Annotated in this window: 96 protein-coding genes, 5 tRNA genes and 4 pseudogenes (2 of these 105 running past the window's edge); 68 read left to right on the top strand and 37 right to left on the bottom strand. The window is 64.6% G+C overall.

What is annotated here, in order from left to right; genetic code table 11:
* On the top strand, nucleotides 1–493 hold the 3' portion of the coding sequence (locus tag ACP8JZ_RS06255; RefSeq protein ID WP_484482263.1) for an NUDIX hydrolase. 206 nt of this gene lie to the left of the window's left edge; only the last 493 of its 699 coding nucleotides appear in the window; the start codon falls outside the window, past its left edge; the stop codon is at nucleotides 491–493.
* 111 nt (nucleotides 494–604) lie between these two features.
* A complete protein-coding gene (locus tag ACP8JZ_RS06250; RefSeq protein ID WP_021104379.1) occupies nucleotides 605–1408 on the top strand; it encodes a hydroxymethylpyrimidine/phosphomethylpyrimidine kinase in 804 nt (267 codons plus the stop codon).
* Between the two features lie 143 nt (nucleotides 1409–1551).
* On the opposite strand, the gene ACP8JZ_RS06245 is transcribed toward ACP8JZ_RS06250, so the two are convergent.
* Nucleotides 1552–2247 carry an SDR family oxidoreductase gene (locus tag ACP8JZ_RS06245; protein ID WP_484482262.1) on the bottom strand — a complete coding sequence of 232 codons (696 nt, stop codon included), beginning with the start codon at nucleotides 2245–2247 and terminating at the stop codon, nucleotides 1552–1554.
* Nucleotides 2248–2397: 150 nt separating this feature from the next.
* Here ACP8JZ_RS06245 and ACP8JZ_RS06240 point away from each other — a divergent pair, with 150 nt between their 5' ends.
* Together ACP8JZ_RS06240 and ACP8JZ_RS06235 are read left to right on the top strand one after the other, a co-directional pair.
* On the top strand, nucleotides 2398–3618 hold the full coding sequence (locus ACP8JZ_RS06240; protein ID WP_484482261.1) for an arginine deiminase: 1221 nt from the start codon (nucleotides 2398–2400) through the stop codon (nucleotides 3616–3618).
* Between the two features lie 728 nt (nucleotides 3619–4346).
* Nucleotides 4347–4640, top strand: coding sequence for a hypothetical protein (locus ACP8JZ_RS06235; RefSeq protein WP_306516781.1), 294 nt, complete (start codon nucleotides 4347–4349; stop codon nucleotides 4638–4640).
* Between the two features lie 673 nt (nucleotides 4641–5313).
* On the opposite strand, the gene ACP8JZ_RS06230 is transcribed toward ACP8JZ_RS06235, so the two are convergent.
* The 3 genes from ACP8JZ_RS06230 to ACP8JZ_RS06220 are packed head-to-tail and all read right to left on the bottom strand — an operon-like array spanning nucleotide 5314 to nucleotide 7732.
* Nucleotides 5314–5928: a Maf family protein gene (locus ACP8JZ_RS06230; protein ID WP_306516780.1), complete on the bottom strand. Its 615-nt coding sequence runs from the start codon at nucleotides 5926–5928 to the stop codon at nucleotides 5314–5316.
* Entirely contained in the window at nucleotides 5928–6158 is a 231-nt protein-coding gene (locus ACP8JZ_RS06225) for an acyl-CoA carboxylase subunit epsilon (RefSeq protein WP_277101236.1), read from the bottom strand. Before ACP8JZ_RS06225 ends, ACP8JZ_RS06230 begins: the two co-directional genes overlap by 1 nt.
* Nucleotides 6155–7732 (bottom strand): acyl-CoA carboxylase subunit beta, encoded by a 1578-nt coding sequence (locus ACP8JZ_RS06220; RefSeq protein WP_306516779.1) that lies wholly within the window; start codon nucleotides 7730–7732, stop codon nucleotides 6155–6157. The genes ACP8JZ_RS06225 and ACP8JZ_RS06220 overlap by 4 nt, the downstream gene beginning before the upstream one ends.
* 817 nt (nucleotides 7733–8549) lie before the next feature.
* On the opposite strand from ACP8JZ_RS06220, the pseudogene ACP8JZ_RS06215 reads away from it, so the two are divergent.
* From ACP8JZ_RS06215 to purE, 5 genes and pseudogenes are all read left to right on the top strand, one after another.
* Nucleotides 8550–8948, top strand: a pseudogene (locus ACP8JZ_RS06215) (biotin--[acetyl-CoA-carboxylase] ligase); the annotation flags it as partial.
* Nucleotides 8949–9296: 348 nt separating this feature from the next.
* Nucleotides 9297–9737: pseudogene (locus ACP8JZ_RS06210) on the top strand (biotin--[acetyl-CoA-carboxylase] ligase); the annotation flags it as partial.
* 212 nt (nucleotides 9738–9949) lie between these two features.
* A complete protein-coding gene (locus ACP8JZ_RS06205) occupies nucleotides 9950–10666 on the top strand; it encodes a Type 1 glutamine amidotransferase-like domain-containing protein (RefSeq protein WP_021104390.1) in 717 nt (238 codons plus the stop codon).
* Nucleotides 10667–11135: 469 nt separating this feature from the next.
* The gene (locus tag ACP8JZ_RS06200; protein ID WP_484482260.1) at nucleotides 11136–12347 is read left to right on the top strand and encodes a 5-(carboxyamino)imidazole ribonucleotide synthase; all 1212 of its coding nucleotides are present in this window, start codon (nucleotides 11136–11138) and stop codon (nucleotides 12345–12347) included.
* Nucleotides 12340–12906, top strand: coding sequence for a 5-(carboxyamino)imidazole ribonucleotide mutase (gene purE / locus ACP8JZ_RS06195; protein WP_286318828.1), 567 nt, complete (start codon nucleotides 12340–12342; stop codon nucleotides 12904–12906). The genes ACP8JZ_RS06200 and purE overlap by 8 nt, the downstream gene beginning before the upstream one ends.
* Nucleotides 12907–13393: 487 nt before the next feature.
* Here the strand turns inward: purE and ACP8JZ_RS06190 are convergent, their stop codons facing one another.
* Complete coding sequence (locus ACP8JZ_RS06190) at nucleotides 13394–14761, bottom strand: LCP family protein (protein WP_484482259.1); 1368 nt, start codon at nucleotides 14759–14761, stop codon at nucleotides 13394–13396.
* Between the two features lie 267 nt (nucleotides 14762–15028).
* Here ACP8JZ_RS06190 and ACP8JZ_RS06185 point away from each other — a divergent pair, with 267 nt between their 5' ends.
* On the top strand, nucleotides 15029–16048 hold the full coding sequence (locus ACP8JZ_RS06185) for a glycosyltransferase family 2 protein (RefSeq protein WP_484482258.1): 1020 nt from the start codon (nucleotides 15029–15031) through the stop codon (nucleotides 16046–16048).
* 47 nt (nucleotides 16049–16095) lie between these two features.
* Here ACP8JZ_RS06185 and ACP8JZ_RS06180 read toward each other — a convergent pair whose 3' ends face one another.
* A complete protein-coding gene (locus ACP8JZ_RS06180) occupies nucleotides 16096–16884 on the bottom strand; it encodes a TIGR03089 family protein (protein WP_484482257.1) in 789 nt (262 codons plus the stop codon).
* 68 nt (nucleotides 16885–16952) lie between these two features.
* Here ACP8JZ_RS06180 and ACP8JZ_RS06175 point away from each other — a divergent pair, with 68 nt between their 5' ends.
* The 3 genes from ACP8JZ_RS06175 (at nucleotide 16953) to ACP8JZ_RS06165 (ending at nucleotide 19156) form a co-directional block, all read left to right on the top strand.
* Nucleotides 16953–18029, top strand: a complete 1077-nt coding sequence (locus ACP8JZ_RS06175; protein ID WP_484482256.1) for a mannose-1-phosphate guanylyltransferase — start codon at nucleotides 16953–16955, stop codon at nucleotides 18027–18029.
* Nucleotides 18026–18739 (top strand): hypothetical protein, encoded by a 714-nt coding sequence (locus ACP8JZ_RS06170; RefSeq protein WP_484482255.1) that lies wholly within the window; start codon nucleotides 18026–18028, stop codon nucleotides 18737–18739. The genes ACP8JZ_RS06175 and ACP8JZ_RS06170 overlap by 4 nt, the downstream gene beginning before the upstream one ends.
* Nucleotides 18740–18943: 204 nt before the next feature.
* Nucleotides 18944–19156 (top strand): WhiB family transcriptional regulator, encoded by a 213-nt coding sequence (locus ACP8JZ_RS06165; protein ID WP_197691390.1) that lies wholly within the window; start codon nucleotides 18944–18946, stop codon nucleotides 19154–19156.
* 135 nt (nucleotides 19157–19291) lie between these two features.
* Here ACP8JZ_RS06165 and ACP8JZ_RS06160 read toward each other — a convergent pair whose 3' ends face one another.
* Nucleotides 19292–19717 carry a metallopeptidase family protein gene (locus ACP8JZ_RS06160; protein WP_277101244.1) on the bottom strand — a complete coding sequence of 142 codons (426 nt, stop codon included), beginning with the start codon at nucleotides 19715–19717 and terminating at the stop codon, nucleotides 19292–19294.
* 113 nt (nucleotides 19718–19830) lie between these two features.
* On the opposite strand from ACP8JZ_RS06160, the gene ACP8JZ_RS06155 reads away from it, so the two are divergent.
* From ACP8JZ_RS06155 to aroQ, 4 genes are read left to right on the top strand one after another with little or no spacing between them, the layout of a single operon-like run.
* Nucleotides 19831–20232: a DUF3499 domain-containing protein gene (locus tag ACP8JZ_RS06155; RefSeq protein WP_484482254.1), complete on the top strand. Its 402-nt coding sequence runs from the start codon at nucleotides 19831–19833 to the stop codon at nucleotides 20230–20232.
* 38 nt (nucleotides 20233–20270) lie between these two features.
* Nucleotides 20271–20552 carry a Trm112 family protein gene (locus ACP8JZ_RS06150; RefSeq protein ID WP_306516768.1) on the top strand — a complete coding sequence of 94 codons (282 nt, stop codon included), beginning with the start codon at nucleotides 20271–20273 and terminating at the stop codon, nucleotides 20550–20552.
* Nucleotides 20553–20559: 7 nt separating this feature from the next.
* Nucleotides 20560–21624: a phosphoheptose isomerase family protein gene (locus tag ACP8JZ_RS06145; RefSeq protein ID WP_484482253.1), complete on the top strand. Its 1065-nt coding sequence runs from the start codon at nucleotides 20560–20562 to the stop codon at nucleotides 21622–21624.
* Nucleotides 21621–22061, top strand: coding sequence for a type II 3-dehydroquinate dehydratase (gene aroQ, locus ACP8JZ_RS06140; protein ID WP_306516765.1), 441 nt, complete (start codon nucleotides 21621–21623; stop codon nucleotides 22059–22061). The genes ACP8JZ_RS06145 and aroQ overlap by 4 nt, the downstream gene beginning before the upstream one ends.
* Before the next feature lie 185 nt (nucleotides 22062–22246).
* Here the strand turns inward: aroQ and ACP8JZ_RS06135 are convergent, their stop codons facing one another.
* A complete protein-coding gene (locus tag ACP8JZ_RS06135; RefSeq protein ID WP_021105670.1) occupies nucleotides 22247–22495 on the bottom strand; it encodes a DUF3039 domain-containing protein in 249 nt (82 codons plus the stop codon).
* A 97-nt stretch (nucleotides 22496–22592) separates the two neighbouring features.
* On the opposite strand from ACP8JZ_RS06135, the gene ACP8JZ_RS06130 reads away from it, so the two are divergent.
* Nucleotides 22593–23507 (top strand): RDD family protein, encoded by a 915-nt coding sequence (locus ACP8JZ_RS06130; protein ID WP_306516763.1) that lies wholly within the window; start codon nucleotides 22593–22595, stop codon nucleotides 23505–23507.
* Between the two features lie 83 nt (nucleotides 23508–23590).
* The gene (malQ, locus tag ACP8JZ_RS06125; RefSeq protein ID WP_484482252.1) at nucleotides 23591–25744 is read left to right on the top strand and encodes a 4-alpha-glucanotransferase; all 2154 of its coding nucleotides are present in this window, start codon (nucleotides 23591–23593) and stop codon (nucleotides 25742–25744) included.
* A gap of 210 nt (nucleotides 25745–25954) precedes the next feature.
* On the opposite strand, the gene ACP8JZ_RS06120 is transcribed toward malQ, so the two are convergent.
* From ACP8JZ_RS06120 to ACP8JZ_RS06095, 6 genes are all read right to left on the bottom strand, one after another.
* Nucleotides 25955–26230 carry an HU family DNA-binding protein gene (locus ACP8JZ_RS06120; RefSeq protein ID WP_023034138.1) on the bottom strand — a complete coding sequence of 92 codons (276 nt, stop codon included), beginning with the start codon at nucleotides 26228–26230 and terminating at the stop codon, nucleotides 25955–25957.
* Nucleotides 26231–26409: 179 nt separating this feature from the next.
* On the bottom strand, nucleotides 26410–27744 hold the full coding sequence (locus ACP8JZ_RS06115) for a nicotinate phosphoribosyltransferase (RefSeq protein WP_484482251.1): 1335 nt from the start codon (nucleotides 27742–27744) through the stop codon (nucleotides 26410–26412).
* A 119-nt stretch (nucleotides 27745–27863) separates the two neighbouring features.
* Nucleotides 27864–28040 (bottom strand): CoA transferase, encoded by a 177-nt coding sequence (locus tag ACP8JZ_RS06110; protein ID WP_023034136.1) that lies wholly within the window; start codon nucleotides 28038–28040, stop codon nucleotides 27864–27866.
* A gap of 9 nt (nucleotides 28041–28049) precedes the next feature.
* Nucleotides 28050–29090, bottom strand: a complete 1041-nt coding sequence (locus ACP8JZ_RS06105; protein WP_323459498.1) for an FUSC family protein — start codon at nucleotides 29088–29090, stop codon at nucleotides 28050–28052.
* 2 nt (nucleotides 29091–29092) lie between these two features.
* On the bottom strand, nucleotides 29093–29668 hold the full coding sequence (locus tag ACP8JZ_RS06100; protein ID WP_286318794.1) for a cysteine hydrolase family protein: 576 nt from the start codon (nucleotides 29666–29668) through the stop codon (nucleotides 29093–29095).
* Nucleotides 29665–30078 (bottom strand): MarR family winged helix-turn-helix transcriptional regulator, encoded by a 414-nt coding sequence (locus tag ACP8JZ_RS06095; protein WP_023034133.1) that lies wholly within the window; start codon nucleotides 30076–30078, stop codon nucleotides 29665–29667. Before ACP8JZ_RS06095 ends, ACP8JZ_RS06100 begins: the two co-directional genes overlap by 4 nt.
* Nucleotides 30079–30326: 248 nt before the next feature.
* On the opposite strand from ACP8JZ_RS06095, the gene clpS reads away from it, so the two are divergent.
* The gene (gene clpS / locus ACP8JZ_RS06090; RefSeq protein ID WP_286318790.1) at nucleotides 30327–30620 is read left to right on the top strand and encodes an ATP-dependent Clp protease adapter ClpS; all 294 of its coding nucleotides are present in this window, start codon (nucleotides 30327–30329) and stop codon (nucleotides 30618–30620) included.
* A 4-nt stretch (nucleotides 30621–30624) separates the two neighbouring features.
* Nucleotides 30625–31365, top strand: a complete 741-nt coding sequence (locus ACP8JZ_RS06085; RefSeq protein ID WP_484482250.1) for a DUF2017 family protein — start codon at nucleotides 30625–30627, stop codon at nucleotides 31363–31365.
* Nucleotides 31366–31513: 148 nt separating this feature from the next.
* On the opposite strand, the gene ACP8JZ_RS06080 is transcribed toward ACP8JZ_RS06085, so the two are convergent.
* The 3 genes from ACP8JZ_RS06080 to ACP8JZ_RS06070 all read right to left on the bottom strand — a co-directional run bounded on the left by ACP8JZ_RS06080 (nucleotide 31514) and on the right by ACP8JZ_RS06070 (nucleotide 34547).
* On the bottom strand, nucleotides 31514–32104 hold the full coding sequence (locus ACP8JZ_RS06080) for a NifU family protein (RefSeq protein ID WP_484482249.1): 591 nt from the start codon (nucleotides 32102–32104) through the stop codon (nucleotides 31514–31516).
* Nucleotides 32104–33990, bottom strand: a complete 1887-nt coding sequence (feoB, locus tag ACP8JZ_RS06075; protein WP_484482816.1) for a ferrous iron transport protein B — start codon at nucleotides 33988–33990, stop codon at nucleotides 32104–32106. Before feoB ends, ACP8JZ_RS06080 begins: the two co-directional genes overlap by 1 nt.
* A 236-nt stretch (nucleotides 33991–34226) precedes the next feature.
* The gene (locus tag ACP8JZ_RS06070) at nucleotides 34227–34547 is read right to left on the bottom strand and encodes a FeoA family protein (protein WP_023034128.1); all 321 of its coding nucleotides are present in this window, start codon (nucleotides 34545–34547) and stop codon (nucleotides 34227–34229) included.
* Between the two features lie 242 nt (nucleotides 34548–34789).
* Here ACP8JZ_RS06070 and murI point away from each other — a divergent pair, with 242 nt between their 5' ends.
* The 22 genes from murI (at nucleotide 34790) to ACP8JZ_RS05960 (ending at nucleotide 58796) form a co-directional block, all read left to right on the top strand.
* Nucleotides 34790–35623, top strand: a complete 834-nt coding sequence (gene murI / locus ACP8JZ_RS06065) for a glutamate racemase (protein WP_484482815.1) — start codon at nucleotides 34790–34792, stop codon at nucleotides 35621–35623.
* Nucleotides 35624–35820: 197 nt separating this feature from the next.
* Complete coding sequence (gene rph, locus ACP8JZ_RS06060) at nucleotides 35821–36588, top strand: ribonuclease PH (RefSeq protein WP_484482248.1); 768 nt, start codon at nucleotides 35821–35823, stop codon at nucleotides 36586–36588.
* Nucleotides 36585–37199, top strand: coding sequence for an RdgB/HAM1 family non-canonical purine NTP pyrophosphatase (rdgB, locus tag ACP8JZ_RS06055; protein ID WP_484482247.1), 615 nt, complete (start codon nucleotides 36585–36587; stop codon nucleotides 37197–37199). The genes rph and rdgB overlap by 4 nt, the downstream gene beginning before the upstream one ends.
* A gap of 1 nt (nucleotide 37200) precedes the next feature.
* Nucleotides 37201–38013: a thymidylate synthase gene (locus ACP8JZ_RS06050; protein WP_484482246.1), complete on the top strand. Its 813-nt coding sequence runs from the start codon at nucleotides 37201–37203 to the stop codon at nucleotides 38011–38013.
* A gap of 21 nt (nucleotides 38014–38034) precedes the next feature.
* Nucleotides 38035–38508 carry a dihydrofolate reductase gene (locus tag ACP8JZ_RS06045; protein WP_434285896.1) on the top strand — a complete coding sequence of 158 codons (474 nt, stop codon included), beginning with the start codon at nucleotides 38035–38037 and terminating at the stop codon, nucleotides 38506–38508.
* Nucleotides 38505–39923: a DNA polymerase IV gene (locus tag ACP8JZ_RS06040; RefSeq protein WP_484482245.1), complete on the top strand. Its 1419-nt coding sequence runs from the start codon at nucleotides 38505–38507 to the stop codon at nucleotides 39921–39923. The genes ACP8JZ_RS06045 and ACP8JZ_RS06040 overlap by 4 nt, the downstream gene beginning before the upstream one ends.
* 346 nt (nucleotides 39924–40269) lie before the next feature.
* Nucleotides 40270–41205 (top strand): prenyltransferase/squalene oxidase repeat-containing protein, encoded by a 936-nt coding sequence (locus tag ACP8JZ_RS06035; protein WP_484482244.1) that lies wholly within the window; start codon nucleotides 40270–40272, stop codon nucleotides 41203–41205.
* A 1719-nt stretch (nucleotides 41206–42924) separates the two neighbouring features.
* Entirely contained in the window at nucleotides 42925–44688 is a 1764-nt protein-coding gene (locus ACP8JZ_RS06030) for a hypothetical protein (protein ID WP_484482243.1), read from the top strand.
* A 73-nt stretch (nucleotides 44689–44761) separates the two neighbouring features.
* Entirely contained in the window at nucleotides 44762–45316 is a 555-nt protein-coding gene (locus ACP8JZ_RS06025; protein WP_484482242.1) for a hypothetical protein, read from the top strand.
* Between the two features lie 95 nt (nucleotides 45317–45411).
* Nucleotides 45412–46440 (top strand): hypothetical protein, encoded by a 1029-nt coding sequence (locus tag ACP8JZ_RS06020; protein WP_484482241.1) that lies wholly within the window; start codon nucleotides 45412–45414, stop codon nucleotides 46438–46440.
* Nucleotides 46437–47453, top strand: a complete 1017-nt coding sequence (locus tag ACP8JZ_RS06015) for a hypothetical protein (RefSeq protein WP_484482240.1) — start codon at nucleotides 46437–46439, stop codon at nucleotides 47451–47453. The genes ACP8JZ_RS06020 and ACP8JZ_RS06015 overlap by 4 nt, the downstream gene beginning before the upstream one ends.
* On the top strand, nucleotides 47440–48912 hold the full coding sequence (locus tag ACP8JZ_RS06010) for an ATP-binding cassette domain-containing protein (RefSeq protein WP_484482239.1): 1473 nt from the start codon (nucleotides 47440–47442) through the stop codon (nucleotides 48910–48912). The genes ACP8JZ_RS06015 and ACP8JZ_RS06010 overlap by 14 nt, the downstream gene beginning before the upstream one ends.
* Entirely contained in the window at nucleotides 48896–49783 is an 888-nt protein-coding gene (locus ACP8JZ_RS06005; protein ID WP_484482238.1) for an ECF transporter S component family protein, read from the top strand. The genes ACP8JZ_RS06010 and ACP8JZ_RS06005 overlap by 17 nt, the downstream gene beginning before the upstream one ends.
* A 14-nt stretch (nucleotides 49784–49797) precedes the next feature.
* Nucleotides 49798–50913 (top strand): AAA family ATPase, encoded by a 1116-nt coding sequence (locus ACP8JZ_RS06000; RefSeq protein WP_484482814.1) that lies wholly within the window; start codon nucleotides 49798–49800, stop codon nucleotides 50911–50913.
* A gap of 2 nt (nucleotides 50914–50915) precedes the next feature.
* Nucleotides 50916–51803 (top strand): DUF58 domain-containing protein, encoded by an 888-nt coding sequence (locus ACP8JZ_RS05995; RefSeq protein WP_484482237.1) that lies wholly within the window; start codon nucleotides 50916–50918, stop codon nucleotides 51801–51803.
* Entirely contained in the window at nucleotides 51787–52293 is a 507-nt protein-coding gene (locus ACP8JZ_RS05990) for a hypothetical protein (protein ID WP_323456254.1), read from the top strand. The genes ACP8JZ_RS05995 and ACP8JZ_RS05990 overlap by 17 nt, the downstream gene beginning before the upstream one ends.
* On the top strand, nucleotides 52284–53255 hold the full coding sequence (locus ACP8JZ_RS05985; RefSeq protein ID WP_484482236.1) for a vWA domain-containing protein: 972 nt from the start codon (nucleotides 52284–52286) through the stop codon (nucleotides 53253–53255). The genes ACP8JZ_RS05990 and ACP8JZ_RS05985 overlap by 10 nt, the downstream gene beginning before the upstream one ends.
* On the top strand, nucleotides 53252–54202 hold the full coding sequence (locus ACP8JZ_RS05980; RefSeq protein ID WP_484482235.1) for a vWA domain-containing protein: 951 nt from the start codon (nucleotides 53252–53254) through the stop codon (nucleotides 54200–54202). The genes ACP8JZ_RS05985 and ACP8JZ_RS05980 overlap by 4 nt, the downstream gene beginning before the upstream one ends.
* Nucleotides 54199–55008: a tetratricopeptide repeat protein gene (locus ACP8JZ_RS05975; RefSeq protein ID WP_484482234.1), complete on the top strand. Its 810-nt coding sequence runs from the start codon at nucleotides 54199–54201 to the stop codon at nucleotides 55006–55008. Before ACP8JZ_RS05980 ends, ACP8JZ_RS05975 begins: the two co-directional genes overlap by 4 nt.
* Nucleotides 55009–55340: 332 nt before the next feature.
* Nucleotides 55341–57551, top strand: coding sequence for a PKD domain-containing protein (locus tag ACP8JZ_RS05970; protein ID WP_484482813.1), 2211 nt, complete (start codon nucleotides 55341–55343; stop codon nucleotides 57549–57551).
* Nucleotides 57548–58129, top strand: a complete 582-nt coding sequence (locus ACP8JZ_RS05965; RefSeq protein ID WP_484482233.1) for a hypothetical protein — start codon at nucleotides 57548–57550, stop codon at nucleotides 58127–58129. The genes ACP8JZ_RS05970 and ACP8JZ_RS05965 overlap by 4 nt, the downstream gene beginning before the upstream one ends.
* Nucleotides 58130–58223: 94 nt before the next feature.
* A complete protein-coding gene (locus ACP8JZ_RS05960; protein ID WP_277101719.1) occupies nucleotides 58224–58796 on the top strand; it encodes a hypothetical protein in 573 nt (190 codons plus the stop codon).
* Between the two features lie 37 nt (nucleotides 58797–58833).
* Here the strand turns inward: ACP8JZ_RS05960 and ACP8JZ_RS05955 are convergent, their stop codons facing one another.
* Nucleotides 58834–60747: an alpha/beta hydrolase gene (locus ACP8JZ_RS05955; protein ID WP_484482232.1), complete on the bottom strand. Its 1914-nt coding sequence runs from the start codon at nucleotides 60745–60747 to the stop codon at nucleotides 58834–58836.
* Between the two features lie 54 nt (nucleotides 60748–60801).
* Here ACP8JZ_RS05955 and dcuC point away from each other — a divergent pair, with 54 nt between their 5' ends.
* Nucleotides 60802–62247, top strand: coding sequence for a C4-dicarboxylate transporter DcuC (gene dcuC / locus ACP8JZ_RS05950; RefSeq protein WP_484482231.1), 1446 nt, complete (start codon nucleotides 60802–60804; stop codon nucleotides 62245–62247).
* Nucleotides 62248–62314: 67 nt separating this feature from the next.
* A complete protein-coding gene (locus ACP8JZ_RS05945) occupies nucleotides 62315–63178 on the top strand; it encodes a MurR/RpiR family transcriptional regulator (protein ID WP_306516732.1) in 864 nt (287 codons plus the stop codon).
* Here ACP8JZ_RS05945 and ACP8JZ_RS05940 read toward each other — a convergent pair.
* From ACP8JZ_RS05940 to ACP8JZ_RS05925, 4 genes and pseudogenes are all read right to left on the bottom strand, one after another.
* On the bottom strand, nucleotides 63168–64328 hold the full coding sequence (locus tag ACP8JZ_RS05940) for a lyase family protein (RefSeq protein WP_484482812.1): 1161 nt from the start codon (nucleotides 64326–64328) through the stop codon (nucleotides 63168–63170). The genes ACP8JZ_RS05945 and ACP8JZ_RS05940 overlap by 11 nt on opposite strands.
* Nucleotides 64329–64532: pseudogene (locus ACP8JZ_RS05935) on the bottom strand (lyase family protein); the annotation flags it as partial.
* 930 nt (nucleotides 64533–65462) lie between these two features.
* Nucleotides 65463–65547, bottom strand: a tRNA-Leu gene (locus tag ACP8JZ_RS05930).
* A 52-nt stretch (nucleotides 65548–65599) separates the two neighbouring features.
* The gene (locus ACP8JZ_RS05925; RefSeq protein ID WP_484482230.1) at nucleotides 65600–66085 is read right to left on the bottom strand and encodes a peroxiredoxin; all 486 of its coding nucleotides are present in this window, start codon (nucleotides 66083–66085) and stop codon (nucleotides 65600–65602) included.
* A gap of 88 nt (nucleotides 66086–66173) precedes the next feature.
* On the opposite strand from ACP8JZ_RS05925, the gene ACP8JZ_RS05920 reads away from it, so the two are divergent.
* The gene (locus ACP8JZ_RS05920) at nucleotides 66174–66713 is read left to right on the top strand and encodes a DUF3618 domain-containing protein (RefSeq protein WP_021104599.1); all 540 of its coding nucleotides are present in this window, start codon (nucleotides 66174–66176) and stop codon (nucleotides 66711–66713) included.
* Nucleotides 66714–66908: 195 nt separating this feature from the next.
* On the opposite strand, the gene ACP8JZ_RS05915 is transcribed toward ACP8JZ_RS05920, so the two are convergent.
* The 6 genes and pseudogenes from ACP8JZ_RS05915 to ACP8JZ_RS05890 form a co-directional block, all read right to left on the bottom strand.
* A complete protein-coding gene (locus ACP8JZ_RS05915) occupies nucleotides 66909–67811 on the bottom strand; it encodes a carbohydrate ABC transporter permease (RefSeq protein ID WP_371415841.1) in 903 nt (300 codons plus the stop codon).
* Nucleotides 67808–68843, bottom strand: a pseudogene (locus ACP8JZ_RS05910) (carbohydrate ABC transporter permease). The gene ACP8JZ_RS05915 and the pseudogene ACP8JZ_RS05910 overlap by 4 nt, the downstream one beginning before the upstream one ends.
* A 95-nt stretch (nucleotides 68844–68938) precedes the next feature.
* Complete coding sequence (locus ACP8JZ_RS05905; protein WP_484482229.1) at nucleotides 68939–70249, bottom strand: ABC transporter substrate-binding protein; 1311 nt, start codon at nucleotides 70247–70249, stop codon at nucleotides 68939–68941.
* A 336-nt stretch (nucleotides 70250–70585) separates the two neighbouring features.
* Nucleotides 70586–70658: transfer RNA gene (locus ACP8JZ_RS05900), tRNA-Lys, on the bottom strand.
* 111 nt (nucleotides 70659–70769) lie between these two features.
* Nucleotides 70770–71498 (bottom strand): type 1 glutamine amidotransferase, encoded by a 729-nt coding sequence (locus tag ACP8JZ_RS05895; protein ID WP_323458788.1) that lies wholly within the window; start codon nucleotides 71496–71498, stop codon nucleotides 70770–70772.
* A complete protein-coding gene (locus ACP8JZ_RS05890; protein WP_036903075.1) occupies nucleotides 71495–72649 on the bottom strand; it encodes a Mur ligase family protein in 1155 nt (384 codons plus the stop codon). Before ACP8JZ_RS05890 ends, ACP8JZ_RS05895 begins: the two co-directional genes overlap by 4 nt.
* A 443-nt stretch (nucleotides 72650–73092) precedes the next feature.
* On the opposite strand from ACP8JZ_RS05890, the gene ACP8JZ_RS05885 reads away from it, so the two are divergent.
* Nucleotides 73093–73662, top strand: coding sequence for a hypothetical protein (locus ACP8JZ_RS05885; protein ID WP_306516808.1), 570 nt, complete (start codon nucleotides 73093–73095; stop codon nucleotides 73660–73662).
* Between the two features lie 252 nt (nucleotides 73663–73914).
* Here ACP8JZ_RS05885 and ACP8JZ_RS05880 read toward each other — a convergent pair.
* Together ACP8JZ_RS05880 and orn are read right to left on the bottom strand one after the other, a co-directional pair.
* Nucleotides 73915–73987: transfer RNA gene (locus ACP8JZ_RS05880), tRNA-His, on the bottom strand.
* A 322-nt stretch (nucleotides 73988–74309) separates the two neighbouring features.
* Nucleotides 74310–74915, bottom strand: coding sequence for an oligoribonuclease (gene orn, locus ACP8JZ_RS05875; protein WP_286322106.1), 606 nt, complete (start codon nucleotides 74913–74915; stop codon nucleotides 74310–74312).
* A gap of 176 nt (nucleotides 74916–75091) precedes the next feature.
* Between orn and ACP8JZ_RS05870 the strand changes: the two genes are divergently transcribed.
* The 6 genes from ACP8JZ_RS05870 (at nucleotide 75092) to ettA (ending at nucleotide 83009) form a co-directional block, all read left to right on the top strand.
* Nucleotides 75092–75167 (top strand) — tRNA-Arg (locus tag ACP8JZ_RS05870).
* A 118-nt stretch (nucleotides 75168–75285) separates the two neighbouring features.
* Complete coding sequence (locus ACP8JZ_RS05865; RefSeq protein WP_484482228.1) at nucleotides 75286–76599, top strand: PrsW family intramembrane metalloprotease; 1314 nt, start codon at nucleotides 75286–75288, stop codon at nucleotides 76597–76599.
* 274 nt (nucleotides 76600–76873) lie between these two features.
* Nucleotides 76874–78733, top strand: coding sequence for a GTPase family protein (locus tag ACP8JZ_RS05860; RefSeq protein WP_484482811.1), 1860 nt, complete (start codon nucleotides 76874–76876; stop codon nucleotides 78731–78733).
* Nucleotides 78733–80367 carry a GTPase gene (locus ACP8JZ_RS05855; RefSeq protein ID WP_306516727.1) on the top strand — a complete coding sequence of 545 codons (1635 nt, stop codon included), beginning with the start codon at nucleotides 78733–78735 and terminating at the stop codon, nucleotides 80365–80367. Before ACP8JZ_RS05860 ends, ACP8JZ_RS05855 begins: the two co-directional genes overlap by 1 nt.
* Nucleotides 80368–80567: 200 nt before the next feature.
* Complete coding sequence (locus ACP8JZ_RS05850) at nucleotides 80568–81053, top strand: single-stranded DNA-binding protein (RefSeq protein WP_306516726.1); 486 nt, start codon at nucleotides 80568–80570, stop codon at nucleotides 81051–81053.
* Between the two features lie 270 nt (nucleotides 81054–81323).
* Nucleotides 81324–83009 (top strand): energy-dependent translational throttle protein EttA, encoded by a 1686-nt coding sequence (gene ettA, locus ACP8JZ_RS05845; RefSeq protein WP_286318702.1) that lies wholly within the window; start codon nucleotides 81324–81326, stop codon nucleotides 83007–83009.
* Nucleotides 83010–83467: 458 nt separating this feature from the next.
* On the opposite strand, the gene ACP8JZ_RS05840 is transcribed toward ettA, so the two are convergent.
* Entirely contained in the window at nucleotides 83468–86335 is a 2868-nt protein-coding gene (locus ACP8JZ_RS05840) for an FAD-binding and (Fe-S)-binding domain-containing protein (RefSeq protein WP_306516725.1), read from the bottom strand.
* 238 nt (nucleotides 86336–86573) lie between these two features.
* Nucleotides 86574–87116 (bottom strand): MarR family winged helix-turn-helix transcriptional regulator, encoded by a 543-nt coding sequence (locus ACP8JZ_RS05835; RefSeq protein WP_306516724.1) that lies wholly within the window; start codon nucleotides 87114–87116, stop codon nucleotides 86574–86576.
* Nucleotides 87117–87322: 206 nt separating this feature from the next.
* Between ACP8JZ_RS05835 and ACP8JZ_RS05830 the strand changes: the two genes are divergently transcribed.
* Both ACP8JZ_RS05830 and ACP8JZ_RS05825 read left to right on the top strand, forming a co-directional pair.
* Nucleotides 87323–89176: an AMP-dependent synthetase/ligase gene (locus ACP8JZ_RS05830; RefSeq protein ID WP_306516723.1), complete on the top strand. Its 1854-nt coding sequence runs from the start codon at nucleotides 87323–87325 to the stop codon at nucleotides 89174–89176.
* Between the two features lie 51 nt (nucleotides 89177–89227).
* The gene (locus tag ACP8JZ_RS05825; RefSeq protein ID WP_306516722.1) at nucleotides 89228–90091 is read left to right on the top strand and encodes an acyl-CoA thioesterase; all 864 of its coding nucleotides are present in this window, start codon (nucleotides 89228–89230) and stop codon (nucleotides 90089–90091) included.
* Between the two features lie 278 nt (nucleotides 90092–90369).
* Here ACP8JZ_RS05825 and ACP8JZ_RS05820 read toward each other — a convergent pair whose 3' ends face one another.
* On the bottom strand, nucleotides 90370–92277 hold the full coding sequence (locus ACP8JZ_RS05820; RefSeq protein WP_306516721.1) for a glycoside hydrolase family 13 protein: 1908 nt from the start codon (nucleotides 92275–92277) through the stop codon (nucleotides 90370–90372).
* A 92-nt stretch (nucleotides 92278–92369) separates the two neighbouring features.
* The gene (gene pepN / locus ACP8JZ_RS05815) at nucleotides 92370–94967 is read right to left on the bottom strand and encodes an aminopeptidase N (protein WP_306516720.1); all 2598 of its coding nucleotides are present in this window, start codon (nucleotides 94965–94967) and stop codon (nucleotides 92370–92372) included.
* A 362-nt stretch (nucleotides 94968–95329) separates the two neighbouring features.
* Between pepN and ACP8JZ_RS05810 the strand changes: the two genes are divergently transcribed.
* The 5 genes from ACP8JZ_RS05810 to ligA all read left to right on the top strand — a co-directional run bounded on the left by ACP8JZ_RS05810 (nucleotide 95330) and on the right by ligA (nucleotide 101585).
* Nucleotides 95330–96421, top strand: coding sequence for a hypothetical protein (locus ACP8JZ_RS05810; protein ID WP_306516719.1), 1092 nt, complete (start codon nucleotides 95330–95332; stop codon nucleotides 96419–96421).
* Entirely contained in the window at nucleotides 96406–97119 is a 714-nt protein-coding gene (locus ACP8JZ_RS05805) for an ABC transporter ATP-binding protein (protein ID WP_023034082.1), read from the top strand. Before ACP8JZ_RS05810 ends, ACP8JZ_RS05805 begins: the two co-directional genes overlap by 16 nt.
* A gap of 14 nt (nucleotides 97120–97133) precedes the next feature.
* Nucleotides 97134–98279: a hypothetical protein gene (locus tag ACP8JZ_RS05800; RefSeq protein ID WP_277101701.1), complete on the top strand. Its 1146-nt coding sequence runs from the start codon at nucleotides 97134–97136 to the stop codon at nucleotides 98277–98279.
* Complete coding sequence (locus ACP8JZ_RS05795) at nucleotides 98272–99060, top strand: hypothetical protein (protein WP_484482227.1); 789 nt, start codon at nucleotides 98272–98274, stop codon at nucleotides 99058–99060. The genes ACP8JZ_RS05800 and ACP8JZ_RS05795 overlap by 8 nt, the downstream gene beginning before the upstream one ends.
* 149 nt (nucleotides 99061–99209) lie before the next feature.
* On the top strand, nucleotides 99210–101585 hold the full coding sequence (ligA, locus tag ACP8JZ_RS05790) for an NAD-dependent DNA ligase LigA (RefSeq protein ID WP_484482810.1): 2376 nt from the start codon (nucleotides 99210–99212) through the stop codon (nucleotides 101583–101585).
* A gap of 170 nt (nucleotides 101586–101755) precedes the next feature.
* On the opposite strand, the gene ACP8JZ_RS05785 is transcribed toward ligA, so the two are convergent.
* Complete coding sequence (locus ACP8JZ_RS05785) at nucleotides 101756–103054, bottom strand: GNAT family N-acetyltransferase (protein ID WP_484482226.1); 1299 nt, start codon at nucleotides 103052–103054, stop codon at nucleotides 101756–101758.
* A 179-nt stretch (nucleotides 103055–103233) separates the two neighbouring features.
* On the opposite strand from ACP8JZ_RS05785, the gene ACP8JZ_RS05780 reads away from it, so the two are divergent.
* Complete coding sequence (locus ACP8JZ_RS05780; protein WP_021104624.1) at nucleotides 103234–103704, top strand: ribose-5-phosphate isomerase; 471 nt, start codon at nucleotides 103234–103236, stop codon at nucleotides 103702–103704.
* On the opposite strand, the gene ACP8JZ_RS05775 is transcribed toward ACP8JZ_RS05780, so the two are convergent.
* Entirely contained in the window at nucleotides 103634–104062 is a 429-nt protein-coding gene (locus ACP8JZ_RS05775) for a hypothetical protein (RefSeq protein WP_081659067.1), read from the bottom strand. The genes ACP8JZ_RS05780 and ACP8JZ_RS05775 overlap by 71 nt on opposite strands.
* A 100-nt stretch (nucleotides 104063–104162) precedes the next feature.
* On the opposite strand from ACP8JZ_RS05775, the gene ACP8JZ_RS05770 reads away from it, so the two are divergent.
* From ACP8JZ_RS05770 to rlmN, 5 genes are all read left to right on the top strand, one after another.
* Nucleotides 104163–104978 carry an Fpg/Nei family DNA glycosylase gene (locus ACP8JZ_RS05770; protein WP_021105612.1) on the top strand — a complete coding sequence of 272 codons (816 nt, stop codon included), beginning with the start codon at nucleotides 104163–104165 and terminating at the stop codon, nucleotides 104976–104978.
* A 17-nt stretch (nucleotides 104979–104995) separates the two neighbouring features.
* The gene (locus ACP8JZ_RS05765) at nucleotides 104996–106516 is read left to right on the top strand and encodes a hypothetical protein (protein WP_484482225.1); all 1521 of its coding nucleotides are present in this window, start codon (nucleotides 104996–104998) and stop codon (nucleotides 106514–106516) included.
* A 102-nt stretch (nucleotides 106517–106618) separates the two neighbouring features.
* The gene (gene lysX, locus ACP8JZ_RS05760) at nucleotides 106619–109921 is read left to right on the top strand and encodes a bifunctional lysylphosphatidylglycerol synthetase/lysine--tRNA ligase LysX (RefSeq protein WP_484482224.1); all 3303 of its coding nucleotides are present in this window, start codon (nucleotides 106619–106621) and stop codon (nucleotides 109919–109921) included.
* Between the two features lie 105 nt (nucleotides 109922–110026).
* Nucleotides 110027–110102, top strand: a tRNA-Pro gene (locus ACP8JZ_RS05755).
* Between the two features lie 142 nt (nucleotides 110103–110244).
* Nucleotides 110245–111465, top strand: a complete 1221-nt coding sequence (gene rlmN / locus ACP8JZ_RS05750) for a dual-specificity RNA methyltransferase RlmN (protein WP_308614421.1) — start codon at nucleotides 110245–110247, stop codon at nucleotides 111463–111465.
* A 153-nt stretch (nucleotides 111466–111618) separates the two neighbouring features.
* Here rlmN and ACP8JZ_RS05745 read toward each other — a convergent pair whose 3' ends face one another.
* Nucleotides 111619–113031, bottom strand: a complete 1413-nt coding sequence (locus ACP8JZ_RS05745) for a serine hydrolase domain-containing protein (protein WP_484482223.1) — start codon at nucleotides 113029–113031, stop codon at nucleotides 111619–111621.
* 350 nt (nucleotides 113032–113381) lie between these two features.
* Here ACP8JZ_RS05745 and gdhA point away from each other — a divergent pair, with 350 nt between their 5' ends.
* Both gdhA and dxr read left to right on the top strand, forming a co-directional pair.
* On the top strand, nucleotides 113382–114719 hold the full coding sequence (gene gdhA, locus ACP8JZ_RS05740) for an NADP-specific glutamate dehydrogenase (RefSeq protein ID WP_484482222.1): 1338 nt from the start codon (nucleotides 113382–113384) through the stop codon (nucleotides 114717–114719).
* Nucleotides 114720–114803: 84 nt separating this feature from the next.
* Nucleotides 114804–115343 carry the beginning of a 1-deoxy-D-xylulose-5-phosphate reductoisomerase gene (gene dxr / locus ACP8JZ_RS05735; protein WP_484482221.1) on the top strand. It continues 663 nt past the right edge of the window, so the window shows 540 of its 1203 coding nt (coding positions 1–540); the start codon lies at nucleotides 114804–114806; its stop codon lies beyond the right edge, outside the window.

Here is a 115343-nt window from a genome sequence, read left to right as displayed (position 1 = left end):
GTCGGACGAGCCAGACCGCTCAGTGCCGAATGACCCGCGCCAGGCCGCTCAGCCAGGAGTTGTGCAGCCAGGAGTTGTACGGGCCGGGCATGAGGAGCGGGGGAGCACGTCGCTGCAGATCCTGCTGGTGCAGCGGGCCGATTCGGGGGCATGGACGCCGGTGTGCGGCATCGTCGAGCCGGGGGAGCGGCCGGATCACACCATCGTGCGGGAATCCTTGGAGGAGGCCCAGGTGCACGTCGTCGTCGATCGGTACCTGGCCGTGGACGTTGACGATCCCCTCACCTATCCCAACGGGGACCAGTGTCAGTTCCTCAACCATGTGTTCTCCTGTCGTTGGGTCGACGGGCAGGCACGGGTGGGAGACGACGAGTCGAGCCAGGTGCGCTGGTTCGACATCGACGAGCTTCCAACGCTCAGTGTGCGACATCGAGCGGCAGTCGAACTGGCGTTGGCCCCGCCCCGGGGCGCTGTCCTTGGGCTGTTGCACTGACCCGCTGACATCCGTGCGAATTGGGACCCCAGACGAAATCCAGGACTTCGCCAAGCCGGAGGTTGCGCTGACCTGACTGACATCCGTGCGAATTGGGGCCACAATGGGTGGGTGACGAAAATTGCGCTTGCCATTGCAGGGTCGGAGGCCACCGGTGGCGCCGGTGCCCAGACCGACATCAAGACCTTCCACCAGCTGGGTGTCTACGGGTGCACCGCGTTGACGTGCATCGTCTCGTTCGACCCGGCCAATGACTTCGGGCACCGTTTCGTGCAGATCGACCCGCAGGTGATTCACGACCAGATCGAGGCCTCGGTGGGGGTGCACTCCCAGATCGACGCCGTGAAGATCGGCATGCTGGGCACCCCGACCACCATTGGTGCCGTCGCCGATGCGCTCAAGACCTATCAGTTCCCCCAGGTGGTCCTCGACCCGGTGCTCATCTGCAAGGGTCAGGAGCCCGGAGCGGCCCTCGACACCGACAACGCCCTGCGCGAGCAGGTACTGCCGCTCGCCGACCTCGTCACCCCCAACCTCTTCGAGACCCAGGTGCTCGCCGGGGTGGACGAGATCACCACGGTTGACCAGCTCAAGGACGCAGCTCGCCGTATCCATGATCACGGGGTTCCGGCGGTCCTGGCCAAGGCCGGTACGTTGCTGGGAACCGGTACTGCCCTGGACGTCTTCTACGACGGTCAGACGATGGAGGTGCTCGAGGTTCCCGCGGTTGGCAGTGAACGGGTCTCCGGGGCCGGCTGCACTCTGGCTGCCGCCATCACTGCTGAGCTGGCCAAGGGGGCCGAGCCGCTGCAGGCATGTCGTACCGCAAAGCAGGTCGTCGTCTCGGCGATCGAGAACCGGATGCATGGCAAGGCTCCCTTCGACTACGCCTACCAGGGCTGCTACACCGGCTGAGCCGTCACGTGGCGTCAATTCCGCTGTTCAGTTGTATCGGACAGCGATGATCCAGAGGTCGTGGTGGCTGTGTGGGGCGTTCGACGTGCGCTGAGCGTCCCACCGGCACACTCGTTGAGCCTTCAGACCTGTTGAGCTCGGGCCTACTTGACGACCGGCCGTACTGAGACGTCCTCCACCATGGCTTCGGAGCTGGCCTCCAGGGCCATTCGCACCGCTGCGGCGATCGATTCCGGGCGCAGGTGCTCGTCCGGGTCGTACTCACGGCCCATTTGATGCTGCCGGTTCACCTGCATGTCGGTGTTGACACGCCCCGGGTAGACGGTGGTGACCCGAACTGCCCCGCGTTCCTCCTCACGCAGAGCGTCGGTGAGGGCGCGCAGTGCGTACTTCGACGTTGCGTAGACCCCGGTCCGTGGCCCCGGACGGTGCAGTCCGGAACCAGAGTTGATCATGACGATCTGACCGTGGCTGTCGCGCAGCAGGGGCAGCAGTTGGGCCGTGAGGTCTGCCACTGCCACGACGTTGAGTTCCAGCACGTCACGCCACTCGGAACGTGGGGTCTGGGCGAGGGTGTTTCCCGAGCCGTACGTCCCGGCGCTGTGGACCACGGCGTCGAGTCGGTCCACGGCGGCCACCGCCTCGGCGACCGCCTGTGCGTCGGTGAGGTCGGCTATGAAGGGTTCGGCGTCGTCCAGCTGCCCCACGACCGCGTTGACGGAGTCGGGGTGCGTCCCTCCGACGAGGACGTGATGGTCCTTGCTGAGTTCCTTGGCAACGGCGTGGCCGATCCCGCGGGAGCCACCGGTGACGAGGACTGATCTGCGTTGCTGTGTCATGGGGCCACGATAGGTGACTCAGGTGGCCGGACCAGAGTTTTCCACAAGGCAACAGGATCAGGGAAAGCTTGTGGAAAACTGCCGGATGAGCTCGGAGCGCACCGAAAACCAATACAGTGACATCACATTCATCTCGGCAAGGATGGCGTCATGACAGACCACAGGTATGAGGTTCGCTCCGAAGTCGGCCGGCTGCGGACAGTACTACTGCACCGACCGGGTGACGAACTGCGCCGGCTCACCCCGCGCAATTCCGACAGCCTCCTCTTCGACGGATTGCCCTGGGTGGACCAGGCTCAACGGGACCATGACCTCTTCGCACAGATGCTGCGTGATCGTGGCGTCGAGGTGCTGCTACTCCACGAACTTCTCGAACAGACCCTGGAACTTCCCGAGGCTCGGACCAGGGCCGTCGACGACACCTTCGGAGATCTGCGCTACGGCGACACCCTGCGTCGCTACCTGCGGCAGCGAGCTGCGGAGCTGTCCAGCCATGATCTGGCCTCGGTGCTCATGTCGGGTGTGTCGGCACATGATTTCGCCAAGCTCGATCTCACCCTGCCGACGTGCTTGGTGACGTCATTGCTCAACGATGAGGACTTCGTCGTCGACCCACTGCCCAATCTGTTGTTCACCAGGGATTCCAGTGTCTGGATCGGTGAGTATCCAGCCGTCACCTCACTGACGATGCCGGCTCGCCGCCGCGAGACCCAACTCACCGAACTCATCTACACCTTCCATCCACGATTCGCTGGGACGCAGCATGCCCACGGCTGGCGTGACGAGAATCTCGAGGGTGGCGACGTCATGCATCTTGCACCGGGCGTCATGGCCGTGGGGGTGGGGGAGCGTACCTCCTCAGCAGGTGCCGAACGCATTGCGCGCACTGCCCTCAAGCTTGGTGCCGCTCACACCGTGCTTGCCGTACCGATACATCAACAACGAGCCACCATGCACCTTGACACCGTGTGCACCATGGTCGACACCGATGCCGTCGTCATGTATCCCCAGGTCGCCGATGAGTTGCAGGCCCTGCCCATGACGGCTGACGGGGACGAGATCGTGGTGGGATCGCCCCAACCATTCCTCGTCGCTGCTGCCGAGGCGATGGGGATTGATCGGCTGCGGGTCATCGACACCGGCCTGGACCCGGTCACTGCCGAGCGTGAGCAGTGGGACGACGGAAACAACACGCTGGCGCTGGCCCCGCGAGTGGTCGTCGCCTACAACCGCAATGTCGAGACCAACCGTCGTCTGGAAGCTGCTGGCGTCGACGTGCTCACCATCCCCGGTTCGGAGTTGGGGTCGGGCCGTGGCGGCCCACGATGCATGAGCTGCCCGATACTGCGAGAGCCGTTGCCACAGAGTTGAGATGAGGCCCGTTTCGCAGGTTGGGGTGAGGGCATTGCCACCGGCTGCTCGGGTACCGTGGGCTCACCCGTGTCTCGCTCGGGCAATGGTGATCTCGTGCTCCACGCTGGCGGTGGGCTCGGAGCCGGTGGTGACTGGGGTGCGGCTGGCTCGACAGGCGAGGTGTTTTGCGTGGGGAGTCCAGCCTTGGCCCCCGGTGACTGGAGATGCGGCTGGCAGATGGACGAGGTGCTCTTTCGGAGGAGTCCAGCCACGGCCCCAAACAGTGGTTCCGGTTGGCGGAGGAAAAGACAGTCGTCGACAGGTGGCGGAGAGCAGGTTGCGGTGGGTCTTTTGCGATGACGCGGTTCGACACAGCGGTCCCTACGGTCCCCGGTACAGTGGCCGGTGTGGTGAGAGCTGACGGGGTGAGAATCGGCGCACTGATACCAGTGACGGTGCTGACGTGCGTCCTGCCTGCCGCATGCTCCGGCACTGCGGTTACCGGCCCGACACCAGCGGTGCTGGGCCCCACTCCTGCGACACGACAGACCGAGGGTCTCCCCGCTTCAGCTGGTCAGACCGTCCGGACCACGGAACACCCAGAATCCGATGCCACCCGCGCCGTGCCGAGTGATGCGAGTCCCGCAGACCCGAATCCCGCGGAGGAACGGTCACCACGGTCTGCGTCATCCAGTGCTGCGAGGCCCGGGAGCACGCGTGCGACGTCAGCGTTCTCGGTGCCACCGGTGAGCGGTCTGGATGCTTTCGGCCTCACTCACGGCCCGCACGGTTTCCAACTGCCCACCCAGACGGTGACGGTGCACGTCGTCGACAATCCCAACAACGTCACCCTTGTCATAGACCCGAGTCAGGGGGAGCAGACCTACCAGTTCCTCACCCACCGGCTGGCATCCATGGGAATGACGATCGCAGCCAATGGCAACAACTCCCTGGTCTTCCACGGGCGAGGCTGGACCGGGGCCTACACCGCCTCCGCAGACGCGGCCGCCCTCACCCTGCGCACCGGCTCGGTGGGCTGAAGGATGGGCAGCAACCTGATCTTGTACCATCCTGCCGGCCCGGTGGGCTGAACCTTTCTGCTCATTCTGGGTGGTGAGGGGCTGTGTCGGCGGTTGCTCGGAAGGTGGGGCGCTGCCTGTCCTGGATGGCGGTGGGCCCGATCATGACCATCCACGTCCCAGGCCATCCTCTCTGCCCATTCTGGATGGCGGTGAGGGGCAATGCCAACGGTTGTCCGGAAGGTGGGGGCGCTGCCTGTCCTGGATGAGGCGAGCCGGACCATGACTCTCTATCCCCGGACCATCCCTCTGCCCAGCCTGCATGATGGGGAGGGCAATGTCGACGGTTGTTCGGAAGTGAAGGCGCTCTGCCTGCTTGGACGGCAGCGTGCCCGACCATGACCCCATGCCCCGGGCCGTCCCCCTATGGTGGCCCAGCCTGCATGGAGATGAGAGCCGTGGGTCGAGTTCTAGCCCACGGCGCGATGCGCGGCAATGTTGCTCACCCGGTGAACAGCGTCGATCGGAAACGTCGATCTGCCACGATCCGGGCGTGGGGCGCAGAGGATCCTCTGGGGCGATCGTCCCAAAGCTTCCATCCAGCCCCAGTGCCGCCCCCAGGCATCCAGTGTCACCACTCAGTTACCCAGCCCAGCGCCCTCGCTCAGTCACGTAGCTGCGTGATTCGGGCCTGTCACGCCTTGGTGCCTTGCCACAAACTCTGCCAGGGCACGTCGAGGTCGAGGAAAATCTGACGCAGTAGCGGCAGCGAGATTCCGGTGACATTGTGCGGGTCACCGACGATCCGGGTGATGAACGGTGCCCCCAGCCCGTCCATCATGACTCCGCCCGCCACCTGGGTGGCTTGGCCGGTCTCGGCGTAGGCGTCGATCTCCTCGTCGGTGAGGTCGGCGAACGTCAGTGCGGTGGAGGCTGCCCGGGTGGCGCTGCGCTCACCGCGATCGTCCCGCACGATGACGTGGTGGCCAGTCACCAGCATCCCGCTTTGACGACGCATCTGGTGCCACCATCGCTTGACACGCTCGATGGATCCGGGCTTGCCGTGGATGCGCCCCTCCATCTGCAGCACCGAGTCACAGCCGATGATGATCATCGGACCGTTCATCTCCACGTGGTCAGCGACGGTTCGAGCCTTGAGCTGGGCCAACCGACAGGTCAGCTCAAGCGCCGTCTCACCAGGTAGAGGGTTTTCCTCCACTCCGGAGACGATGGTCCGCGGGTCCAGTCCTGCCAGGCGCAGCTGGGTGAGTCGGGCGCTGGAACCCGATGCCAGGATGAGCTGATGCATCAGTACCGCCGTAGGGATCCGCGCCATGCCGCCTGGCCGGGCAGGAACGGTTCGCGGATCGGTCGCCAGTACGATTTCCACCCGAATGCCATGACGCTCTGCTCGGGGGCGTGGGGGTTGCCGGCAGGTTGGAGAACGGCTGCCAGTACCGTCACCAGGGCCCCCAGCTCCTCATCGGTGAGCTGTGCCTTGGAGACGCTGATCGTCGGTTTCGTCTCGTCGGCGGTCACAGCGGAATGTTCCCATGCTTCTTGGGAGGCAGTGCCTCACGCTTGGAGCGCAGCATGCGCAGCGCCCGAATGACCGAGGCGCGAGTCTCGTGAGGGTGGATGACGAGATCCACCCAGCCACGTTCAGCGGCCTGGTACGGGTTCGACAAGGTCGTCTCGTACTCGTCAACCAGTTCCTGACGACGGGTCTCAGGATCTTCGGTGCGAGCCAACTCCTTGCGGTGCAGAATGTTGACCGCACCATCGGCGCCCATGACGGCGATCTGGGCGGTCGGCCAGGCGAGGTTGAAGTCGGAACCCAGGTGCTTGGAACCCATGACGATGTACGCACCGCCGTAGGCCTTGCGGGTGACAACCGTCACCAGTGGCACGGTGGCCTCGGCGTAGGCATAGATCAGCTTCGCCCCACGGCGAATGATTCCGGCGTGCTCCTGGCCCACTCCCGGCAGGAATCCCGGCGTGTCGACGAAGGTGAGGATCGGAATGTTGAACGAGTCGCAGGTGCGTAGGAATCGTGACGCCTTCTCCGAGGCGTCGATGTCCAGAGTGCCGGCATTGACCAGCGGCTGGTTGGCGATGATGCCGATGGCCTGCCCCTCAATGCGGCCGAACCCACACAACACGTTGGGGGCGAACAGTTCGTGCACCGCCAGGAAGGTGTCCTCGTCAAGCACCGAGGTGATGACCTCGTGCATGTCGTAGGGACGGTTCGCCTCGTCCGGGATGAGGACGTCCAGCTCGCGATCGTGGTCGGTGATCGTGAGGTCGGACTCCTCATCGTCGTCGTAGACCGGCGGATCCTCGAGGTTGTTCTGTGGCAGGTAGGTGAGCAGATCGCGCACGTACTCCAGCGCGTCATCCTCATTGGCAGCCAGATAGTGCGAGTTGCCCGAGACCTGGGAGTGGGTGCGGGCCCCGCCCAGTTCCTCCAAGGAGACGTCCTCGCCGGTGACGGCCTTGACGACGGCCGGGCCGGTGATGAACATCTGGGAGCTCTGGTCGACCATGACGATGAAGTCGGTGAGGGCGGGGGAGTACACCTGCCCGCCGGCCGCCGCTCCCATGATGATCGAGATCTGTGGGATGACGCCCGAGGCGCGGGTGTTGCGCTTGAAGATGTCACCGAATCTGGCCAGGGAGGCCACACCTTCCTGGATGCGCGCCCCGCCACCTTCGTTGATGCCGATGAGCGGGCAGCCGGTCTTCACGGCGAGGTCGATGATCTTGCAGATCTTCTCGCCATTCACCTCACCCAGTGATCCACCGAAAATCGTCACGTCTTGGCTGAACACACACACCGGACGACCATGGATGGTTCCCATTCCGGTGACGACGCCGTCGGTGTAGGGGCGGTTCCGCTCCATCCCGAAATTGGTCGAGCGGTGGCGGGCGAACTCGTCCACCTCGGTGAAACTGCCCTCGTCGAGCAGGCGCAGGACGCGTTCCCGGGCGGTCATCTTGCCCTTGGCCCGCTGCTTGTCGATGGCTGCGGCCGGGGCGGCATTGACGGCCTCGTCGATCCGGCGTCCCAGATCGGCGATCTTGCCGGCAGTCGTGTGGATGTCGATCTCCATGACACAGAGCCTACCCAGATTGTCGAGTTCTGGGCGGATCAGTCGTCATCTGGGAAAGGGTGCGGTTCTCCGTCAGAAGGTGCGCGGGAGCCAGGTCACGGAATCGTGCCTGCGGATGGCCCCGAGCGCTGAGCCTGGACTGGCCCCAGATGTTGGGCCCGGGTGCGGCGAATGGCCTGAGCGCGGTGAGGTGAGCCTGGGGGCGACGAGATGCGATCATGTCGCATGAGTGAGCCCATCACCAGGTCCGTGGATTTCTGGTTCATGAGTGGGGGCGTTGCCATCGGGAGTGGCAGGTGGGGTGGTTTCGCGCAGGATTGCCACGGGGCGCAGGTTGCCGAGTACGGCTGCAGGAAGCGTAATGGGCATTACTCGTTGTACGAGTGTGGGGCGTTGCAATCGTGAAGGCCATCAATGACGCCTCGCTGGATTGCCGCGGTATGGGTGTGGAACGTTGCCGAGGATGACAGCTTGGGGATCCGGTGCAGATGTGCCACGAGTTCTTGCCGGCGGGGAAGGACGGCGGTCAGGTCCGTGACGGCCGCGGGACGATTTTCAGGATCGCTGGAAGGTTTTGGGTGTCAGCAGATCTCGGGTGTTGCGGGGCAGGGGGGAACATCACTGGCGCGTGGCACATGTGTTGGTGAGTGGGTGTGATGCCGCCGTGCGTGGCAGATGGAGCGGTTCCGTGCAGGATTGCCACACCGGCTGCAGAAGTACAGGGCACTCCCGCGTGGTTCTGGCGGGGTTGCGTGACTGCGCGCCATCTGAGCGGCTGTGGTGTTCGTGGTCCTGACGCCGGGCATAGCCTTGGTACGTGCCTGCAACTGCTTTTCCCGACGCCCGAGCCATCACGGCCCTCGCTCCCGACACCATGTTCACCCGCCCGGGATCAGGTGGGGTGACGTGCATCGACTCCACCGAGTCGACGAACACCGACATGGCCGAGTTCGTCAAGGTTGGTGGCACCCTGCCCCGGATGCTGGTGGCGAGTCACCAGGACTCTGGACGTGGCAGGTTCGACCGGCGGTGGCAGGACGTGCCGGGCACTGCGGTGGCAATGTCGGTCCTGGTGCCGGCGGATCGACCCGCGGAGGACTGGGGCTGGCTCTCCCTGATCTGCGGGCTTGCGATGGTCGAGACCATCGAGGAGGTCACCGGAGCCACCCGCGACCGGGTCACCCTCAAATGGCCCAATGACGTACTCCTCGACCAGGGCAGCACGTGCATGTCTGCTCTGTCTGACAACCCTGCGCCGAGTGTGATCCAGCGGGATGGTTCTGCCCAGAAAATGGCTCAGCAGGGGGATCCTGTCCTGCAGGATGATCCCACTCTCAAAAGGAAAAAGTGTGGCGATGCTGGGCATGATGACGCAGACCGGTGTGCCAGCCTGAACCCGGGGGTGGGTGAGGACACGGAGCACCGCCGCGTTGACGCCGACGGTTCCAGACAAGACCTGCCCCGTACCCATCAATGTGGTGACTCGGTGGGCACGGCGCATGCTGGTGCTGCGAAGCACACTGCTGGCTCCGGTGACGTGGGGACCACGTCTACCAGGAACGGCGACACGGGGCACGGTGGCAAGGTGTGTGGCATCCTCTGTGAACGCGTCGAAGGCCCAGCGGGCACCCACGCGATCCTGGGAATCGGGCTCAACGTCTCCATGGACTTCTCGGAACTTCCGGTGCCGACGGCCACGTCGTTACGACTGTGCGGGTTGTGTGAGGACAAGAACCTCCTCATCGCCACTCTGTTGCGTCGGTTGGACGACCACGTCACCGACTGGCTGCGCACCGGGAACGTCCGTCAGGCCTATCGGGAACGTTGTGACACCGTGGGTCAGCGGGTGCGTCTCACCTTCGACACCGAGCTCATCGGTGGCGGGGACACGGTTCTGGACGGGGTCGGTGTGGACGTGGACGACACCGGTGCGATCATCGTGGCGACCCCCGAGGGCAGGAAGGCGTTCGCTGCCGGCGACGTCACCCACCTGCGTCCACGCTGATCTTCCCCCAGACCTGATTGACCACATCAGGTTGTCGGTTCAGTCGGTTTGGGCTGGTGAGATCTGGATGGCGTCGGTCCGAGTTCTCACCAAGCTGGCTCAGACCTGATCTGGCGGGGATCGTGCCGTACCTTCGGCAGCCACCGGACTTGGAGCATGGCGCTGAGCCCTTTCGGCGCAGCCCTTCGGAGTCATTGCCTAAGCTATGGGCCATGACGACCCACATCCTTGCCATGGGTGGTGGCGGTTTCTCGATGTCTCGGCACGGGGAGCCCACCGCCATCGACCGCCACCTGCTCGACCTGTCCGGAAAGTCCTCCCCGCTGGTGTGTTTCGCACCGACGGCTTCGGCCGACGACCCGGTCTACGTCAACCGGTTCCTCGCCGCCTATTCCGAACTGGGGGCACGCACCATGGTGCTCACCCTGTGGCAGGGGGCCAATGAGTCGGTGGAGCGATTGGCCGAGGCCGACGTCGTGGTCGTGGGAGCCGGATCGGTCGCCAACCTCGTCGCCCTGTGGCACACCCACGGGGTGGACGTCGCCCTGCGTCACAAGATCGGCAAGGGCGAGGATCTCGTCCTGGGCGGGGTGTCGGCTGGCGCATCGTGCTGGTTCCAAGGGTGCGTCACCGACGCCTTCGGGCCGATTCGGGCTTGGCGCGGCGGGCTGGGACTTCTCGACGGGTCATTCTGTCCGCACTTCGACCGCAAGGAGAATCGTGCGGAGGTCTATGCCCAAGCCGTGGCCTCGGGCGTGCTGCCTGCCGGGTACGCCGTTGACGACGGCGCTGCCGTGCGGTTCACCGACGGCGAGTTCGCCGAGGTGGTCGCCGAACGTGAGGAGGCCACGGTGGGGCGTATCGCCACCACCCAGGAACCTGCTTCCTCGGGCATCTACCGGGAGGAGCTCGCACCCCGTCTGCTGTGACCCCAGTTTGCTGTGTCTCTTGTCTGGTGCGAACCATTCCGCTCCCGGAACCGGGCCGTGGTCGGCAGATGGACGGAGGTGGCAGGTTCTGCAGCGGATCATGGTCGGCAGGTGGACGCAGGAGCAGATTCTACGGTTGATCATGGGTCACAGACGGACGCGGGTGGCTGGTTCTGCAGCGGGCTGGGGTCGGCAGATGAACGCAGACGGCAGATTTTGCAGCGGTTTCCAGCCCCGGTGAGACACCCCTTGAGCCCATGGGCACTACGGCGTGGTGCCGCCGAAAACCCGGCCGGCACCGATCGCCCTCCTTGAGCTTGTGGACATTGCCCACGCATCGCTTGGGGGTGAGGTCTGGCCACCGGGCGTCCCCTGAGCTCACGGGGCATTACCGAGCCGCCAGTGCGGTCGGCGAGGTGGTGTTGGTCATCTCGTGAGCTCACGGGCATCAGTCAGTGCTCTTGGGCCCATGAAGCAGTGTTGGGCGTCCCCCGAGCCCATGGGCACTACGATGGCATGTGTGACGTACACCATAGGGATTGTCGGGGGCGGGCAGCTGGCCCGCATGATGCATCAGGCGTCCATCAGGCTGGGCATTCGTACGAGACTGCTGGCGACCTCGCCGCAGGAGTCCGCGGCCCAGGTGATGAACGACGTCGTCGTCGGATCACACCTGGACGAGGAGGCGGTGCTGGCCTTCGCCAAGGACTGCGACGCCGTGACGTTCGACCACGAGCACGTGCCCACCGAACTGGTGCGCCGCATGGAGGCGACCGGGGTGGCGGTGCGTCCCGGTGCCGATGCCCAGGTGCACGCCCAGGACAAGGCGGTCATGCGCCAGTTCATGGAGCGTGCCGGGTTCCCCAACCCGCGCTGGCAGGTCTGTGACTCCCACGAGGCCTTCGTCGACTTCGCCGGGAAGATCGGGTGGCCGGTCATCGCCAAGACCTCTCGCGGCGGCTACGACGGCAAGGGAGTCTGGAAGGTCGACGGGCCGGACGACGTGGCCACCCCGTTCCAGGCGATGGGTGGCCTGGCCGACGGCCACCAACCCATCCGCATCATCGCCGAGGAGCTCGTCGACTTCACCCGGGAGCTCTCGGCCATCGTCGTACGCTCCCCATCGGGGCAGGGAGTGGCCTACCCGATCAGCGAGACGATCCAGCGCGACGGCATCTGCGTGGAGACGATCACCCCGGCCCCGCGCATGTCGGAGACCCGACAGGCCGAGATCCAGGCCATGGCCCTCGACATCGCCGGTCGGCTCGGTGTGGTCGGTGTGCTTGCCGTCGAGCTCATGGAGCGCGCCGACGGATCGGTCGTCGTCAACGAGCTGGCCATGCGACCCCACAACACCGGGCACTGGACGATCGACGGAGCCGCGACGAGCCAGTTCGAGAATCATCTGCGCGCCGTGCTCGACCTGCCGCTGGGCGATCCCTCGCTCACCGCCCCCGCCGTCGTCATGGCCAATGTGCTTGGCGGTTCGGAGGACGACCTCACTGGCGCCCTGCAGCACTGCTTCGCCCGCGATCCCGGCCTGCGGGTGGAGCTCTACGGCAAGGACGTGCGTCCGGGACGCAAGGTGGGCCACGTCACCTGTGTGGGGGACGACGTGGACGAGGTCGCGCGCCGTGCGCGGCATGCCGCTGGATATCTGATGGGAGACCACAATGCCTGACAACACCGTTCCACCCGACACCGCGCCACTGACCTCTGAGGGCTCTGGTGCTCCCGAGAAGTCCGGTGCACGAGTGTCCATCATCATGGGGTCGGACTCCGACTGGCCGACGATGCAGCCCGCCGCCGAGGTGCTCGACGAGTTCGGCGTGCCCTACGAGGCCGACGTTGTCTCGGCCCACCGCATGCCCGAGGAGATGGTGGAGTTCGGACGTGCCGCCCACACTCGTGGCATCGAGGTCATCATCGCCGGTGCCGGCGGCGCAGCCCACCTGCCCGGCATGGTGGCCGCCCTCACCCCACTGCCGGTGATCGGGGTTCCGGTGCCGCTGGCCCACCTGGACGGTATGGACTCGCTGCTGTCCATCGTCCAGATGCCCGGTGGGGTGCCGGTGGCCACGGTCGGCGTCGGCAATGCGAAGAACGCCGGTCTGCTCGCGGTGCGCATGCTTGCCGCCGGGGACGACGAGCTCATCGGCAGGATGCTCGACTACCAGCAGGCCCTGCGTGATCGCGCTGCCGCCAAGGGCGAGATCGTCCGGACGCACTCCAAGGTCTGATTCAGGGGGCCGGTTCTGATCTGGGGATCCGGAGTCTCACGGTCCGGGGTGGGCCCACGACGGGGGTTCCACCTGGATCCGCTCGTCAGTGTGCTGGCCCGGCAGGTCAGCTGGGCTGATGCGCGCGAGGTGCGTTGCGTCAACCGTGCCCCAGGTCAGCCATGCCCCCGGTCACCTGGTCCAGTCGTTACGTCTCCTCGGCCAGCCACGCCCCCGGTCACTTGGTCCAGTCGTCACGTGTCCCTGTCCTCGCATGGCCCCGTCTCCGTCACGTGTCTCGGCGTGCCTCGCCACGCCGAGGCTTTTTCAGGAGAGGGGCTGGTTCGTGGTGAGACCGCTCCGCAGCCAGCCTCAGCAGGGGGTTTCCAAAGGGCGTGGACGCAGTATGGCAAGGAGAAGCCGCAACCACGTCCCAGCAGGGGTGTCCACTGAAATGGCCTCGTCCGGGGCCAGCTCTGCAGGCACCTCAGCGGAACTGGTAGACGCCTCAACGGAAGGAGTCCGCATTCGACGTGTCGCCGGTCTTCATCATCTCGAAGAGTTGCAAGGCGCGTTCCCGGTCCCACAGCACCGATGACCCGGCAGCGGTCTGGGCGTTGGCGTTGGCCACCGGGACGGTGAGTTTCATCCCATCTGGCCCGGACAGACCCATGAGGGAGCGAGCCGTGACGACCGTCGTGCCCAGCGAGGTGTCCTCCCCACGACGTACGGTGGAGGCGCCGGCGTTGACAACCTTCCAGTAGCGCACCGGATTGATGAAGGTCCACGGTGACATGGCTTTGTGGGCCACCTGCGAGGCCACCTCCTGCTGACGTTTGACTCGCCCGAGGTCACCCAACGGGTCAGCCTTGCGCATGCGCACGTACCCCAGCGCCGAGATGCCGTCCAGGTTCTGGCACCCGGCTGGCAGATCGGTGTGGGAGTCGCGGTCCTTCATGGGCTTGTCGAGGCAGACGTCCACCCCGCCCACGGCGTCGACCATGTTGACGAAACCACCGAAACCGATCTCCATGTAGCCGTCCAGACGCACCCCGGTGACCTGTTCCACGGTCTCGGTGAGCAGCGGCGCCTCACCGATGGCGTAGGCGGCGTTGAGCTTGTTGCGGCCGTGCCCCGGAATGGGCACGTAGGAGTCGCGAGGTAGGGAGACGAGGATCGTCCTGCCCTTCGGGGGTCGGTACAGCAGCAGCATCGTGTCGGTGCGGGTTCCCTCGGCAGTGCCGGTGCCCAGCTGTTTCTGCTGCTTCTCGGTGAGGTTGTCGCGCTGATCGGTGCCCACCAGGAGCACGGCTGTGCCCGGTTGGGGGTCGGGTCGCTCCCCGCTGGCAGTGGCGTCAACCTTCTGGCCCTCCAGGAGGGCGTATGCCGGTACACCGACCAGCCAGATGATCCACAGGACGAGCAGGGTCGTGATCTTCTTGGCGAAGGAGTGTTTGTGTCGCGTTGGTGTGGCCTTCCTGCGGTGAGACGAAGGTGAGTGGGCAGACTGGGCTGATCGGGCAGACTGGGCTGAGCGTGACGCGACGGTTGCCGTCCCACTGCGGGACCGGGATCTCGCCGGTCGGGTGCCACCAGAACGCGTGTCGGTGCCACGACGTCGTCGACGCTGATCGGCACGGGAGGTGTCACGTCTGGTGGCGCCACGGCGAACCGGATCATCGGTGCGGGGTCGGGAATCGGTCGCGTACCGGCCGCCACGGGTTTCACCGCCCCGGGGACGCCTCGTGCTGCGGTGTCGTCCCGCGCCATTCTCGTCGCCAGCACGGCGGGACCCCGTGGTACGGGAGTTCTCCGAACTGCCGTACAACCAGTTCATGTCATCCTGGTGGGAGTGGTTGTCGCGCGGTGTTGGCATGCAGACAACCGTATCCATCACTGTGCGCGAAAAGAATCGTGACCGGCCGTGTGAGGCGCACAAAACCGACAGGAAAGCTCATCACAGCGACGGAGTTCTGCGCTGCTGCCTCAGTGTCAGGACGGTGGCTCCCGTGCCAGGACCATGGCTCCGCAGCGCCAGGACAGTGAGTGTTGATGCCGGTGTCGGGCATGATGATCCCTGAGTGCCTGGCTGTACCGGATCGTCGCCACGGACATTCATGGTGAAGCTGGCACAATGAACCACATGGCCTCCAATTTCGCACCGCCTGTGTCCGTCGTCGTGCCTGTGCGCAACGAGCAGAGATTTCTGACGTCCTCCGTCGCCGGAATCGTCGGTCAGGGCTACCCGGGGCCGATGGAGATCATTCTCGTCGTCGCACCCAGCGAGGACGACACCGAACGGATCGCTGAGCGGCTTGTCGACGGCGACGAGCGGATTCGGGTCATCGCGAACCCGCAGGGCACGACGCCCAAGGCCATGAACCTGGGAGTGGCGGCCAGCACGTACGACATCATCGTGCGGGTCGACGCTCACGGTGAGCTCGGGCCGGAGTACATCGCCACCGCCGTGGAGTTGCTGGAGCGTACCGGTGCCGCCAATGTCGGGGGGATCATGGACGCCCAGGGAACGACTGATTTCGAGAAGGCAGTGGCTGCGGCCTACACGTCCCGACTCGGACTGGGGGGCGGCTCCTTCCATCTCAAGAACTCACCGGAAGGCCCTGCCGACACTGTTTTTCTGGGGGTGTATCGCAAGGCCGACCTGCTGGCGGTCGGTGGCTTCGACCCCACCTTCGACCGGGCACAGGACTGGGAACTCAACTATCGGCTGCGTCACAGCGGACGCGAGGTGTGGTTCAGCCCTCGTCTGAAGGTGACCTATCGGCCTCGCTCGGATGTGAAATCCCTTGCCACCCAGTTCTTTCACACCGGGCAGTGGCGTCGTCAGGTCATACGGACCCATCGGGACTCGGCGAGCCTGCGATACCTGGCTGCTCCCGTGACGGTCGTGGCGTGCGCGGTCGGGGCCATCGGGGGAGTGGCTGGGATCGTGCGTTCGGCCCTGAAGGGGCGGCCCAGTCCTCTGGTGGCGGGTTTTGCCGTGCCAGCCGGATACCTCGGTGCCATGACGGCCGGCAGCCTGCTGCTCAAGCAGCCCCTCACCCCTGCGGTACGAGCACGGTTGCCGCTCGTGCTCACCGTCATGCACATGAGCTGGGGGGCCGGTTTCATCGTGGGGCTACCCGCACCTCGAGCGCAGTGAAGTGACCCCGCACCTCGAACGCCGTGAGTCGTAGCGGGGAGGCTGCGTCACCGGGCGATGACTCGAGCGTGTTCCCGTACTGCTGTGTCGTGACAGGTGGGGCCGGCCGATGTCGTGTCGTCCTCGACGGAGTCAATGAGCACCAGGGAGCCCCCACCCACCAGACACCGCGCGGTGACCCATGCCACCTGTGTGTCAGTGGGGTGGGCCAGCAGGACACGATCACCGATCGGGGCGGTGTCATGCGTGCTCGGCTCGTCCGCCCCTGGCGGCTGCGTCGCAGCGCCCAGGACAAGGTGTGGATCTGCATCTGCTGGTGGCAGGGCATCCGGCATGGCCATGCAGTCGGCGTGGTCAATGGCTGCAGGTGCGAGGTCGTCACACGGACCGCCCCACGGTTTGAGCGAGCACTGGACGAGCGTCGACGCAGGCACCTGCGCTGCCGACGTCCGGTGACACTGTGCCAAGTCTTGCCTCGGACCAGTGACAAGGGCATCAACCGGGTCATCGTCTGGTTCGTCCCCCAGCAGGACGTGCCATCCGGCCCACCAGCTGGACATGAACCAGATCGGTGCGATCCAGTGCCCGGGATGCTGGGTCACGACGTCAAGTGCCACCCGGTTCCCGCGGCCGATGCCCTCGTCGGTCATGAGGGTCACGGTCTTGGCCACCCAGGTGCACAGTGTCTTCCCCGACAGGTCAAGACGTGAATCGCCGCGAATCCAGGTGACGAACGGGTCGGGATTGTGGACCTGGCGTGCAATGGCTGCAGCCAGCTTCGTGCCGGTGAATCCGCAGCCATCCTCGGCGCCGGACTGCTCGATGCTGGTGTTCATGGCAGCCATCATGCCGTGCTCGGCCCGGCGTTGCGAGAATCGACGCAATTCGTCGCTAGCCTTGAGGCATGCGCTACGTCCTCATCATCGCTGGTGGATCCGGTACCCGACTGTGGCCGTTGTCACGCCAGGGTGAACCCAAGCAGCTGCTCGACCTCATCGACGGGATGAGTCTGTTGCGAATGGCCTTCGAACGGGTGCGCGGTGTCGTCCCGGACGAGAACGTCTTCGTGTGCACCGGGCAGGCCTATGCCGACGTCGTCTCCGACATCCTTCCCGAGGTGCCTGGCGGCAACATCCTCGGGGAACCCGTGGGGCGGGATTCCCTCAACGCCGTGACGTGGCCGGCTGCCGTCATCGCCGACTCCGACCCGGACGCCGTCATCGCCACCGTCACCGCCGACCACATCATCCGCCCGGTGAGCGGATTTCGCGCCGCCCTGAACCACGGCTTCGAGATCGCCGAGACCGATCCCTCGGCCCTGGTGACCTTCGGTGTCATTCCCACCGAGCCGAACACCGGTTTCGGATATCTGCACCGGGGCAACCCCATTGACGAGGATCGCCGCGCCTTCGAGGTGCGTGAATTCGTCGAGAAACCCAATGCGGAGCTGGCGCGCAGCTACTTCGACTCCGGGGAGTTCTGGTGGAACTCCGGGATGTTCGTCTGGCGAGCCACAACTCTGCTCGACGTCGTCTCCCAGCTCAAACCGGCCACTGCCCGTCAGGCTGGTCAGCTCGTGCGCGAGCCAGAGTCCCTGCAGGAGGTCTACCCTCAGATGGAGAAGATCTCGGTGGACTTCGCCGTCATGGAGCCGGTCTCAGCGGGTCGTGCCGGATGCCATGTCGTTGCCGTACCGCTGGCCATCCAGTGGTATGACGTCGGCTCCTTCGAGACCCTTGCCCCGCACCTTCCCGACGACGGCAGGGGAAACCATGCCACCGGGGCCACGGTTTCCATCGATTCCGAGGCGAATCTGCTCATCAACACCCGATCCGACGCGGTACTCGCCGTGGCTGGGCTGCATGCCATGGCCGTGGTGACCACCGATCGGGCCACACTCGTCGTTCCGCTGGCCGACAGCCAGCGGGTCAAGGAGCTCGTCGCCGTGGTGGCCGAGGAGTGTGGACGGGACTACGCATGAACCCACTTGTCGAGAAGTTGTTGCGGGTACGTGAACCGCTGGCCTGGGTGCTCACCGCCCTTGGCACGGGGTTCACGATCATCTTCCTGGTGGATTTCTGCGGAGCGCTGATCCAGGGCGAGGACACCGTCTTCGAAGTCGCTCGTCGCTCCTCCGGTGGCTCACTGGGGTTGACCATCATGTTGGCCATGGTGGCTGCCGTGTGGTGGTGCCGCCTGCAGGCTCCGGTGGTGACCAGGTCAACGGTCATCGCCAAGGTCGCCGCCATCGTCGTCGCCGTGGGTGCGGGCTGCGACCTCATCCTGGCGATTCTGGCATGTGTGCATGCTCCCGGTCGAACCCTTGGCGTGGCCCTGGGGTTCATCGGGTCCCTCATGGTGGTGACGGTCAAGGTGCTGGCGATCATTGCCCTCATCGTGGCGGCATCACCACTCAGCCACGGTGAGCAGGGCGGTGCGGACACACGACCCCGCCCGGTGTCTGCTGGATCGGAACAGGACGATCCTGCTGGCTCCAGTGGGGAGGATGAGCGCAACACACCGGTGTGGACGACCGATGAGGCCGCTGGAGCCTCGTGGACAAAGGCATCCGACGCTGCACAGGGGGCCCAGGCCTCCACCTGGGGGATGTCCGGGCAGGTGTTGGACTGGTCCCAGTATCGAGACCAGGATCCGCAAGGGCCTCAGCACGATGACTCCCGCCAGCCCTGACATCAGGACCGGGGTGCTCTTATCAGAAATTGGGGCACCGACAGGGGAGTCTCACGAGGTCACGGAATGAATGACAGATGAATGACAGTCGTGTAACTTGGTGAACGAGCAGATCTCAGCGCGACTGCCTTCCCCCTTTCCAGAGGAGATCTCTTCATGCCCACCAATGTCCTGGTGTCGCTGCCCGACGGCGACGACGAAGAAATGTCGTGGCAGGAGCGCGCCCTGTGCGCCCAGACCGATCCGGAGGCGTTCTTCCCCGAGAAGGGTGGTTCCACTCGCGAGGCCAAACGAATCTGCGAGTCCTGCGAGGTGCGTGACGAGTGCCTGTCGTACGCGCTGGAGAACGATGAACGGTTCGGTATCTGGGGCGGCATGTCGGAGATGGAGCGACGCAGGTTGCGGCGTCGCGCCTGAGCGGTCGAGCGATCATTCAAGCGATGCACGCTGCATCCTGAGCGAGCGGCAGCTGCGGTCATTCCAATAATGGACGTCAGCGGCGTCGCCCTGCCCCACATGATCATCTCACGGTGGACCCGTGTCTGGTGGACCTCAGATCATGCCATCCTCATGGGGATCGATGACCGAGACCGGAAAGCCGGTGAGTGCCGACAACTGCTCCACGAGGGTGCGGTGCACGAGGATCGCCAGCCCCGGGCGGGTGGCGGCGCGCAGTTCCAGCGGACGACGGTAGAGCACGACCTTGGCCGGGGAACGTCCGTCCGGGTCCTGCGCACTGGCCAGGGGGACGCGCCCTTGGGTCCATTCGGTGGAGCCCGGGACGTCCTCGATCCCAATGATCACCTGACTGAGCACGCCGGGGCAGTTGTCGAGGATGCGCTGTGCCGATTGGGCAACGCACAGCTGGAAGAACTCGTTGCGGGTGGGGCGCAGACGCCTGGTCACCCCACCATGTTCCCGCGGTAGGACGACTGGCCCGCGTGGCCCACGGCCGTGACGATCTCGTCGGGTGCTCATGCGGACAACGATAGGTCACCACAGCCGTCCACAGCGGACTCGGCGAGCCGAACCTCGCACCCCTCGGCCAGTCCTCCGAGCTGTCCCGCGGCACCGGCGTAGCCTCAACCATCGTGAGACTGTGTGTGCGAAGTGGATGTCGGCGGCGAGCAGTGGCCACCCTGACCTATGTCTATGCCGAGTCCTCGGCAGTCCTGGGCCCGCTGTCCCCGGAGCAGCATCCGGGCGGTTACGACCTGTGCAGCGAACACAGTGGTGAACTCACGGTCCCCAAGGGGTGGGAACTCATTCGTCTTCCCGGTGTGGACGGCACCGCGGATGAGCACGAACCCGACGACATCATGGCCCTGGCCCGAGCCGTGCGCGAGATCGGCATGCTCGATGACGAGGTTGCCCCCACCGACGGCGCGGCAACGGCGGATTCCCACGCAGCGGTGCCTGACATGGCTGGTGTGACCGTCCTGGGGCGGCGAGGTCACCTCGCAGTCATCGCCGATCCCGACTCCGTGCGCTAACGTGAGTGCAGCGCAACAGCTCTCGAGAGGTGACGACGATGCTCCGGTCCGCCAAGACCACTCAGCCCACCCAGATTCCCCAGACGCCTGAGGCCCTTGACCTGGCTCCCCAGTTCCTCGAGGTGGTGGCCTGCCCCTCGTGCCATTCCACCTTCGCCCTCGACTACGACAGTGGTGAACTGGTCTGCTCCTCACCTTCCTGCGGACTGGCCTTCGAGGTGCATGACGGTGTCCCGGACCTGCGTATCGACGCTGCTCGTCGTCCGGAGACCGGGGAGGACGACGAGACCACCCGCATCAGTTCGATTCGTGCTGAGTGAGGCGTTGGTGAAGGCGATCTTTGACGACTCGCGACTCGAGTCACGTGATCTCTCGGCCGGGGCCGAGAGTCTGCTACGCCGTCTGGCCGGTGAAGGAGCACGAATCCGTCGGGTCGGTGCTCAGATCGATGGTGTTGGCTCTGCCGTGGAGCACATCGGTACTCCGCGTGGCGTGCTCGTCGTGGGTGCGGAGGCACGCTTCATCCGTGCCGTGCTCGAACCGCTGTGCCCGGTTCCGATCGTTGCGTGGTCCCTGCCTCACCTGCCCGCCTGGGTGGGGCCCTTGGATCTCGTCGTCGGTGTCGATCAGCAGGAAGTTCCGTGGGATGGAGCTGCGTCTCTCGTCGAGCCCTCGTACACTGTTGGTGCCGTGAGAGAGGCAGCCAGACGTGGAGCTGCCATCCTGGTGGCGACTGCGGAGGATTCCCCAGCCTGGCGCACGGCAGGCGGGGCAAGTGTCCGGGTGCCGGTTTGCGGTGATGATCCGTTGGCTGCTGCTGTCGCCGTTCTGGCCGTGCTGGGACGTCTCGGGTTGGGGCCCCAGACCGACCCGAACCAGGTGGGGCGAGCCGCCGACATGATTGCGGAGGAGTCCTCCCCGTTCCGGGAGATGCCCTTCAACCGTGCCAAGGAGCTGGCCTGTGCCATGGCCGACGCCACACCACTGCTGTGGGGTGGATCCGTTTTGGCGGCCCGATCGGCACGACGCGTTGCCGAGGCGCTCCGAAGGGCCACTGGGGAGCCTGCCCTGTGTGCCGACGCCGCCGAGCTGCTCCCGGTGATCTGCTCGTCCGATCCACGCGATCCGTTCAGCGATCCCGAGGTGGACGGTCCGCAACAACGTCCGGTGCTGTTGGTCATGGACGACCACGTCCCGGATCCACGCCGTGCCGGCCTGGAGGAGGTCGCACAACGGTTTGACGTGCCGGTGCACGCCATCGACCTTCCACTCGGGGTGGACGAGGACTCCGATCCGGTCCGCACATACGTCACCCTGCTCATGCAGGGACGCTACATGGCAGCATATGTGGCGTTGGGGCTGGGCCGTCTCGACGACGTGGTGCAGCTGTGAGCAGAATGGTCTGGGTGCTCAACGGCCCCAATCTTGGCCGGCTCGGCCGGCGTCAACCTGAGATCTACGGGTCGATGAGCCATGACGAACTCGTCGACCATGTGCAGCACACTGCAGACCGGCTCGGGCTGGACGTGGTGGTGCGCCAGACCGACTCGGAGGCGCAGATGATCGGGTGGCTCCACGAGGCCGCCGATCGGAGGATCCCGGTCGTCATCAATCCGGCGGCGTGGAGCCACTACAACATCGCCATTGCCGATGCCGTGGCACAGGTGGAGGCCCCGGTCATCGAGGTGCATCTGAGCAACACGGCGAGGCGCGAGGAGTTCCGACACCACAGCGTCGTGTCGGCCTACGTCACCGGTACCATCACCGGGCTGGGAATCGCCGGGTACGACCTGGCACTGCGCTACTTGGCCTCAGGCGACGCCATCTGACCTCACACGACACCATCTGACACAGTGGGACGACCGGCCTGTTCAGTCGGGGTTGGCAGGCCGTGCTGCACGCCGATCCGTACTGTACGTTGATGGTGTCGTGCGCTGGCCCCTGCGCATCGGAACGGCCCTGCGCATCGGAATCGGGACGGTGTCCAGTTCTCAAGGGCCCAGTTCCCCAGGACTCAGTTCCCAGGGTTCATCGACTCCCAGATCTCTTTGCAGTCCGGGCAGACCGGGAACTTGTCCGGGTTGCGGCTGGGTACCCACACCTTGCCACACAGGGCGACGACCGGTGTGCCGTTGACGATGGCATCGGTGAGTTTGGCCTTGGGGACGTAGTGCGAGAAGCGCTCTGCGTCACCGTCCTCGAAGCTCGGCTGGGTCTTCTCCTCGACTGCGCTCTGGGAACCGGGTGCCAGTTGGGTACTCATGCCCCCATGATAAGGCAGTGGCGAAACCACCACCGAACCTCGCCATGAGCTGTCCTGGGATCGTGGATCATCCAGTTTTCCGTGGGATAGTGGTGGGGTGAGCAATGACCGATTCAGCACCGGAGCGTCCCATCGACGTGCCGACGACGACAGCACCGGCCGAGCTCAGAGCGGTGGATCCTCCTCGGCATCCTCGTCGGGCCAGGCGAACCTGCCCCCGATGGGGTGGTACCCCGATCCAGCGGGTGGCCCGGGGGAGCGATACTGGGACGGCACGTCGTGGACGCGCAACCTGCGTGATGCACCAGAACCACAGCCCTCGACGATGCCGGAGTCACTGGCCGCCCTGCAACCAGCGGCACCCAGGCGCGTCCAGGACGGTCAGCCCACACCTGCCCAGCAGCAGGTGCCGTCATCTCGCCCCGATCCCCGTCCCAGCAGGTGGGGGAGCACCGAGGACGGGTTCGAGCTCGCCGGGTGGTGGCGCAGGGTGGCGGCCACGATCATCGACTTCGTCATCATCGCCGTGGTCGTCATGGCGAGTCTCAACCATGAGGTCACCGATGCCGCCCACGAGTACGCCAGATTCATGCAGTGGGCCAACGACCAGGTGGCTGCCGGGAAGACTCCCACGCTGAATCCGCAGCAGATCGCCAGTCAATTCCACTTCATCGATCCCATGACGACCTTGATCACCGCATACGTCATTGCCCAAGCGGTGTACCAGTTCATCATGCTCTCGGCCTGTGCAGCGTCGGTCGGTCAGCTCGTCATGCGTATGAGAGTCATCCCCAACGGTCAGGGGCGTTCCCATCGACGACTACCGGTGCTGCGTGCACTGGCTCGAGCGCTGGGGTGGTCACTGGTGGAGACGTTCAACCAGTTCCTCATCGTCCTCACGCCAATCAGCTACCTCATGCCGCTGTTCCAGCGACGTCGCCAGACCCTGCACGACCTCATCGCCGGTACCCAGGTCATCACGGTGCCGCGGCAGGACGACCCGAACCATTGACCCAGTCCCGGAGGTTTCGCGGTCCCGCCACCTGCTGGGAAGAGCCCGCACCCCACCACCGACCGACCCGAGGAGAAAACGTCATGGCCCTGTCAGATCCCGCGCTCGGTGAACTCGCCGATCGATTCGGCATCTCGACACAGTTCTACGACTGGAAGGGACGACACACACAGGTCGGTGAGCAGACCGTCATTGCCATCCTCGCCGAGTTCGGCGTCGACGCGTCCACCCCGGAGCGTGCGCGTGCGGCGGCGCAACGGGTGCGTGATGACCACTGGCGACGCATCGTGCAGCCCTGTGTCGTCCTGCGTGCGGGGCAGGAGGGTCGGGTCGACGTCCATGTGCCGGCCGGTGCGCCAGTGAGCCTGCGAATCGTCGGTGAGGACGGCAACGACCACCTGCCCTGGCAGGTGGACAACTGGAACCCGGATCGTCCGATCGACGGTCGGATGATCGGCGAAGCCACCTTCGGCATTCCGGGAAACCTGCCACTGGGCTACCACGAACTCATCGTCACGGTCGGCTCGCACGACACCGATGGTCATGCCGAGGCGGGCGGCGAGATCCACGCGACGGCCACCTCCACCATCATCGTCACCCCCAACCGGGTGGGACTGCCTCGTCGCATGGGTGCGTCTCGCGTGTGGGGATATGCCGCGCAGCTGTACTCGGTACGGTCCCACCACTCGTGGGGGCTGGGTGATCTCACCGACCTGGCCGATCTGTGCACGTGGTCGGCAAGCCAGGGGGCTGGATACCTGCTCACCAATCCGTTGCATGCCGCCGAGGTGACCGGACGGATGGAGCCCTCACCGTACCTGCCCAGCAGCCGGTTGTTCGTCAACCCGATCTACATCCGCCCCGAACTCATCGCCGAGTACCACGACCTCGACCAGTACGACGCCTCCCTCATCGAGTCGCTGCGCACGACGACCCTTGACGACGATCCCCAGGCCCTGCTGGATCGCGATCGCACCTGGCAGGCCAAGTCGCAGGCCCTGGAGCTCATCCACCGCGTCGACATGTCTGCGTCGCGCCGGATGGCCTTCACCGCGTTCCGGGTGGCTCGGGGACGACGTCTGGAGGACTTCGCCACATGGTGCCTGCTCTCCGAGTTGCATGGTTCCGACTGGCACGACTGGCCTGCCGAGCTGCACGATCCCCATGGGGTTGCCGTGGCTCGGGTGCGCCGCGAACATGCCGACCGGATCGACTTTCACATGTGGTTGCAATGGATCGCCGACCAGCAGCTCTCGACGGCCCAGTCGTCCGGCACGGATGCCGGCATGCCGGTCGGGCTCATCTGTGACCTTGCCGTCGGGGTCAACGGATCGGGTGCCGACGCATGGATGCTCAACGGACTGTTCGCCCGTGAGATGAACGTCGGAGCCCCACCGGACCCGTTCAACCAGGCCGGCCAGGACTGGGGGCAACCGCCAATGCGTCCGGACGTGCTGGAGCAGATGGCCTACGCGCCACTGCGTGAGATGGTCTCGAGCGCCCTGCGTCACGCCGGCGGAGTCCGCATCGACCACATCATGGGGCTGTTCCGTCTGTGGTGGGTGCCCAAGGGGCTGGGCCCACGCCAAGGAGCCTACGTACGGTACAACCATGAGGCCATGGTGGGCGTCGTGGCCCTGGAGGCGTACCGCGCCGGTGCACTGGTCATCGGTGAGGACCTGGGAACGGTCGAGCCTTGGGTGCGGGACCACCTCGCTTCCCGGGGGATCCTGGGGACGTCGATCATGTGGTTCGAGACCGGCCCGGACGGTCGTCCCAGGCAGCCGCAGCAGTGGCGGGAACATGCCATGAGCTCGGTGACCTCCCACGACCTGCCACCCACGAGCAGTTATCTGCGCGGTGACCACGTCGAGCTGCGCGACCGGCTGGGGCTGCTCACCGAGTCGGTGGACGAGGAGCGTGAGAATGCACGGCGAGAGCGCGAGACGTGGCTTGCCAGTCTCAGACAGCAGGGCGTCCTGGAAGCCGATGAGGACGATCCGGAACAGGTGACTCTCGCCATGCACACCCTGATCACCCGTACCCCGTCGAAGGTCATCAATGCGACCCTCACCGATGCCGTGGGGGACCCGCGCACCCAGAACCTTCCGGGCACCGAGGACGAGTACCCCAATTGGCGGGTGCCCCTGTCGGGGCCGGATGGTGAGCCGGTGTACCTGGAGGATCTCTACTCCAGTGATCGAGTGGCCCGCATGGCCAAGGTGCTACGCGGCTGAAAACCCCTCAGCCGGCCGGGAGCCGCGGGACATGGCCGGCTCGATCTGGGTGAGGAGGGGCGTTCGGTAATGAGCGCCATCGCTCACCGGTATGGCCCAGATGAGGTGTGCCGGACGCGGCAGGTGTGGCGCAGACAAGAAGGGCTGCCCGACGAGGGGCAGCCCTGCGTTGGGCCCAGCCCATCGGGCAGCCCTGGTGTCGAGCTCAGATCACTCGGCGACGGCCTTCTTCAAGGTGCTGGACGCCGAGATCTTCACGGCCCGGTGGGCCGGGATGGTCATGGCCTCGCCGGTGCGCGGGTTGCGACCGTTGCGGGCGGGACGCTCGACGGCCTCGGCGGTGAACAGGCCGGGCAGCTGGACCTTGTCACCGGAGGCAAGGGCCTCGGTGATGACATCGGTGAGGGCCTTGACGACGTCGTTGGTCTGAGCCTCGGTGAGTGAGGACTTCTTCGCGATGGCCTTGATGAGCTCGGACTTGGTCATGTGATCTCCTAGAACGTCTGATGACTTGGAGGTGGTCGACCGGGGTGGCCGAACCGTTGTAGGACTTGCTCCTCTGTCTGAGAGCCTAATCAACCCAAAATGCAATTCTCAAGCGAATGGGCCTGCAATCAGGGATTTTTGCCGGTTGTGACCAGTCTGGCCGGTGGCTTGATGGTCGATCACTCCAACGATGCGCCCAGTACGGCATCCGGGCCTTCGCCATGCACCATGACGGTGGGGATGGCCTGTTCACCACGCGAGATGCGTCGACCGGACATGGGCAGTTCCTCGATGGACCGACGGTGACGTTCCCGTGCCCTGGCCAACGGTTCGGCACCGACGATCTGCCCGTCCCTCACGAGGTCGACGAGCAGGTCACGATCCAACCCGGCGGTGGCGACCGGCGTGTCGACGCCGACGACCTCCGCCTGGGCGATTCCCTCGTCGTCGCGACGACGTACCGCGTACTTGCGGCCTCCCACCGTCGACTTGTGGGCCGACTTCTTGGCCACCGGCACCAGCGGTGAGTCGGGGTTCTCGTCGGTGGCTCGTGCCACCATCTTGTAGACGAACGAACAGGTCGGTTCGCCCGATCCGGTGACCACCGAGGTGCCGACCCCGTAGCCGTCCACTGGGGCACCGCGCAGCGCGGCGATCTGCCACTCGTCGAGGTCGGAGGTGACGATGACCCGAGTCGACGTCGCGCCCAGGTCGTCGAGCAGGTCGCGTACCTGTCGGGCGACGATGGTGAGGTCCCCGGAGTCGATGCGCACCGCACCGAGCTCACCGTCGGTGAGCCGCACCGCCTCGCGCACACCCGCCTCGATGTCGTAGGTGTCCACCAGCAGGGTCGTGTCGCGCCCGTAGGCGGCCAGCTGGGCGGTGAAGGCGTCGGACTCGTTGTCGTGCAACAGGGTGAAGGCGTGTGCCGCGGTGCCGGAGGTGGGCACCCCGTAGCGGTATCCGGCAGCCAGGTTGGAGGTGGGCCCGAAACCAGCGATCCAGGCGGCCCGAGCCGCTGCCACGGCAGACTCCTCGTGGGTGCGGCGCGACCCCATCTCGATGATCGGGCGTCCTTCGGCCATGAGCGTCATGCGGGACGCCGCCGAGGCGACTGCGGAGTCGTGGTTGTAGATGGACAGCAGCAGGGTCTCCAACAGGCACGCCTCGGCGAAGGTGCCCTCGACGGTGAGCAGTGGTGAACCGGGGAAGTAGAGGTCTCCCTCGGCATATCCGCTGATGGAGCCGGAGAAGTGGTAGTCCTTGAGCCAGTCGGCCATCTGGGCGCCAACCACTCCGGTGCGGGTGAGGAAATCCACCTCGTCCGGGTCGAAGTGGAAGGCGGCGAGGGCCTCCAGGGCACGCCCGGTACCGGCGACGACACCGTAGCGTCGGCCGGGTGGCAGCTGGCGCGGGAAGAGTTCGAAGACACAGCGGCGAAAGGCCGTGCCCGAGCGCATTGCGGCCTCGACCATCGTCAGTTCGTAGTGGTCGGTGAGCAGAGAGGTGGACATGCCGTCAGACTAGTCGGTACGTGGGGTGGGGATGCAGGATGCAGGGCATAAATCCTGACTGTGTGCACCAATGGTCCAATGGATCACTCGGCACGGTGTTTACTGTGGTTGATGACGTTCTAGGCGTAAGAGTCGCCAGCTTTTGGGGCGGGTCCGAAGTTGCGCAGCGGGTCGCCCTTGGGATGCTCGAGCTTTGTGACAGTGGCGCCGTAATCGGCGAACATTCGGGCCGCCATTGGCCCAGCAAAAAGAGTGGATACATCGAGGACAGTCAAGTCGGATAGTGGGCCAGACACGTAGACTCCTCAGGAGTTGGGTCGATGCAGACGGTGTTGTTGTTCGGGGTGAGGCCACAGCAAGGAGACCGTGGCGAGGGTGCATGCTGCGCCGAGTAGGTTGTTGCACAGCCTCCACACGCAATCGCTGATTTCCAATGCTTCGGACAAATTGACGAGAAGCAGTAGCACGGGAGTGCCGAAGATCGGCCAGTAGCCATAGTTGAACTGTCGGAAGGGGCGGGCGAGTGCGGCGAGGACAGTCATGATGACGATAGCCACCCATGTTGAGGATATATGGGTGATCCAGAGTGCCAGTGCAGTCATGAGGCTTCCGCCCGCCATGCCGATGCTGCGCTTGATGACTCGGGCATGAATGGCAGTCCAGCTGGGCCGCAGGGTCGTGAGGACGCCGATCAGTACCCAACCTGCGTGTGGCCAGTGACATGTCGTCAGCACGATGTTGAGGATAGGGATGACTACGGCAACTTGAGTGGCATAGTTCCGTTTCGCACCGGGTGTCAGCAAATGCCCCAGAATGACCTCGCGCACTGATCGTTGGTAGATGGTAGGAGTGTTTTTTCGAGATGGCACGGCTGATGCGGGATGCATGAGAACGAGGAACGCCCACGCTGCCCCAGCGGCAAATGCGATGACGTGTTCGGCAGACGACATGCCGGGTGGAGTGCGCTGCCCCATGATGAGGCAGATGAGTGGTGTGATGGTCATTCCGGGGACGGGGATGAGCAGGGCCAGCACGGCCAGCACCGCAGACGCGCCCCACATGTTGTCACCGATGATGGCTCCAAGCGCAGTTGCTGCGGTCGTGATGAGCACTCGTCTGCCGAGCTCAAATGCACGTCGTCCTGCGGTGCGGGGAGTGACCATGAGAGCAATGAACCACGCGGCCAAGGCGGCTGTGCCGCCATCTACCTGACGGTTGGACAACTGCCCGATGGCCAGCGGGCCACCCACACATATCGATGTCAGGAATCCCAGACCGGCGTTGTAGTGCGCGTTCGGCTCTTTACCCCGGTAAGTGGACAGGACTCCGTGTGCGAGTGCGCTCATGCTCACAGCATGGTGAGGGAGGTGGACTTCACGACCATCGCGATGGACTTGAGCATGGTGATGCTCTGCTCGTGGCTCTCCTCGGTGGAGGCGGCGCATGCGTCCTCGACGATGACGGTAGCAAAGTCCCTGTCGTGAGCGTCGCGTGCAGTTGCCTGAACGGCCCACGTTGTCGAAACTCCAGCGATCACCAGCCGGTCGATATTGCTGGCGTCCAACACACTTTGCAACCTAGTATTGAAGAACCCGGAGATACGGGGCTTGGTGAGCACTACCTCGTGCCCGGTGACATCGAGGTCGGGATGGAAATCTGTACCGGGACCTGAGAGATCCAGCGCGCCGAATTGGTCGGCCGTGCCGAAGATCGGTGAGTTCTTCGGCTGGTCGTGGTAGCCGGGTTCGAAACCAACTTTGATGAGGATGGTCAGCCAGTCTCTGTCGTCGGCGACGGCCTTTGCGACGTTGAAATGGGCAATGACGTCCCGTCGTCTGGCTTCAGCGAAGCTGCTGGCGATTGTGCCGTTGTCGCCCATGATGTCGACGATGTAGTCAAGCCCGATGAGTGCTGTGTTGGTCATGACTGGACCTGGCACGTGTCATGGTCATCGCTGGCAGTTGCGAGCTTTTCCATCAGCGTTCCTGATTGTGTGAGCACTGCGATTTCTTCTTCCGTGAGGATGGCTGCAGCTGTGTGGACGAGCCATGAGTCGCGCAGTCCACGGTCTTGCATGAGGACTTTCTGTCCGGCGTCGGTCAGCTGGATTCGACTGCGACGATGATCATCCGGGTCGATGTGGCGTGAGACGAGACCGTCACGTTCGAGTCTCCCGAGATAGGTGGCAACGTTGGTGCGTTGCATGTGTAGATCGACGGCGATGGCTTTGGGAGCAGCCGATGCACCCAACCGGTCGATGGCTCCCAGCACGAGTAGATCGTTGAGGGGGCGCTCCTGCGGATGTTGGCGGCGCAATCGCCGGTGGAGGGACATGAGTTGACATCGGAACTTTTGAGCGTCGTCCATGTTCACATAAGTAAGTATGACACATACGTATCGACAATAACAATATCTTGGTCTGGTGGGGAGAGATCAGGTCTCTGTCATATCCATCTTGGAGGCACGACTAGCAACGTGCTCATCCCCGAGACGGGGGATGCACCATGTGAAAGTTGGGCAGGCAATGTGAGTTTCCCGACGATGGTTCGCGTCCGGGTTCGTCATTGGGGGACAATGGGGGCATGCCCCTGGCCTTTCCCAGCATTCGAGTACGGCAACAGCCCCAGCATGGCCCCGAGCGGGACCATGAATGGGTGACGATCGTGTGGGACGACCCGGTCAACCTCATGAGCTACGTCACCATGGTCTTCATGCGCCATTTCGGGTACAGCCGTGACAAGGCTGACCAGCTCATGCTCGCCGTTCATCACGAGGGGCGAGCGGTGGTCTCGCGCGGCACGAGGGAGAAGATGGAGGCCGACGTCGTCGCCATGCATCGCTATGGGCTGCGCGCAACGATGAGCAACGGGGAGTGAATCGGTGAAGGCACAACGACGGTTTGGTCACACGTGGTTGCTCTGGCTCGAACCCGAGGAGAACCACGTGCTGAATCTGGCTGTGGACGGTTTCCGTGCGATTCTGCTCGGGTCGGATGACTCGACGTCCGGCTCCGTCATGGAGCTCAACGATCTCACGTGGCCTGATGAATTGATGGGACCTGGTGAATTGATGGGGTCCGGTGGGTTCATGGGGCCGGGCAGTCTGCTCCCGGATGATCCGGCACACGTCAATGATTCCGTGCACGGGGGTGCACGACCCGGCGAGGTGCGTGGCGGCGAGGGTCTGGACGACCCGGCAGACCCGGACGATCCGTTCCAGTTGTGGGAACGGCAAATGACACAGGCTGAGGGCCGTGCCATCGGAGGTCTCCATCAGGACGCCTTTCCCGACGATCCGGAACGGAACGAACGTTTCCACCGACGTCATGACGATGAGCTGCGCAACGAACACCTCGCCGATCTCGACGCCGTCCAGCGGGACCTGCGTGCCCTGGCGGACGGCCCCCTCAAGATCAACGACGAGGTCCTGCTGCGCTGGGTACGTACCTTTTCCACCGCCCGGGTGGGGATCGCCCAGTGGCTGGGCATCGTTGACGAGACCAGCGCCAGCATGGTTGAGGAATCGGCGGCGCAGGGAATCCTCGCTCCCCAGTACGGGGTCTACGAGTGGCTGGGCTACGTCACCGAGTTCCTCGTCGAGATGTTGCAGCAGGACGGCTGAGATTCTCAGGTTCCACGGCCAGGGCCCCCATTCTCGAATCTCAGCCCGGGTCCCGGCATGTCGCGCTCCAGCGTATGTGTATCAGTGTGATCTGCGCCCCGTTGACCTGGGTTCCAGCTGTTCTGCTTCAGGAGATCAGATGGTGCCGTCAGTCGTGGTTGATCCGTCCGGGTGCCAACGAGAGTGGCAGCGGACGTGCCGCGACTGGTCCGCCCACCTCGACGACCTCCCGCAGATCGGGGAACCGGCGTCTCAGTTGATGTTCGAGACGCTGGTGCATGGTGATGGCAGCCGCCGGACAGCCCCGGCAGGCCCCGCTCATGCGTACCGACACCACACCCTTGTTCGCCGACACGAGCTCGATGGACCCGCCATGCGCCCGGGCAATCTCCCCGATCGGTCCGTCGATGAGTTCGGTGGCGAACATGGCCAGGGCGGCATCGTCGTCGAGTTCCCGGGAGTCGTCACCACCCTGCCACCTGGTGGTCTCGGACAGGGCCCGCCCCAGCGCCGACCGCACCGCCGACCCGTCCTGCTGCCAGGAGCGTCCCGCCGCCAGGGTGACGAGCAGCGAGTCGGTGCGTGCCGTGACCTTCTGCACCACCCCGGTGAGCTCGTCCAGTCCGGGAGCCGAGCTCACCGTCCCCACGAATGGCAGTCTGCGGTGCGAGACCACCCAGCGCAGGGTCTTCGGATCCGGGGTGGACTCGGGGTGGATGGCGACGACCTGCTCGGCCATCACATGACCACTCGGGTGATGATGGCGGCCAGTGACGATCCCACCCATGCCAGCACGAACATGTACCCGAAGGCGATGGCGGGCCACTTCCAGCTCCCGGACTCGCGTTTGAGAATGCCGATCGTGGCGACGCACTGCAGGGCGAAGGCGAAGAAGATGAGCATGGCGATCGTCGTGTCGGGCGTGAAGACCTTCTCACCTTGGTGTGGGCCGTCGGTGTAGGTCCACTTCTGCACCGACTCGCTCACCGAGACGTCGTCCTCGGGATCGGAGGCCGAGGCGACCTGACCCAGGGTGGACACGGCGACCTCGCGAGCTGCCATCGATCCGATGAGGGAGATGTTGACGCGCCAGTCGAAGCCCTGTGGGGCGAAGACCGGCTCGATGGCCTTGCCGACCTTGGCTGCGGCGGAGTGTTCCATGTTGTACGCGGTGGCAGCCACCTCGTCACTCGGATCGATCCCGGCAGCCGTCATCTCGGCGTCACTGCGCAGCGGGAAGGTCGTCAGTGCCCAGATGACGATGGTTGCCCCCATGATGATCGTCCCGGCCTTGCGCAGGAAGGCCTTGGTGGGCTCCCACATCGCCATGCCCACCGAACGCGGGGTGGGGATGCGGTACGGCGGCATCTCCATGTAGAACGGCAGCAGGGTGCCGGAGCGGTCGGTGATCTTCTTCACGACTCGGGCGGCAAGCATCGCCGAGAGGGCACCGAGCAGATACATGCCGAACAGCACCAGGCCACGCACACTCACCGGCCCCAGGCTCGACCCGGCAGGCACGAGGATGCCCACGAGCAGGACGTACACCGGCAGACGTGCCGAACAGGTGGCCAGGGGAGCGCTGAGCATCGTGGCGATGCGGTCCTTGGCCGACGGGATCGTTCGGGTGGCCATGATGCCCGGGATGGCGCAGGCGAACGAGGAGAGCATGGCGACGAAGGCCCGCCCCTCCAGCCCGGCTCGGCTCATGACCTTGTCCATGAGGAATGCGGCACGCGACATGTAGCCCACCGCGTCCAGCAGGGCCAGCAGAAGGTACATGAGCAGGATCTGCGGCACGAAGGTGAGTACCGCCCCGACGCCACCGAGGATGCCGTCGCCCAGCAGACTGGCCAGGATCGGGTTGCCGACATGCTCGCCCACCAGGGAGGCGAGCCAGTCGAAGAATCCTTCCACGGCGTCCTGCAGCGGTGCGGCCCAGGCGAACAGGGCCTGGAAGAACAGGAACATCACGGCGAAGAAGACGATCGTGCCCCACACCGGGTGCAGCAGCACCTTGTCGATGCGCTCGGTGCGAGAGTCCGGGTCGGGGTCCTCGTAACCAGCGGTGTCGAGCACGGAGTCCACCCACCCGGCCAGTTCGGAGGACCTGCTCGGGGGGTCGAGTGGTGGACGATCCCAGTCGTGCCAAGTCGTCAGCAGGTTGCGCAGCTCGCCGATGCCGATGCCTCGGTTGGCGACGACGGCAACCACCGGCACACCGAGAGCCTGGCTGAGGGCTGTCACGTCGAGGGATCCCTGACGGCGGCGCAGCTCGTCGGTCATGGTGACGACGACGGCGGTCGGCAGGTGACGGGGCAGCACCTCGGCGAGCAGCAGCAGGGAGCGGCGCAGGGCAGTGGCGTCGGCGACGACGACAAGGGCGTCCGGGGCGCTCACCTGGTCCATTCGGCCTTCCAGGACGTCCACGACGACCTGCTCGTCGGGGGAGATGGGGCTCAGGGAGTAGGTGCCGGGCAGATCCTCGATGGCGAAGGTGTGGTCGTGGATCCTGGCGACGCCTTCGCTGCGTGAGACCGTCACGCCGGGATAGTTGCCGGTCTTGGCGTGCAGACCGGTGAGCTGGTTGAAGATGGAGGTCTTCCCGCCGTTGGGCGAGCCGATGAGGGCGATGCGGGTGGCACCGTCGGGGGCTTGCTCGGTGGCAGGTGAGTGGCAGGTCATTTCTGTTTGGGGCATGGTGAATCCACGGTCGGTGCCTCACGGCAGGTGAATGGGAAAAGGCGACGAGTGATGCACGCGGTCGTCGTGTCATGACATTGACACGCGGGTGGTGCGTGCTGCGGGCTCGGGCGTCGTGTCGCAGTCGACGCCGTCGGCTCGAGGTGGGCCGAGACAGGTCAGGTGAGATCGCAGGTCTGGTCGCTGTCGACCTCGACCATGATCATGTCGGCCTGCGCGCGGCGCAGACACATGTTGACGTGACACACCTGGAACACCATCGGACCACCCATCGGTGCCTGACGCGTCTTGGAGATGGTGCGTCCGGTGCCGAATCCGAGCAGCTGCAGACGGTGGCAGATGGCTGGATCGCAGGATCCATCCATGGCGCAGATCGTCCCGTGCTCACCGGGACGCAGGCTGCTCAGCGGCACGACCTTCGTCGGTTGGGCAGGTGTGTCGATCGGAGTGATCGGCGTCTCGAGTACCTGTGCGACCATCGTGTTCTCCTCCTGAACGAAGCCGGGGCCCTCCCGGTGATGATCACAATAACTTAGGTAAGGCTTACATGCCACCCCGGGGTGGATTTTTGTGAGGAAAACATGACAAAAATTTTTCTCGAGGTCGGCGATAGGCTCTGCTCGTGACGAATTCCGAGGTGAGGGCTGCAACGAACCATGCCCGTGAGGTACGCAGTGGCGCAGGCACCGAGGCGACTGGCGGCGACGCACCGGCCGAACTCGTGACTGCACCCATCGGCATCTTCGACTCCGGATTCGGTGGCCTGACGGTGGCCCGGGCAGTCGTCGACCTCGTCCCCAACGAGGACATCGTCTACCTGGGCGACACCTCTCGAGCCCCCTATGGGGAGAAGAGGATTGCCCAGGTGCGCGAGTACGCCCTGCAGTGCCTGGACCGACTCGTCGGTCACGGTGTGAAGGCCCTGCTCATCGCCTGCAACACGGCTTCCTCGGCGGTGCTGCGTGATGCTCGGGAGCGCTATGACGTACCAGTCATCGACGTCATCACCCCAGCGGCCCGACGTGCCTCACAGGCCACCCGCAACGGGAGGATCGGGGTCATCTGCACCGAGGCCACGGCTCGCTCCCAGGCCTACGACGACGCCTTGGCGGCGGTGCCGGACATCACGGTGACCACCCAGGCCTGCCCCAGATTCGTCGAGTTCGTCGAGGACGGGGTGACCTCGGGGCCAGAACTCGAACAGGTGGCCCGAAGCTACCTGGCCTCGATCCAGGCCGCGGGTTGCGACACGCTCATCCTGGGCTGCACCCACTACCCGCTGCTCGCCGGGCTCATCTCCTACATCCTGGGTGACGAGGTGACCCTCATCTCGAGCTCCGAGGAGTGCGCTCGGGCCTGTTACGCCCGGGCTCGGCAGGAGCAGATCCTGCACTCGAAGCCGCGCGAGGCGAACAGGTACTTCCTCACCACCGGCAATGCCGAACGATTCGAGCGGCTGGGACGACGGCTCATGTCGGGATTCGTCCACGACGTGCGCAATGTCGGGGTGGAAACGGTTCTCGGGGATCGCACCGTGGTGCGCAGGGAGGGTTGACGTGGCGCGCAGGCAGGGCTGAGCACTCGTCCTTCTCCACTGCTGCAATCTGCGTGCCTCGCGTTCCACGCCGCGGGGTGCACCGGATCGTGAGGGTGCCGGGCCATGACGTCGCAGTGATCCGGATGGGACGTCAGACGCCTCGGCGTCCATCGCCCACGAAAAACTGTCTCACCTGGTCGGTTAAGGTGGTGTGCGTGAATGAGCCGCAGAACCACAACCCCCAGAATGCAGACGCCGCTCCCCGAGTCGATGGACGGTCACTTGACCAGTTGCGAGACGTCACCATCAAGCGCAACTGGCTCTGTCAGGCCGAGGGATCGGTGCTGGTGAGTTTCGGTCGCACCACCGTACTGTGCAATGCGTCGGTCACCGAGGGTGTGCCGCGCTGGCGCAAGGGATCGGGTCTGGGCTGGGTGACGGCGGAGTACGAGATGCTGCCGCGCGCCACCAACGAGCGCTCCGCTCGGGAGTCCCGCAAGGGCAAGGTCGGCGGGCGCACCCACGAGATCTCCCGGCTGGTCGGACGGTCCCTGCGCGCCGTCGTCGACGACAAGGCGCTGGGTGAGAACACCATCATCCTCGACTGCGACGTGTTGCAGGCCGATGGCGGCACCCGCACCGCCTCGATCACCGGCGCCTACGTCGCCCTGGTCGATGCCGTGAACTGGCTGCGGGAGCGCGGCAGTCTGGCCGGGGAACCCATCACCGGATCGGTGCAGGCCATCTCGGTGGGAGTCGTCGGTGGCACCCCGATGCTCGATCTCGCCTACGAGGAGGACTCCCGAGCCGACACCGACATGAATGTCGTCATGAGCGGTACCGGCGACTTCGTCGAGATCCAGGGCACCGCCGAGGGAGCTCCGTTCAACCGTGATCTGCTCAACCAACTGCTCGACCTCGCCGCTGGTGGTTGTGCCACCCTCAAACAGGTCCAGTCCGAGGCCCTGGGGGTGAGTCTGTGAGCCGTATCGTGTTGGCCTCCAACAACCCCAGGAAGCTGGTCGAGCTGCGTCGCACCTTCGAGTCGACCGGCACCCCGGTCGAGGTCGTCGGTCTGTCGGAGGTGAGCGACGCCCCGGCTCCCGCCGAGACCGGCACCACCTTCGTCGAGAACGCCCTCATCAAGGCGCGCGCCGCCGCCCGTGACACCGGTCTGCCGGCCCTGGCCGACGACTCCGGCCTCGAGGTCGATGCCCTCAATCGGATGCCGGGCATCCGTTCGGCACGCTGGTCGGGGCCGCAGGCCACCGACGAGCGCAACCTTCGACTGCTGCTTGAGCAGACCTTCGACCTTGCCCCCGAGCGTCGTCGTGGTCGGTTCGTGTGCGCGATGGCGTTCGTGGACCCTGATGGCACCGAGATCACCAAGGTCGCCACCATGGAGGGGCGGATCATCCCCGAGGCCAGAGGAGCCAATGGGTTCGGCTACGACCCGATGTTCGTTCCCGACGCGCAGCCCGGCAACCTCACCAGTGCCGAGATGACCGCCGAGGACAAGGACGCCATCAGCCATCGTGGCCAGGCGGTGCGAGCCATCGTCCCGGCCGTCGTCGCCCACCTGGAAGGCCACTGAGATGCAGGTGTACCTCGACCTCCTGCAGCGCATCCTCACCGAGGGGGTGCATCGCCCCGACCGTACCGGCACCGGCACCCTCAGCGTCTTCGGCCACCAGATGACCTTCGACCTGCGCGAGGGTTTCCCGCTGGTGACGACGAAGAAGATCTACACCCGCAGCGTCTTCGGGGAACTGTTGTGGTTCCTGCGCGGGGACACCAACATCGGCTGGCTGCACGAGAACAACATCCACATCTGGGACGAGTGGGCCGACGAGGACGGCGACCTCGGCCCGGTCTACGGCCACCAGTGGCGTTCCTGGCCCGACACCGATGGCGAGGCGATCGACCAGATCGCCCGGGTCATCGAGCAGATCCGCACCAACCCGTGGTCGCGTCGGCACATCGTCTCGGCGTGGAACGTGGCCGAGGTCGACCAGATGGCCCTGCCACCGTGTCACACCCTGTTCCAGTTCTACGTCACCCCAGACGAGCAGGGGGAGCCCACCTGGCTGAGCTGCCAGCTCTACCAGCGCTCCGGCGACACCTTCCTGGGGGTGCCCTTCAACATCGCCTCCTATGCCCTGCTCACCCACCTGGTCGCCTCGGTGACCGGTCTCAAGCCGCTGCGGTTCGTCCACACCCTGGGTGACGCCCACCTCTACCTCAACCACCTCGATCAGGTTCACGAGCAGTTGCAGCACCAGCCCCGCAGTTCACCGCAGCTCACCGTCAACCCGCAGGTGCGTGAGATCGACGGGTTCGAGCTCTCCGACATCAAGCTCACGGGGTACGACCCCTACCCGGCCATTCCCGCCCCGATCGCCGTCTGACCGGCTCGTCAGGAGGATTCCATGAAGGTCGTCGCCATCGCTGCCGTCGCCGACAACGGCGTCATCGGCTCCGGACAGGACATGCTGTGGCACATCAGCGCGGACTTCCGCCGTTTCAAGGAGGTGACGATGGGTCACACCCTGGTGTTCGGCAGGCGCACCTTCGAGCAGGTCGGGAGGTTGCCGGGGCGTCGCCACATCATCTGCACCCACGACCGGCAGTGGTCGGCCGACGGAGTGGACGCCGCCGCCAGCCCGCGTGAGGCCGTCGAGATGGCCCGGGACGCCGGTGAGACGATCTGCTACATCGCCGGTGGCGGCCAGATCTACGCCGATGCCCTCGACCTGTGCGACGAGCTCGACATCACCGAGGTGCATCGCAGCCCTGAGGGGTCGGCGCGGTTCCCGACCATCGATCCCGCGGTGTGGGCCGAGACCCGGCGTGAACCCCGTGACGGATTCGACTTCGTCGGTTACCGCCGCGTGACGTCGTGAGGCCGACGGCGTCGATCCTCCATCTGGACATGGACGCCTTCTTCGCCTCGGTGGAGCAGCGCGACAAGCCCTCCCTGCGCGGCAAACCGGTCATCGTCGGCGGGGTCGGCGGCCGGGGAGTGGTGGCGACGGCCTCCTACGAGGCCCGGGTGTTCGGGGTCCACTCCGCGATGGCGGGGGCACAGGCCCGTCGGCTGGCACCGCACGCCGCGTTCCTGTCCGGGCGCTTCGAGGCCTACCGGGAGTCGAGCAGGGTCGTCATGGCAACCTTGCGGGAGCTCTCCCCGCTGGTCGAACCCCTCAGCCTGGACGAGGCCTTCGTCGATCTGGAAGCGGGGGCAGTGCCCGTTGACGACCTCGACGCCCTGCGCCAGATGGCTACCGAGCTGCGGGCCAGGGTGGCCGAGCGCACCGAGGGGCTGAGCTGCTCGGTGGGGATCGGATCGAGCAAGTTCATGGCCAAGGTGGCCTCCGAGATGGCCAAACCGTCGCGGGGGCATGCCGATCAGGTCGCCTTGGTCGCTCCCGGAACCGAGGCCGAGACCATCGCACCCCTACCGGCACGGGCCATTCCCGGCGTCGGACCGGTGACCGCAGAACGTTTGGAGACACTCGGGTTTCGCACCATCGGTGACGTCCGGGCCGCCCGTCGGGCGGAGCTGGTGCACGAGTTGGGTCAGGCCGCCGGGGCGAGCCTGTTCGCCCTGGCACGGGCTCAGGACGATCGCCCGGTGAGCGTCAGCCGGATCGCCAAGTCCATCTCGGTGGAGGACACCTTCGAACACGACCTCACCGATCGCCGGGAGTGCCGGGAAATCGTAGAGCGGCACGCCGGGCTGGTGTGTGGCCGGTTGAAGCGATCCGGCCATTTCGCCCGCACCGTGACGCTCAAGGCGAAGATGGCCGACTTCACGGTGTGGTCGCGGTCGGTGACGTTGAGCGGGTCCACCGACTCACCGGAGCGGATCGCCCGCCTGGCGGTGCGCATGCTCGACTCCCTCGACCTGCGCGAGGGAGTGCGACTGCTGGGCGTCGGGGTGTCGAACTTCACCACCTCGGCCCAGGAGGAGCTGTTCGACCTGGACGGTGAGGGCCAGCTGCGTGACGACCCCGTGGTCAGCGAGGGCGTCCCACTGATCCAGCCAGGGCCGTTCGGGCGGCGGCGATCCTTCGACGGCAGACGGTGGCCGCCGGGCGCCGACGTGGTTCACGACGAGTACGGCCGCGGCTGGGTGTGGGGATCGGGCCACGGCGTCGTCACGTGCCGGTTCGAGCACCGCGGCAGCCCGATCGGCAGGGTGCGGTCGATTCCCGAGGACGACGCGGCCCTGCACCCGGCGCACCCCCTGGGCCTGGCATGGCAGCCGCCGGAGGAGGGGGAGAGGACTTCATCGGGGGACGAGCCCTCCCACTGATCTCGCGAGGCGGATGCTCACAAGCCCGACTCCCGTGGTGGATGCCTGTGTCGATGAGCGTTTTGTGAGCGTTTTGGGGGGTGGGTATGGCATCTGTCGGGACGGGTGTATCTTTTTCTCTGTCAGCCCAATGGGTGGGTTGATGCCCGGGTGATGTGGGGAAGTCGGTGGGAATCCGACGCTGTCCCGCAACCGTGACCACATCTGGTGTGTGGAAGTCGGAGTACCAGATCACCAACGGGGATTGGTTTCCTGTTCCGTCTGGGGTTACGGATCGTCACCGACGCTTGCTACGCCTGTGCTGCCCGCGACCCCTTTCGGGACGTGCTTCCCGAGGAGGAGCGACATGGCAGTAGAAGCAACGACGACGTGCAAGCGTGTGGTGGGCCCGGTGGTGGCTGCCGCACTGATGGTAGGCGCAGTGGGGGTGACGGCGGCCCCTGCCCAGGCAGCTCAGGCGTCTGGGCCCGCCGACTATGCCTCCCAAGCCCAGCAGGCGGCTGGTTACATCGATAAGCACAGTGCCGATCTGACCAAGGGCAAGTTGGGTCCGCAGTTGGATGGGGCTCTGGCGTTGGTGGCGGCTGGCAGGAAGGATTCGCCTACCGTCGCCAAGGTCAAGGACACCATCAAGGCTCAGGGGCAGAGTTACTGCACTGACGCGAATGTGGGTGGGTGTGCGAAGGTGACGATCACCTTGTTGGCTCTTGGTGAGTCGACCACCTATGGCGGAGTTGACTATGCCGCACCGGTAGTCACCGCCAAAGATTTCAGTCAGTATGCGACGAATCAGGCGTTGGACATGATTGCCCTGGAGCGGTTGGGCAAACCCATCCCGCAGAACCTGCTCAAGTCGGTCACCGATTATGCGTCCACGACTCCCAAGTGGGATGACCCGGATACCGATGGTCTCATGCTCACGGCTCTGTCGCATGTGGAGTCCCCGGACAAGCAGAAGGCTGTCACGAGTCTTGTCAAGCGTCTCGATGCCGACAAGCAGGATGATGCCTGGGGCCCGAAGGGGCAGGATGCGAGTGTGAACACCACCGCGTGGGTGGCTGCTGGTCTGGATCGTGCTGGTGATGCGGGTCACAAGGCGCAGGCTGTGGCCGGGCAGAAGTGGCTCGTGAGTCAGCAGCAGTCCGACGGCTCGTTCACGACGCCTGTGAAGACTCCCGCGGGGAAGATGATGGCGACGACGCAGGTGGTTCCGGCGCTGCGTGGTCTGCAGTCCTATGACAATGTGGGTGCCAATCAGGCCAAGACGATGCAGGTCCACTGATCGGTGATGGTCCAGGTCATCTGTGACCGGATGCGTGTGGGGGAGGGTAGTCCCACTACCCTCCCCCACACGGTTCATTCTTCTTCGGTCACGGGGCTGGTGGATTTGAGTTGTTGGCATGGGAAGCTTGATGAATCGGCGGCGCTGGTGGGCGTTGGCGTCGGCTGTTGTGGTGTTGGTGGCCGGTGTGGTGTGTGGCGTGGTGCCGCAGTCGGCGGTGGCGGGGCCTGACGGTAATCGGGTTGTGGGTGATGGGGGCAGGCAGACCCAGGGCGATTCCCTCTCGGGACTGCTCCCGGGTACGTGGCGGGATGGGTGGTGCCGCAGTGGTGAGAAGGGGTTCTCGGTCGTCATTGACTATTCCCGTGTTTCGGAGTCGCTTCGTGGCTGGTTGACGGCGGCGCATACCAAGGAGTTTGGTCCTACTGCTGCTGATGGTTGGATTGTGCGCTGCCATCAGGGATTGTGGACCTATGACCCTAAAGTCAGCAACTATCTGCACTACGGCAGTGTTGTCGAGTCGGTGGGGATAGACAGCTTGACCTCTGATGATTATGTAGCCCCTAAGGGGATGGCCCCAGGCGCAAACATCGACAATGAAGGGACGTCTCAGATCTTGGGCGTGAGAGCGGTCAGGAACATCAGGTGGAAACGTCATACGTCTTATGAACAGAATGTCTATGATTTTGCTGATCTGGTGTGGATTCGTCCGGATGCCAGGGGGAGTCTGGCGGGTGGGTTTCCGCCGGATCAGTCACCGGACAATGAACCGTGGCCGTCACAGTCAAACAATCGAATCCTCCCCAGCCCTTCTTCTGGCACCCTAGACGCCCATGCGGGTCATCTTCCGGCGGGGACGGTCGCGTATCTCTCCTACGGCCTACTGGCCGATTGTCAACCCGATGTCCATAGTGGTGGCAACAAGAGCCGTGTGTGTTTGGGTGAGGCGGCGTTGCATCCGAAGCCCTACCGGGATCCGCAGACGGATCAGCCGTGTCCGGGGTGGACGTTGACGCCGCAGTTCTCGGATGGGACTGTCAATGGGTGTGTGCCGAAGAATCCTCGGCCGCGGCCTTCTGCTTCCACGGGTGGTCCCACGCGGGATCCGGGGTCGGGCAACGGGCCGCATCCGCGCAGGCCGCGACATACTCGTAGGCCGACTCCTCCTGCCAGGCCCCATCCTGGCCAGCATCATGATGGTTCTGCTGGGGCTGGTCATGGCGGTGCTGCTCATCGTGATGCTGTCCGGCACGGGAATGATGCTCGCCGGGATGTTCGTGCGGGTGGCCGGGTGAGCTCGCAGGTGGGCAAGGCTGCGCGCACGCCTTCCCCATCGGCTCCTTCGTCTGCGTCTGCCACACCGTCGGTGTCCGCGTCTCCGTCGCCCTCGGTGTCTCCATCTGCCACACCGTCTCCGTCTGTTTCGGCCGGGGTGGCGGTGTCGCCGTCTCCTGGTGATGGTCGGGTGTGGGGTTCTGAGCAGCAGGGTCCCTCGGCCTCGGATGGTGCTCGTCGTCGGGTACCTGGTTGGGCATGGGGTGCCGGTGCAGGTGTGCTGGTAGCTGCCGGTGTCGTGGCGTGGTGGATGACGCGGGGTAGGCGTCGTGACCGTGAGGACGATGAGGTGGGTACCGACCTGTTCGAGTGAGGCGTCCGCGGCGGGGCGCATGTGTGTTTTGTTGTTCGATGAAGGCTGCCACACGTGAAGGAAATGTGTGGATGAGAAATGAGAAAGGTGAATCAATGGGCAAGACGATGATGAGGTGGGTGACGGGGGGTCTGGCTGCCGTGATGGCGGCTGGCGGTCTCGTCGTGCCGGCATGGGCCGATGACGATGATGTGAAGCAGATTCCGACGGCGTCGGCGGATCAGTGGCATCCGGGGTGGTGTGCCAAGGGTGAGGAGGGGTACTCGGTTCTCATCGATTTCGCAGCGCTGGATCCGAAGGATCGCGGTGATCTCGCCCCGACCGCATCGAAGCTCACCGACGTCCATGCCAAGGACGGCTGGCTGGTGCGCTGCCACAAGGGCCTGGAGCCGATCAAGACTGTCGAGGGTGACAGTCCAGAGAGATGGGATAACGCGGAGTACTGGGCTGCGGCGGTGGGTATTCCCGGGAAGAAGGTGAATACCCAGCGAGAGTATATATCTCATTTTTTGGGGATTACTCCTTGGTATGGTATGACCTCGAATGGCGAGCGGATTCAAACGGCGACAATGTCGGTAGTTCCTGGCAAGAACGGTACCATGCCGTCATGGCCGGAAAACGTTAAAAAGGGTCATGACTATCCCGGTAAGCCGAACTCGAGTTATGATGGGATGATCCAGAAGCCGGTGAAGGGAATGGCCGTGGCCGTCACTGCTTTCCCTTTTGGATACAAAAATACCGTTAATGAATATTTCGCTGGTGACAACCCGAATCGTCCCGAGCACCGGCCCCAGTACGGCGAGGCCCCCGCACCGACTCCGGAGCCGACGGTGAGCCCCACGCCGACGGCTGGGCCGACTGCGGATCCGACTCTGACGCCACTCCCGACTCCGGACCCGGAACCCAGCGAGACCACCGAACCAACCCCCGAGCCGGAGCAGATTCCGACGGCGTCGGCGGATCAGTGGCATTCGGGGTGGTGTGCCAAGGGTGAGGAGGGGTACTCGGTTCTCATCGACATGGCGGCGGTGGATCCGAAGGACCGGGGTGATTTGAATCCGGCCACGACCACGTACACCGACGCCCACGTCAAGGACGGCTGGCTGGTGCGTTGCCACAAGGGCCTGGAGCCGCTCAAGTACGCTCCAAGTGGCGAGTGGGGCGCAGAGTATCAGCCGGCGAACTGGGCGGCGAGTGTGGGTGTTCCCGGTACACGGGACGCCAATGGGTGGTATCGCTTCCTGGGGATCACTCCCAACGGGGATGAGACCTCGGACGGTGACTTGATCTCGGTGGGTGCGTTGACGGTGGTGCCCGACAAGGACGGCGTCCTGCCGCCGTGGCCGGAAAAGGTTGTGGAGGGGGAGCCCTATCCGGGTGCACCGATCAATGATCCTGACGTGTTCCCGTCGATGACGGACAAGCCGGTGAAGGGGATGGCCGTGGCCATTGGCTTCGAGCCCGAGGGGCACTCAGGAGATCCGAATGATCCTGACAAGCAGTTCTATTTCGCCGGCGACAACCCGAACCGGCCCGAGCACCGGCCCCAGTACGCCGACGCTCCCACACCGACCCCGACTGTGGTGCCGACCCCAACGGTGAGCCCCACGCCGACGGCGTCCCCGACCGGCACCCCGACGTCCGAGCCGACCCAGACTCCCACGACGACACCAACCGTCACGCCGACCCTGACACCGCTGCCCACCCCGAATGCCTCCGTGAACCCCACCAACTCGACGGTGCAGCCAACGGAAGACCGAGATGGTCACGGTGCCGACCCGGGGACAGATGGCGGGTCAACGACTACCCCAGCACTGCCCGCCACCGGAGCCTGACCAGGCGATGGTGGACGGGACATTTGTAGGTGTGTCATCTGCTGTGAAAGGAAGAGATGCAATGACGACAAGGATGACGGAGAAGAAGATGGGAATGTCGACGATGAGCCGACGAATCGCTGGTCCGCTGGTCGCGGTGCTGCTGGCCGCTGGTGCCGTGACCGGAACGGGGGCGGCCCAGGCAGCTGGGCCAGCCTCCGGACCGGGATGGCATGATGGGGCCTGCGCTGCCAATGAGGGGCAGACGGTCGTCGTGGACTTCAAGGATGATCCGAGCCACCAGAAGCCGGCTGTGAAGGGCAACTGGCCAGCTGGTGCGAAGGACTCGCGGATTCTGGTGCGGTGCAATGAGAACGGCAAGTGGGCCAATTCCGATGGTGATGGCCGGACCGAGCCGCTCAAGGCGGTGGGGATCACGTATGCCCCGAAGGACGGTGTGGGTCTCATCGACACGGTCAACGGTGTCAAGGACAATGAGGGTTTGGGAAAGTACTGGATGTATTCCATGGCCTCCAAGCCTGGCGGTAAGTGGGACATGATGGTGCCGACACCGGGTAAGAACACGTGGGTGGGAGTGACCTTGGGCGGAAAGGAAATTCCGTCGATCGATCCTCCTGTCAAGAAGTAAGTGAGTAGCGGAAGGGGATCGGTGAGGTCTGGAGGTCTCGCCGATCCCCTTCCGTCATGCCGGTCGTGTGCGACTGGGACTATGGAGAAGGACCAATGGTGAAGGTTCGCAGGACGATGTGCCTGGCAGCTGTCGTGGTGATTGTCGGCGTGGTTTCATGGCCGGTGGTGGCCCAGGCCGGCGATGGTGTCTCGGCTCAACTGTGTTCGGATCCGAACTATGAGTGCACCGTGAGCGTGGGTGGAGGTGATGCACGGGAGGTGTCCTATTCGGGGGTCGACGTGACCGGGAAGCCGGGCACCCGGGTGCGGTTGGCGGCCTATTACGTGCGCACCGACGACCACGGCAAGCTGACCAAGCTGGAACGCTTCGCCGTGGCTGACAAGCCGGTGGCCGTCGGGAACACCGGGATCGTGGGCACCAGGTTGGGATTCCCCACCATTCAGGATGATCCGGCGAAGATACCCAGCGCATGGATCTTCGTGGGGCCCGATGACGTGACCTTGGACAACCTCGACACGGCGGCAGGCAGCTTCGTGCCATACGGAACGTTGAAACCCACCGTGCTGGGGGACGGCTGGGGCCTGGAGAAACCCGTGGGTCAGACGATCGGGATACGCACCGTCGGGTCGATGATGACGGGGCAGTACCAGATCGAGTACCAGGACGATGCGGGACACTGGGTGAACGTGACCAAGGCCCCGAAACCGGAGACGGACAAGTTGGTCAGCGGTGAACTCCCGGTGACTATGGTAGGGGATTCCTCCGACACGGCCCAGGTGTGGCTGGACGATCCCTCCAAGCCGGTCGACATCGGCTACCAGCTGCCACGCGGGATGAAGCATCACCGCTACAAGATGCGGATGACCTCCTATGGCGGTGACGGGTTGATCGTGGTCCACAGCTGGGACGTCGTTCCCTCGGACCACCCCGTGCAGGCCCCCTACAAGGGCACGTTCCGCGAACCGCGCCACAGGGGCGCGTCGAGTCTGGCAGGAGCCGAGGAGAGGCACCCGAGCAACCGAATCGTGCAGGGGGCCGTTGGTGCAGGAGCCGTGGTGGCCGCAGCGGCGATGGCCGGTGCCGGATGGCGAGGACGCCGAATCATGAGAGGACGAGCATGAAACGCGTGCATCCCCTGACGGCCCTGCTGTGGGTCGTCTCGCTGGTGGCCGTGGCGTGGATGGCAGATCAACTCGTGGTGTCACTGACGGCTCTGGTGGCGCTGTGCGTGGTCGCGGCGGTGGCAGGTGGTCCCCGGCGGGCCGTGTGGCGGCCTGTCCGCGAGATCTGCGTGGTGCTGGTCGTCATCTGGGCACTGCTCCTGGCCGGTGTGCTGGGTCATGTGACGACCACCGGCGGCATCGTGGTGACGTTGCCGTCCATCCTGATCGGCAGCCAGCAGATCGGAGGTGTCGTCCACGCCGGCCCGACGCTGAACGCCGCCAATCATGCCGTGCAGGCGTGTGTGGCAGTGGTTGCCGGGGCGGTGCTGGTGCAGTTGCGCCCCGCCCACGACTGGCTCGACCTGGCCATGTGCTGGCTGGGCCGGGGAGCGCGGGTGATGGCTCCGGGGATGTGCATGGCAGAGGGCGTCTCGGTGGCGGTGGCCGATCGAGTCCGGCTGCGCCGCGGCGGCCTGCGCACCTCGCGTCTGCAGGCCCTGGTCGACGGCATCGATCGTGGCCGCGAGATCGAGGATCGATGGGAGGAGGCCCGGCTTGTGAGATCGCCCCGGTCCTGGTGTCGGGTGCTGGGGGTGGCCGGCACACTCGTCGTGCTGCTGGCGTGTGTCCGTCAGACCATGACGGGCTGGACGCTGTGGCAGGTTGCCGCCGTGGACCCCTACTGGGACCGTGCCCTGATGACTGTTGCCGGTCTGTGGGCGCTGGCTGGTCTGGTGGTGCTCATGGTGCACGGGCTGCCCGGGGTGGGGCGGCTGCGACTGGTGGACGTTGCCCTCGTCCTTGCGGCCATCGCAACGGTCGTGGCATGGCTGGTTCGGGGGTGGACGGGGGATGCTGCTGCGTTGGCGACGCCCAGCGGGATGCCCGTCGTGCTGTGTGTCGCCGTGGTGCTCGGTGCGGTCGCCGTGACGGTCACGTTCAACGCTGGAGGTCGACGTGCTCGAGGTTGAGTCGATGTGTGTGGATGTCTCGCGGGTCGGCCGGATCCTGGACGACGTCAGTGTGTGGGCAGGGCAGGGAGTCACCCTCGTCACGGGCCGCAGTGGCTGCGGATCGACGACCCTGTTGCGTCTCGTCGCAGGGTACCGGGATCGGCAGGTGGTGCGCCGACGGGGCGTGGTTCGACTGTCTGGGCGGCGGATCGACCAGATGAGTCGTGCCGAGCTGCGTCCCCTCCTGACGATGGTGGGGCACCGTCCGCTGGGAGGCGTGATCGACCTCGAGGGTCTCGGAGCCCATGACGTCGAGCTGCGCAGCGTCATCGAGGAGTTGGGGCTCACCCGGTGGTGCGGCACACCAGCGGCACGGATGCCGGCCTGCGTGGCGGCCCGCATGGCACTGGTCGAGGGCATCGCCTCCGAGGCGCCGGTGCTGCTGCTGGACCAGGTGTTGGCACCCATGACGTCGATGTGGCGGTCTCGTGCCGCCTCCTGCATCGCCCGTGTGGCCCGGGCGGGTCGGATCGTCGTGTGGGCCGAGCATGCCCTGGAGCACGCCTTGGGAGTGGCCGACAGCGTCGTGGAGATCGTCGACGGACACGTCCAGCAGACGGCTGCCCCGTCGTGGTCGTCCAGCCAACTGCCCCCGACGCCCCTGCAGCAGATTGCTGCCCGATCGGGTGAGCAGTTCTTCACCGATCCGGCCCAGGCCCGCGATCTTCTCGCCGCGGAGGCGGTCACCGCGATGTCATGTGCCCACCCGCAACAGTCCGAGGGGCCGATACTCACCCGCGTGGACCCGGCGGGTCTGCGGCTGTCCGGCACATTGGTCGACGTGCGTGCCGGTCAGGTGCTGGGGGTCGTGTCCCACGACCCGGTCCAGGCGCATCGGGTGGCACGTCGTCTGGCTGCCACGGTGAACCCGTCCTGCCCGGAGGATCGTCTGTTGCGCACCCTGCTGCGTCAGACGAGTGTGCGGCGGGCCTGCGAGCTGGTCGATCGCCGATCCGATCGCTCGGTCGGGGCGAGCATGGAGTTGGCCGACGAGGTGCTGGGGCCGGTGGGTGCACGTCGCGGTGTCGAGCACGGCGAGGGCCAACAACGTCTGCTGGCCGACGTGCTGGCGTGCGCAGGTGGTGAGGTCGTGCTGTGGATCGACCCGGGATGGGCGGTCGACGCCGCCAGCGGTGATCGTCTGGTGAAGGCGGTGCGGCAGCGGGGGGCGGCCGTGATCATGGCGTGTCGGGACGTCGACCTGGTGGCCCGATGGTGCGATCGGGTGCTGGTCGTCGATGAGCACGAGGTCGTCGCCGACGGACGCCCCGGCTCCGTGGTGGACGATCTTCCGTACCCACCCCAGGTGGCCCAGGTGTTCCCCGGCTGTCACGTCGTCAGGGCGACCGATCTGACCCTGGTCCCGGGGGCCGATGCCGTTGCGGAGGGAGGTTGGGCCCATGCGCAACTGGTGTAGTGGAGTCGTCACGGCGATACTGGCCGTGGTGACCGGGATGTGGCTCGCCATCCCGCTCATCGACTCGATGCGAGCGGGGACCCGACAGCAGGCCACTGTCGAGGCCCAGGCGATGACCGTGTTCCTCACGGCCGGTCTCGTGCTGCTGGCGGTGTGTCGATGGATCGATGACGGCCGTCGGGTCTGGCGGGTCGGGCTGCTGGTGTGCCTCGTCGTGGTGAATTCGCTGGTGCGGGTGACGATGTCGCCGCGGGTGTTCGGCGTGGAGCCGGTGTTCATCCTGCCCTTCCTGGTCGGGGTGTCCGCAGGGCCGTCGGCGGGATTCCTCGTGGGAGCCGGATCATGTCTGGTCTCCAGCATGCTGGTGGGCACGGTTGACGCGCCGCTGCCCGGACAGATGCTGGCGTGGGGGCTCACCGGGCTCATCGGCTCGGTGCTGGTGCGGGTGCCGGCCAGACCGGCATGGTTGGTCTCGTGGCCACTCGCCGTGCTGTGCGGCCCCGTGCTGGGCGTGATGCTCAACCTCATCGGCTGGCCCACCGACGAGGCCGGTACCGTCGGGCAGGACACGTCCGACGCCTTCGTGACCGGCCTGTCGAGCACGCAGACGATCCAACGGCTCGTGCGCTACTCGGTGCGCACCTCGATGGGGATCGACCTCACCCGTGGCGTGTGCACCCTGCTCGGCGTCATCATCATCGGCGCACCGACGATCCGGGCGCTGCGCACCGCCTGGGGCAGTCCCGACCGGCGCACCGACGAGGCCCCGACAAGCCGCAGCACACCGATCAGTTCCGAGGCAGTCGAGCGACGAGAACAGGCAAGGACAAGGACGAAGGCATGGTTCACGGACCAGGAGGACACAGCGTGAGCGCAGAGACGACCATGAACATGGGCTGGATGGCAAGGAACCGTCCCCGCCGCGGCGAACCCGACGGACGTGGCGAGTTCGGCAGGCACGGTGGGCCCGGAGGAAACGGCGCGCCCGTCGCGAGGGGTAAGTCCAGCACGACGGGGTCGAGGATCGACCCGGCAGAGGTGGACCGGGCACGTCGTCTCGTCGAGACGATCTCGCGAGCCTTCGACTCCAAGGTCGTGGGTCAGGAGGCATTGCGCACGGCACTGCTCGTCGGACTCATCGGCGGGGGTCACGTGCTGCTGGAATCGGTGCCGGGCCTGGCCAAGACGCTGGCGGCCTCCACCCTGGCCTCCACCGTCGATGCCAGTTTCTCGCGCGTGCAGTGCACCCCCGACCTGCTGCCCAGCGACATCATCGGCACCCAGGTGTTCAACCCCGGCAGCAGCACGTTCACCACCGAGTTGGGCCCGGTGCATGCCAACGTCGTGCTGCTGGACGAGATCAACAGGTCCAGCGCCAAGACGCAGGCCGCCATGCTCGAGGCCATGCAGGAGAGGCAGGCGACGATCGGGGGCAAGACGTACCCCATGCCCAACCCGTTCCTGGTGTTGGCGACCCAGAACCCCATCGACGAGGAGGGCACCTACGTCCTGCCCCAGGCGCAGATGGACCGTTTCCTGCTCAAGGTGATCGTCGACTATCCCTCGCCAGCCGACGAGGTGGAGATGTTGCGCCGCCTCAAGTCCGGCGCGCTCGAGTCACGCACCGTCTCCGCGGTGGTGAGCCGCAACGACGTGCTGTGGCTGCAGGGCCTGTCGCGCCGTGTCCACGTGGACGAGTCCCTGCTGCACTACATCGTCCAGATCGTCCATGCGACCCGGCACGCCGGCGACTACCTTCCCCAGGAGCAGGCCCGCTACCTGGAGTACGGCGCCAGCCCACGTGCCACGATCGCATTCGTCGAGGCAGCCTGTGCCCACGCACTCATGCACGGACGTGACCACGTGATCCCCGACGACGTGCGGGCGATGCGCCACATGATCCTTCGTCATCGGCTCATCCTCACCTTCGAGGCCGTCGCCACCCAGGTACCCGTCGAGGAGATCATCGACGGCATCTTCGGCGCCGTGCCCACTCCCTGACCATGGCGTACCTCACAGCTGTCCAAGGACGCCTGGGGCTGTACCCGAGGCGTCTGGTCATGGGTCTGCTCGACGGCCAGTACGCGTCGATGACCACGGGGCGCAGCATGGACTTCGACGATCTGCGCTCCTACGTGCCCGGCGACGACGTCAAGGACATCGACTGGAAGTCCTCGGCACGTGCCGGGGAGCTGCTCATCAAGAGCTATCGGGCCGAGCGCAGGCACACCCTCGCGTTCGTCGTGCCGACCGGTGGATCGCTGGCCAGTGCCGCCACGCTCACCCACTCCAAGATCGACGTGGTGCTTGCCACGATCGGGGTGCTGGCATGGGTGGCGTGCCACCAGGGCGACTACGTCACCGTCGTGGCCCCCGGTCAGGACGGTCCGAGCGTGGCGCGACCGTCGTACTGGGACACACAGATCGAGCACATGCTCGCCGGGCTCGACGCCGGATGTCGTCTGGAGGCACCCGATCCCGATCTGGTGGAGCTGCTCGACCTGACCGCCTCGGGGCTGCGTCGTCGCTGCATCGTCGTTGTCGTGCTGGACGACTGGGATCCCCGTCCTGCAGACGTGGATGCCCTGGCGAGTCTGTGTGCCCGCCACGAGGTGCTCGCCATCGAGGTGTCCGATCTCGACCTCACCGATCCGGCCCTGGCCGCCGTGCCGACTCGTGACCAGGCAAGTGGCCAGCCCGTACCGGGATTCGTGGCCCGGGACCGGCAGGTGCGTGAGCAGGCCGTGGCCGCCCGACAGGAGCGAGCCAGGCGCCGCGGCCACACTCTGGATCGGCTCGGCATCATCCACGAGTCCGTTGCCGACGTGGACGACTCGATTGCCGCGATCGTCCGACTCCTCGAGAGGATGCGTCATGCCTCCCGTCACTAGTGCCTCACCAGGGCTGCTGCCCGTGCTGGACCTGTACCCGCCCGTCTCACACGACTCGAGATGGTGGTGGGTGGTCCTTGGCTGCCTGGTCGCAGCCGCAGCCGTGCTGTGGGGGTGTCGTCGCGTCCTGACGAGAATCGACGTCGCAGCCACGGCAGAGGGACCGGCAACGCTGGAGACGATCCGTGCCACGGCACTACGAGATCTCGATGCCGCCGCCGACGCCTGTCGACGTGGTGAGCCAGACCGTACCGTGTGCCGAGACATCAGCATGGCCCTGCGCAGGTTCGCCGCGCTCGCCTGCGACAGCGACCTGGACTACGAGGGGTTGGACGAACTCTCTCGCCATGCCGAGGAGGACCCGCGGCTCGATCCGGTCGTCGCGGTCGTCGAACGGTGCTATGCGGTGGAGTTCGACCCGAAGGGCCACGGCGTCGATACCGACGAGCTGTTGGCCGATGCCGTGAGGACGGTGCGCTCATGGACCTGATGTGGTGGTGGATGTGGCCGATCGTCGTCGTCGCGATCGCCGTGACGGTTCTCATCGGGCTGGTGCTGCGCCGTCACGAGAGCATCGAGCGACTTGCAGTGGCACATGTCGACCGACTGCGTGCCCTTCCCGCCTACCGGGATCACGCCCGGCGACGCGTTCGCTGTCTGGTGGTCGAGGTGGTGTGCTGGGCGATGGCGGCCTGTGGAGTCGGTCTGGTGGCCGCCAGATTGCAGGGGATCGACGATGACGATCGTCAGATACGTACCCGTGATGTCATGCTGTGCCTCGACGTGTCCGGCTCGATGGAGGGGGTGGATCGTCAGGTCATCAACACCTACATCCAGCTGGCCGATCGCATCACCGACGACCGGATCGGATTCGTCATGTTCGACTCCTCGTCGGTGACGGTGTTTCCCCTCACCCACGACCGGGACATCGTCAAGGCCGGGTTGAAACAGGCCAGGGACCAGCTCGACCGGGCCGACCTCCCCTCCGGGGTACGCTACGGTCCGGGCGGCTCGCTGGTCGGTGATGGCCTGGCCTCCTGTCTCAGCAGGTTCGACCAGCTCGATCAGCCCCGGTCTCGAAACGTCGTACTCGCCACCGACAACATGAACGCCGGCCCCTCGGTCTACACCGTGCCCCAGGCCGTCGACTTGGCTGTGAAACGCCACATCATGGTTTTCGGCATCGTGCCCGCCAGTGACGATCCCGACTACCGGGCGGCTCGTGACGAGTTGCACCAGCAGGTACTGCGTACCCACGGCCAGACCCTGACGATCCCCTCCGACGGGCAGGCCGATACGGCAGACATCGCCCACCGCATCCAGTCACAGGCCAAGAAGGCGGTCATGGCCATGGCCAGCCATCGCTCCTACGACATGCCCTGGCCCGGGGCCCTCATGATCGGCGTTGGGGGACTGGGGGCCATGATCGCTCGACGACGGGAGGAACGATGAGTTTTCACCCACATCCCCTCACCGTGGGGTTTGCCGTTCTCCTGCTCGTCGTGGCCGTGTGGTTCGGTGTGCAGGGCCGCCACACTCGCGGCAGGACCGCCACCACGATCCTGGACATCCTGCTGGCCGTGCTCGTCGGGCTCATCGGCCTGCACCCGGTGGTGGGCGAGTCCGGTCGTCAAAGTTCAAGCGTGGACGCCGACATCGTCCTCATGGTCGACACAACTACCTCGATGGCGGCCCGCGACAACGGGAACAAGACGCGTCTCTCCGGGGCCATTCGCGACATCGCGCAGCTCGCCTCGGTCTTCGGCGGTGCCCGGTTCACCCTCGTCACCTTCGACAACGAGGCCCGGGTGGCGGTGGCCTCGACCACCGACACCGGCACGATCGTCTCCGCAGCGAACTCCCTCACCTGGCGTGAGGACACCAAGGGCACCGGCACCGACATCGGTGTGGGGGTGCCCACCGCCGTCGACGCCCTGCGGAAGGCCCGAGAATCGGCGCCTCAGGCCACCAGGATGGTCTTCTACCTGGGCGACGGGGAACAGACGGCCACCAAGGCCCCCGGCTCCTTCGCAGCACTCAAACCTCTGGTGACCAACGGTGCCGTCTACGGCTACGGCACCGCCAAGGGGGCACCGATGGCCCGCTCGGCCTTCGACTCCAACGACGTCACCTACCACGGTCGCAAGGCCATCTCCCACGCCGACCACACCACGCTGACCAGTGCCGCTCGTCAGGCGGGTCTGTCGTTCGCCGCTCGGTCACCCGGCAGGACGCTCACCCCGCCCCAGATATCGCTGAACCGCACCACCCATGAGGAGCAGGTGAACGCGGGTACGGACCTGGCGTGGATCCTCGGCCTCGTCGCTGCGGCCGACGTCGCCGTCCAGCTGACCATGAGCGCTCGCCAACTGCGCCGGGCACGAAAGGACGTCCCATGAGAGGCCCTCGCCACACACGTCAGACCGATCCGCGACGCTCCTGGCGGGACGTGATGAGCCAGAGCCGGGCTCGCCGGGCACGCCAGCTCACCGTCGGGGTGACGGCGCTGCTCGTCGCCGTTCTCGTGCTCACCGCGTGCCGACTCGCCGCCACCTTGGTGTGTGACCGGCTCGGCAGCGGGGCCTTCACCTCCCAGCAGTACGACCAGGCCGAGCGCTACTTCGGGGCGAACATGAGGTTCAACGTCACCGAACCGTGGATCGCCAGCTACGACCGCGGAACGAGCCGGGCTGCTGAGAGCAAATACGCCGACGCCGAGGATGACCTTCGCACCGCACTCGACAAGGCACCACAGGAGTACAGGTGCCGGGTGGGCATGAACCTGGTGTGGACGATGGAGGAATCGGCGACGATGCAGAACCTCAACCGTGGCACGGCCAAGGCCGGCACGTTGAGGGAGGCCAAGGACATTGCGCAACGGCTCAGGTGCCAGGGCAGAACCACTGCACCCCAGTCCCACACCCGGCAGACCTCGGACGACCAGAGGACCGAACAGTCCACGACGATGAAACGCCTCGATGAGGAGATGAAACAGGACATGCAGGGTTCTCAGTCGCAGGACAAGGAATCGTCGCGTAGGAATGATTCCGAGCAGCAGCGGGAGAAGGACCTGTCGACGAAAAACCAGCAGGCCCTCAATGAGCAGAAGCGGGACACCCAGAACGACGGGTCATCCCAGAAGACGTCAAGTGGCCCCACGGCGCCGCCGCCGTCCGGGGGAGTTCCGGACCGGAAGGGCTGGTGAGATCCTGGCGGTGAGGGGAGCTTTCCCAATACATGTGGGGTATTGTGTTCGCTGTCAGCCTGATAGGGGGTTGATGCCCGGGTGGTGTGGGGAAGTCGGTGGGAATCCGGCGCTGTCCCGCAACCGTGACCACGCTTGGTGTGTGGAAGTCGGAGTACCAGGCCACCGGTGGGGAGTGGTTTCTGGTTCCGTCTGGGGTTACGGATCGACACCGACGCATGTCACGCCTGTGCTGTCCCGTGAACCTGTCGGAACGTGCTTTCGAGGGGGAGCGCATGGCCGTGGTGGGGATGTGTAGGCGTGTGGTGGGCCCGGTGGTGGCTGCCGCACTGATGGTGGGTGTGGTGGGGGTGACGGCGGCCCGGGCAGCGGAAATGGCTGGGACGTCTGATCCTCGGCCTGTCGATTATGCCGCCCAGGCCAGCAAGGCGGTTGATTACATCAATGCCCATCGAGGCGCGTTGGCCAAGACCGGTGTGGAGTGGCAGTTAGATGAGGCTCTGGCGCTGGTGGCCTCCGGCAGGAGGGATACGGCCACGCAGACCACCCTCAACGTGATCAAGGACACCATCAAGGCCCAAGGGCCGAGTTACTGCACTAGGGCGAATGTGGGTGGGTGTGCGAAGGTGACGATCACTCTGCTGGCTCTTGGTGAGTCGACCACCTATGACGGGTTCGACTACGCCAAGCCGGTGGTGACCTATGCGTCCCGGTTCGATGAGCATCCTTTTCATCAGGCGTTGGACATGATTGCCTTGGAGCGGTTGGGCAAACCGATCCCGCAGAACCTGCTCGACTCGGTGACCAGGTATGCGGTGACACCGCCGAGGCACATGGCGGGGGTTGTCAGTACTGATGGGGTCACGTTGACCGCCTTGTCGCATGTGAAGGCCACCCCCACCCCGGATTGGCAGAGGCAGGTCACGGCCGCCAAGGCGGCGCTCGTCAAGCGTCTCGACGACGACTGGCAAGGTGCCGGGTGGGGCATAAAGGATTACGGTGCGAATGTGCGTGCGACCACGCGGGTGGCACCGGGACTGTACCGGGCTGGTGATGCCGCCCACAAGGCGCAGGCGGTGGTCGGCCAGAAGTGGCTCGTGCATCAGCAGCAGTCTGATGGATCATTCCCGAACCCCATCAAGGCCCCCGAGTGGGAGATGCTGACAACGGCGCAGGCGGTACCGGTGCTGCGTGGTCTGCAGTCCTTCGACACCATCGGGACCCACCAGCCCCGCAAGCTGGTGACAATGACCGTCCTGGGCGACTCGTACTCGGCAGGCAACGGAACCCTGAAAGATGGGTATCCGGCCGATGGATCGTATCGCAGCCCCAAGAACTACGGTTCGGTACTCACCGGCATGCTCAACCAGAAAAGCACGGACACGACGTACCAACTCGACGTGAAAGCCTGGAGTGGCGCCCAGATCGCCACCGGAGACCACAACATCATCAGCCAAGCCGATACCATGGATCCCCACACCGGCGTGGTCCTCATGACCGCCGGAGGCAACGACCTCAACTTCGCTGACGTCGTAGAAAACTGCTTCATAGAAAGGGTGTGGTCAGCAGCTAAGTGTGGCGGCTCTGTTGACGCAGCACGTAAGAAGCTTGGTGCCACGATGGCGAACACGACGACATTGCTGTCACACATTCAGAAGCGACTGGCGGATCCGGCTCATACCCGTGTTGCCTTGATCGGCTACCCCTACCTCATCCCCGCAGACGACGATCTACCTCTAACTGATGTACCCTCCACTCGCGTGAGAGCGGCCGAAGACGAATTCCGCACCAAGCAGGCCGCCACTATCAACAAATGGAATCAGAGCCACAAGCTCCATGTGACATACGCGCCTACCACCGAGCTCTTCACCACCCACGAACCGGAACCAGTGGTCCATAATGGCGAACAAAACCCTTACCGTTGGATCAATGCCTTCGGGGAAACCGCCGGATATGCGGATAGTAAAACTGGCGTAACAGTATCAGAAGACGCTCCAAATATTTTTGGCAGCGATAAAAATAATTATTACCATCCAAACATTACCGGTCACATCAAGATTGCTGCCCTAGCTCAAAGCAAGCTCTTTCAAAAAGTGATGTGGAGTGCGAATTCGGTAAGTGACGCAGCCACGCATGTCGTGTCGGTTCCGAGCGTGCGGATACGGGCCGCTGTGATTGGGCAAAATCTAGTACGCGCTGATACGCCATTTTCTTTAGATGGGTCATCGTCATATACGTCGACCGGGCGTATCCGACGCTGGCAGTGGGACCTTGACGGGGACGGCCACTACGAAATCGACAGTGCCACACCTAGGATCACCCGCACCCTAAAGCAGCTGGGAAAGTATCGGGCACACCTACACATCACCGACACCACCGGAACCAGTGACACCCTCACCTTCCCCATCCACATCACCCGAGACGGCGACGGCGTGCCCGACAACCAGGACAACTGCCCCACCATCGCCAACCAAGACCAGACCGACACCGACCACAACGGTGTAGGAGACGCCTGCGACCCCCACACCAAGGCACCACGATGACCACCCACAACAACACACCCAAGGACCAGTACCACCGCGCACCCCTCAACGGCCTCCTCATCGGCACCATCGTCGGAGCCGTCTGGGCGATTGTATTCGTCATGTTTTCCAAGGTGAGGTGGTTCACCTCCCCGAGATTCGCGTGGATGACCTTCATGGGGTTGTCCTTTCCTCTCCTCGGATGGATTGACGGTCTGTGTGAAAAAAATATCATTTCACACAGACCCATGTCTGCACAGCGACGTGAAACAAAAATACTTTACGCTGCAACGCTAAGCATGATCGGAATCGCCACCGCAGCAATCTTCTTCTCTGACTTCTTTCAGGACTCACAATCTCTCGGGGCACACCTCGACACGGCCCCAAAAATCGGGGCACTTATCCTATATCTGTTGGCACTGATTCCATTCCCATATGGTGGATGGTCACTCGTCGCTGTTCGAATGAACAACAGCAAGAATTGCCGAAGAAGTTTCGTATCGATGACACTCATGTCGGTCATTGTTCTGTTGTTATGTGTAATATGTTGGTTTGCCATAATGGAAGTTTTATGGCTCTGGATATGGATTATTTTCTGATTGCGTCTCAACATACGATCAGAAGATCACTGGCAGCCAAGGCACCTAAGCAGCCCTGTCGCCCCGATGATGAATCCGTGAGGGTGAGGCGCGGATGACAGTAACACCTGACCAGCAGTACCACCGCGCACCCCTCAACGGCCTCATCATCGGCACCGTCGCTGGAGTCTGCTGGGTTGTCGTGCTGCGGATTCCCGATGTTCTTCCGGTGAGTGATGGTTCGGGGAATGTGAGGTTGGATCTTGTCGCAATTGCGTTTCCCGTACTGGGATGGGTTTCTGGCTTGTGGGGGAGGAAGGTTCTTCCCTGTGGGAACCCGGCTGACAGGGGGCGCAGGGCTCTGGCGATCGGTGTTGTCATGTCCACCCTCCTCGGGATTCTGCTGACGATCGTCTACCACGGTTTCGTACCGAAGCCGAAATACATGGAGATGCCAGCTGGCACCGCCCTCAGCGGCAGGGCCTTCGTCGTCTATTTGATTCCCTTGGCGGTATTCATCCTTGCAGGATGGGTTCTGGGGAAAACGCGAGAACATATTTACACGAATGGCGGATCGGTAATCCTGCGAATGGGTTTCATGGCTGTTCTTGTTCTGATGTGCTCCGTGATTCTCTGGAACCAACTTGTCTGGTTGCTGATACTCCTCATCTTCCCTTGGACCCTGTGAGCTGTCTCAGTCCGTGGATCCGTTGTGCCTCGTCATCTCAGAACATCGGGACGTACGCCACCGATCCGCCCAGTGCCATGAGGGCGAAAACCGTCGTCGTGACGATCGGACCCAGCCAGACCCGTCCGGTGGCGTGGTAGAACGCGCGGTTGAACAACGGCAGCACGATCATCATGGGCAGCAGCGACTGCAGCATGTTGACGTAGAGCCAGTTCGTCGTCCAGTACACGGTTCCGGTGCTGAAGAAGGTGACGTACTGGATGACGAAGATCGCAGCCAGACCGATGGAGTTGGCCAGGGCGATGATGAGCCAGTTGACCCAGCGACGTTGGTTGCCGAACCGCATCGATGCGTTGACGCGCAACGAGTTCGAGAAGAAGAACGGGAACAGTGCGGGCACGTATGTCAGGCCGATGAGGAACCAGCGTTTCGTCAGTGGACGAGCAGCCACGACGAACAGACGGTAGTCGACGTGGAAGAACCCGTACACGATGGCCAGGATCGTGTAGAAGATGGTGATGACGAGCAGTGCCAGGGCCAGGGTGCGTCCGGTCTGGGCCCAAGTCATCCGAACCCCCCAGTTCCGGGGCTCGTCCGCACCACGATGTTTCGACATGCTGTGGCCGATCCACAGCAGGATCAGGCCGAACAGACCATTGACCAGTGACCACAGCACGACGGCGTTGACCATACGGCCGGGGAAGAACCAGCCGTTCTGCTTGTTCGCCGCGGCCGAGAAGACGTGTTGACTGGCCGCTGACAACGGTATGAAGGTCACGCATGCCACGGCGGCCGAGATGACGAAGATCGTCCAGAACATCACCGCGCCTCGGCCTCGCGGCTTCGCCGGTGCCGGGCAGACCTCGGTGCGCGCCGGGGAGAACCACGGGATGGTCAGCAGGAGCTTCGTGAGGGGTATCAGCATCACCAGGGCTGCGACGAGGGAAAGACCGTTGCACAGCTCCTTGAGCCACCATGTCTGATTGGTGGTGCTCATGGCATGTGGTGCGCCCAGGGTGTCGTCGAAGAACTGGATCATCGATCCGATGGCGCTGGGCGTCAGGGGCTGGAAGGGGTGAATGGTGCGGTCATTGTAGGCGACGCGATAGGTACGGTCGCTGGTCGATCCGTACCCCTTGCCGATGACGACATGGTCGACGTGCTGGGATTCCGGCAGTCCGGAGTTGATGACGGCCAACGCCTCTGGTGCGGTGCGCAGATCTCCATTGCCGTTCTTGTTGCGGTAGCCGCCCTCGTCGTAGAACGCGTAGCCGATGCCGACATTGGAGTGGACCTTCTTGAACTTCTTCGCGTCGAGTTTCTGCAGCCATCCGGAGATGAACACTGATCGGATGGGGTTGAGGGCCTCGGCCTTCTCTCGTTCCTCCTTGGTGATCGTGGTGCCGCCGGGGGAGTTGGGGCTCTTGGCCTTCTTGAGGGCCTTGGATTCCTTGGCGCCATACTCTGCTGCCATGCGGCGTACCTGTGATCCGCCGGCGGAATGGCCGGTGATGCCGATCCGGGACTTGTCCACGTAGTTCAACGTGGTGGTGCGTGAGACGTAGTCGATGGCTGGTTTGATGCTCGGATCGTCATTGGTCGGTGGTTGGGAGGTCGACTCGCCCTGGTTGTACGGGTCGACGACCAGGGTGACGTATCCCCGGCGAGCAAGCTCCATGGAGTACGAGATCTGGGTCTCCTTGGTGCGTTGGAAACCGGAGCTCACGATGACCATCGGAGCCTTGTTCTTCTCGGTGGCCGTGTCGGGGCGGAACAGATCAGCACTGACAAGGGTGCCGTCCTTGCCCGGAATCATCAGTCCTTGGACGCTGACCTTTCCACCGTCACTCTGTGCGAGGCTCGAACCCACTGCACCAATGATGATGAGTAGGAGACAGATCAACACGTGCAGTGACGATCGTGCTCGGTGATTCAGTGACGTTGGACGCATCGGTGCTCCTTGGACAGTGGCCTTCAGGGCGCAGAAAATCTTCCCGACAAGAATATGTCAGTTATTCATCGCGCAGATGCAAAGATGTATATTTACTTTCATCGTGATGGGTCACATGACGAGGAGGTCATCATGACGACGGTGCTGGCGCTGTGCGCGCTTGTCGTGACCGTTCTGGCCGGCTGGTTGCTGGTCAAGAGGTACAAGCCTGTGCTGGTGCTGCTGGGAGCCGGTCTGTTGCTGGTCCTCATCCGCGTCATCCTCAGACCGTCGGTCCCGTTGCTGGAAGGCGATGAGAGCTCCGGGAGCGTCTGGTTCGACATCATCGGACTCATCGAGTCGATTGCGAAGAGCCAGCTCACCGGGGTTGGCCTCATCATCATGGCCGCTGGTGGATTCTCGGCCTACATGAACCGTATTGGGGCCACCGAGGCGCTGGTGCGTATCGTCATTGGGCCTGTCACCAGGCTCAAGCAGCCCTATCTCATCCTGGTGTTCACCTACGTCCTGGGGCAGCTGCTCTTCATGGTCATCCCGAGCGCCGCGGGCCTGGCCATGTTGCTCGTCGTCATCATGATGCCGATCATCACCGCTTCCGGGGCCAGCGCCGCAGCTGGTGCCGCAGTCATCGCCACGACGAGTGCCCTGCCCATCGGGCCTGCCACTGGCACGGAGATCCTGGCCGCCCACACGGTGGGACTCTCCCCGGCGGTGTACTTCGTCCGCGATCAGCTTCCGGTTGCGATCCCCACGGTTGTTGCAGTGGCCATCACCCATTTCTTCGTCCAGCGTCGCCTGGATCGCAGGGGTGGCGACGACAGTGCCGAGCATCGTGACGAGGATCCTGCGGCAGCTCGTCAGGCTCCCAAGTGGTATGCCATCTTCTTGTTGCTGCCGATCATCCTGCTCATCGTCTTCAGCCCGTTGGCTGTGAAATCCGTGCAGCTGTCGACCGTGTCGGCATTCCTGCTGGTGTGGCTGCTGACCGTCCTCGTCGAGCTGATACGCAACCACGATCGCTCGGAGGTTCTGGGTGACGCCAACGCCATGTTCGTCGGAATGGGCAATATGTTCGCCAAGGTCGTCTCCCTCATCATCGGTGCCCAGCTGTTCGCCGAAGGTCTCAAGCAGGCTGGAGTCATCAAACTCCTGGTGAATGGTGCCGAGGGCGTTGGTCTCCCACTGTGGGGCATGGCAGTCCTGTTCAGTGTGGTCGTCGGTGTGGTGACCTTCCTCACCGGATCCGGGGTGGGGTCCTTCACGGCATTCGCCTCCCTGGCCCCAGGCATTGCCAAGGGGCTCAGTGGTAGCGCGGCAAGTATCGTCAACCCGATGCAGTTCTGTGGTGGGCTGTTTCGCTCGGTCTCACCAATCTCCGGGGTGGTCATCACGGTGGCTGGTGCCGCGGGCATCTCGCCGATGGCGGTGGTGCGTCGCACGGCACTTCCGATGCTGGTGGGTTTCATCGTCATGATGATCTCGAGTCTGGTGCTCATCTGAGCACCGGTAAGGTGAAGCCCGCCACGAGATTTCGTGGTGACGGACGCGTGTACAGGGGGGCGCCACGATGGCGGAGGAATCCGGGGATCTGTATGGACGACTTGCAGCCTTGCAGGAGCTGACTCCGACAGAGAGTGTGATTGCCCAGTACTTCGAGGACGACTTTCCCCATCTGGCTCTGGAGAACCTTGACGAGATCAGTGCGGCCACCGACGTCTCGACGGCATCGGTGACACGTTTCGTTCGCAAACTGGGATATGCCAGTTTCCGCGATTTCTCACGATGCCTGCGTGAGGAGGTGGCAGCAAACTTTGATCTGCCCAGTGACCGCGCCACCAGGAGTCCTGAATCTGACGCGCCGGGTGCGATGTGGCGCTCGAAGATGGAGGCTGCTCGACGCAGTATCGACGTTGGCCTGGGGGCGTTGGACGGCGAAGCCTTCGATCGTGTCGTTGAGGTGTTGAAGGATGACTCGCGGCCGGTGTACCTCGTGGCAGCCGCCACCGGGCACACACTGCTGGATTACTTCAGCCTGCTGGTGCGCTACTACCGGCCCCATGTCATCCTGCTGGAATCGACCGACCGCATGGCCCATCAGCTCATCGACCTGCCCAGCAACGCAATCCTGTTGGCGTCCGTCTTCGACCGGCACTCCCGGATGGTCGAATCCGTGCTACGGATGTTCCACGAGCGCGACATGACCACCATCCTGCTCACGAATCGTTCCTCGACCCCGATGCGTCGACACGCCGATCACGTCCTGCTGGTGGCCTCGGAGGCATCGACCGCCTTTCGATCGCGCGTCTGTTATCTCATCCTGTTGGAATCGCTGGTGGCTGCCCTGGCCCCGAGCGATCCAGACGTCGAACGGGACAGGGTCAGGGCCATGCAGGGGCTGTTCGACGACCTCGGAGTGTTCATCACCCCATGACGTCGTTGCCGGTGTGGGGCCGGTCCTCGGCAACGAGGTGGGAGAGCTTGGCCGACAACCCGGTGTAGCGGTACGGGTCGGACAGCTCGTCAAGATCGAGGCCTGACAGTTTCTCGGCAACGTGCGGATGGGTGCCGATGAAGTCTCGCAGGCTGGTTCCGTCGGCTCGGTGCGCAGCGGAGAACTCCTGCAGCAGGTCGTGGGCCTCCTCGTGGCCGAGGCGTGGGGCAAGCTCCATCATGATGCCTTCGCTGACGAGCAGGATTCCTTCTCGATGAGCGTTGGCGGCAAGCTGGTCGACGTTGAAGTCCAGTGCGTTCAACAGTGTCAACAGCTTCTGTCCGGCCCCGTCGACTGCCGCCAAGATTCGGGGAACTGCGTCGCGCTCGACCTCGAGTTGTCGGTGGTCCCGCTCGAAGTCACCGGGCGGGTTGGTGAGCACGGTGGCTGCCGCACCGGCAGCCATACGAGCTGCGGCAGTGATTTTCATGGTGGAGAACGGATTGCGTTTCTGAGGCATGGTGCTCGATCCGGAGAGATGCGGATCAAGGGCCTCGGCCGCTTCCCGAAGATCGGTGCGCTGCATGTTGTAGAGGTCCTCGGCGATCTTGGCCAGAACCTGGGCATGGATGGCCAGGTTGCAGGAGAGCTCCGTGAGGGCGTCTCGGGATGCATGCCAGGCGATGAGTTCGCAGGTGAGTCCGAGTTCTCTGGCGATCTCGGTGGCAATCGTTGCGCCATGCGATCCCATCGAGGCGTATGTGCCTGCTGCACCGGAGAACTGCACGAGAAGGCAACGGTGCCGGGTCTGCGTCATGCGCTCACGGGATCGCTCGAGATCGGCGGTCCATCTGGCGAATCTCATGCCGAGAGTGGTGGGAACAGCATGTTGACCATTGGTGCGTGCCACCATGATGGTCTCCGCATGCCTGTCGGCCAGCAGTCGCGTGATTTTCAGAAGGTCATTGGTGCAGGAATCGATGAGATCGAGCGAGTCACGGATCTGCAGGTTTCGAGCGGTGTCGAGAATGTCCTGGGTCGTGGCCCCGAAATGGACCCATCGGCGGGTCGTCTCGTCAAGGGTCTGCCGAAGGCAGTCAAGTCCCAGGGCAAAGGGATTTCCTGCCGTCCCAGAAAAAATACGTTCCATGACGGCATCCGTGGCCTTCGCCTGCTGGGTGATCCGGGTTCCGGTGCCCTCGGGGATCATTCCCAGCTTCGTCTGCACGCGAGCCAGTGCTGCCTCGACGTCGTACCAGCTCTGTACCGTTGATCGTTCGGACCAGATGGTGTCCATTGCCTCGGTCACGTAGCCACGGCGGGTGATCTGACTGTCGAAGGCTCCGAACGCCATTGTTTTCAACCTTTCGTTTAAAGCATCTTGTGTAAAGGATCTTACATCTCCTCAGGGGCCACGCCATGATGACAGCCGAGGGCAGTGACTCAGCTCAGCTGCTGTGGCAATCCTGGGTTGAACTGGATCCCATACCACGGCACGTGGCACGGGGGAGCGTCCAGCACAGGATGACCACGGATGCCCTGGTGTCGGTAAATGCCTAGGCGTGGTGGTGGATGCCCTGGCGTGACGATCCGGCAAGGGGGTGGGGCACTGCCCTGCTCGTGCCTTTGTGGCAATCATGTGTGGGAGTGGGGGTTGTGCCACGCCACGTGGCAGGTGAGGTCGTTCGGTGCAGGATTGCCACGGTGGCTCGTAGCGCTAGCCCTGCTCCCCGTGGGTCCTGTCCCCAGGTTGGTGAGTGTGGGTCCGGTGCGGCGGGTGTGGGGTGCGCGCTCGAGCGCTGGGTCAGTTTTTGACTGTGAGGGGTTCGTGCATGGCACCTCATCGAGTGACGTGTGGCAATCATGGTGCTGAACGTGGTGGCTGCCACGCCATGTGGCAGGTGGGGTTGTTCGGTGCAGGATCGCCACGGCGAACCGGGGACCAATGATCTGGCAGACGCGCAGGAGACGCGGTTCCGGGAAAACGGCGTGTGGCAATCGTGTTCGGGATCCCAGAGGCTGCCACGTCTCGTGGCAATCGGCACCCGCTCGCGCCGGAGATCCACACGCGGAACGGCCCATTGGCTCGGGCCGTCGTGCGGCGTCGTGTGCAACCGCTCCTGCCGCGGGATCGGTCACACATCTGATTGTGCTTTGCTCCTGGGGATTCACTGAGGCGTGGAAAGTATGGTTTGGCAGTCTGAGACAGCCTCAGTGCATGTCTGCCGCGGGGAGGCTTGTGAGAATGCGCGGTGACAAGATCATTTCACCGGGCTGATCGTGCTGGTGCCGGAGAAGGGACTTGAACCCTCACGCCTTGCGGCACAGGAACCTAAATCCTGCGTGTCTGCCAATTCCACCACTCCGGCAACGGGACATCGCGGTCCCGGAACCAAGGAACACTCGATCCAACGGTGCGGGTCAGTCGCTGATACCCAGCTCCCGGCGCAGCTTGTCGACGTGACCCTTGGCGCGAACATTGTACTGTGCCTCGGCAACGGTGCAATTACCGTCCGCATCGACGGCCACGATGAAGGTAGAGCGGATGACACCAACGATTTCCTTGCCGTAGACGTTCTTGGGTCCGTAGGCACCGTATGCCTTCATGATCCCCTTGGACTCGTCGGACAGCAACGTCAGAGTCAACGATTCCTTGGTGACGAACTCCTGCAGCTTGTCAACGGGATCGGGGGAGATGCCCAACACGTCGTAGCCTGCGGTGGTGAAGTCGTCCAGGTGGGCGGTGAAGTCAACCGCCTGTGTGGTGCACCCCGGCGTCATCGCAGCAGGGTAGAAGTACACGATGACCTTGCGGTTGCGCAGCTCGGAGAGGGTGACCTTCGTGCCGTCCGCGGCAGGCAGAGTGAAGTCGGGTGCGGAATATCCGGGCTCTAGATGCGTGCTCATGACGTCCACGATATAGGCTGAGAGCTCAGGGAGGCGGGTTTGTCCGTCCGTACTGGAAATATCCGCAGCATCGAGCAAGGGGGGCCAGATGGCCAGCAAGGAAAAGGACACTCGCACCGCCGAGCAGATCAGGCAGGATCTCAACGCCGCAAGGTCGCGAGTTTCTCAGACCGTTGAGGACGCCACCCAGCAGTTCCATCCCAAGACCCTCAAGAACGACGCTGTCGACGATGCCAAGAGTTTTGCACAGCGACAGTTCGACCAGGCCAAGGGGCAGGTCAAGGACGAGAACGGCTGGCGCGAGGACCGACTCATCCTCGTCGGTGGTGTCGTCGTCGGTGGCCTCGTGCTGCTGACCGCTGCTCGCGCGATCGTCGGGAAGGCCACCGGCGCCACCACCCGACGCAAGTTGGAGAAGCAGCAGCTCAAGAATGCCAAGCGGGCTGCCAAGGAAAGCAAAGCCGCACGCAAGGCTGCCGCCAAGCGCAACCGGCATCGTGGAAAGAAGGACGTCGCCCAGGTCGTCGACCTGAACGGCGGTGAGTCCAAGTTCAGCAGTCTTGCCGAGTCTCTGTTGCGTCAGGCATCCGTGCTGCGTGCCGAAGCCGCCGCCGAGAACAAGGACTGAGTTCCGTACCCAGGGCACCTTGGTGCGAGCGACGTCGCAGAGTTTCTTGGACGCGCCGCGCAGGTGCCCGCATGTGCGCCTTTCTCGCAGGAGCGTGCAGGTCCGGCGCCGAGACCTGATACTTCTGCGTCAGCTGATGGGCCCTGCCACCACAGATGGTGGCAGGGCCCATGGTTTTCTCTCGACAGTGCGGTGTCATGATTTCAGTCCACCGGCGGACAGCCCCTCAACGATCCGACGCTGGAAGATGAGCACCATGATGACCAAGGGGATCGTCATGATGACGCCGGCAGCCATCTGCGTGCCGAACGGGGTGTTGAACTGTGAGGATCCGGTGAACTTCGACAGCATCACCGTCGCCGGCTGCATCTTCGGGTCGTTGATCATCGTCACGGCGACGAGGAACTCGTTCCATGCGCCGATGAAGACGATGATGGCGGTGGTGAAGATTCCCGGGGTGGCCAGCGGCAGGATGATCTTGCGAAATGCCTGCGGTGGGGTGCAGCCGTCAACCATGGCGGACTGCTCGAGTTCGTCGGGCATCTGCTTGAAGAACGTCGTGAGGTTCCACACCGCCAGCGGCAGTGAGAACGACAGATCCGGGATGATCATCGCCTGATAGGTGTTGATCCAATGCCATGCCGAGAAGTTCTTCAACAGCGGCACGATGATCGCCACCAGCGGGAACATCGACGTCGCGATGACCAAGACGAGGAACGCCCCCTTGCCTCGAAACTCCAGACGAGCCAGCGCATAGGACGCAAAGGTCGCAATGAGCAGCGCAACGATCGTCACACTGATGGAGACGATGGCGGAGTTGCCCAGGGCGCGCAGGAAGTTGTTCCCGGGAGCGAAGACGGCTCGGTAGTTCTCCAACGAGGCATGTCGCGGCCACCACGTGTTCTCGAAGATTTCCTTGTCGGGCCGCAACGAGGACACCAGCATCCAGTAGAACGGCGCCAGGCAGTAGATGATGATGAGGGCGATCCCGATGCCCGAGAAGACCTTCCCGGCACCGCCGCGTTTCTTCCCGGTCATGCCTGTGTCGCCACCCGGTTGCGTGAGGATTGCGTTCGCATCAGCTGTCGTAGTGCTCATGCTGAGACTCCTTTCCCATCAGCACGACGTCCGGCAGCCTTGCGCTCCCGACGTGTGGTGGGGCTGCCACCGTTGACGAAGCTGGACGCCCTGACCTTGTGATGACGCTCCTGCCTGCCCGACCCGGTGATGTCGGCTCCCAGAATCTTGATGAATGCGAAGACGATGATGAACACGTAGAGGAACAGCAGCAGTGCATATGCCGCCGCGGCGCCGTAGCGCAGGTTGGAGGCCTCGTCCTGAACGAGCATGGAGAGCGTCTCCACCGAATTCTTGCGTGGGCCGACGAGGATGTACGGCAGGTCGAACATGCGCAGCGCGTCCAGGGTGCGGAACAGGACGGCGACGACGAGGGCCGGCTTGACCAGTGGCAGGGTGATGGAGGTGAATCGTTTCCACACCCCAGCACCGTCCATCTTGGCCGCCTCGTAGACCTCCTCGGGAATCACCTGCAGACCAGCCAGGGTGAGCAGGCCGATGTAGGGGGCCGTCTTCCACACGTCGGCGATGATGATGGACCACTTGGCCGACCAATCACCCGAGGCCCACATGATGTGCTGGCCCAGGATGGCGTTGGCGACGCCGTTCTGGTTGAAGATCCACCCCCACAGGATCGCCGAGACGGCGGTGGGGATGGCCCACGGGACCGAGGATCGCGGCACGCACCACACCTCGTCCAGCCATCGCCTTGTGCATGATGAGGGCCATGATGACGCCCAGTGCGGTCTCGAGGAGCACGGTCACCACACCGAAGAGCGTGGTGTTGAGGAAGGCATTCCAGAACCGGTCACCTCCTCCGGTGAAGATGTCGGCATAGTTGCGCAGACCGACGAACGGCTCGGTGTCGTTGACGAATCCGGTCTGGGGGTCCAGGCCGGGCTGGCCATGCAGGGACTGGTACAACGACTGGAAGACCGGTACGACGATGACGATCGTCAGGACGAGCAGTGTGGGTGCGATGAGGAGCAGGGCCAGACGCTCTTGGGACCGGGCTCGTGCCGATCGTTTTCGTGGTGCAGTTGTTGAGGACATGGGTGGCCTTTCCGGAGGCATGATCGCTGGCAGGGGAACCAGACGCGTGTGCAGCGTGGGGCAGCTCGAGGGAGCCGCCCCTAGGCACGTGTCACTCAGTTCTTGATGATGGACTTCAGCGAGTCGTTGAGTGTGGCGACGACGTCCTCTGCGTTGCCGCCATCCTTGATTGCTGGGTAGATGGCGTCCTGAACGACAGCTGTGACGTCACCGTAGTTGACCACACGCGGGCGTCCCTTGGCCTTGTCCAGGGAGGCCTTGAGCGGCGGCAGGTAGGGCAGTTCCTTGACGTTGGCCTTGTCGGAGTACAACGAGCCGAGGATCGGGGCATTGCTGAGCTTGTCGACGTTGTACTGCTGGGTCTCCTTGCTGGTCCACCATGTGATGAATTTCAGTGCCGTGGCCTTGTTCCTGCAGTTCGTGGAGATTGCGCAGTTGTGGCCTCCCAGGGTGGCGACGTACTTGTTGCCGTCGATGGATGGCATGGGGGCGACGTCGAACTTGTCGGTGCCGAGGTTCTTGACGTTGTTGGAGTACTGGTAGGGCCACTGGCGGTAGAACAGCAGTTTGCCGGACTCGAAGGCGCCGCGGCCGTCCTCCTCCTTCCACTCCAGCGCCTCCTTGGGGATGACGTTGCTCTTGAAGGCGTCGATGACGAACTGGATGGCCTTGACGTTCTTGTCGTGGTACGTGGAGTCGCCCAGGACGACCTTGCTCTGATCGTCGACGATGGCTCCGCCCATGGTGTGGATGAACTCGGAGATGTTGCAGGTGAGGCCTTCGTACTTGTTCCACTGGCCGCCGATCCCGCCGATGTCGGCATGGCCGGGCAGTTTGCGTACGGCCTCGATGGCGCTGAGCAGTTCGTCCCATGTCGTGGGGGCCTTCTTGACGCCAGCCTGGTCGAGCAGGTCCTTGCGGTAGTAGAGCAGGGAGGCATCGGTGACGTAGGGCATGCCGTACATGTTGTCGCGGTACAGGCCGGTCTCCCACACGCTGGGGATGATGTCGGAATTCTTCAACTTGTCAGCCGGCAGTTGCATGACCCATCGATTGGCGGCGAACTCGGCGACCCAGACGAGGTCCAGGGAGATGACGTCGTAGGCGTCCGACTTGGTCTGGGCACTGTTGACCAACGAGCTGCGCTGTTGATCGGCCTCGGAGGACAGCTCGATGAGGGTGACCTTCTCGTCGGGATATTTCCTGTTCCACTCGTCCAGACGTTTCTGGACCATGCCGCTGGAGAAGTCCTTGCCCTGGGCGTAGCTGATGGGGCCGGTGCCGGAGAAGTCCTGGGAGTCGGCGGCACTGCCGGAATCGGAATCGTTGGAGCAGGCGGCCAGGGCGCCCAGTGCCAGGGCACTCAGGGATCCTTGAAGAAATGCTCGGCGAGAATGGCTCGTCATGTTCGTTTTCCTCCTTTGGAAAGCTCGAAGCTGGCGCAGCTGCTGCGCCGTCTCATCACCTCGCCGGAGTACTGGCGGGGCGATGAGCTTTGCCACTGCACAGAAAGATACTCCAGGTGGCTGGGTTGTGTGGCAGTTGTTTCGTACACCTTTGTGATTGTCTGTGCGGCATTCGAAGACGTTGCTCGATGAACCGATCACTCGATGGTGATGGGACTTGATACGGGCGCAGGATCGGTGACGATTCATGACGGGGCATGAGCGTCATCGCTCGATTCACGGAGTACGTGATGAAAGCGAAGGCCCCAATCCATGTGGATTGAGGCCTTCGGTGAGTGCGCCGCCAGGGACTCGAACCCTGAACCCGCTGATTAAGAGTCAGCTGCTCTGCCAATTGAGCTAGCAGCGCTCACGAGGAGGAACATTACCGAACTTCGTCGTGTTTGCAAAATCGAGGTGGCGACCGGGTGTACGTGAATGTGCCTCCAGGACGCCAGAAACTCCGTGAAATTCGCTCTGACTAGGGCTTTCCTGCGCGTGCCGAGCGAATCCGGCGTTCTCGCAGCTGCTCGATCTCAGGCTTGTCCAGGGGCTCCAAGGTGGTGCCCAGTGATCGCTCCAGGAGAAAATCTGCCAGCTCGGGGTTGCGAGCCAGGATCGGTCCATGCGGGTAGGTGCCGATGATATTGCCCTGAATGGCACCCTCGGTGGTCCTGTCCCCGTTGCCCCACCCGATCTCGACGTCGGCCAGGGCCGTGGCATCCGTTCCCAGGGTGGTCCACCCGCCGTGGTTCTCGAATCCGGTGACGAGTGATTCGGTGCCGTCGGGCCTCGTCCAGTGATGCAGCACCTCGCCCACGGCTCGTTGTGGGCCGCGACGGGTCTGGACGTCGAGAAGGCCGAGACCTTCGATGATCTCGTCGTGCGCGCCGATGGTGAACGAGGAGCCGCAGATCTGGTAGCCAGCGCACACGGCGAAGAGCACGGCTCCACGATCCAAGGCGGTGAACAGTCCGCCGTCTGCCTTGAGTTGGCGCACAGCGGTGATCTGGGCGGTGTCCTCGCCGCCGCCGAGCAGGTAGAGGTCTGCGTCCGTGGGGACCGGCTCGCCGGGCTCGATCGTCAGCAGTTCGGCGTCCAAGCCACGCCACTGGAGACGTTTCTGGCACACCACGGCATTGCCGTGATCGCCGTAGATGCCCAGCAGCGACTGGTACAGCAGGACGATCCTGGGGTGGTCGAGGCTCATATGTGTTCTCCCATCCGGCGTAGTTTCTGGAACGGGGTGTAGGTGGCCAATACGTCGATGGGGTGGGGCTGGTCCCATCGTCCTTGCAGCAGAGGACAGACGAAGACGTCCGACAGGTCCTCGATGACGACATGGTCGACCCCGGCGTACTCCAGTCGTACGCCCAGGTCCAAGGCCCGTGGTCCGGTGCAGATCACCGTTCGCCCGGCCAGCTGCTCATAGTCGACGTCCCACAGCCAGGAGACGTCCTTGCCATCGGCCGCGACGGCGTCAATGGCGAGGATCAGGGGATCGGAGGTTGCCAAGGGCAGTGACTCCGTCCATCCTGCCGGGTTCTTCGACAGCATGAGGCGGACCAGGACGTCGTTGATGCTGGTCGTGGCATAGCGACCAGCCGGCGAGGAGACCTCGCGCATCCCCAGCAGGGCATCGTAGGGGTCCACTCCCATCTCCGTTGCGGCGGCAAGTGCACAGGTTGCATTGGCAAGGTTGAATGATCCGGGAACGCTGATCTCGAGTTCATACTCGTGGCCGTCCTTGCGCATGGCCTTCCGGTCGTCCACCCACCAGTCGGCCTCGGGCTGGTGCAGCCCGCACTCCTCGCAGCGCCAACCGTTGTCGTCGTGCAGGAGGATCGATCCGCACTGCGGGCACAGCACCGAATCGGCCGTCCAGCGCGGTTTCGTGTCCACCCACACCGTCCGATGCGCTGCTTGGGCGGCCCACACGATGAGTGGGTCGGCGGCATTGGCGACGACGGTGGGGCCTTCCTCGCCTGCCTCCTCCAGGGCTTCGCGCCATTCTCTCCCCAGGAAGGTCAGCTCATGATTGCGATCGAGTTGGTCGCGGCTGAAATTGAGCAGGACCAGGACACGCGGGTGACCTTGGCGCACCACGTCGGCGACGACTCGCTCGTCGACTTCCAGAATGGCATTTCGTGCCTCCGGGGCCTGCCCCAGGGCAGAGACGATCCCAGCATGCAGATTGGCCCCGTCGGCGTTGGTGACGATGTCATCGGGTTCGATGCCGCGGCTCGCGTGAACCGCGGCGGTGAGGAAATGGGTCGTCGTCGTCTTGCCGTTGGTGCCGGTGACGGCCGCGATCTGGCGTGGCGCGATGAGCTCGGGGAATGCCTGTGGAGCCAGGGCCAGTGTGACCTTTCCCCTGATCGAGGATCCTGAACCCTTGCCGGCAAGACGGGAGGCTGATGCCGCGAGTCGTCCGATCATCAGCGCAGCGCGTAGCCGGAAGGACAGGCTTGGTTGCGGCGGCGCCTGAATCTGGGTGCTTGTCATGAGGTCCATCATCGCAGGCTTGCCGGCTTCATGAATACTCACGTCATGGGTCTGGTGTTTTGATGGCTTCGTGAAGCGGAAAAGTGTCTCAGGACAGTGGTCATGATGAAGGCTCTCCGGGTGGGTCGAGATGGAGGAAGTGGGTGGCGCCGGGGCTTTGACGCTGTTCATCATACCATGAGATCGAATACATGTTTGACATTTTCGAATGAAAGTTCGATCATGGGGTCATGGCGATCACAGAGCTGTCGGACAACGAGCTGTTGGTACCCCATGTTCCTGCGCTGGGACGTGACCTCATGCTGGAGGGGGATGTCACCGGGCATCCGGTGCATCCTCTGCTACGTCCTCTGTTTCCGGGAGGACTGCGTTCGGAGGCTTACAGCCTCGATGGCGCATCGGACGTAGGCCTGGGGTTGCTCGTCAATGGATGGTGCGGAGTTGTCGGGATGCCGGAGTTGCGAGGTGCCCAGGTGCGACGGTGGGGGGTTGATGCGTCACGACTGGTCATGGTTTCGAGCTCCCGTGGCTGGTTGGCCACCGTCGCTGCTCTCGTGGAGGAGCTGGACGTGATCTATGCCTGTGCGCCGCCCGCCATGTCACTGGAGGCCTCTCGCAGGCTCGCCACCAGACTCAGGGCCCGTCAGTCCACCTTGGTCATCTGCGGGGAGTGGTCCAGCGCGGTCACACACATTGATGTGCGCACCATCGGATGGTGGAAATCGCAACAAGCAGGTCATTCTTCAACGATCCACGAGGTGGAGGTGAGCGTCACGCGGCACCATTGGTCACGATCGGTGGTACTGGCTCGTGATGACCGCGGAGTGCATGGGATCTCGTCGGAACTGGTCGGAGGGATCCCGTCATGATGGGGAAACCCTTGCATGACCAGGTGGCGAGATGTGGCTGGCCAGGTCATTGTGGCTGGTCAGGCCATGACGGTTCATGGGGTCTGAGGCCGAGGATGATCCGTGGTGTGTACTGGCGATCGGTGTGGATCGGCGATCCGGGGAATGAGTTCGGAAGGGGGCCGGGATCAGATGGGATGGGTCCAGATGGGGTGTGGATGAGCGGACATGCAAAATCCGCGCCGCCCACATGGACGACGCGGATTACCTCGGGGTGGCTAACGGGACTTGAACCCGCGACCCCCTGGACCACAACCAGGTGCTCTACCGACTGAGCTATAGCCACCATGTTCCCGGTTGACCGGGCAACCCCGGTAGCGTAGCGAATTCGGCTCGTGTTGTGCAAGTCGCAGAATCGTCACGCAGCCGAGGCGCAGCGGGGGAGTGAGGTTCCCGGTGTCCCCGTTCCGAGTGGGATCGTTCCGAGTGGGGCCGGGGTGTGCTCGAGGGGGCTCAGCCGGCCCGGGGTGTGCTCAATGGGGCCCGGCTGCTGCACCCGGATCAGTGTCCGGCTGAACAGGGACCCGTGTTTGGCTGAACGGAACCAGACCGAGTCGGTGTCCCGATCCCGCTCATGCCACTCCGGAACATTCGTCCGGGTCGCTGTCTCAGTGTCCCGCTCCGGTGAGCAGACCCTGATACTTGGCGGCAATCTCCTTGCACTGCTGCGAGTCCGGTCCAGGGGCCGCAACCATGACCGCCTCGCGCCAGAACATGAGTTCCTCGATCGACTCCTGGATGTCGGCAAGGGCCCGGTGATTTCCCTGCTTGGCCGGGGTGTGCTTGAAAGCGGTCGGGTACCAGCGGCGTGCGAGTTCCTTGATCGAGGAGACGTCAACATTGCGGTAGTGGACGTAGGCCTCCAGCTCGGGCATGTCCTTGGCCAGGAAGGATCGATCCGTACCGATCGTGTTCCCGGCCAACGGAGCCTTGCGCGGTTCCTTGACGTGGCTGGTGATGTAGTCCATCACCTGCTGCTGAGCGTCTGCCATCGTCGCCCCGGAATCGAGCTCGTCAAGCAGACCCGAGTGGGTGTGCATTCCCCGGACGAAATCGTTCATGTGCTCCAGCCACTGCGGTTTCGGCTTGATGACGACGTCAACTCCCTCGCCCAGTACGTTGAGCTGGCCGTCGGTGACGAGCGCCGCCACCTCGATCAGTCCGTCGTGGGCCAGATCCAGCCCGGTCATCTCACAGTCAATCCACACCAACATGTCATTCACATGGTCCAGACTAGTTGGTGTGGCTGATTCACGGCGTGGCGCAGGAGCCGATCTCGTGACGTCGGGGATTGCTGGGATACGCGGCAGGGCTGCTGGGAAGCGATGTGGAGGATCGCGGAGGACCAGCGAGGACGGTGTCACGAAAAGTCGATACACTTGACGAGCCGGGCCCGGTAGCTCAGCGGATAGAGCAGCAGCCTTCTAATCTGTCGCGCGTGGGTTCGATTCCCACCCGGGCCGCCACATGACATGCACGACGTGGTGCTCCCGCGGTCCATCGTGCACCAGACCATGATCGCTCAGTACGTCCCAGCACGTCACGGTGCCGGGCGTCTGGCACACAGCTTGTAGGGTGGAGGCCATGTCTGGCCTGGATCCTGTGCAACCCCGCGACGCCTGGTGGCGTCGTGTCCTGGGCAACCCGTGGACGTGGGCCGTCGTCGTCATGATCGTCCTGTCGATCCTCACACTCGGCGACACGTATTCACTCCTCAGCCGCGACACCACCGTGGAGGTCGAGGGCAAACAACTCGTCTCGCCGGGAATCACCGATCTGTCCTTCAAGAAGGCCATCCACTACGCTTGGCCCACTGCGGCGGTGTGGTCGGCACTGTTCATCTTGCTCGACCGATACCGCACCAAACATTTCCCGATCTGGTTCATCGCGTTCTCCTGGGGCGGCTCGGTGGCCTGCTGGGCAAGCATGTACGCCAACACGTGGATGGCCTCGATGCTCTCCGTCAAGGGCGGTGTCGACCCATCTGCCGGGGCAGGTCCCGCCATCTTCTCCGCGCCCTTCGTCGAGGAGTTCTTCAAAGCCACGATTCTGTTCATCCTTGCTGCCGTCATCGGCCCCACGTTGACCTCGGCCGTTCAGACCGTGAGCCTGGCCGGATTGTCGGCCATCGGTTTCGCCTTCGTCGAGAACATCGTCTACTACGCTCGAGCCGACAACTACGCCAGCGTCACCATCGACGCAGGAGATCCCGAGGCCGCCCTGAGACAGATAGTCGTACTGCGAGGTGCGCTCACCTCATTCGGCCACCCACTTTTCACCTCGATGACTGCTCTGGGCCTGGCCTTCGGTCTGCGAGCCCGCAGTCGCATTGTGCGTGTCATGGCGCCACTCACCGGTTTCGTCATGGCTGTCATGGGGCACATGGCCTTCAACGGGCTGTCCTCGACCCGCAATCTCGACGAGCTTCGACCGTACTGGTGGGTCAGTGTGACCATCGTCATGATCTTCATCCTCGGCCTGGTGCTTCGGTTGGTGGCGGAAGGACGCATGATCGCCCGTCGCCTCGATGACTACGCCGTCATGGGATGGCTTCCCGCGCGAGTCGGAGAAGTCGTCTCCGTTCTGCATCGACGCTGGTGGATCAGTGCCGTCGCCCTGAGTCACGGAATCAGGTGCTGGTGGCAAACCTTGAAATATCTACGGCGCACCACCGAACTTGCCTATCTGCGGGATGCGGAGGTTCGTGGTCTTGCAGCGAACTCGACGGCACGGCAGGCCCGTCTGCTCGCCGAGATCCGGGGGCTCTCGGCGATGGCCGTCACCGAATCACGCGGTGCCCGGCTCGTCAAACCACATCTGCCACGGTGGCTGGTGGAGTACTTCCATCCGTCCTCGGGCACGTCGATTCCGGTCATGGGTCGCGAATCGGCCCGGTGAAACCTCCCCTCGAGCTGCTGAGGGTGATTCCGGTTTCCGGACCAAGCACGTTTCCTGATCACGGCGCGAGGCCATGTGTGCGAAGGACGAGGTGTAATGACGCCTCATCAAAGACGGTGATTCGGCGCGAGGTCATGTGCGCAGGGGCGGGGACCGGGACAGAACGTCGCTTCGCCCCGTTCCTCGCAAGGAGAATCAGGGGAGGAGAATCAGGACAGACTCGATACTCTTGGGTACAAGGATCCCCACGCTGATTCTCGTGAAGGTTGTGACGATGGGTACCCAGGAACTGTTGGCCGAGCTGAGCGGGTTGCGCTCCGATCTGGACCAGGTGCGCTTCCCTCTTGACCTGCCACAGGTCGAGACGGCTCGTGCCTCGGCCGAGTCGATTCGTCATCAACTCGATGACTACGTCATCTCGCGTCTGGAGACCATTGACGCCCCGCTGCTGGCCGTCGTGGGAGGCTCGACTGGTGCGGGAAAATCCACCTTGGTGAACTCCTTGGTGGGCCGGCCAGTCTCCACCCCCGGGGTCATCCGTCCCACGACGACATCCCCGGTACTCGTCCACCATCCTGATGACGCCCAGTGGTTCACCGACACGAGGATCCTGCCGGGGCTGGTGCGTACCGACCACTCCACCGGCGACTCGACCAGCGTCCACCTCGTTGCCGAACCCTCCCTGCCTCGTGGCCTGGCCCTGCTCGACGCACCGGACATCGATTCCGTCGTCGCCGCCAATCGTCAGCTGGCTGCTCAACTGCTGCAGGCTGCCGACCTGTGGCTCTTCGTCACCTCCGCCGCACGATACGCCGACGCCGTTCCGTGGGACTTCCTGCACGAGGCGGCCGGGCGCCATGCCGCCGTCGCCGTCGTCTGTGACCGTGTACCGCCGGCAGCCATGCGAGAGGTACCAGCGCATCTGGGCCAACTCATGACCTCCCGCGGCCTTGCCGACTCGCCGCTGTTCGCCATCCCCGAGACCGTCACCGATTCCGACGGAATGTTGCCCGGTCAGGCCATCGCCCCGATTCGCTCGTTCCTGGCCGGTCTCGCCGCCGATCAGGACCAACGCCGTACCGTCGTGCTGCAGACCCTTGCCGGATCGATTCGAGCCATGTGCGAACGAACCCCACGGATCGCCGCCCATCTCGACGATCAGGACCTCACCCTGCAACGACTGCGTACCGACGCCGCCAGCCAGTTCGATGAGGCGCGCCGTCAGATCTCGGTGCAGTCGGCCGACGGCACCTTGCTGCGCGGTGAGGTGCTGGCACGCTGGCACGAGTTCGTCGGCACCGGCCAGTTCATGCGCGCCATGGAGGAAAAGGTGTCATGGTTGCGCGACCGCGTCGTCGGTGCGATCCGGGGTACGCCGCCCGAGGCCGACAAGGTGAGTGTCGCCGTCGAGTCCGGTCTGGCCGCGCTGGTGCGCTCCGAGACCGATGCCGCAGCAGAACGTGCCATCGGTGCGTGGGACTCCTCACCAGCCGGACGTACCGTTCTGGAGCATTCCTGCGACCAACTGGGGCGGGTGAAGCCCGATTTCGACGAGCGTGTGGAGCGGGTCATCCGCGACTGGCAGGGTGACGTCATGGAGCTGGTCGCGGGGGAGGGGATGAGCAAACGCTCCCGGGCCAGGTTCATGGCCTTGGGCGTCAACGGCGTCTCGGTGACCCTCATGATGCTCGTCTTCGTCCACACCGGCGGGCTCTCGGGTGCCGAAGCCGGTATCGCCGGCGGATCAGCGGTCGTCGCCCAACGACTGCTCGAGGCGATCTTTGGTGACGACGCGGTACGCAAGCTTGCCGACATGTCCAAGGATGCGCTCGACGAGAGGGTTGCCCAGGTCGTCGATGCCGAGGCGGCACGCTTCGACGATGCCTTGGCGGACTTCGACGTGCCCACCCAGGTGGCGGACCAGCTTCGGTCCCGGGTGGCCGCGATCATCGACGTGCTCACCAGCGCAGACCTCGACGTGTCCCCTTCCACGGCTCAGCTGGGTACCGCGCCTGACTCGACACAGTCCGCTACCCCCATTGCTCGTTCCCGACAGGAGGAGACACGCCCCGAGCTCCCAGACTCCCGGGTGCCCGAGGACCAGGATGGGCGCACACGTGAGGAGGAGCGCTGATGGCCTTTCGACGCCGGGACCTCACCGATGAGGTCCGAGATCTCGACCGAGCGGTCGATCTGTGCCGAGGGCGCATCGATGATGACGTGCAACGACGTGCCCAGGCGGTCACCCACCACGCAGATCAGCGTCTCGCCTTGTCAGGGGGCTACACGGTGGTGGCCTTGGCAGGAGCGACGGGGTCGGGCAAGTCCAGCACCTTCAACGCGCTTGCCGGCCATGAGTTCGCCGAACCGGGGATTCGTCGTCCAACGACCTCACAGGCGCTGGCCGCCTACTGGTCCGACGTACCACCGACGCAGTTCCTCGACTGGCTCCAGGTGACACGCCGGGTCCAGGTGCCCGAGAGGGGCGCGTTCGACGGGCTCGTCCTGCTCGATCTTCCCGATCACGATTCCACCGAGGTATCGCACCAGCTGGAGGTTGACCGTCTCATCACGATGGTCGATCTCATGGTGTGGGTCGTCGACCCGCAGAAGTACGCCGATGCCGCCCTGCATGACGGATACCTGCGTGGTCTGTCCAGCCACAGTACGGTGATGACGGTGGTGCTCAACCAGATCGATCGACTCACCGAGGAGCAACGTACCTCATGCATTCGTGACCTGCGCCATGTCCTGGATGACGAGGGGCTGGCCAGAACCGAGATCCTGCCGGTGTCCACGCTCACCGGCGAGGGCATGGATCAGCTGTGCCAGCACCTTGCCGAGGCGGTGTCGAGCCGCACTGCCATGGCGAACCGGCTCGAGGCCGACATCTCTCGGGTTGCTCAGCAGATGCGTGGCCAGGTCGGCGATGGCGGTGCCATGAGCGTGTCCGGTCGGCAGGCCGACGAACTGCTGGATTCCTTGTGCCTGGCTGGCGGCGTTGACGTGGTCGTCGATGCCGTCACCGATGCCACTCGGCGCCGGGGGATCGCTGCCACCGGGTGGCCTGTCGTGTCCTGGTTGGTGAAGTTGCGTCCGGACCCACTGCGCAGGCTGCACCTCACGGCGGGCAGCACCTCGGATCGGAGGAGGCGCAGGACGACGCGGGCAGCCAGGAAAGACATCGAGCCTATCGACGTGCAACGTACCGCACTGCCGTCGCGATCCGGGGTGGCCTCGGCCAAGGTCGACAATGCCTTGCGTGCCATGTCCGACGACGTCAGCCTTGGCCTGCCCCGGGGTTGGGCGCAATCGGTGCGCCGTGCAACCACTCGGCATCGCGACGACCTGACCGATGAGGTTGACCGGGCGATCGCCACCACCGATCTGGGCATGGGCCAGGGACTCTGGTGGCGCCAGATCATTCGTGTGCTGCAGTGGCTCCTCATCATCATGGTGGTCGTGGGCCTGGGATGGCTTCTCGTCGATCTGGTCCTGGCATATCTGCAGATGCCTCCCCTTCCCGCAGCGAGGTGGCATCGATTCCCGGTGCCCACGTGTCTGGTCGTGGCAGGAGCTGCCTGCGGTGTGGTCGTGGGCCTGATGAGCAGGGCTGCGGTGGAGGTGTCGGCACGGCATCGCGGCCACACGGTGCGGGCGCGCCTTGTCGATTCCGTCGAGGAGGTCGCCGAGCGGCTCGTCATTGCCCCGGTGGAGGATGAGTTGCATCGGCGCAACGAGGCTCGTGAGGCACTCAGGAAACTGTGAGTCACGGGGAAACTGTGAGTCACGGGGGTGGGGAAGCCAGCACAAAAGATGCCCCGCACAGCGGATGATACGTGCAGCAGCTGTGGCTGGTTGTCCACAACCGTCGTGCTGCGAACCGTCCGCTGTCCACAGATGTGAGTGCCCGTGTCCGGTTCTCGCTCGCCACCACGACAACTGGTGATGAGTGGAGAGGAGCTCACATGGATGCCAATGTCTCGTTCAGTGGAAACTTGGGTACCGAAGTCGACTACGTCGAGGGGAGGGGATGGTGTGCCGCGCGTTTTCGCGTGGCGCACACTCCCAGGCGTCTGGTCGATGGAGCATGGGTCGACGGCAACACCACATGGCTGACGGTACGCACCAGCGGTCGGCTGGCCAGAAATTGCCGTGACAGCCTCGTCAAGGGTGATCCCGTCATCGTCTCAGGACGCCTACGCACCAAGGTGTGGCGCGATACCGACGACAACGAACACGAGAGTCTGGCCATCGTCGCCTCATCGGTGGGGCACGATCTGGCTCGCGGATGTTCTGAATTTCGACGTGTGACGCGTGATGGCACCAGCAGTGCCTCGGATGTCGCCAAGACTGCGACCGACGGTACGGATGGTGGCATCACGATGTTGGACAGTGCGAGGACCGTTGAGCAGGAGATGGCTCCCTCGTCGCTCATGGCTGCGGCGAGCTGAGACCATCGGGGCGCTGCCAAGTACTCGTGGTCGAGGGGTGAGGCTTCGGGACGTACCAACGTCAGTAGTGGTGTGAATGGCACTGGTGTGGGGTCATCCCCGTGTGCGGGAGATGGGGGGCGAGCCGGGGGAATGCTCCCTGCATCAAGGTCGTCCCCGTGTGCGGGCGAGGGGAGTGAGATCAGTGGCCTAACATGTGCACGGCTGGCATACTTGCCAGCGGTTGTGCAGGCCGTTGCGCGACCTTGTCCATCCTGAAGGAGAGTGTCAATGGCGGAGTTCATCTACACCATGCACAATGTGCGCAAGGCGGTGGGCGACAAGGTCATTCTCGACAATGTCACCCTGTCGTTCTTCCCCGGCGCCAAGATCGGCGTCGTGGGCCCCAATGGTGCGGGTAAGTCCACCATGCTCAAACTCATGGCCGGCCTCGACAAGCCAAACAATGGTGACGCGGCACTGGCCAAGGGTGCCACGGTGGGCATCCTGTTGCAGGAGCCCCCGCTCACCGAGGACACCACGGTGCGCGAGAACGTCGAGGAGGCAGTGAGCGACGTCAAGCAGAAGCTTGATCGCTTCAACGCAGTCTCGGCTGCCATGGCCGATCCGGACGCCGACTTCGATGCGCTCATGGCTGAGATGGGCGAACTGCAGACTGAACTCGACAACACGAATGCCTGGGATCTGGACACTCGTCTCGAGCAGGCGATGGATGCCCTGCAGTGCCCGCCCGGTGACACTCCGGTCAACGTGCTCTCCGGTGGAGAGCGGCGTCGCGTGGCCCTGTGCAAGCTCCTGTTGGAGCAGCCGGACCTGCTGCTGCTCGATGAGCCCACCAACCACCTTGACGCCGAGTCGGTGAACTGGCTTGAGGGACACCTCAAGACCTATCCGGGTGCCGTGCTCGCCGTCACCCACGATCGCTACTTCCTCGACAATGTCGCGGAGTGGATCTGCGAGGTCGACCGCGGTCAACTGCACCCCTATGAGGGCAACTACTCCACGTACCTGGACACCAAACGTCAGCGACTGCAGATCGAGGGCAAGAAGGACGCCAAACGCGCCAGGATCCTCGAGAAGGAGCTGGAGTGGGTACGTTCCTCGCCCAAGGCACGGCAGGCCAAGAACAAGGCTCGCCTGGCTCGTTACGAGGAGCTGGCTGCCGAGGCCGAGCGCAACCGCAAGATCGACACCGCCGAGATCAACATTCCACCGGGCCCGCGTCTGGGCAATGTCGTGCTGGAGGCCGACAAGCTGTGCAAGGGATTCGGTGACCGAGTCCTCATCAAGGACCTCTCGTTCACCCTGCCGCGCGCTGGGATCGTTGGTGTCATTGGCCCCAACGGCGTCGGCAAGACGACCTTGTTCAAGACGATCGTCGGTCTGGAGGAGCCCGACTCGGGCAGCCTCAAGGTGGGCGAGACCGTCCAGTTCTCCTACGTCGACCAGAATCGTGCCGGCATCGACCCCGACAAGAATCTGTGGGAGGTCGTCTCGGACGGTCTGGACTACATCAAGGTCGGCAACTTCGAAGAGCCGTCGCGCGCCTACGTGGCCAGTTTCGGGTTCAAGGGCCCCGATCAGCAGAAGCTCGCCAAGGTACTCTCCGGTGGTGAGCGCAACCGGCTGAACCTGGCCCTGACCCTCAAGCAGGGCGGCAACGTCCTCCTGCTCGACGAGCCCACCAACGACCTCGACGTCGAGACCCTGTCCAGCCTCGAGGACGCCCTGCTCGATTTCCCCGGCTGTGCCGTGGCCATCAGCCACGATCGTTGGTTCCTCGACCGCGTCGCCACCCACATCCTCGCTTGGGAGGGTGAGGACGAGGACGGGACCCCGCGCTGGTTCTGGTTCGAGGGCAACTTCGCCGACTACGAGGCCAACAAGATCGAACGCCTCGGACCGGAGGCAGCCCGTCCACATGCCTCGCGACACCGTCGCCTCATGCGTGACTGAGGATTCCACGCCTGGACGCGTTGTGCGCTCGAGGGCGGGGCGGCGAGCTCCTCGACCTGGGCACCATGCCAGCTTGGACGCGTGGCCCGTTCGGGACGGATGGTGCTTCCCGGGGTGGGACGACATGTCGTCCCACCCCGGACTCGTCCCTTCCCGGATCGGCTGGTGTGATCTCTCCTCGGTGTGACCCATCGGATCGTAGGGCGGACGCCGCCCCGTCCCGGTCTCCTGCCACAGCGGAATCTCGCACTGACCACGATGCGCAATTTGTGTGCCGAAGACGTCGATCCAGCTCAGCGGGATTCTCGGACTGGTCCACCGCTGGGACACGTCGGAAAAGGGCCCCGTCCCCCGTGGTGCCCCGACCTGCGTGGAGCCCAGTCCCGCATGGAACCGTCAGATCCTTGCGCCGCGCATGGAGGATGTCGTGGGTGGAGTCCCCGTCCCGCGCGGAATCGTCACTGTGGCAGGTGTGAGGCCAACAGCTCCGCCAGGGTGAGGGCACGTCGCCCGGCCAGCTCCGAGGTCTGACGTCGGCACGAGAAACCGTCGGCCAGGATGATCGCCTCGGGACCAGCCTCCTCGATCGCTGGTAGCAGGTCGTGTTTCGCCACGGCCACCGAGAACTCGTAATGGCCCTTCTCGACACCGAAGTTGCCGGCGTAGCCGCAGCATCCACCGACGACTCGCAGCTCGGCACCGGCAGCTCGCAGCAGCTCGGCGTCCGGGCCGAAGCCCAGCACCGAGGCGTGATGACAGTGTGGCTGGGCCACGACGACATGTCCGGCCAACGACGGCGGTGTCCACCGGGCGGCCTGCAACATCTCCGCCAAGGTGTGAACATTGCGTGCGACCGCCTCGGTGCGAGGATCATCACCCACCAGGTCCAGGGCGTCCGAATGCCACACCGCAGTGCACGACGGCTCCACACCAACCACCGGGATCCCGGCCTCGGCCAGCGGACCCAGCACGTCCAGCGCCGCGCGCAACCGGCGCCGAGCCGTGTCCAGCTGGCCGGTCGTGATCCACGTCAACCCGCAGCACGCCTCGTCGGTGAGCACCTCGGGGGCATAGCCGGCGTTCGCCAGCACCGCCACCATCGCTGCGAGGTCGCACCCCTCCAGACGATCGGAGAACGAATCCACCCAGATGACGACTCGTCCGTGCGGGGCCTGTCGTCCGTGCGGGGCCTGGGAGACGTCCCGTCCGGAACGGACCGCTTGGGCAGAGCTCGTGCGATGCGCAGGGGGCATCTCGCGACGTACCGAGCGTCGGAACCGGGGGAGTGGCCGTCGCTGGTCCACCTCGGCCACCCACCGCGCCAGGCGAGTGATCGGTGGCACCGAGAGCACGGCATTGGCCGTGCGTGCCAGTCCGGGGATGGCATCCATCATGCGTTCCCACCGTGGCAGCTGTCCCATCGTCCAGTGCGAACGAGGACGCAGGCGGTGCCGATACTTTTCGTACAACACCCGCGAGCGGTACTTGGCCATGTCTGTCCCGGTGGGGCAGTCGCGGGAACATCCCTTGCACGCCATGCACAGATCCAGGGCCTCGGCCACCTCAGGTGAGTTCCACCCGTGCACCAAGGTGCCGTTGACCATCTCCTGGAGCACCTTCGCCCGCCCCCGGGTGGAGTCCTTCTCCAGACCGGACGCCTGGTGGGACGGGCACATCACCCCGCCAGCCCCAGAATTGTCGGCGATGCACTTGCCCACGCCGGTGCACTGGTGCACGGCTGCGGCGAAGTCGGGATGGCTCAGGGTCAGCGGTGAGGTGCGGGCCTGGTGCACCCGGATGTTCTCCTCCACGGGATGCGGATCCACCAGCACACCCGGATTCATGATGTTGTGCGGGTCGAAGATGTGCTTGATACCGGCGAACAGGTCCAATGCCTCGGGGGAGTACATCGTCGGCAGCAGGGCGGAGCGGGCCCGCCCGTCACCATGCTCACCAGACATCGAACCGCCGTGACTGGCCACCAGCTCGGCTGCTGCCGTGACGAACTGCTTGTAGCGTGCCGGGCCGTCCGGCTCGTCCAACGGGTAGTCGATGCGACAGTGCACGCACCCTTCACCAAAGTGGCCGTAGGGCAGTCCGTGCAGGTCGTACTCGGCGAGCAGGCGGTCGAAGTCGCGCAGATAGGCTCCGAGCCTCTCCGGTGGGACGGCGGCATCCTCCCAGCCGGCCCAAGCCGGTTTCTCCAGCGAGACGCCTGCCAACCCGGCTCCGTCGGCGCGGATCCGCCACAGTGCGGCAGCCTCGCGTTCGTCGGTGACCACCCGCCCGTCAAGCGCGTTCGATGCCGAGACCAGGGCGTCGGCGTCCCGGCGAGCCTGGGTATTCGAGTCCGCCCGCAGCTCCACGAAGATCCAACCGTCCCCGCGGGGCAGATCGGGGACGGGCTTGCCGGATCGGGCGACGACCTCGACGATCCGGCGACCGAATCCCTCACAGGCCACCGGGCAGAACGGCAGCAGGGCGGTGATGGCGTCGGCAGCCTCGGCCATCGAGGCGTATCCCAGGGCCACCGTGATGCTGCACGGACGCTCCGCCACCAGGGACACGCATGCCTCGGTGACGATACCCAGGGTCCCCTCGGTGCCTGCAATGAACTTGGCCATGTCGCGGTGGTTCTCCGGCAGCAGGTGTTCCATGGAGTAGCCGGACAGTTGCCTGGAGAAGGAACCGAACTGGGTGCGAATCGTGCCCAGATTCCTCTCGACGAGGGCGCTGACGCGTTCACTGGCCCAGTCACTCGACGCTGCGGCGGCCAGAGGTTCGACCTCACCGCCGGCGATGACCAGACGGGCACTCTCGATCGTGTCCGCGGTACGACCGTATGCCAGGGCACGCGGGCCACAGGCGTTGTTGCCGATCATGCCACCGATCGTGCACCTGCTCGAGGTGGAGGGATCCGGCCCGTAACGCAGACCAAACGGTCGCAGCACTCGTTGCAGCTGTTCCTGAACCACTCCGGGCTGCACCCGGACGCGTTTGTGCTCGACGTCGACGTCGGCGATCTCGTCCATTCCCGACAGGTCGACGATGACGCCGGGGCCCACGGCGTTGCCGGCGCAACTGGTACCTGCTCCGCGTGAGGTGATTGGCAGACCCACCGCTGAAGCAGCTTGGCACAGGGCACGCACCTGAGCCTCGTCATGCGGATGCACCACCGCTGCAGGTACGACGCGGTAGATCGACGCATCCGAGGAGTACAGGGCACGTGCCAGACGTGAGCCGTCAACCTGGATGTCGGGATCCAGGTGGCGCAACTCTGCGCGAAAATCAGCCAACTGTTCGGTGTGGGATGCGGTTGCTGTCATGACGGAAGTCTGGCACGACGGTGGCAGGGGGCGTCCGTCCGACCGTCATGAGACCGTTGCCTCAGGTCGGCATGGCTGTGGTGTACGGTACCTTGTTCTGGACACGTCACGGCCGAGGTCGGCGATGGAATTCCCGTCCGGCTTGGGCGTCGAACAGGTCACGACACGATTTCAGACACGTCGGCACGTTGCACGCCGTGACGTCGACCCCAGCCCTCGGCTGGGTCTCACCCAGCTGTCAGATCTCGGCTGTGAGGATGGCCTGCATGACCCGCCCGACGGCATTGAGGTCCTCGGGATCGACGATGTCGATGAGGATTCTGCGCATGGCGCGGATGTGATGAGGTGTTGCCCGTTCCACCACGGCCTGGCCGCGCTCGGTGATGCTCGCCGCGACACCACGGCGATCGTGTGGATCGGCGGTGCGGCTCACCAAGCCGTCGACCTCCATGCGCGAGATCGCCTGGACGAGGCAGGATCGGGTCTGCCGCACCAGATCTGCCAGGGTGGTCATGCTCAATCGTCCCTCGGGAGCCGTGGAAAGATTCGCGAGGATCTCGTACTGGGTGAAGTCCAGCCCGTCGAGGCGTAGCTGCTCGTCGAGGTAGGAGGCCAGGCGGTGGGTGCCGGCCAGCCAGCTGCGCCAGATGAGTTCCTCCTCGGCACTCAGCGCCGGTACCGTGTCGGTCGTCCCCTGCCCGGGTGAGGACATGCTCTGTGCCGAGTCGGTCTCGGCCGCCTCGGCGCCGAGATTTCCCCGTGACTCAGGTGTCGATTGCATACCACCCAGCGTATTGGATGTGGATTGCGCAGGGTATATCCTTCGGTGAACTTTGGAGGAAAATTATTCCCACATCGGCAGAATCGAGTCGTGTTCTGTAGGTATTCTGCAAGCAGGATTGGAGCCGTTGTCGGAAGTCTCCAGCCGTGGATGCCCTATCGTGAAGGCTCGTTGGCATCCCACGTCCGGGAAGGATATCGCAGGGTATGAGTCTGCAAGAGGAGCTGTCCGCTGCTGCTGCCCAGAATTTCGGGGCCATCCTGGATCGCCAGGCCGACGCACACCCCGATCACGTGGCATTCCTCACCCCGGTCGGGGGGTCCGATGAGCCCAACGAGTGGGTTCCGCTGACCTTTGCCCAGTTTCGCCGGCAGGCCCATGACGTCGCCGCCGGTCTGCTGAGCCTGGGGCTGGGACGTCAGGACCGAGCAGCGATCATGTCGGGGACTCGCATTGAGTGGATCCTGGCCGACATGGGCATTTCATGTGCCGGTGGTGCCACGACGACGATCTACCCCAACTCCGGGCCGCAGGAGGCCTGCTACATCCTCGCCGACTCCGAGTCCAGCGTGCTCTTCGTCGACTCCTCGGCCAACCTTGCCAAGGCGTTGGGCAGTGATGACGTCGACGAGCACCTGCGTCACATCGTCATCTTCGATGATGATCGCCAGTTGAACCACGTCGACGACGACCGCGTCATCACCATGGATGAGCTTGTCGCCATGGGGCGGCGTGCCCTGGCCCAGGACCCGGATCTGGTACGTCGCACCATCGACGCGATCCAGCCCAGTGACCTGGCCACGATCATGTACACCTCCGGGACCACCGGGACCCCCAAGGGAGTGGAGATCGAACATCGCTCCTGGACGTACATGGGCGCCGCATGGAAGCACGGCGACTTCCTGCACCTGGGAGACACCCACCTGCTGTGGCTGCCGCTCTCCCATGCCTTTGGGAAGTGCCTGTTGGCCATCTGCTTCGAGATCGGGATCTGCCAGGCGGTCGAACCGAGGATTCCGCGTCTTTCCCGCAGCCTCAAAGAGGTCAAACCATTTGTTCTGTGCGGTGTTCCGAGAATCTTCGAGAAGATCCGCTCGGGCGTCATGACGCAGTTCCCGGCTGGACGATTGAAATCCATGATTTCCCGTTGGGCCTTCGCCGTGGGAAAGGAAACCACTGCCTATCGGTTGGGCAGGAGAAGAATGCCACCCCATCTTGCGATCAAGCACCGCATTGCGGATCGGCTCGTCTTCTCCCGGTTGCGAGCTGGCCTGGGCGATGTCAAGTTCATGATCTCCGGTGGCGCCAAGCTGTCTCCCCAGGTGCAGGAATGGTTCTACTCGGCTGGAATCCCCATCGTCGAGGGATACGGTGCCACCGAGATGTGCGCCGTGGCGTTCTTCACCCCTCCCGAGAATGTGCAGTTCGGCACGGCTGGCCCAGTCTGCCCTGGCAATGAGACGAGAATCGCCGAGGACGGCGAATTGCTCGTCAGGGGACCCATCGTTGCGCGGGGGTACCACCACCTGCCGGAACTCACTGCTGAGGCATTCGACAATGGCTGGTTCCACACGGGTGACATCGGCGAATTCGACGAGCACGACAATCTGTACATCACCGATCGCAAGAAAGATCTCATCAAGACCTCTGGTGGAAAGTATGTTGCCCCCCAGAAGGTGGAGGCTTCGCTGGCGGCAAACATCCCATTGCTCTCCCAGGCAGTCGTCCTGGGTGAGGGACACAAGTACATCGTCGCCCTGCTGGCCCTGGAGGAGAAGGCGGTCCTGCGGTGGGGACGCCGACACGGGAAGTCTCGAGCCACCTATGCCGATCTCATTGACGATCCAGAGCTCATCGCTGCCATGCAGGCTGGCGTCGACCGCGCCAACACTCGCTTGGAACGGTGGGAGACCGTCAAGAAGTTCGCCATCCTCGACTACGACATGTCCAGCAACAAGGATCTGGTGACGACGAGCCTCAAGGTACGCCGTTCCGTCGTCGCCCGGCAGTTCCATGACCTGTACGAGTCGCTCTACGAGGCCGACGAGACCACTGCCTGAGCACACGCGTATCCTCAACCTCGCCAGCAGAACCGACGAGAAGGAGTCAAGGTGTCGTCAACTGGGCCGGTGAGAGTCGAGATTCCGCTGCGATGGTCCGACATGGATGCCCAAGGACACGTCAACAATGTGCGTATCTGGGAGCTGGTGCAGGAGGCCCGCAACCAGGCATTCATCCCCACCGAGGCCGCCCCGATGCTCGACAGTGGCATGGTGGTTGCCGGTCAACGCGTCGAATTCGTGCAGTCCTTCGTCGTCGACGAGGAGCCGCTGCTGGTGGACGTGTGGTGCTCGACGGTGGGTGCAGCTCGAATCATCATGGAGTATGCGGCCTCTCATCGCGGCACCAAGGTGGCGCGGGCCCTCACCGAGTTGTGTCCGTTCGACTTCGTTGCCGGCCGGTTGCGCCGCATGTACTCCCAGGAGAAGTCGGCGATGTTGGCGATGTCGGCCCCGGCCACGTCATGGCCTGCCCTGCCCGTGGTCGACGTGGTCGGTCGGACCGATCCGAATGATGTCGTCACCGTGCCGATCCGCTGGTCGGACGTCGATCGGTACGGTCACGTCAACAATGTGTCCCTGGCGGGGTACCTGCAGGAGGCGCGCATCCTGGCCACCACGGCGTGGTCACCGGCGATGAGGCGTGCAGGGGAGAATCTGTGGGTGGTGGCCCGGCAGGACGTTCGCTATGTCCGCCAGCTGCACCCCAGCACACAGCAGTGTCGAGTGCACACCGGGCTTGTCAGGTTGGGAACCTCCTCGATCACCCTGGCTGCCTCGGTGGAGGCACACGGTGACACCATCCTCAACTCGGCGGCAGTGCTGGTGTGCGTTGATCGTGCCACTGGCCGGGCAACCCCCATCGCGGAGGAGACGAGGCAGGTACTGGCGGCACACCTCGTCGTCCGGCCCTGAGCCCCCAGTCCGTCAGGACCCGGTGGATCCGTCGTCAGGACCCGGTGGATCCGTCGTCAGGGCCCAGTGGACTTGCCGTCAGGACCCGATGGCCCGGCAGTTCTGGGATTCCCAGGTACGCCCCCTGCACCCTCCAGAGGCACTGCACTGCTGGGATCGGCACGGCACCGCCCAGAAGCAGCACTGTGTCGTCCGGAATCCGCACCGCCCGGGATCAGCATGGGCGACCTCGCCCCGTGGCTGATGTTGCGTGGCGGATGTTGCACGGCACGAAGCCCTCAGAGTCGCACCCAGGCGGCAGCGTCGCGGGGCAGCAGGCCGTCGGTCAGGGGGATCGACGAGATGATGATCGTGTCGGTGTCCAACGGTACTGGGGCGGTACCGAAATTCACGACGCACCGCAGCCCGGCCCCGCCTCGTGGGTCCGCACCACGCTGGGACCCCGACGCGGGCTCCGGGAGCGTTGGCTCGCGTCGGAACACGAGGACGTGCTCGGCCACCCCGGCCAGGGCAGGCCAACTCGTCTCGTCCTCCCAGACCATTCGGCCTGCTCCCAGGGCCGGGTTCTCCCGTCGCTCGGCGAGGACGGCACGGTAGAGGCTCAGGGTGGAGTTCGCGTCCTGGTCCTGGGCCGCCACGGTGAGCTCAGCCCAGTGATCTGGCATTGGCAACCAGGTGTCGGAGGTCGTGGACCACCCGTAGGGGGCCTGCCGACCGCCCCAGGGGATCGGCACCCGGCAGCCGTCCCGGCCGCGATCGACATGCCCGGAACGCTGCCAGGTGGGGTCCTCGATACGGTCGGTGGGTACCTGCACCTCGTCAAGGCCAAGTTCCTCGCCCTGGTACACGTAGGCGCCGCCGGGCAGGGCCATCTCCAGCAGTAGGGCTGCCCGGGCTCGACGCCGTCCCAGATCGACGTCGGAGTCCATCGCCTTGGTGGCGATGTCGTCGAAATCCTCCGGATGTCGGAAGTCGATTCCGGTGACGGGTTTGCCATATCTGGTGGCAGGGCGGATGACGTCGTGGTTGCCGATGACCCAGGTGGCCGTGCTCGCGTCCACGTGCTCGCCTGCGCACGTCTGCCGATCCGCGTCATCTCGGCTGCTGACTCCTGCGTTCTGCTCGTCGTTGTTGGAACCGGTGCGGGCGTGAGCCGCCAGACAACCGTCGATGACCCACCGCAGGGAGTCTGCGTCCCAGGCGGACTGCAGGAACTCGAAGTCGAAGCTCATCTGGAACCGGTCCGGGGCGAGGAACTGCACGAGCCGGTCATGGGGCAGGTACGCCTCGGCGACGAAGACTCGCTCCCCGCCGGGGGTGTCGGCGTATTCCCGGGCGATGGCACGCCAACGACGCTGGACCTCTGCCAGACCAGGCTGGTCCCACATCGGATTGTCGATCGACTTGTCGAGGGTGCCACGACCGGTTCTCGGATCGATCGGCACGTCCGGCAGGCTCATGTCCTTGACGAGGGCGTCCGCCACGTCGACGCGGAATCCGTCCACCCCACGATCGAACCAGAACCGCAGGATCCGGTCGAACTCGGCACGTACCTCCTCGTTGTCCCAGTTCCAGTCCGGCTGGCCGGGATCGAAGAAGTGCAGGTACCACTGGCCGGGTTTCCCGTCCGGCTCGACGACGCGCTGCCAGGCCGCACCGCCGAAGACCGACGGCCAGTTGTTGGGTGGCAGCTCACCGTGTGCACCGGTGCCGTCACGGAAGACGAACCGGTCGCGCATGGGGTGGCCCGGCCCACCGGACACGGCCTCGCGGAACCACGGGTGCTGTGACGAGCAGTGGTTGGGCACCAGGTCGATGAGCACCCGCAGCCCCTTGGCGCGGGCGGTGTCGATGAGGGTCTCGGCATCGTCCAAGGTGCCGAAGTCGGGGTGGATGTCGCAGTAGTCCGCGACGTCGTAGCCACCGTCGACCATGGGGGAGGGATACCACGGACTGATCCAGATGGCATCTGCTCCGAGGCTCACGACGTGGTCCAGATGACTGGTGATGCCGCGCAGATCACCGGTGCCGTCACCGTCGGCGTCGAAGAAACTACGTGGGTAGATCTGGTAGACGACGGCCGAACGCCACCACGGCTCGGCATCGGTGCCCGTGGAGCCGGGACGTCCTCCTGGCTCGGGGGTGGTGCCGATCTGGCTGGCACGCGACGAGGTCGGGGTGGACATGTGACTCCTCATGGGTTCGGTGGTGGATGCTGCGAGCTGGTCGGTGGTGCTGTGCAGTCGGACCGGTACGCAGCGGTCGGACCGGCCAGGCGTCAGCCGCGTGCGCCGCTGGCGTTCTGGCAGTGCAGAGCACGCTCTGCCATGTCGGCCCGCTCCAGCAGGACGCGCAACACCGTGCTGTTCAACTCGGTGTCACGCATCCAGGAGTACAACCCGTCCAGCCAGGTTCGGTCGGCCAGCGTCGCCGGGAAGAGGAAGGTCAGCGCATTCTGCACCTGGGCGTGACCGGCGTTGGCCCACTGCCCCTGCCCGGTGCTGATCTGCTCACACAGTTGCAGGTACTTGGCGGCGTAGGGCTCCAGCAGGTCCTCCTGGCCAGGTTGGATGAAGCTGCGGGTGATGTGCCGGTAGGTCTCGTTGGGCACCGTCGGGTCCTCGGTGGCGAGGTGCCACGCGGCGGCCTTGAGGTCGGCGTCCGCAGCGGCCGAACGAGCCGAGGCGGCCTCCTCGGCTCCCGCACTGGTGCCATCACGCTGCTGCTCGGCAGCGATGAGGGCCTCGTCGGCCGCACCGAGGCGGGCCAGCGCGATGAGGACACGCCAGCGCACACCTTGGTCCACGGTGAGCCCTTCGGGCACCTCCTCGTCAGCCAGCCAGCCCTGCAGCACCTCGACGGCCTCGGGGCCGGCAGCGTCGATGAGACCATTGGCCAGCGCCACCTGACGGTCTGATCCGGGCTCGGCAGCCTTGAGCTGTGCGGCGAGGCTCGACACCAGGACCATGCGGGTGTCCTTGCGCACCGAAGCGGCGGCAAACCGCTCGGTGGCCATGGTCGCCTGTGCGGCGAGAGCCTGCATCGCAGTGAGGTCGGTCTCCGAGCCCAGGCCGGTGGTCACGAGTCGTACGTAGTCCTGGGCCGTCATCTCACCGTCCCGGCACATGTCCCATGTCGAGGCCCAGCACAGGGCGCGGGCCAGCGGGTCGGTGATGGCGTCGATGTGTGTCTCCAAGGTTGCCAGGGAGACGTCGTCCAGCCGCACCTTGGCATAGGTGAGGTCACCGTCGTTGAGCAGGACGAGGTCGCCACGGTGGTGGCCGACCAGGGCCGCGATGGGGGTGCGCTCGCCGTGGACGTCCACTTCCAGACCGTCGGTACGCACCAGGGCACCATCGCGCAGGGAGTAGATGCCGATCCCCATTCGGTGGGTGCGCAGCACGGGGAACCGTTCGGAGGCACTCTGCACCACGTCGAACCGAGTGAAATTACCCTGGGAGTCGACGTCGAAATCAGCCTGCATGACGTTCACGCCCGGGGTCTTGAGCCAAGTGTCGGTGAAGTCGGAGAGGTCTCGCCCGGAAGCGTCGTGCAGTTCGGTGAGCAGGTCGACGAGCTCGGTGTTGCCGAACTCGTGTGCGACAAAGTACTCGTGCACCCCGGCAAGGAAGTTGTCCTGGCCGACGAAGGCCACCAGCTGTTTGAGGGTCGATGCGCCCTTGGCATAGGTGATGCCGTCGAAGTTCTGCTCCACGGCGTCCAGGTCGACCATGTCGGCTGCAATCGGGTGCGTGGTGGGCAGCTGATCCTGGGTGTAGCCCCACGTCTTGCGCTGGTTGGCGAACGACACCCACGGGTCCTCCCCACCGTCCTGGGTGCAGATGACGGCGCGGCAGTGGTAGGAGCACCACTCGGCGAAGGACTCGTTGAGCCACAGGTCGTCCCACCACTTCATGGTGACGAGGTCGCCGAACCACATGTGTGCCAGCTCGTGCAGGATCGTCACGTCGCGGTTGAGGTGGGCTGCCGACGTCACCCGGGAACGGAACAGGTACTCGTCTCGGTGAGTGACGCACCCGGCGTTCTCCATGGCACCGGCATTGAACTCGGGCACGAACGACTGGTCGTACTTCTCGAAGGGGTAGGCATAGTCGAACTCGGACTCGTAGACGTCGAACCCGCGCTGGGTGATGTGACGAATGCGATCGGCGTCCAGATGCTCCTTGAGCGACTGACGACACAGGATGTCGGCCCCCAGCTCACCCTTGGTGGAGGTGATGGTGCCGTGGTCGACGTGGTACTCACCGGCGACCAGGGCGGTGAGGTAGGTGGCGATCGGCACGGTGGGGGCGAAGCTCCACCTGCTCATGTCGTCGTACGGGCCATCCTCCGGTTCGGGGGTGGGGGAGTTCGACACGACGACCCAGTGACTCGGCGCGATGACCTGTAGCGCGAAAGTGGCCTTCTGGTCCGGCTGCTCGAAGGTGGCGAACATACGACGGGCGTCGGCGGTCTCGAACTGGCTGTAGAGGTACACCCGCTCGTCGGCGGGGTCGACGAAGCGGTGCAGCCCCTCGCCGGTGTGGGAGTAGCGGCACAGTGCGATGATCGTCAGGCAGTGCTCGCCGGCCTCGACGCTGATGGGGTAGCGGTTGCCCTGGTGGGCGGCCGGGTCCAGTGGCACCCCGTCCAGGACGACGGCGTACACCCCGTCCGCGACGAGGTCGACATGGGTCTGGCCCCCGGTGCTGGTGAATGAGATCGTGGAGGACGACACGAAGGTGCCGGTCGGATCGGCCAAGGCCTCTCCTCGAGGGTCCCGGCCAGACAGATCCACGACGACGCGGTAGCTGTGTGCAGTGACGATCGTTGAGCGGCGATGCGCCTCGTCGCGGGTGATGTTGAGCGAGTTCATCGTGCCTTCCTGTCATCCATGAGCCGGAGCACATGGGCATCCGGTGTTGAGTCTCAATACTGCTCACTGTATCGGGGCGCGGTGGCGCACCATGTGGCGGATGGGGCGATTGGCCACGAACAGCAGACGATTCAGCAACTGCCGAACATATGAGTCCGGTTGGCCATCGAGAATGACAGTGCAGATGGCTGGCATGGGATGAGGTGTAGTATCGTGAGTACACCTATGAAGCATGGGATGACGTGTATGCCGTCAATTGCGATGGGGGGCGGTTGTGGATTTTTTGACGAGGATGTGATGATTTTCCATGAGATGTGAGTGGGGCTGTTTTGTTGGTTTTCTCACGGAGGTTCAGATTGTCGATGCGTGAGCACGTTCACAAACGGTTGAGAGCAGGTATGATCGGGGTATTCGTCCTTGTCGCTGCGCTCACCTCGAGTTGTGTTGGGCCAGATGAGGAACGTCAGGATGATTCGGTGGAGCCTCCGCAGGAAGCTGCCCTGGTGACAGCGGATGATCATGGTGCGATCATCCGGGAAGCCGTAAAAGAAGATGTCATGGCTGGACTGAATCGACAGGGCAAGAAGATCTGGTCGCAGCCGGGACATGAAGGACTGGCTGTCTGTGTATCGCAATGCCCCAAGGCGATTGTCTCCGGCAGTCTCGATGCGACAGGATCCCCAGTGGTGGCTACTCCAAATGTTGGATATCATGGAGCTGATGTCACTCGCATCCCTGAACAATTCAAGGTCTTCGTGCCAGTGTCGATCAGTGGTCAAGTTTTGGTTGTCACGGCAGGAAAATCGGGTAAGGCGACCGCACTATGGTGGAAAAAGAATATTTCTGGTACTATTTCCCCGTTGGAATCGTCAAGAGTTTTTTGGAATCCAGGACAGGGTGCTTCTGGGGTTCTTTTCTCAGAGGATGACGGTCAAACTGGTAAGACATTTGCTCGTGTCATCCATCGAGCTGGTGATATCGGTTCGGCAATTCAAGTAGATTCAGGAGCTGGTTGTGCTGCCACCGATGGTTCTTGGATTCTTCCAATGCATGATGACGTGATCCTGCATCGACCTTCTGGCAAGAAGGATCAGGTGTTGAATGAGATTTCCGCCGAAGAGTTGGGGGCATGTGTCATTGGGGCTCATGGATCAGTGGCCGTCTCATTTGCGAATGATCCCAATAAGGATTCTGAGCAAACTGAGACAAAATTGATTTATTACGGCAGCAATGGAAAAATTCTACGGGAGCGCACGGAAACTGGTGAATCCACTCCGGTGATCTCCCCGGATGGATCGATGATTGCGCGGCGTTCCGGCTCTGCGGTGGTCGTCGAGACGATCGACGGCCATACCAAGAAAACCTATGACGGCAAGATTGCAGCGATGTTCACCCCCTCCGGTCAGCTCGCCCTCATGACCCCCAAGGGAAAGGTCACATGGGAACGTCCATGACCATGCTCGAGGCACACAATCTCAGCCACAGCTACCGCTCGGGAGCATCGGTGGGGCCGATCGACCTCACCGTGCCAGCCGGTGGCTGTCTGGGGCTGGTGGGCGCCAATGGTGCCGGCAAGACGACCGTGCTACGCATGCTGCTGGGACTGCTCACCCCACATTCCGGTGAGGTCCTCATGGCTGGCGCACCACCGGTGCGCACCGGCCCCGAGGTGTCCATCACCGGGATGATCGAGGAGCCGGCCTTCTACCCATTCCTCACCGCCCGCAGCAATCTCGAGGCCTTCAGCGGTGGGGTCGCAGCCCGCATCGACCGCATTCCGCGTGCCTTGGCCACCGTGGAGCTGGACACGGTGAAGGTACCGTTCTCCCAGTACAGCCAAGGCATGCGGCAACGGTTGGGCATTGCGCGCGCCCTCATGCTCGCCTCACCGGTGATCATCTTCGACGAGCCCACCAATGGTCTCGACCCGGTGTTCCTCAAGTCGTTCCGAGACATCGTGCAGATGCTGCAGGACGACGGCCACGCCATCGTGCTCTCCAGCCACATGCTGCACGAGGTGCAACAGATGTCGGACTCCTACCTCATGCTCGACGCCGGCACGTGCATCGCCCGAGGCGACACCTCCGACCTCGCAGCCGGGGCCAGCCTGGAGGATCTCTACTTCTCCGCCGTGCGAGGGGGCGCCCAGTGAGATCGGCATGGCGTATGGCTGGCCGGTCACGGATCGCCCTGTGCCTCGTCGCCCTCCTGGCCATTGTTCAAGGTCTGCAGGAATCCACCGATGAGCCGACGCACTGGCGCAATGTCGTTCAGTGGCTGGATCAAGGCATCGATCCGGTGAGCACCTTGGTGGCAGTGCTTGTCTGTGCCTGGGTGATCGGCCCCGACTCCCGCTCCGGTGTGGAGCGGGATCGGGCATGTTCCGGGCTCTCGTACCGGCGATGGATGTGCCAGAGACTGTTCGTCATTGCCGTGCTGCTCCTGTCGTGGTGGGTGCTGACGGCGGTGACGTGTTTTGTCTTCTCCGACCTGGGCGGACCACTGATGAATGAACCCACCTGGGCGTCTGCCCTGTGCCTGCCAGTCGTGCGGGCTTGGCTCGTGGGGCTGTGGACTGCAGGTGCAGTGCGGAGGTTCGGACTACGCCGTGGCGGTGTCCTCATGGGCATTCTCGTCGTCATCACCTGGGTTCTGCCCTTCACGCCCGACTCGCCGCTGGCCACCGTGTTGCGGGTGGGCGATCCGGTGGCTGCGCTGCGTGCCATGCAGGGGTCAGGCTCCTTCCCGTGGAGCCGTGCCGTGCAGCTGGCGTCGTTCACCTGCATCACGATCTGCACGTGCCTCGCCTTCTGGGCAGCGATGCGCCAGCCATCGCTGGAGGAGGGCGGTGCCCACACCCGCCGCCGCGCTGGGGCAGCGGGCCCCCGGCCGCGAATGCGCCGAGGGATTGGCCTGGGGCTGGCCCTGGTGCTGGTGGGCGTCGGTGGGCTCGTCATCCCACGTGCAGTGACCACGGAGATGCCGATCCAGCAGCGTCCCTACCTGCGCGTCGAGGAGATGGTCGGGGCAGCCCCGGAGCAACAGGCAGAACAATTCATACTGTCACTGCGAACCAACTTCAGACAGGCGGGACGTTTCGTCGTCGGTGGGGACGTCAAGGCGGCGTTCGGCGACTACCTGTGGGCGGTTGGGTCGTTGTCGCAGGGCACCACCTTCACCTTGCAGGAGGTTCATGCCCACGACTACGCGATCGTGGTCTCTGGTGAGAGACAGATCCCACTGTGCATGTCAGGTGCCGACGGCACTTGGAAGGTTGTGGGCGTGCATGAGGATGGTGATCTCTGTGGGTGATCGACGAGTTCAGGTGATGATCGCCTGGCACCGCTGCGGCGGATGGAGCAGCATCATCGCAGCCGTCATCATCGGCGGTCTCACCGGTGCATGGCGATCCGTTCTTCGCGGTGACGCAACCACTGGCCTCACCACGGCGCTCTGCGACGCTGTCACGGTTCTGCGATGGCCCGCCGTCCTCGTCACACTCGTGTTCACCGTCGGTGCTGTCGGCCTGGACGGTGATGACCACCTTGACGAAGTGTACCGGACGGTCGGGGAACGACTGGTGATTCTGCGCGGCTGCCAGGCTCTCGCCGGGCTGACCATGTCCGTCCTGCTGCTCGGGGTGGCCATACTGTCGTCCGGTCTGTTCGGTCTGTTCGGTGGGCTGCGGGAGGGCTCCCCGTTGGGGCCTGCCGCGACTGCTTCGTGGACGGCGTTGCCAGTGGGAGTGCTTGTCGGGTTCGCAGCTGGCCTGGTGCTGCTCGGTGTGGTCAACTGGTCGGCCAGACGAGTGCTGGCCCTGGCGGGAATCCTGCTCGGCAGTTTCGCGGTGGCCGTGGCGTTGATCACCACGACGTGGGAGTGGGTTGCCGTGGTGCATCCACTGGCTGGTCCTTGGCGGCTCGTCTACACCGGCGAGTCGGAGGCCCTCACCATTCCGGTGAGCCGTACCACCGCCGTCGTGCTCACCCTGGTGTGGACGGTGGCCGCGCTGGTGGTGCCAGCGGCACGCCGGGCAGGTGAACATCTCATCTCCCGGCACGGTGCGAGGAGACTGCGACGCAGGACGGGGTGAGAGCTGCGTCGTCCCAGCTGCTCCCTGGATCTGCGAGGTGCATGTCCCCCGCTGCAGTGCGCAAGAATGGAGGCATGACTGATCCCACCGAGCATGTGGACACCGAGCTGGCGGACGAAAGAGCTGCCGACGAGGGAGTTGCGGACGCGATGACGAAGGCCACCGGGTCTGGGAGCACTGGACCTGACGGCACCGAGCCGGACGCCGCTGGCCTGGAGCACACCGACGAACAGGCCGATCTGCGCCACCGCTGGGGGCAACTCGTCCGCCAGATCCTCGACGCCCAGGACGCCTACTACGGTTCCGACGCTCCGACGATCTCCGACGCCGCCTACGACGAGCTCATGGCCAGCCTCAAGGCATTGGAGGATGACCATCCCGAGCTGCGAGTGCCCGACTCACCCACTCAGCGGGTCGGGGCACCCCAGCGGGTCACCGAGTTCGCCCCGGTGCAGCACCTGGAGCGGCTGCTCAGTCTGGACAACGTCTTCAATCGCGACGAGATGGCGGCCTGGCTGTCTCGCACCACCGAAGCTGCCGACGCACCGGTGCGACTTCTCTGCGAACTCAAGATCGATGGGCTCGCCGTCGATCTGGTGTACCGACGAGGACGTCTGGTGAGCGGTGCCACTCGTGGCGACGGCCGGGTCGGGGAGGACGTCACCGCCAATGTACGAGCCATCAAGGCCATCCCCATGCGACTTCGCGGTGTGGATGTGCCCGATCTGCTCGAGGTGCGCGGCGAGGTGTTCTTTCCCGTGGCCGACTTCGAGAGTCTCAACGCCGCCCTGGTGGAGCAGGGGCGCAACCCGTTCGCCAACCCACGCAATGCTGCTGCCGGGTCGCTGCGTCAGAAGGATTCCTCGGTCACCGCAACCCGGCCACTGTCCATGATCGTGCATGGCCTGGGGGCCGTGGAGGGACTTGACGTCACGAGTCAGGCGCAGATGTACGAGAAACTCTCTGCCTGGGGGCTGCCCGTCTCGCCGTACTACCAGCTCGTCGACACCCCTGACGAGGTCTTCGACTTCATCACACACTGGGGCGAACACCGACACGACGCGAGTCACCAGATCGACGGGGTCGTCGTGAAGATCGACGAGGTGGCCACCCAGAAACGGCTGGGGGCCACCTCACGGGCACCGCGCTGGGCCATCGCCTACAAGTACCCACCCGAGGAGGTCAACACCACACTGCTCGACATCCAGGTGAACGTGGGGCGCACCGGCCGGGTGACGCCCTTCGGAGTGATGGAACCCGTGACGGTCGCCGGATCCACCGTGGAGATGGCCACCCTGCACAACGGCTTCGAGGTCAAACGCAAGGGGGTGCTCATCGGTGACACCGTCGTACTGCGCAAGGCCGGCGACGTCATCCCCGAGATCCTGGGTCCAGTCGTCGAACTGCGCGACGGCACCGAGCGAGAGTTCGTCATGCCGACCCATTGCCCGGCTTGCGGCACCGAGCTGCGCTACGAGAAGGACGGCGACAAGGATTTGCGCTGCCCCAACTCGCGCAGCTGCCCCTCACAGTTGCGCGAACGAGTGTTCGCCCTGGGATCCCGACAGGCCCTGGACGTCGAGTCGCTCGGCTGGGAGGCAGCGATCGCCCTCACCAACCCCGAGGAGTCCCGGCCCACCCCCGATGGTCACGGCGCAGGAGACCCAGCCCGGGGCAGCCTCAGTGCGACTCGTGACGAGACGGTTGGCGCCGCCAATGATGATGCCGGGGCGAGTGGGAACAGTACCGATGACGCCGACTCGGCCGACCACACCGGCGAGCTGCCCGCCCCGCAGACCCCGCTGCTCGCCAGTGAGGCAGGTCTGTTCGACCTCACCGTCGACGACCTCATGGACGTCAAGGTCTGGCGGCAGCGCAAGACCAAGGCCGGTCCTGGTCCTTGGCAACGTGAGCCATTCTTCGCCACCCGGGCTACGGCCACCAGGCCGGCCGCCCCCAACGCCACCGCCCGCAAGCTCGTCGCGGAACTGGACAAGGCCAAGTCCCAGCCGCTGTGGCGGGTGCTGGTGGCCCTGTCGATCCGGCACATGGGTCCCACCGCAGCCCGCAGCGTTGCCGCACGGTTCGGCTCCATCGACGCCCTGGCACGTGCCAGCGTCGACGAACTCTCCGAGGTGGACGGGGTGGGCCCGGTGCTGGCGGCCTCCATCGTCGCCTGGTTCGAGGTGGACTGGCACCGCGAGATCATCGAGCGGTGGCGTGCCGCCGGGGTGCGCATGGCCGACGACACCGACGACACCGCACCACAGACCTTGGAAGGTCTCACGGTCGTCGTCACCGGGTCGTTGGAGGGATTCACCCGTGACGAGGCCAAGGAGGCGATCGTCAGCCGCGGTGGCAAGGCAGCCGGATCGGTCTCACGCAAGACCGACTACGTCGTCGTCGGGGAGAATGCCGGTTCCAAGGAGACCAAGGCCCGCGAACTCGGCAGGCCGGTCCTTGACGAGTCCGGGTTCCGACACCTGCTCGAACACGGCCCCCGGGCGGTGCCGACGATCGCCTGAGACTGGCTCGGCACGACAATTCCCACCCGCTCCAGCCCCGCACGGCGTCCAGTGTTTCAGGAGTTGACCCAGCCGTTCCGAAAGCGACTCAGCTGGTGCTGGGGCGGGTCATTGCCCACCACACCTCACGTGCCGTGGAGCCTCAGGCGTGTGGCACCCCGGGAATGGGGTCAGAATCCGGTGATGTTGTACGCCTGATCGAAGGTGTCGAAGAATCGGTCAAGCTCCAGGAGCTGCTCCGGGGTGCAGTTCACGCGTCCGGCCGCGGCCAGGGAGTGGGCGTGCGCCAGGCCGAAGTACATCGATCCCAGCGCCCGGATGCCGAAGCTCGCCACGTCGTCGCGGTCGTCGATCCGGGTGACGGCGGCCTGCGCGCCGGGCTCGGAGACCTCGACCTGCCAGGTGCCGTCACACCAGCCCAGCGGATCCTCGATGCGGAACTGCACGGTGCCGGCGTGATCCCAGCCACGCACCTCCAGGGCACGCTGCACATCGAGCACGCGCAGCCAGGTGAAGTTCTTCATGCCGGTGATCCGCATCTGGTAGGGATCCTTGATCGCCCACTGCAGCGGGGTCGAGCGGCCGACGATCGGTGCCTCGACCTTCGTCACCAGATCCACCGAGGTGAGGAACTTCCACAGCGCCAACTCGGCATCCGGGTTGACGGTGACGAAGTCGTGCACCTTGAGCAGTTTGCCGAAGTCCTCGGTCACCTCGTAGGAGACGACGCCGTCCGGCCGGCCGGAGTCGTCACGGTGCACGGCCGAACGCATTCGCGGGTTCGGTGTGGAGAGGTGGTCGGCGGTGCAGCGACCTGCCGCGTAGTTCAGCTGCAGACGCTGTCGGCCGTGGGAGCCACGGTGGTTGGCGTGGAAGTCGGCGAACACCGCCTCACGCACGTCGTCGATCGCTCCGGGATGGACGATCTCGATGGTTCCGGCCGGCTCGTGGGGCAGGGAGAAGTTGCGTCCCTTCGTCACCTCGACGCTCATCGCCTGGGTGGCGATGCCGAACCCGTAGCGTCCGTAGATGCTTCCCTCGGTGGCGGTGAGGGCGGCAAAGGTCTTGCCGGCCTGGCGTGCCTGGTCGAGTTCGTACGTCATGAGGGAGCGCAGCAGCCCGCGCCTGCGATGAGTGGCACGCACCGTGACGTCGGTGATGAACTCTGCCGATTCCAGGTGTCCGTGGCCGGTGTTGACGGTCTGGTCGTAGCCGGTGAGGGTCGCAATCGGTAGCCCGGGAAGTTCCCCGCTGGGTTCCACCTCGCGGACCTCGCGCAGCCGTGCCCCAGCCGAATCCTTGGCATATTGGGCATACCCATCCTCGTCGGGCGCGGCGTAATGAAATCCCATGGAGATGGCGCGTAGATGGTTCCGGCACTGCTCGGTGGGCTCACCATTGGCGTCGACGAGGGCGAATCGATACTGCTCGGGAAGCTGGTGGAAGTGACCTGTTTCAGCAGTTGTCATGACCACAAAAGTAGCCTCTTGGTGTCACCCCCACACATGAATTGAGGTGAATTGCCTGCTGAAGGGCACATTCCACCGGGGCACGAGTCCCGATCCTCCCGCCCCACGCCAGCAGCGTCCGGACCGGAAATGGCCGTCCTGCGCCGCCGCGGATGTGGTGCAGGTGACAGTATGGCATCATGGTTTTCCATCCCACACGAGTCCACATCGGCACCGATCACGCTGCGTACGAGCTCAAGGAGTACCTCGTCACCCGTCTGCAGGACGCTGGGTACGAGGTCGCCGACCACGGAGCCCACGAGTACGACTCCCAGGACGACTACCCACGGTTCTGCATCCCTGCTGCCCAGGCCGTCGTCGATGACGCCGGATCACTTGGGCTGGTACTCGGCGGGTCGGGCAATGGTGAGCAGATCGCCGCGAACAAGGTCACGGGAATTCGTGCCGCGCTGGCCTACAACACCGAGATCGCCCGGCTGGCCCGCGAGCACAACGACGCCAATGTATTGAGCCTCGGGGGACGCATGCAGTCCCACGAGGAGGCCTGGCAGATGGTCGAGGTGTTCCTCACCACCGAGTTCACCGGTGAGGAGCGTCACCAGCGTCGGATCGATGAGTTGACGACCTGGGAGCAGACGGGTCGGCTGTGACCGCACTTCCCTCGGCACGGCGGCGCAGGTCTGCCAGGATGTGGTCCCACTCCTTGCCCTTGGCCGGCATGGCCGATCCTGACGTCCTCTCGCGCCGGGACCAGGGTTTGAGCTCTCGGCTGCGCAGCGCCCGCAGACCGTTGACCACTGGGCCGTGGCGTCGCCGGCCGGGGGAGGTGGGGTTCTCACGTCGTGCCGCGCGGGAATCCCCGGCATGGTTGGGGGCTGCTGTGCCGCGCCCGTGCTTCTGACGAGGACTCCCAGGTCGGGAGTGTCCCTCCTGCTGCTGTCGGACCGTGTCGGGATTCGTCTTCTGGCCTTGGGGACGGGAGGTCTTGCCGCGGTTCTTCTTGCTCACCGTGCCATTTCACCACGACGGGGGCGGCAGTCAGTTCCCGACCACGTCTTTTTCCCATGGGTCATACTGGAACCTCAGCTCAACCATCGGGGAGGGTCTCGTGCCGGAGGGTCACGTCATTCATCGTCTTGCCGGTGCGCTCAACGACGCCTTTGCCGGTCGGCCCGTCCAGGTGAGCTCCCCACAGGGCAGGTTCGCTGCCGAGGCAGCCGTGCTGGACGGTGAGGTCCTGCGCGCAGCGCACGCCTGGGGAAAGCATCTCGTCATCGACATCGACCGTCCGGCAGAACACCTCATCCACATCCATCTGGGGCTCATCGGCAAGTTCTCCCTGGCTCCGCACGCCCCGGTACGAGGTCAGGTGCGACTGCGCATCGGTGATGGTGCCACGGATGCAGATCTGCGTGGCCCTCAGACCTGTGAACTGCTCGACGAAGCAGCCTGGCGCCGGGTGCGGGAACGCCTGGGTGCCGACCCCATCCGAGACGACGCGGACTGGACGGTCCCGTGGCGTCGGGTACGAGCCAGTGGTAGGTCCATCGCCGAACTGCTCATGGACCAGTCGATCACCGCAGGGGTGGGCAACATCTACCGCGCCGAGGTGCTCTTTCGGCATCGAATCGACCCTGCCACGCCTGGCCGTGATCTCAGAGCAGCCACGTTTCACGCCATCTGGGACGATCTCGTCGTGCTCATGCGCGCCGGGGTGGCCAGCGGACGTATCGACACGGTGCGCCCCGAGCACACCCCGCAGGCCATGGGACGCCCTGCACGGGTCGACCGGCACGGCGGGGAGGTCTACGTGTACCGACGAGTTGGGCAACGCTGCCTGGTCTGTGACACCCCGATCGAGCAACGTACCGTGGCCGGACGCCACCTGTTCTGGTGCCCGCGCTGCCAGCGCAGGCATCACTGAACCCCGGGGAGGAGCCGATGAGTCAGTCCGAGAGTCCGCAGTTTCCGCCCTGGGATGAACGCACCAGTCGGGTCGTCGCACCAGGATGGGAACTGGTGAGCGACGAGACCGAGTTCGCAGAACGGGTGTGTCGCTGGCACCATCCAGCCGGCGCGAGCCTCGTCTCACGTGTCGGCGTGGATCCCGGCCTCACCCTGCGCGTCGTGCTCAAGGCCGATGGACCCGGCCCAGTACGGGTTCCCGGTCCCCTGTGGTGCTTCGACGTCGATGAACCCGTGCAGGTGTGGCCAGCCGGATCACGTGGCTGTGTCGTTGCTCGCGTGGGCAGTGAACTCCTCGTGTGGACCGAGCAGGCCGGCCGGGCGGGCCTGGCCAATGGAGGAGTGTCACTGTGGGGCCCAACGGTGCAGGTGAGCCCCGATCACCCGCTGCTCGCATCCTGGCGCGGTGAGGTGGTGCCGGACGTGGCACGGGTGCGAGCCATGCTGCCCGGCTGGTTGCCTGCGAGCCTGGTCGTCGAGATGGGCAGTGTCATCGATCTCTGCGACCCGGATTCGGCGATCCTGCTGGACGGTGACGAGATGGCCTCGGAGCAGGTCACCGTTCCGTTGGGCATGCACCGGCTCGAAATGCGTCGTGCCAGCGGCGACGTCCTGCTCGACGTGGGGTCGGCTCCGAGCCTGGCCGCCAGGGTGACGGCCCGGGCCCACGAGCTCCTCACATCTGCTGATCCGCGTCGCGCCAGCGGCGGCGCGGCGTGGCTTCTCACCTGGGCCAGCCTGCAGGGACTCGTCGATCATGACGGCCTGTTGCTCGCACGCGAGATCGTGGAGAACGTGCTGGCGAGACGAGATGACCACAGCGGCACTGCCAGTCTTCGGGGCGATCATGTCCTGGCCATCTGCGCAGGATGCCAGGCCTCCTGGTCCCTCGCTGACGACGAGTTGTGGGACACGGCAGAACGTGCCTGTCAACACCTTGATCGGGGTTCGCCGGGGGCACTCATGTCCCAGGCGCTGATGGCCAGTGTCAGGGCGGCGACCGGCCGCCCCGGTCCGGACGATGCGATGGACACCGCCGCCTCGGTGAGTGACCCGGGTCGAGATCCGGCACATCTGGCCGAACCGATCAGCGACCGTCCCCGTCGCTCGGGTGCCGGCGATGCCGAGAACTGCGACCCACGGATCCCACGCGATCCGTCCACCGACCATGTGGACACTCCTGACTGGGCGGCCGTGCTGGCAGCGGCGGAACGTGACCTGTGGCTCACGCCACCTGCCACCGTCGGCCCACGTGCCAACCATGCCGCATGGTTGTTGGGGGAGGTCGTCCCGGCCGTCAATCCGGGGCCGCTGATGGCCAGGGATGGTCAGGTGCCCCTCGAGGTGACAGCCTGGGCGCTGGCGGTGACCTCGGTGTGGCCCGGCCTGCATCAACCCTTCGGTGAACCGATCGGCGTCATGCGGGATCGAGCGAGACGTCGCCTACTGGCTGCCGAACATCTCGACGACGCCGTCCTGGCCCTGCTCACGTGGTGAACCGGATCGATCCTCCTGCCCGGTGATCCAGATGGAGGAGATCGGTTCTCCCAGCCAGTCCTCGGTGTGGAATTACCGGTATTTGCTGGCAAAGTATGCATCGTGCCATTCACTCGTCACAGCAGACCCCATGCGGCTTCCCTGGTGCCCAGACTCATGGGTGTCGGGGCTGCACTGTTGATCCTCGCGTTGCTCTTCCGCCGAACCTGGTGGCTTGACGGGCTCGTTCGGGCATTCACGATTCTCGTGTTCCCCATCGAGGGATCGGGCTGGTTGACGGCTGTTCTGCTCGTCATCTTCTCGTTCTCCCTCAAGCAACGCAGGAGAATCGCCTGGTGGGTGTGCGTGGCGGGTTTCCTGGTGCGCTGGCTCATCACCTGGGGTTACGTCGCTGCCCTCGTCATCGAGGTGGCCTCCGGGCGGCCCACGGACTACGTGTCCGACTACTGTCTCGCCGAGTACCTGTTCAATGTGGTGAGCATTGGTGCCATACTCTGCCTGCTCATCGCCGACCGACATGATTTCGTGGCTCGGGTGGCCAGGCGGAACTTCAACCGGGCGGTACTCGTCGCCCTCGTCGGTGTCCTCGTCTCGCTCGCAGCCGGGTGGGCCATGAGTTCGGCAGCAGGTGTCACCGACAGCCCCACGTCCCGGCTGCTCACCCTGCTCGAACATCTCACCAACATTCCGGGCATTGCCCCGGTGGACGCGACGATGCCCGGATGGCTGTTCCGCATCGTGAGTTTCCTCATGGCCGTGGCAGTGGTTGCGGCGCTCATCGTCCTCATGCGGTCCCAGCACGACATCAGATTCATCGACATCGACGAGGAACTGGAGCTGCGTCGTCTGCTGGCACAGAACCCGGCTGACTCGCTGGGATACTTCTCGTTGCGGCGTGACAAGGCAGTCATCTTCTCCGAGAATCGCCGGGCAGCGATCTGCTACCGCGCCGAACTGGGCGTGGCCCTGGCCTCCGGGGACCCCATCGGACCGCGGGGACAGTGGTCTGGGGCAATCTCGGCCTTCATGGACATGGCTCATTCCAACGGATGGACGCCTGCCGTGCTGGGTACCTCCGAACAAGGCACCCTTGCATGGCAGCGAGCGGGCCTGCGAGCAGTGCGCATCGGCGATGAAGCCATCCTGTCGCCGCAGAGTTTCACCCTGGAAGCTCCGGAGATGAAATCGGTGCGCACCAGCGTCAACCGGTTGCGCCGAGCTGGCTACACGACTCGGGTGCGACGCCATGACGAGATCGACCCGCAGGAACTCGCCCACCTCATCGCCCTGGCCGACCTGTGGCGTCGCAACGGCGATGAACGTGGATTCTCCATGGCCCTGTCCCGACTGGGGGACCCATTGGACGGGCGTTCGGTGATGGTCGAGGCGTTGTACCCGATGGACGGGCCGATGGCAGGACGCACTGCAGCGCTGCTCTCCTTCGTGCCCTGGGGCCCCGACGGCCTCAGTCTCGACGTCATGCGACGTGATCTGCAGAAGGCCGACAACGGCGTCACCGAACTCATGGTCGCCGGTCTCATGGCTGCTGGGCGTGAGATGGGCATTCATCGAGTCTCACTCAACTTCGCCGTGCTGCGCGAGATGATCGAACAGGGTGACCAGGTCGGCGCCCTCATGGTGCATCGTCTCAACCGCCGGCTGGTCGGTACGGCGTCACGGTGGTTCCAGATCGAACAGCTCTACCACTCCAACGTCAAGTACCTGCCCAGTTGGCAGCCCCGGTACCTCGTCTTCCCGGTGACGGCAGATCTGGCACAGGTGGGGCTGGCCATGGGCATTGCCGAGGGGCAACTCGACATCCCGCGCTGGCTCTACCGGGGTGTCCCGCCCGAACAACAACCCATCTACCGTTCCGAGGAACATCCCGAGATCGCTGCCTTCCTGAGCTCCCGGGCCGATGCGCCATCGCTGCCGCAGCGTCTGCTGCCCGAGCAGATGCGGGTACGGATGGCGACTCGCCAGCACATGCTTGATGCCGGCGTCCAGCCCTACCCTCCCGGCTGCACCCCCGACCATGCCCCGGGCGATGTGGCGCATGCGGCGATGGGTGAGCAGATGAGCCTCAGTGGCCGAGTCGTGGCGGCACGTGACCATGGAGGAGTGGTCTTCTGCGACATGGCCGACTGGTCGGGGCAGTGTCAGGTGCTGCTCGAGGAGGCGACCTTGGGTGCCCGATCCATGCAACGACTGCGCAGTCAACTCTCCCTGGGAGATCACCTCGTCGTCTCCGGGACGATCGGCAGGTCACGCAATGGCACGACGAGCCTGTTGGCCGAGCACTGGAAGGTCTCGGCCAAGTCGCTGCGCCCACTGCCCAACCGGCGTGACGGTCTCACGGACCCCGAGTCCAAGGTGCGACGCCGCTACCTCGACCTCATCGTCAACCCGAGTTCTCGCGATCAGCTCGTGGCACGGTCCCGGGCGATTCGGGCAGTACGGGAGACCTTGCTCTCCCATGACTTCCTCGAGGTCGAGACCCCGATCCTGCAAACCATTCACGGCGGGGCGAATGCCCGGCCGTTCCGCACCCACATCAATGCCTACGACACTGATCTGTACCTGCGTATCGCCCCGGAGCTGTACCTCAAGCGACTCATGGTCGGCGGTGTGGGCAGGGTGTTCGAGATCGGACGCAATTTCCGCAATGAAGGGGCCGACGCCACCCACAACCCGGAGTTCACCATGCTCGAGGCATACCAGGCATATGGTGATTATGCCCAGATGCGCGAACTCACCGCCCAGATGATTCGTCGTGCTGCCACCGCAGCACTGGGCACGACGATGGTCCATGGGGTTGATCGACAGGGAATGCGTCACGAGTTCGACCTGGCCGCACCGTGGCGAGTCGTCACCGTCAACGAGGCACTGTCGCAGGCACTGGGCGAGGAGGTGAGTGCCGACACGTCCCGGCAGCAGCTCGTCGCCCACGCCAAGAGGCTCGGCATTCCCGTCAAGCCGTCCGCCTCCCGCGGTGACGTCGTACTGGAACTGCACGAGCACCTCAGCGAACGCACCACCGTCGAGCCGACGTTCTACTGTGACTTTCCCACCGAGGTCTCCCCGCTGACTCGCCAGCACCGTGACGATCCGCGACTTGCCGAGAAGTGGGACCTCATCGTCCTGGGCTCGGAGGTGGCCACGGCCTACACCGAGCTCGTCGACCCGGTGATCCAGCGGGAGCGATTCACTGCCCAGTCGTTGCGAGCCGCTGGTGGTGACCCCGAGGCGATGGAACTCGACGAGGACTTCCTGGAGGCACTGGAATATGCGATGCCCCCGTCGGGGGGCATGGGCATGGGACTGGACCGGCTCGTCATGATGCTCACCGGGGCATCCATCCGTGAGACGATTGCCTTCCCGCTGGTCAGGCCTCGCAGGGTGTGAGTGTGCCAGACCATGTTCCGGACGGGTCCGGCTGAGCTGTCCGGGAGCCATGAGCTCCTGGCAATTCGCACAACGCGGCCCGATCCAGTAAGCTGGGCAGGTCAACGGGGCGTAGCGTAGTGGCTAGCGCGCCTGCTTTGGGAGCAGGAGACCGCAGGTTCGAGTCCTGTCGCCCCGACCATGTGCGCAGGAGGCATCATCGTCTCTCACCCGCCACACACGTGACGAGGTACGAGCAGCACCACGACGTGCGATCACCGGTGTGATGCCGCTGACGTTCTTGTCCGGTTGCCACGTCCGGTGTCGATGACGAGGATGGTTCCATGACCCACGATGCACGCCCCACCACGTCGCGGCTCGGCCTCGCCCTGCCCGAGACACCCTTGGCCGAACCAGGAAAACAGCGGCCGGTCGTCGTCAAGTCGCCAGCACGTCGGATGCCGCGCAAGCACTGGATCGACCTCACCGACGACCAACGGGTCCAAGCCGTCAAGGACCTTGGCCTGCCGGCCTTCCGTGCCAAGCAGATCAACTCCCACGTCTTCGAACGATGGGAGATCGACCCCACCGAGTGGACGGACCTTCCCAAGGACGCCCGGGCCCGGATCGCCGAGGCCTGGTTCCCCACCATGATCACCCAGGTCTCCCAGCAGAGCGCCGATCGCGGTACGACCGTCAAGACCTTGTGGCGTCTCATCGGTGGGGCGCTGGTCGAATCGGTGCTCATGCACTACCCGGCCACTCGGCACTCTGCGGCACGCACCACGCTGTGCATCTCCTCCCAGGCCGGGTGCGGCATGGCCTGCCCGTTCTGTGCGACGGGCCAGGGCGGTATCCAGCGCAACATGCTGGCCTCCGAGATCGTCACCCAGGTGCTTGCAGCCAACCGTCTCATCGCGGCCGGGGGAGTGCGGGGTGCACGTGAGCGGGTGCACAACATCGTCTTCATGGGCATGGGCGAACCGATGGCCAACTACAAATCGGTGCTGCACGCAGTGCGAACCCTCACCACCCCCACCCCAGGAGGTGTCGGGATGAGCGCCCGGGCCCTGACGATCTCGACGGTCGGACTGGTGCCGCGCATTCGGGCGCTCACCGGGGAAGGCCTGCCGGTCACCCTCGCCGTGTCGCTGCACGCCCCCGACGACGAACTTCGTGACGAGCTCATTCCCGCCAACAAGCGCTGGAAGGTCGACGACCTGCTCGATGCGGCGTTCCAGTATGCCGAGACCACGAAACGACGAGTGTCGATCGAGTATGCACTGATGCGTGACATCAACGACCAGGCCGATCGCGCTGCCGTGCTGGCCAGACAGCTGCGGCGTCGGGGCGACTGGAACTGGGCGCACGTCAATCTCATCCCCCTCAACCCGACGCCCGGGTCACGGTGGACGGCTTCACGCCAGGAGGACCAGGACGCCTTCGTCGCCACCCTGGAACGGTGGAAGATTCCAGTGACGGTGCGTGACACCCGTGGCTCCGACATCGACGGGGCATGTGGCCAGCTGGCGGCCAAGGGGCGCGTCGACGAACTCGGGGTGTGAGTGGCTCCACGCGTGGCGGCCTTGGCCCGGAAAACCCGCAGAAGGTGTTCTGTCGCTCCTGGCATGGCTGTGCCCCGTGCGATCCCGCGTGATCGGTGCGCGTGACCGGCGGTTCTCGACTCCTGCGCGGTGCGGCCGCCACACGGGGCATGTTCACACGGGGCGTACCAGGGACCACAACGACTGGTCACCCAGCGGTTCCGCGTCCCACGTGGCGCACGGCTCGTCACCCAGTACCAGACGCAGGGTGTGCGGGCTGGAGACCACGGCAAGGTCGACGACGAGTCCCGCCGCAGTCCATCCCCCGCAGCAGGCCACGTCCAGCAGACCCTCGGCGCCACCGGTCGACGACTGGGGCGGCAGCGCGCAGCGGGTGTGTTCCCAACGCTGGTGTCCCACCCGCACCCGCAGGGTTCTGTCGTCGGGAAACGTCCAGGTGAGGTTCCACCCGTTCTGTCCGGGGGCCACGACAAGATGACCACCCTCCAGCATGGTCTGCACCGAGCGGACTGGGTCGAAATCCCCGTCGATGGTGGGGATCGTGCGTGTCACCTCTGTGACGTCGTCGTCCGCCAGGGTGTGATCCGCATCGTCTGGTTCGGGGTCGCTGTGTGCCGTCCTGTCCAGGGCTGGGACGAGGCGTTGCCACATCGTGCTCAACACGGTCTGGATCGCTCCCGGGCCTGCTGCCGGACAGTTGTTCGTCGAGACGATGACGGCGTCCTGCTCGGGGAGCACCAGGACGTACTGGCCGAAGGCCCCGTCCAGTCGATAACCGTGCTGTGAGGTCCACACCTGCCAGCCATAGCCCAGTGCCCAGTCCGGGCCAGCGTTGCCGTCCGTCCTCACCTGGGTGCGTCGGTGCATGTCGATCCACTCCGCCGGGAGCAGCCGAGCGCCGTGGTGAATGCCGTCGTCAAGCAGCAGTTGCCCCACCTTGAGCAGGTCCGAGGCGTCGATGTGGAGACCGCTGTAGCCCAGCACCTGCCCGTCGAGATCACGTTGCCAGGAGTAGTCGGTGATCTCCAGGGGAGCGAGGACGTGCTGGTCCACCAGGTCGACGACGGTGCGTCCGGTGTGTCGGGCGACGAGGCGTCCCAGGATCCAACTCGCCAGATTGTTGTAGGCGAAGTCGGTGCCTGGACGGCTGAGCGGCTCGGTGGTCAGGAAGTCCGCCACCGACGACTCCGCGGGTGGGTGGTTGCGTGCCAGCAGTTGCTCGGTCTGTTCCGGGCTGTGCCCGGAAGACATGGTGAGCAGGTCGCGTACCCGGATCTGGCTGGCCACCTTCCCCAGCTGTTCGGGCAGGATCTCCGGCCACAGGTCGACCAGACGGTCGAGATATCCGAAATGCCCCTCGTCGACCGCGATGCCCACGGCCATGGAGGTGAACGTCTTGGACACCGAGTACACCAGTGACGGCTGGTGCTTCTGCCACGGGGCGTTCCGGCATGCTGCGAGCAGACGTCCGTGCTGGCAGACCAGGAGCCGGTGGGGACGGCATCCCGCTGCTGCCAGTTCGTCGAAAACCTCGGTCGTCACCTCAACCACTTCTGCACTGCTCATGACCACCACGGTAGTGCGCTCACACTGACACGCGGACGAGGTCGGACCACCGGGGTTGAGTGGTTGGAAGCGATGCTCGAGTGCTGCTGGCCAGTGACCCGGGCACGGATCTGGCCGCAGAGCGCAAGACGTGGCTGGTCATGCCCGGCACGACACAGCCCGGTCGATGAGGCAGCGCGAGTTGTTGTGGCAGCTCGCGTCGGTGGGGAGGGCGGAAGCGGTCCGGTGATCTCATGGGGCGCCACAGTGTGTGCCCCGGTGTCATCCCGACCCGAAATGTGGACGTCCAGCGGTTGTTTTGCCTACGGTGGAAAAATGGTGGTACAGATCATCAATTCTCAGGAGGCCCGATGGATTCCCAGCTGGAGAACGTTTACCAGAACGTTTTACGACGCAACCCCGGAGAGGCTGAGTTCCACCAGGCCGTCCTCGAGGTCTTCGAGTCGCTTGGCCCCGTGCTTCGCAAGAACCCACAGTACGTCGAGGGGGCAGTGCTCTCACGTATCTGTGAACCGGAACGGCAGATCATCTTCCGAGTTCCCTGGGTGGACGACTCGGGTCGGGTTCGTATCAATCGCGGCTTCCGCGTGGAGTACTCCTCGGTGCTCGGCCCGTACAAGGGTGGCCTGAGGTTCCGCGAGTCGGTGAATCTGGGAATCATCAAGTTCCTCGGATTCGAGCAGATCTTCAAGAACTCCCTCACCGGACTTCCCATCGGCGGCGCGAAGGGCGGTTCGGACTTCGATCCGCACCAGGCCTCCGAGGGCGAGATCATGAGGTTCTGCCAGTCGTTCATGACCGAGCTGTACCGTCACGTCGGCGAGTGCACCGACGTTCCCGCCGGCGACATCGGTGTGGGCATGCGTGAGATCGGCTACCTGTTCGGTCAGTACAAGCGCATCACCAATCGCCACGAGTCCGGTGTGCTCACCGGCAAGGGCCTCACCTGGGGTGGTTCCCTGGTGCGTACCGAAGCCACAGGCTACGGCGTGGTGTTCTTCACCCAGAGAATGTTGCAGCAGGCTGGCAAGGATCTTGACGGCATGCGGGTCACCGTCTCCGGATCGGGAAATGTCGCCATCCATGCTGTGGAGAAGGCGCAGGCCCTCGGCGCCACCGTCGTGGCCTGCTCGGACTCCAGCGGTTATGTCATTGACGAGAAGGGTGTTGACGTCGCCCTGCTCAAGCAGGTCAAGGAGGTGGAGCGGGCACGCATCAGCGAGTACGCGGCACGTCGTGACAGCGCCACCTTCCACACCTCTGGATCCATCTGGGACGTGCCGGTGGACATCGCCCTGCCCTGTGCCACCCAGAACGAGCTCGACGGGGATGCAGCTGCGACCCTCATCCGCAATGGTGTGATCGTCGTCGCCGAGGGGGCGAACATGCCGTCCACCCCCGAGGCGGCGCGAGCCTTCCAGAAGGCATCAGTGCTGTTCGCACCGGGCAAGGCGGCCAATGCCGGTGGTGTGGCGACCTCGGCCCTGGAGATGCAGCAGAACGCCGCTCGGGACTCGTGGAGCTTCGAGGACACCGAGGCTCGACTGCAGCAGATCATGGACGACATCCACGACAACTGCATCCAGACGGCTGATCTCTACGGACATCCGGGGGACTACGTCGTGGGTGCCAACATCGCCGGTTTCATCAAGGTGGCGGACGCCGTCATCGCCCAGGGCATCGTCTGATCGACGATGGGCGAGGAGCGCCGTATGGGCTACTTCCCGCCCGGCTGGTGTTGGTCTGGTGACGATTCATGGAAAACTGGATGGGTGAAGAAGGTCATCATCCTGGGGTCAACCGGATCGATCGGCACCCAGACACTCGACGTCATCAGTTCGCGTACCGATCAGTTCCGGGTGGTTGGTCTGGCAGCCGGTGGCTCCCAGTTGGAGTTGCTGGCCCGGCAGACGGTGGACTTTCACGTCCCCGTCGTCGCCCTGCCACGTGAGGAACTGGCTGAGGAGTTCCGTGCCGCGTTGCACCGTCATGCCAACAGCTGCGGTGTCAGACTCCATGAGGTGGAGGTGCTGGCCGGCCCGGGGGCGTCCGCCGAACTTGCCGGCCATCCGGCCGACACCGTCTGCAATGCCATCACTGGCGCTGCCGGCCTGCTCGCGACGATGGCCACCCTCGAGGCAGGGACCACCCTGGCCCTGGCCAACAAGGAGTCCTTGGTCATCGGCGGAGGGCTCGTCACCCAGGCGGCCGCACCGGGGCAGATGGTTGCCGTCGACTCCGAGCACTCGGCCTTCGCCCAGTGCCTGCGTGGCGGACGGCGCAGCGAGGTGCGTCGTCTCATCCTCACTGCC

The organism is Cutibacterium sp. LaCa_286, assembly GCF_057198075.1.
This window is presented reverse-complemented; position numbering and strand designations above follow the sequence as displayed.

What these genes read in the sequence shown, in the direction of transcription:
- ACP8JZ_RS06070 (WP_023034128.1), bottom strand. Translation starts at nt 34,547, where the DNA reads ATGGTCGCACAGGTACTCGAGACGCCGATCACTCCGATCGACACACCT.
- ACP8JZ_RS06015 (WP_484482240.1), top strand. Translation starts at nt 46,437, where the DNA reads ATGAAACGCGTGCATCCCCTGACGGCCCTGCTGTGGGTCGTCTCGCTG.
- ACP8JZ_RS05780 (WP_021104624.1), top strand. Translation starts at nt 103,234, where the DNA reads ATGGTTTTCCATCCCACACGAGTCCACATCGGCACCGATCACGCTGCG.
- ACP8JZ_RS06005 (WP_484482238.1), top strand. Translation starts at nt 48,896, where the DNA reads ATGCGCAACTGGTGTAGTGGAGTCGTCACGGCGATACTGGCCGTGGTG.
- clpS (WP_286318790.1), top strand. Translation starts at nt 30,327, where the DNA reads ATGCCCCTGGCCTTTCCCAGCATTCGAGTACGGCAACAGCCCCAGCAT.
- gdhA (WP_484482222.1), top strand. Translation starts at nt 113,382, where the DNA reads ATGGATTCCCAGCTGGAGAACGTTTACCAGAACGTTTTACGACGCAAC.
- ACP8JZ_RS05745 (WP_484482223.1), bottom strand. Translation starts at nt 113,031, where the DNA reads ATGAGCAGTGCAGAAGTGGTTGAGGTGACGACCGAGGTTTTCGACGAA.
- orn (WP_286322106.1), bottom strand. Translation starts at nt 74,915, where the DNA reads ATGTTGGTGTGGATTGACTGTGAGATGACCGGGCTGGATCTGGCCCAC.
- malQ (WP_484482252.1), top strand. Translation starts at nt 23,591, where the DNA reads ATGGCCCTGTCAGATCCCGCGCTCGGTGAACTCGCCGATCGATTCGGC.
- ACP8JZ_RS06245 (WP_484482262.1), bottom strand. Translation starts at nt 2,247, where the DNA reads ATGACACAGCAACGCAGATCAGTCCTCGTCACCGGTGGCTCCCGCGGG.
- ACP8JZ_RS06020 (WP_484482241.1), top strand. Translation starts at nt 45,412, where the DNA reads ATGGTGAAGGTTCGCAGGACGATGTGCCTGGCAGCTGTCGTGGTGATT.
- ACP8JZ_RS05850 (WP_306516726.1), top strand. Translation starts at nt 80,568, where the DNA reads ATGGATGCCAATGTCTCGTTCAGTGGAAACTTGGGTACCGAAGTCGAC.
- pepN (WP_306516720.1), bottom strand. Translation starts at nt 94,967, where the DNA reads ATGAACTCGCTCAACATCACCCGCGACGAGGCGCATCGCCGCTCAACG.
- ACP8JZ_RS05905 (WP_484482229.1), bottom strand. Translation starts at nt 70,249, where the DNA reads ATGACGAGCCATTCTCGCCGAGCATTTCTTCAAGGATCCCTGAGTGCC.
- ACP8JZ_RS06175 (WP_484482256.1), top strand. Translation starts at nt 16,953, where the DNA reads ATGCGCTACGTCCTCATCATCGCTGGTGGATCCGGTACCCGACTGTGG.
- ACP8JZ_RS05895 (WP_323458788.1), bottom strand. Translation starts at nt 71,498, where the DNA reads ATGAGCCTCGACCACCCCAGGATCGTCCTGCTGTACCAGTCGCTGCTG.
- ACP8JZ_RS05915 (WP_371415841.1), bottom strand. Translation starts at nt 67,811, where the DNA reads ATGAGCACTACGACAGCTGATGCGAACGCAATCCTCACGCAACCGGGT.
- ACP8JZ_RS05840 (WP_306516725.1), bottom strand. Translation starts at nt 86,335, where the DNA reads ATGACAGCAACCGCATCCCACACCGAACAGTTGGCTGATTTTCGCGCA.
- ACP8JZ_RS06240 (WP_484482261.1), top strand. Translation starts at nt 2,398, where the DNA reads ATGACAGACCACAGGTATGAGGTTCGCTCCGAAGTCGGCCGGCTGCGG.
- ACP8JZ_RS05820 (WP_306516721.1), bottom strand. Translation starts at nt 92,277, where the DNA reads ATGTCCACCCCGACCTCGTCGCGTGCCAGCCAGATCGGCACCACCCCC.
- ACP8JZ_RS06185 (WP_484482258.1), top strand. Translation starts at nt 15,029, where the DNA reads ATGGCCTCCAATTTCGCACCGCCTGTGTCCGTCGTCGTGCCTGTGCGC.
- ACP8JZ_RS05800 (WP_277101701.1), top strand. Translation starts at nt 97,134, where the DNA reads ATGGCTGGCCGGTCACGGATCGCCCTGTGCCTCGTCGCCCTCCTGGCC.
- ACP8JZ_RS05865 (WP_484482228.1), top strand. Translation starts at nt 75,286, where the DNA reads ATGTCTGGCCTGGATCCTGTGCAACCCCGCGACGCCTGGTGGCGTCGT.
- ACP8JZ_RS05965 (WP_484482233.1), top strand. Translation starts at nt 57,548, where the DNA reads ATGACCACCCACAACAACACACCCAAGGACCAGTACCACCGCGCACCC.
- ACP8JZ_RS06050 (WP_484482246.1), top strand. Translation starts at nt 37,201, where the DNA reads ATGCAGGTGTACCTCGACCTCCTGCAGCGCATCCTCACCGAGGGGGTG.
- ACP8JZ_RS05970 (WP_484482813.1), top strand. Translation starts at nt 55,341, where the DNA reads ATGGTGGGTGTGGTGGGGGTGACGGCGGCCCGGGCAGCGGAAATGGCT.
- ACP8JZ_RS06165 (WP_197691390.1), top strand. Translation starts at nt 18,944, where the DNA reads ATGTCGTGGCAGGAGCGCGCCCTGTGCGCCCAGACCGATCCGGAGGCG.
- ACP8JZ_RS06030 (WP_484482243.1), top strand. Translation starts at nt 42,925, where the DNA reads ATGAGAAATGAGAAAGGTGAATCAATGGGCAAGACGATGATGAGGTGG.
- ACP8JZ_RS06220 (WP_306516779.1), bottom strand. Translation starts at nt 7,732, where the DNA reads ATGGAGATCGACATCCACACGACTGCCGGCAAGATCGCCGATCTGGGA.
- ACP8JZ_RS06135 (WP_021105670.1), bottom strand. Translation starts at nt 22,495, where the DNA reads ATGAGTACCCAACTGGCACCCGGTTCCCAGAGCGCAGTCGAGGAGAAG.
- ligA (WP_484482810.1), top strand. Translation starts at nt 99,210, where the DNA reads ATGACGAAGGCCACCGGGTCTGGGAGCACTGGACCTGACGGCACCGAG.
- ACP8JZ_RS05975 (WP_484482234.1), top strand. Translation starts at nt 54,199, where the DNA reads ATGAGAGGCCCTCGCCACACACGTCAGACCGATCCGCGACGCTCCTGG.
- purE (WP_286318828.1), top strand. Translation starts at nt 12,340, where the DNA reads ATGCCTGACAACACCGTTCCACCCGACACCGCGCCACTGACCTCTGAG.
- ACP8JZ_RS06170 (WP_484482255.1), top strand. Translation starts at nt 18,026, where the DNA reads ATGAACCCACTTGTCGAGAAGTTGTTGCGGGTACGTGAACCGCTGGCC.
- ACP8JZ_RS05785 (WP_484482226.1), bottom strand. Translation starts at nt 103,054, where the DNA reads ATGACAACTGCTGAAACAGGTCACTTCCACCAGCTTCCCGAGCAGTAT.
- ACP8JZ_RS06190 (WP_484482259.1), bottom strand. Translation starts at nt 14,761, where the DNA reads ATGCCAACACCGCGCGACAACCACTCCCACCAGGATGACATGAACTGG.
- ACP8JZ_RS05990 (WP_323456254.1), top strand. Translation starts at nt 51,787, where the DNA reads ATGCCTCCCGTCACTAGTGCCTCACCAGGGCTGCTGCCCGTGCTGGAC.
- ACP8JZ_RS05855 (WP_306516727.1), top strand. Translation starts at nt 78,733, where the DNA reads ATGGCCTTTCGACGCCGGGACCTCACCGATGAGGTCCGAGATCTCGAC.
- ACP8JZ_RS06205 (WP_021104390.1), top strand. Translation starts at nt 9,950, where the DNA reads ATGACGACCCACATCCTTGCCATGGGTGGTGGCGGTTTCTCGATGTCT.
- ACP8JZ_RS06100 (WP_286318794.1), bottom strand. Translation starts at nt 29,668, where the DNA reads ATGACCAACACAGCACTCATCGGGCTTGACTACATCGTCGACATCATG.
- ACP8JZ_RS05985 (WP_484482236.1), top strand. Translation starts at nt 52,284, where the DNA reads ATGGACCTGATGTGGTGGTGGATGTGGCCGATCGTCGTCGTCGCGATC.
- ACP8JZ_RS06150 (WP_306516768.1), top strand. Translation starts at nt 20,271, where the DNA reads ATGCTCCGGTCCGCCAAGACCACTCAGCCCACCCAGATTCCCCAGACG.
- ACP8JZ_RS05960 (WP_277101719.1), top strand. Translation starts at nt 58,224, where the DNA reads ATGACAGTAACACCTGACCAGCAGTACCACCGCGCACCCCTCAACGGC.
- ACP8JZ_RS06180 (WP_484482257.1), bottom strand. Translation starts at nt 16,884, where the DNA reads ATGAACACCAGCATCGAGCAGTCCGGCGCCGAGGATGGCTGCGGATTC.
- ACP8JZ_RS06080 (WP_484482249.1), bottom strand. Translation starts at nt 32,104, where the DNA reads ATGGCCGAGCAGGTCGTCGCCATCCACCCCGAGTCCACCCCGGATCCG.
- ACP8JZ_RS05805 (WP_023034082.1), top strand. Translation starts at nt 96,406, where the DNA reads ATGGGAACGTCCATGACCATGCTCGAGGCACACAATCTCAGCCACAGC.
- ACP8JZ_RS05980 (WP_484482235.1), top strand. Translation starts at nt 53,252, where the DNA reads ATGAGTTTTCACCCACATCCCCTCACCGTGGGGTTTGCCGTTCTCCTG.
- ACP8JZ_RS05995 (WP_484482237.1), top strand. Translation starts at nt 50,916, where the DNA reads ATGGCGTACCTCACAGCTGTCCAAGGACGCCTGGGGCTGTACCCGAGG.
- ACP8JZ_RS05955 (WP_484482232.1), bottom strand. Translation starts at nt 60,747, where the DNA reads ATGCGTCCAACGTCACTGAATCACCGAGCACGATCGTCACTGCACGTG.
- ACP8JZ_RS06160 (WP_277101244.1), bottom strand. Translation starts at nt 19,717, where the DNA reads ATGAGCACCCGACGAGATCGTCACGGCCGTGGGCCACGCGGGCCAGTC.
- ettA (WP_286318702.1), top strand. Translation starts at nt 81,324, where the DNA reads ATGGCGGAGTTCATCTACACCATGCACAATGTGCGCAAGGCGGTGGGC.
- ACP8JZ_RS06095 (WP_023034133.1), bottom strand. Translation starts at nt 30,078, where the DNA reads ATGTCCCTCCACCGGCGATTGCGCCGCCAACATCCGCAGGAGCGCCCC.
- ACP8JZ_RS05920 (WP_021104599.1), top strand. Translation starts at nt 66,174, where the DNA reads ATGGCCAGCAAGGAAAAGGACACTCGCACCGCCGAGCAGATCAGGCAG.
- ACP8JZ_RS06045 (WP_434285896.1), top strand. Translation starts at nt 38,035, where the DNA reads ATGAAGGTCGTCGCCATCGCTGCCGTCGCCGACAACGGCGTCATCGGC.
- ACP8JZ_RS05810 (WP_306516719.1), top strand. Translation starts at nt 95,330, where the DNA reads ATGCGTGAGCACGTTCACAAACGGTTGAGAGCAGGTATGATCGGGGTA.
- ACP8JZ_RS05835 (WP_306516724.1), bottom strand. Translation starts at nt 87,116, where the DNA reads ATGCAATCGACACCTGAGTCACGGGGAAATCTCGGCGCCGAGGCGGCC.
- ACP8JZ_RS05765 (WP_484482225.1), top strand. Translation starts at nt 104,996, where the DNA reads ATGAGTCAGTCCGAGAGTCCGCAGTTTCCGCCCTGGGATGAACGCACC.
- dcuC (WP_484482231.1), top strand. Translation starts at nt 60,802, where the DNA reads ATGTCAGTTATTCATCGCGCAGATGCAAAGATGTATATTTACTTTCAT.
- ACP8JZ_RS06120 (WP_023034138.1), bottom strand. Translation starts at nt 26,230, where the DNA reads ATGACCAAGTCCGAGCTCATCAAGGCCATCGCGAAGAAGTCCTCACTC.
- ACP8JZ_RS06230 (WP_306516780.1), bottom strand. Translation starts at nt 5,928, where the DNA reads ATGCATCAGCTCATCCTGGCATCGGGTTCCAGCGCCCGACTCACCCAG.
- rlmN (WP_308614421.1), top strand. Translation starts at nt 110,245, where the DNA reads ATGACCCACGATGCACGCCCCACCACGTCGCGGCTCGGCCTCGCCCTG.
- ACP8JZ_RS06025 (WP_484482242.1), top strand. Translation starts at nt 44,762, where the DNA reads ATGACGGAGAAGAAGATGGGAATGTCGACGATGAGCCGACGAATCGCT.
- ACP8JZ_RS05885 (WP_306516808.1), top strand. Translation starts at nt 73,093, where the DNA reads ATGCTGGAGGGGGATGTCACCGGGCATCCGGTGCATCCTCTGCTACGT.
- ACP8JZ_RS06115 (WP_484482251.1), bottom strand. Translation starts at nt 27,744, where the DNA reads ATGTCCACCTCTCTGCTCACCGACCACTACGAACTGACGATGGTCGAG.
- ACP8JZ_RS05925 (WP_484482230.1), bottom strand. Translation starts at nt 66,085, where the DNA reads ATGAGCACGCATCTAGAGCCCGGATATTCCGCACCCGACTTCACTCTG.
- ACP8JZ_RS05940 (WP_484482812.1), bottom strand. Translation starts at nt 64,328, where the DNA reads ATGGAACGTATTTTTTCTGGGACGGCAGGAAATCCCTTTGCCCTGGGA.
- ACP8JZ_RS06200 (WP_484482260.1), top strand. Translation starts at nt 11,136, where the DNA reads ATGAAGCAGTGTTGGGCGTCCCCCGAGCCCATGGGCACTACGATGGCA.
- ACP8JZ_RS05945 (WP_306516732.1), top strand. Translation starts at nt 62,315, where the DNA reads ATGGCGGAGGAATCCGGGGATCTGTATGGACGACTTGCAGCCTTGCAG.
- ACP8JZ_RS05860 (WP_484482811.1), top strand. Translation starts at nt 76,874, where the DNA reads ATGGGTACCCAGGAACTGTTGGCCGAGCTGAGCGGGTTGCGCTCCGAT.
- ACP8JZ_RS06000 (WP_484482814.1), top strand. Translation starts at nt 49,798, where the DNA reads ATGAACATGGGCTGGATGGCAAGGAACCGTCCCCGCCGCGGCGAACCC.
- ACP8JZ_RS06035 (WP_484482244.1), top strand. Translation starts at nt 40,270, where the DNA reads ATGGCAGTAGAAGCAACGACGACGTGCAAGCGTGTGGTGGGCCCGGTG.
- ACP8JZ_RS06105 (WP_323459498.1), bottom strand. Translation starts at nt 29,090, where the DNA reads ATGAGCGCACTCGCACACGGAGTCCTGTCCACTTACCGGGGTAAAGAG.
- ACP8JZ_RS05830 (WP_306516723.1), top strand. Translation starts at nt 87,323, where the DNA reads ATGAGTCTGCAAGAGGAGCTGTCCGCTGCTGCTGCCCAGAATTTCGGG.